Below are 86,046 nucleotides of genomic sequence, written 5' to 3'. Positions count from 1 at the left end.
GGTTTATATAAATTAAATTCCATAATACTGTAGAATGAGAGGTTATTCCCTTGAGACGTCCTGCCACTGATATAAATAGCAAACAACAAAGAATATTAGATTTTATTATTGAAAGTTTACAACAGCGCTATCGCTGCCCAAGTGTTCGTGAAATTGGCGATCATATGGGGTTAAGCTCCACTTCTACTGTTCAAAGTCATTTAAATACATTAGAAAAATTTGGCTATATTACTCGTGATGCGAATAAAAATCGCTCTATTACCGTTGTAAATATGCCTGATGTACCTGCTTTAGAAATGGATGAAGAAACTCACGAAGTTACGTCAAGCCCTGAATTTAATTTTTTAGAGGCTGGCCTTCGTCGTGTCCCTTTGATTGGAACTGTACAAGCAGGTCTTCCTGTAACAGCTATTGAAAACCGTGAAGATGAGTTCGTATTACCTACTGCTCTATTAGGTAGCTCTGAATGCTTCTTATTACGTGTTCGTGGCGAATCCATGCGCGATATCGGTATGTATGAAGGTGATTTGCTTATCGTTCGCAATCAATCCACTGCCAACAATGGGGATATCGTAGTTGCTCGAATTGATGATGAAGCCACTGTAAAACGCTTTTATAAAGAGTCTGACCATATTCGTTTAATGCCAGAAAACGAAGAGTTTGAGCCTATCATCACACGTAATTGTGTGATTGAAGGTCGAGTGATTGGGCTCATTCGTGACCATATTTAATCTAATATAATAAAGAAAAAGATAGTAGTCTTTAATAAGACTACTATCTTTTTCTTTTTAAATTTTTATTGTTTATATGATTCTATAGCTGCATCGATGATCTGCGCTTCTTCTACAGATGGATCACATAATGGTAATAGTAATGGCCCTGTTATAAATCCTAATTGCTTCATCGCATATTTTACAGGAATAGGATTTGTGGTAATAAACATAGCTTTTAAGATAGGTACCAAGGATAGCTCAATAACTCTTGCTTCTTTTACCTTTCCTTGTCTGAATAATCCTATCATCTCTTGCATTTCATTTCCTACAATATGTGCGGCCACAGAAATAACACCGGCTCCTCCATTTTGTATCACATCTAATGTTAATGCATCATCACCAGAATAAATCATGAAATCATCACTTGGTAGTAATGCACGAATTTGTTGAGTAATACTAATATCACCTGTAGCTTCTTTAATAGATGTAATATTAGGGCATTCTTTAGCTAATCTAGCTACTGTTTGTGGTTCTATACGACCACCTGTTCGACCCGGTACATTATATAGCATAACGGGTAAATCAGTACTGTCTGCAACTGCTTTAAAATGTAAATAACAACCTTCTTGATTGGGTTTGTTATAATATGGTACCACAGCCATCACGCCATGAACACCAGTATGGCTAGCAGCCTTCGTTAAAGCGATCGATTTTTTAGTAGAATTACTACCTGTATTCGCAATAATGCTAGCACGATGACCATACTCTTTAGCGATTAATGTAAATAGCTCAAGTTTATCACGATCATCAATATTTGGACCTTCACCAGTAGTGCCACATACAATTAACCCATCAGACCCATTATCTAATAAGTATCCGGCTAAACGTAGTGCTTCTTGAAAATTTACATGACCATCGTCAGTAAAAGGAGTGATCATTGCTGTTAAGATATTTCCAAATGTTGTCATCTTAGCACCCCCTGAAATATATGATTAGAAAGATTGATGTTCTACCAAGTATTCTGCAATTTGTAATGCATTTAATGCAGCACCCTTACGAATTTGATCTCCTACAATCCAAAAATTCATAGCATGCTCGTTAAATAAATCTTTACGAATGCGGCCGATTTCACAATCATTTTGATTCGATGTATATAAAGGCATTGGATATTCTTGTGCTGCTGGATTATCGTTCACACGTAAACCAGGGAATTTTTCACAAGCAGCTTTGAAATCTTCTACAGATACTGGAGACTCTGTCTTTACTAATACAGATTCAGAATGAGAGCGATATACTGGTACACGTACTGTAGTCGGTACTACAGCAATAGTATCATCATGGAAAATCTTTTGTGTTTCCAATACCATTTTCATTTCTTCTTTAGAGTATCCATTTTCCATGAATACATCAATTTGCGGAATTAAATTAAAAGCGATTGGATAATGTTTGTCCATAGAGCCTGTAGGTAATAAATTAGCTACCATATCTTCCCCTGCAACATGTTGAGCTACTTGGGAATCTAATTCTTCAATCCCCTCTTTGCCAGCGCCAGATACAGCTTGGTATGTGCTGACAACAACACGTTTAATAGGAGATAAGTCATGCAATGGCTTTAATCCTAAAGCCATGATAATAGTAGAACAATTAGGATTAGCAATAATACCTTTATGTGTATCAATATCCTCTGGGTTTACTTCAGGTACTACTAATGGAACGTCTGGATCCATACGGAAAGCGCTGGAGTTATCGATAACAATAGCACCACGTTTAGCAGCTTCTGGAGCCAATGTTTTAGAAATAGAACCTCCTGCAAATAAAGCAATATCTACACCTTCAAAAGATTCTGGTTTTGCCTCTTCCACCACATACTCTTTTCCATCTACTGTTAAAACTTTACCCGCAGAACGAGCAGATGCTAATAGTTTAATGCTTTCATAAGGAAATTTACGTTCTTCAATTAATGTAATAAACTCTTGTCCTACTGCACCAGTAGCACCTAATATGGCTAAATGAGGTTTTCTCATAGTGACTCCTTAATATTAATAACTTAATGTATAGTTATATGTATTATACTATTTAAGTTTTTCTTTAGCAAGAATTATATAGAATATAGAATTATAAATAATGTTCTAATCCATAAGTTAAGCCTGCAAAATCTTTGATTTTTTTACAAGCTAATACCACACCAGGCATAAAGGATAAGCGACTTAATGAATCATGACGAATCACCAATGTTTCATCATATCCACCAAAAATAACTTCTTGATGTGCCACATAACCTGGCAAACGGACACTGTGAATTGTCACATCATCCACCTTAGCACCTCGAGCACCTGGTAGACTCTCACGAGTTAAATCTTCAGCAGCTTTCACATTGGCTTTTTGTTTTGCATCATTGATCAATTTAGCCGTTAATACAGCTGTACCAGAAGGTGCATCATATTTATGATTATGATGTAATTCAATAATCTCCACATCTGGAAAATACGGAGCTAGTTCCGCTGCCGTTTTCATCATCATCACTGCACCTAACGAGAAATTAGGAGCTACCAAACAATTCGCATTATGTGCTCTACCAATGGAATCTAATTCTTGGCGCTGTGCTTCTGTAAGACCAGTTGTACCAATCACAACGTGAATTCCTTTTGTTAGCATAAGTTTTGCATTTTCAAAAATAATGGCTGGTGTTGTAAAGTCCACAATCACATCTGGATGTACGGCTTCAATAGCTTCCTCTAATTGACTGTAGATTTTACAGTCTAAAGGACTAGTGCCCATAAATTCACTAACATCTTTACCTCCATGGCTAGGATCTACCCCCCCCACTAAGGTTAACTCTGTATCATTATGAACAGCTTTTAGAACCTCACGGCCCATTTTGCCAGCTGCTCCATTTACTAAAACTTTCATTGTTCCTCCTAGAGTAATTCCTGTTGAAAGTATTGAATCATTTCTTTTGCTGTTTCTAAGGCTGTATCTGAGAAAGATTGGCCTGACATCATACGGGCAATTTGTGCAACACGTTCCTCTTCTGAAAGGATGGTAACTTTAGAAATAGTTCGACCTTCTTCTTCTACCTTGCGTAGATGATAATGTTGTTTTGCCACGCTTGCTGTTTGTGGTAAGTGCGTAATACAGAATACCTGATTACCAGAACTTAACTGTAGAATTTGTTTAGCCACTTGTAAGGCTATATCACCGCTAATACCTACATCAATTTCGTCAAATACTAATGTCTTACGAGTTGCTTTATTAAATACGGATTTAAAAGCTAAGGCGATACGCGCTAATTCACCGCCAGAGGCAACTTTATGTAGTGGTAATAAAGCTTCCCCTGCATTGGCAGAAAACAATAGCTCTATCCGGCTCGCTCCCAAAGGAGATAAAATCTCAGTACCTTCTATGACAAATTCTAACTTTGCCTTTGGCATACCTAACTGAGTTAAGTTTTGCTGTAAGGCATCAGTAATCTCTTTATGATGAGCATAACGTATTTTTGTAAGCCTTTCTAAAGCTTGTACCGCTTGTGTTTGTAAGGTTTCCACGCGTTCCACTAACTGCGATTCTTCACTTTCCTCTGATTCTAGTAATTCTAATCGCATTTGTGCCATTTCTTCAAAGGCTAATATTTTTTCAATAGTGTCTCCATATTTACGTTTTAAATTGTATATAAGCGTGTCTCTCTCTTGTAAGTAAAAATAGCGTTCTTCGTCATAGCTAATGGAATCACGGTATCTATCTAAAGCTTGTCCAGCTTCTTCTAATTGATAATACGCAGATCGCAATAACTCAGCTATTTCTTCCATATCCTTATCATATTTTACAAGATCAGTCACTTCATTGGTTATACTATTCAAGCCATCAATAAGAGGAGTTCTGCCCCCATAGATACCATCATAACAACTAGAAATTGTAGATTGAAGATGCTCATAGTTATCTAATCTCTCTAATTCTTCAGATACAGCTGTATCTTCATTAGTTTGTAATTGGGCTTCTTCAATTTCATCAATCTGAAACCTCAACATATCTAATTCACGAATTCTTTGTGCCGACTCTTCACGCAATGTTTCTAATTGTCGCTTTGCACTGGCATAGTCAGTATAGGCTACTACGTAATTTTCATAAGCCTTCGTAGCATCATCATTATACGTATCTAAATAGATATGATGTGTATCCGGTAATAAGAGCTGTTGGTTACTATATTGACCATGAATATCTGCTAAATAGGTGCCGATTTCACGTAATGCCTTCAATGGAATCACTTGGTCATTAGCTAAAATTTGTGATTTACCGTTTCGATTAAAAGTTCTAGATAAAATTAAAGTATCTTCTTCTACTAAAATATTTTTATTTACTAATAGCTCTTGTAATGCTGTATCTCCTGCAATATCAAAAGCGCCTTCAATCAGAAAAGAATCCTTCTCATGACGAATAAATTCACTACTAGCTCTTTCTCCTAATAGAATAGAAAACGCATCCATCAATATAGATTTACCAGAACCTGTTTCTCCAGTAAAAATTGTGATGCCCTTGGCAAACTCTAGCTGCATATGTTCGATGAGGGCAAAATTTTTAATCCCCATGCGTACTAGCATATTAATCCCTCATTAAGTCTTGAATACGGTCCAATACCATTTCTACACTTTCTACAGAATTACATATCAATAAAATTGTATCATCTCCAGCAATCGTACCTATAACTTCATGCCATTTTGCATGGTCAATAGCAAAGGCTACTGACTGCGCAGAACCAGGTAATGTATGTAATACGACTTGATTCAACACGTGGTCAATACGCAAAATAGAATCTTGGAACAAGCGATTGATGCGTGTTCTAGATAACATAATATTTTCTTCTGGAGATAAGGCATATCGATATCGTCCATCCCCTGTAGGAACTTTTATTAACATCAATTCCTTAATATCACGTGATACTGTTGCTTGTGTAACGGTAATCCCTTCTTCTACCAAGGCTTGCGCTAATTCTTCTTGTGTTTCAATAGCCTTAGTTTGAATAATTTCTTTTATCTTATTATAACGAAAACGTTTCATTATTTCCTCCGACGAATAATATATAAAATAGGCGGTTGATTCGCTTGATTTAATGGTCGCCATGTACTGCAGTGAAAATCTTTTTGACTAATAGAAGCTATATAGTTTTCTAAATCTTCTGCCTCTTTACGACCAGTTTCTGTTCCAGGATACGCTACAATGGTACATAATCCATGTACTGAAAGTTTTTCTAATCCCTTTGATAAAGCTTTAATTGTTGATACAGATTGTGTCATAATTTGATGGTCTGCATTCGGTAAGTACCCCAAATTAGCTACCATTAAATCGATAGTAGATACAGGAAGTGTTTCCAGTGCACTATCATGTGACCCCAATATGAAATCCACTTGTTTTATAGCCTGTGGAAGCTCTTTCAAAAGCTTTTCTTTCGTCCTTGTTAGCGCTACTTCTTGTATATCAATAGCATATACATGAGAATTTTCATGACAATGTGACAATAGATATACTGTGTCATGTCCATTGCCACAAGTAATATCTACAATAGTTCTAGCTGTAACTAGGGCGTCCAACCATAAGTGATGCTGAAATTCTACACTATGGTGTAGAGGAATCATAGAACCTCCTTAGATCGTGCGGTCAACTTTTTAAACAAGGTAGCAAAGAATTTTTGATCTTTAAATCGCACATATTTACAATATTGTGGATGTGCTTCAATATGTAAAGAGTCAGTATTACTAAATTCGTAATCAAAAGTGCCATCTACAGAGATATGTAGATTTTTCTGACGCTCTGGCATAGTAATATCAATCTTTGCACTTTCTTTTAGCACCAAAGATACGCCCTGCAATAAATGAGGGGCAATCGGTGTTACTATAAGAGAGCGATTATCTGGCGCCATAATAGGACCTCCAGCAGATAAGTTATACCCTGTAGACCCAGTGGAACATGCTACAATTAAACCGTCAGCAGGATACATTTGAGTATGTCCACCGTTAATCGACAAATTAATGCGAGCCATTTTACCCGGTTCTGAGCGGGATACAACAATATCATTAATAGCAGGACGCAGCACGCGTTCTCCTTCTGGAGTATGCAAAGTTCCCACTAAATGAATGCGATCTTCCACATAAAAATCGCCTTTACTAATTCTTTCAATGGCCATCTCTAAGTTTTCAAGCTCTATTTGATTTAGGAAACCTAATTCCCCTAAATTAATGCCACAAATTGGTACATTATATGGGTAAATTTGACGGGCTAATTGAATAATTGTACCATCACCACCAAAGCTAAATGCCATATCCAAATGTTCAAATATGTCTGGTCGTGATAATAAGTGAGATTTCTCTATCCCCAACGCATATACATCATGATGTTCTAATTCTTTAGGCATATAGACTTCTATACCATATGTATGGCAATAGGTAATTGCTTGTGATAATATATCTCGAATATTCTCTTTTTTCATATTAGGAAAGAAACCGATTCTCATAGATCCTCCTATAATCGATGAGCCTCCTCTACCGTGGCTGTAATAAGCCCTTCAGTAATGTCTAAGGAACCCTCTGCTTGTTTTGTAAAATATCCTAAAAATTCAATATTTCCTTCCATTCCTTTAATGGGAGAATAGGTTAGTCCATGTAAATATAACCCACAATCTTTAGCAATGTGCAAGATACGATCTAACACCAATCTATGTGTGGATTTCTCACGTACTATTCCACCTTTACCGACTAGTTCTTTACCAGCCTCAAACTGAGGCTTGATTAAAGCTACTAAAGAACCAGTATCTTTAAGTAAAGTAGTCGCTACAGGTAACACTTTATCCAAAGAGATAAATGCTACATCTATGGAAATAAAATCGCTAAGTTCCCCTAATTGTACTGGAGTAACGGTGCGAATATTTTGTTTTTCCATATTAATGACTCTAGGATCTTGTCGTAACTTCCAGGCTAGTTGATTATACCCTACATCAATGGCGAACACTTTGGCTGCTCCATGCTGTAAGGCACAGTCTGTAAACCCTCCTGTGGAAGCACCAATATCTACCATTACGGCATTCGTTAGATCGATAGGATATAACTCGATGGCTTTTTCCAACTTTAAGCCACCACGGCTTACATATGGTAAGGTATTACCTTTTACCTCCAAATGTGTATCTACTGAAACTTTAGTACCAGCTTTATCCAATCTCTGTGTACCAGAAAAGATAAGCCCCGCCATAATAGCAGCCTTGGCTTTTTCTCTACTTTCAAATACACCACGTTGCACCAGTAGTATATCAAGACGTTCTTTTTGACTCATACGTGTCTCCTACTGTGTGCGATCCATTAAATATTGGACTAGACCTTCAAGAACAGGTGATGTGCAGTTGGAATCATGTAACGCTGTTAATGCTAGATTAGCCACCTCTTGAGCTCGTTCTTTAGCAGTATCTAATCCTAAAATAGATACATAGGTTGCTTTATGCTGACGTTCATCACTGCCAGGAGTTTTACCTAATTCTTCTTGTGTACCTACTACATCTAAAATATCATCGGTAATTTGGAATAATAAACCTAAATGATCAGCATATCGTAGGTAGGCCTCTTTTACGGATGTTGTGGCCTCCATAATAATCAGACCAATTTCAACAGCTGCACTAAATAATGCTCCTGTTTTACCTTTGTGAAGAACTACTAATTCATCCAATGGTAGGAATTTTCCTTCTGATTGTAGGTCAAAAGCTTGGCCACCTACCATTCCGCTAGGTCCTGCACCTTTGGCTAAGACATGAATAATTTGCACTACTTGTTCTGCAGATAATGTTGTGTGTTTGCTAACTAATTCAAAGGCATAGGTTAATAATCCATCTCCTGCTAAAATAGCCATACCATCGCCATATACACGATGATTAGTTAGTTTTCCTCTACGATAATCATCATTATCCATAGCTGGTAAATCATCATGAATTAAAGAATAGGTATGAATCAATTCTATAGCACACACTACATCTTTATAAGCATCCCAAGATCCACCTAAAGATTCAATGACAGCTTTTGTAATAATAGGCCGAATTCTTTTACCACCCATCAATAAGCTATAATTCATGCTATCGTATAAACGAGTATATTCCGTATTAGGTGATTCTAATACAGAGGATAAATAACTTTCAATGTCTGCTTTGCTTTGTTGCAAGTACTCTTTTAACATAATATCCTCAATTCTTTGAAAGATAATAATATTTGTATAAATATTCTAATTCTATTATACCTAAAAAAACGTACTTTGTCTCCTAATTCGTATCTACTTGTACAGTTTCAATTATTTGTTCAATTTCTTCTTCTACAAGTTGCAATAAATCAGAACATTCTTTGACTAATGTTAATCCTTCTTTATAGGTTTTTAACAATTCATGCATAGATAAGCTTTCGTCATCTAATTTTTTTACTACTTCTTCTAAGGCTGTATATTTCTTTTCATAATTTTTTATAGATTTAGCCACGATGTGTTACCTCCTGTACAGTCGCTTTCACAGATCCATCTTGAATATGTATATCTAATGTATCGCCAATTTGTACACTTTGAATCGTTTGTAATGGAGTACCATTAAGATCAACTTTTGCAAATCCTTTAATGACCTTAGCTAAAGGATTTTTGTTATCTAATTGAGTCGCTAATATAGCTAATTTACGTGATTCATCTTGGGATTTCTTTTGTATTGCACTATGTAATAGGTGTTCAAAACGTTGTAATATATTTCTCTGTTGATGCACCAAGTTCATGGCAGGTACAGTAATCTTGCGGTTGGCAATAGAAAATAACTGTTGCTTTTCTTTTTGAATACGATACTGCACTGTATTATGAATAAATTCTAATTTTTGCTGTACTTCTTCTTGTAAGTCCAGCAGTGGATAGATAGATAATTCTGCAGCATGACTTGGGGTTGCCCCTCTTACATCTGCGACAAAATCACATAGTGTATAATCTACTTCGTGACCCACTGCAGACACAACCGGTGTTGTACATTGGAATATAGATTCTATTAAAGCTCTATCATTGAAGCACCATAAATCTTCCATAGAGCCACCACCACGACCAACAATAATTACATCTACATCTGGGTCAGCATCTGCCATAGCTACACCACGAGCAATAACAGGGCCCGCTGTAGGTCCTTGTACAGGTACATTAAATACTTTAAATGTTACTAATGGATTGCGATGGGATGCTACATGTAAAATATCGTGAATAACTGCTCCTGATGCAGAAGTAACAACACCAATACAACTCGGTACAGGTGGCAAAGGTTGTTTGTGCCGTTCGTCAAAATACCCTAACGCATATAGCTCTTGTTTTAATTTCTCATAAGCAATTTGATAGTCACTTTTGGCACCAATACGAATATCTTCGCAAATAAAACTTAAACGACCAGTTTTTTCGTAAAAACTAATGTTTCCTCGTACTTGTACTAACAAACCGTTTTCAAGGGCACCTTCCAAGCCACGTTGTTGCACTTTAGAACGCCACATAGCCATATCAATGGAGCCTGTATCATCGATGAGAGAAAAATAATAATGTCCTGTACTATGACGTTTTACATTAGAGATAACACCTTCAACAATACAGTTCTTTAAGAGAAATTCTCCCTCTACGGTTTGCTTAATAATTTTATTTAATTCTCCAACGGAGTAAGCATCCATTCTATTCTCCTTCAACAACCTTTGCTCCATAGGCATTACCTGAGGCATTATCTGCACTATATTTAGAGGATACACATAACACATCTAAATCATGATGGTGTCCCCAATGAACTAAACGATCTTGTAAGTAGGTATTAGCCATGACACCACCGGCAGTAATTAAGGTTGTAATATTATGTTTTGTTAAAATATGAGATAAGGCTTTCTCTAGGGAATTTCCAATACAATGGAACACAGAGGCTGCCAAGATTTGTGCATTTTTTTCTGTACTAAATGATTCCCTATCAGTCCAATCTATAGGCCCATGTTGTAATGATTCCCACCAGCGTTGTCCAGCGCTATATGGCCCACCAAAGCTAATGGTAGATTCTTTTACTGATACAGGGAGCACCGAGTCTACATTGTATTTAATACGCCTTCCTAATGTTTCCATGCTTGGGCCCGCTGGAAACTTTAAGCCCATTAAAACACCTAATCGGTCTACTAACTGGCCTCCTGCTATATCATCAGAGCCACCTACTATTTGCACTTTAAAACCACTTTTATAAATGCGTTCACAAAGAACAAATTCCGTGGTTCCTCCAGAAAGGTGTAAACTTAAAAAGGGACCTTCTGGAATTTCACCAATTTCACGTAAGGCTGCCCATATATGATTCTCTTGATGAGAAAATACATGTACAGGAACTTGTAAACAATGTCCCAGTGATTTTGCTGTATTAAGACCTACTAAGAATGCCGGCATATAGGAATCTTCTTCTCGTCTTGGAAAACCGCTGACACCGATAGCTGAAATGGGTTGATCCAAATGTAAAGACTGAATCAGTTCACCTAAAGCACGAGTATGTTGAAACACCATTTGTGACTGTTGTAATCCTCGTTTCCCCTGCGGTACTTCTAAAAGTTTTCTAACTTCCTGTACTAATCTACCTTCCTCATCAACAATTGCACAAGATGTAGTATAACAACTTGTATCTATTCCTAAATAATAGGTCATGTTATTGTCTCGATTTAGCTAAATTATGAAGGATAGCATTAATGTACTTATAGGAAGTCTCTCCACCAAACTCTTTCGCTAATAAAACAGCTTCATTAATAACAATCTTTGCTGGTGTATCCTCTTGTGGATGTAATAGCTCCCACGCTGCCATACGTAAAATAGTAAGTTCTACTTTAGGAAAACGTTCCATTTTACGTTTAGGAGAAAATTCTTGTAAAGCTGCATCTAATTGTTCTTTTTCACTACGCACACCTGCAATTAATTGTTTTGCAAATTGATTGGCTTTTCCTTGCATTTTAGTGGTATCTAAAACTGCCTCCTCAACTATTTCTTCTGAAAATGTATCTGCATAAATAGTTTCAAATGCAAACACTCTTGCTAACCTACGATGATTCATGATTAGGTTCCCTTCTTTCTAGACCGTCAATGTGTACATCTACACGAACACGATATAAGTCTAACATATTTCGTAAATCTTGCCGCACTTGTTGTTGTATTTGTCGTGCCACTTCTAATGGATGAGATCCACAATATAAACGAAGATATAAATTAATTTCTATAAAAGCCTCTCCAAAGCTATCTCGTTTATGTTTAACATTCATTCCAGGCCAACTTTTTTGCCCTAGTTTTTGTGAGATACCATCTACAACACCATCAAAAAATCGTTTGCTCATGGAGTGTATTTCATCGAAAGATGACAATACTCTTGCAGTGACATCTAAAATAACGGCATCTGTAATTTCAATTTCTAAATGATCTGACATACAAATCCTCTATAATATGGTACTTTCAAAAATTATATCTTGCACATAAATATCCACACTATTCACAGTAGCATCTGCCATAGAAACAAGAGCACTTTTTACTCGCTCTTGTAAACGCAAGGCTATATCTGGGACGCGATATCCATAATACACTGCAATATGTAGAGATACTTGCAATGATCCATCTTCTAAAACTTGTACTTTTACACCTTCCATGGCATTTTTTCTGCCAAATATGCTACTGACCGTATCTCCAAATGTTGTACTCATACCCGCAACACCTTTAGTTTCCAATGCTGTCATGGTAGCAATCATTTCATAAACAGAATGGTCGAACTGTATCAGTCCTTCAAAAAAGCGATTATCTTCCATATATTTACCAAAAAAGCATTTGTCGTCCTACCACAGGCCAACAAATGCTTTTAATTACAATACTATACTAGTTGTTAAAAGATCAAATCTGTGGTTTAAGCACGTTCAATATATTGTCCAGTACGTGTATCTACACGCAATACATCGTCTACTTCGATGAATAAAGGTACTTTTACAACATAACCTGTTTCTAATGTAGCAGGTTTATTACCACCAGTTGCAGTATCACCACGGATACCAGGATCAGTTTCAACTACACGTAACTCAACAGCTACTGGTAAATCGATACCGATTACGATACCTTGGAAGAACATAATGGATACTTCCATATTTTCTAACAAGAAGTTTTTAGCATCCCCTAATTGATCTACTGTTAATTCAGTTTGGTCATATGTTTCATTATCCATGAAAGTATATGCTCCATCAGATTCATATAGGTATTGCATGCGACGACGGTCAACATGAGCTTTTGGCACTTTTTCACCAGCATTGAAAGTACGCTCTACCACAGCACCTGTTTGTAGGTTTTTCAATTTAGCACGTACGAAAGCTGCTCCTTTACCTGGTTTAACATGTTGAAAGTCAACTACTTGCCATACATTACCATCTAATTCGACAGTTACGCCTGGACGAAAATCATTACTGGAAATCATTATAAATCCCTCCATTACACATCTAGTTCTATTAAATCTTTAGGAGTTTTTGTGAGAACTTCACAACCCTCCTTAGTAACTATAACTGTATCTTCAATACGTAATCCCATATGCCCTGATAGATATATACCTGGCTCTACTGTGACTACCATATTGGATCTTAATATATCTTTTGATTTTGGTGATACCACTGGTAATTCATGAATATCTAAACCTACCCCATGACCTGTGCCATGACGAAAGTTTGACCCATATCCTTGTTCTTTGATATAGTCTCTACAAATTGAATCTATCTCTAAAGCAGTTACACCTTCTTTTATAGATGCAACACCACGTTGTTGTGCTTCTAACACAATAGAGTACAACTCTTTTTGTTCATCACTAGCCTTACCTAATACGATAGTGCGTGTCATATCTGAATGATATCCTTTATACATAGCACCAAAGTCAAAGGTAATAAAATCGCCTAGCTCCATCACTTTATCACTAGCGACCCCATGAGGCATACTAGAACGATAACCAGAAGCAACAATAGTTGCAAACGATGGCTCTTTAGATCCACGTCGTAACATTTCTGTTTCTAGAATAATACGTGCCTCGTTTTCAGTCATCCCCACTTTTAGCTGTGGTAACATAGCTGCAAATGATTCATCTGCAATATTAAACGCTTGCCGTAAATATTTCAGTTCATCTTCTCGTTTCACTATACGAAGGCTAGCAAAATCGAAGGATAAAAATTCTGTTTCATTCAATGTATCACAAACTTGCTGAAATACATCGACACTCATATAGTTTCCTTCAAAGCAACATGTAGTTAAACCAATACTTGAACGTTTTAGTAAGTCCCTAATTGTTTCATATACATCACCTGTATATTCTACTACTTCGTATCCTTCACATTGTTCTTTTGCCTGTTCTGTATAACGACTATCCGTTATCATATACGCTTTGTTAGGCGTTACAAGGGCAACCCCTGTAGTTCCTGTAAAGCCAGCAAAATAATGCAGATTAATAGGACTAATAAGAATAGCGCCCCCGTATGATTCTTCTTGTAGGAATCCTTGTAAAGTTGCTAATCCATTCATCATCTCGCCTCCTTAAAAAGCATCAACTAATGATACCATATAATGCATAGATATGACAAATTGAATAGATTCGATTAAACAATTTCTTTTTCTTCTTCTGTTAAATCTATGAATGTGCCCACTTCTTCAATAGAATCAAGGGTAATTCTACCGATAGCAATGCGTTGTAAGTACGTTACCGTCCCACCACAGGCACCGATCATACGTTTCACTTGATGATATTTCCCTTCGTAAATAGTCAATTCACAGGAGTGAATGATTTCACCAAACTCATTCATCACTCCTTCATCATTGTGAAGCGATAGTTCTGCCGGCTTACACTCTGTACCATCCCCTAAAACTATACCAGCTTGTATACGTTGTATGCCTTCATCTGATAAAGCCCCACTATATTCTACATAGTAAGTTTTACCAATATTTTTTTTGCCATGAATAATTTTATGAGCCCAAGGACCATCATTGGTTAATAATAACAACCCTTCTGTATCTTTATCAAGTCGTCCCACAGGGAATACCTTCAAAGTTTGAAACTCTTCAGGAAGTAACTCCATGATAGTAGGATCTGTAGAATCTTCTACAGCTGTTACATATCCAGCTGGTTTGTGAAATTTAATATAATATTCTAATTGTGCTTGTACAACTTGATCTTGAACCGTAACCACATCTACATCAGGATTGATATGCATGTCTTTTTTCTTAACAATACTATCATTTACCTTTACAAGACCCTGTTTGATTAAATCATGCACTTCTTTTCTTGTACCAAAAGCCTTATGGGCTAAAAACTTATCAATCCTCACCGTAACCACCTTCTCTCACATGAGTATGAGATGTATCATTTAATATACAAATACGATTATAAGGAGATTGGTCACCCCAGAAATCCACCACACTAACGGCTGTATTCCCCTGTGCTAGCCGCCATAAACAATTCAGTGGAATACCCGTTAATGCACATAATAATGTACGTATGGTTCCTCCGTGACAAACTACCAATAACCTCTCACCATCCTCCATACGCGCTAACTCTTCTAATAAACGAGTATAGGCACGTTCTTGCACCATTTCTACTGTCTCCCCATTAGGAATTGGTTTCTCTGATGGATCTTCATAAATAGCTTCGATTTGGCCAGGCCAGCGTTCATTAATTTCAGAATATGTTAAGCTTTCCCAGTCGCCAAAGTTAATTTCCCGTAATCCTTCTGTAAAAGTGGTAGGAATATAACGGCCTTTTAGAATTTCTTCAGATGTAACCCTAGCTCGTACTAGGTCTGAAACGATAGCTCTATCAAAATGAACATCTCGTAAGGCATCACCCACATCCACAGCTTGGGCCATACCTTTTTCATTTAAAGGTATATCACTAAATCCTTGGTGCTTTCCTAGATGATTCCAATCCGTTTCACCATGGCGGACAAAGTAAATTTGTATCATAGTATCTCCTGTTATAATGTAAAATATGCTTGTAAAGCTTGTAATAATTGTTCATTTTGCTCTCTTGTTTTGACCGCGATACGAAACCAATTGGGGCCTAGCCCAGTATAGTGAGAGCAGTCTCTAATTAATATAGATTGATGATACAAGTGCTGAATCATATCTTCTAAAGAATACTGATCATCTAGATGACAGAGAATATAATTCACAGATGGTTCAATGCACTGTAATACATCCATCTGTACAATCTCCTTATATAGCCATTCTTTTTCTTGTTTTAGTACTGTCCGAGTCTCTTGTATATAGTCTGTATCTTGTAAAGCTTTTTCACTATATATTTGCGCTAAATGATTTACAGTCCAAGATGGGATATGAGATTTAATGAAGTTAATAATCATAGGATTTGCCATCATCGCCCCAATACGTAGGCCGGGAACTGCGTAAAACTTAGTTAAAGAATGTACAACTATCACATTGTCATACTCTTTCACATAGTTTCGCATAGAATAGTCATCCCCTAAAAAATCAACAAATGACTCATCAAACACTAGATAGTGACCATTTTTCTTGCAAACTTCAAATAATTCACGACTTTCATGTTTCCACAAGGTGCCACATGGATTATTGGGATTCCCAATAAATACTAAGCGATGCTTAGACTGATTTAAATCATGTAATATCGTTGTTAAAGGATAGGAAAAACAAAATAAATCCGCATCAAATTGTAATTCATATTCTATGACTGGTAGGCCACACGAATGAGCACCATGGCTATACTCTGAAAATCCAGGAGCTGGCACATACACAGCTTCTATTTCTGGCAATCGGCATATGGCATAGATTAATTCAGCTGCACCATTACCGAAAGCAATGCATTCTTTTGGCATATCCCACAATTCGGATGTGATAGCAAAAAGGTTCGTCATGTCTGGATCTGGATAATGTATCACATGTTGAAATGCCTCATTCATAGCATCCATCCCCTTGGCGCTCATACCCAAAGGGTTAATATTGGCACTAAAATCTAAAATCTGATCTAAGGAAGTATCTAATAGTCGACTCGCTTTATGCACATTACCACCATGCACATTCGTTGTTTTCACCATCATAACCTCCTTTATCGTTCCATGAAAGTAATTCCTTCATTCGTTGTTTCCACTATATCCATGAAGGTAAGATTTGGCAATTCCTGCTTTACTTGTTGCAAGCAGTGTACAATACTTGGTGAGTCTGGGGGAAATAGCAAACCCAGTACAGTTCCACTATGGGCAATAATCGTTCCTATCGCATTACACTCTACCCCAATTTGATGTAACGCATATAAGTTTGCCTTATGCAAAATACGTTGATTGCCGAAAGAACTAATGGTAGAGGCCTCACCAATAAGTTTCACATTATGCTTATGTATACCTTCTTTAAATTTTGCTAAAGCTTCTACCATCAACTCTTCTTTTTCATCAATTAAAACATCTAAATTTTGCTGATGATTAAATTGTACCGTATCAATCGTACCGCCTTCATCAAACATGACGATACGAATCGGTGGACATGTGCCTAATAATTCACAACATGTACCATTTAGATAATCGAACTGAACTATACCAGGGTAAAAGGGAGCATCTGTAGGTTCGATTGATAAGCAAATAGAGGCTAATTGCTCCATAGAAAGATCGTAGCCATGACTTTTTGCTGTAGCCATAGCTACTACACTAATATCTGCACTACTAGAAGCCAATCCTTTTCCTTGTAAAATATCGGAATGTAAATATACAGGCTTCGCCGTAGATCGATCGATTCCCAAAGTATCCAATACCGTGATGTAAGCTTGATAGGCCTTTGACTGTAAAGAAATCGATGAAAGAGGAAGTGGATATTGTACATCACCAATGGCATAGGAGTAGCGATTAATAGGACAGGTTACTAGAAATCGTTGTCCTTTTATGGAGCCTTGAATAAATTCTCCACAAGTGCCTGGCGTTCTTACATAAAATGCCAACTCTACTTCCTCCTTTCATTTATACAACACTTACAATAATTGCACCTAAAATAATAAAAATTTCTGATAATTCACATACAAATCCATACGTATCCCCTGTAGTTCCTCCTAAATGTTTTGTCACATAGGAATTAATGATAAGATTCACAGCTAAAGCAATGACAAATAGATACGCATAAAACCATTCATAGAAGAACAATGGTAATAATGCTAATAGGGTCGCTACTGGTAAAGCATACTTAGGAGCATTGTCTGCAAAAAATTTACCGATTCCTTCTGGTCTTGCATAAGGAAATTTTTGAATACTAATCACCATAGTATATCGACTTAACAGAGGCATACTGACCAAGACTAAAGGGACTACATAGATTGGTAAATTAACTAATAGTTGCCATTTTAAAAGGGTTAAAAATACAAAGCCTACTACTCCATTACTCCCTACTCGGCTATCTTTCATAATCTCTAATTTACGTTCCCGATCTCGTCCTGAAAATAAGCCATCACAGGTATCCATAAATCCATCTGCATGAAGTCCACCAGTAAATAGAAATTCAAAGATAACTAACATAAGCATCAGTAAGGATACCGGAATATACGAATTTGCTAAACTATAAAGAGCCCACATAAAGGCGCCAATGACAAGTCCTACTAAAGGAAAATATGTAACGGATGCGCCAAAGTCTTCTACTTTCCACTCTGTTTGGTTTACAATTTTTAAGCGTGTTAAAAACTGAAGTCCTACAAAAAATCCTTTCATATGCCACCTCTACCATTGATTAATTACATATGTACTGACCATCGTTAACGCAACACCTAATATAGAAACAGTATACATCAAATATATAGTTTGATAAATGTGTTTCCCTACCATAGATGTTATAGGGTCTCCCATATAGGCCCGAAAGGTGACTTTGTCATGATACACATTTTGTCCACCTAACCGAATATGTAAAGCCCCTGCTACGGGAGCCTCTGCATAGCCCCCATTAGGACTAGGATGTTTATACGCATCACGAATGGCTATACGGATGGCATGTTTCCAATCTTTGCCACAGAGAAAAGAAGCTGTCACAAATAAAACACAAGTAATACGTGCAGGAATATAATTAACTACATCATCTAAGCGGGCTGCAAAACGACCAAAGTATAAATAGCGCTCATTTTTATAGCCTAACATGGAGTCCATCGTATTAATAGCTCGGTATCCAATAGCTCCCCATGGACCTAATAGGACAAACCAAAATAGAGGGGAAATAATGCCATCTACTGTATTTTCCGCTACTGTTTCAATGGTAGCACGAGTAATTTCGCTTTCATCAAGTTCACTAGTCTTACGACCTACAATCCATCCCACTTTACGGCGTGCTTCAGATATATCTTGTTTTCTCAACAAATTAGCAATTTCTATGCCTGCCTCTGCTAAACAACGAGGGCTAATAGCAATGTATAGGCACAATAAGGATACTATGAAATAGCCGATTGGATGTATGGTCCCTCCTATAAATAGGAGCCCTGTAACAATGACCATCACAGTCATTAAGACTAGTAGTACAGTAGATATCCCTAATAGTATTTGATTCCTTGGAATTGTATTCTTTTTATACAATAGATGTTCATAGAAAAAAATACAATTACCAATTAAAACAACAGGATGGTATTTACTTCTAGGGTCACCCACTAAAGTATCTAACAAAAGTGCCCCTAAAGGAATAAAATAAAGAAGATGGTGTATAAACCATTCCATTAGTCTTGCTCCCATAATGATTGAATATATTCCATATCTAAATGTTCTTCTACAATCTTAGCTAATCGATTATAGGCAGCTTCTTTATGTTCAAAGTAGCGGAATACAATATCTAATGGCTCTAATCCGTTTTTTGTACGCAATGCATTCAGGATTGAGCGACGTAATCCATCATTATCTAAAATGCCGTGAATATATGTGCCCATCACTTGACCATTACTAGTGACAAAACCATCGATCACATCTACCTTAGCATCACTACGCTTTTGAATATGGAAACAACGTTCTCCTGCTCCTACTGGCTGTGTATCTCCCATATGGATTTCATAGCCTACAAGATTTTCACCACTATAGTTAGTACCTAAGAAAGATAAATCCTTTACATCAAAACAAACTTGATGTGTTAATTTTTCAGTTTTCATAGTAGTAGCTGTTGGAAGCAAACCTAAGCCTTTTAATTCAGGAATATCCCCTTCAATCCCTTCTGGATCATAAAGCATTTCTCCCAGCATTTGATTACCACCGCAAATACCCAATACAGGTACCCCAGTATTTGCTAAGTCGTGGATATCTTTATCATAGCCATGCTCCTGTAAGTACGATAAGTCAGCTAATGTGTTTTTAGAGCCTGGTAAAATTACCATATCTGGATGACCAATTGGCTCCCCTTGTTTCACAAAACGAACAGATACATCTGGTTCATAGGCAAGAGCATCAAAGTCTGTAAAGTTAGAAATTTTAGGAGTTTGCATGACCGCAATCGTAATCTCCTTAGATACTCCTCTATATTTACTTTCTAATGCTACAGAATCTTCTTCATCAATATCAAGGTTTTCTATCGCCGGTACTACACCTACTACTTTTTTACCTGTTTTTTCTTCAATAAAATCCAATGCAGGTTGTAATAATGTGACATCACCTCTGAATTTATTAATGATAATACCTTTTACTAGATCTCTTTCATCTGGTTCTAATAATTCTAAAGTACCCACCACAGATGCGATAGCACCACCACGATCAATATCTGCAATAAGCATGACAGGAGCCTTTGCTAACTTAGCAACACGCATGTTTACAATATCATTAGCTTTTAAATTGACTTCCGCAGGGCTACCGGCACCTTCAATGACAATCATATCAAAATTTTCATCAAGATATTGTAAACTTTCTTTTACTTTATCTAAGGCTGTTAAGGAGTATTTTGTATGGTATTCTCTAGCGCTATACACACCTACCGGTTTGCCCATTAACACAACTTGAGAGGACTGATTGCCTGTAGGTTTTAATAGGACGGGATTCATTTGTACAATAGGCTCTAAACCTGCTGCTTCCGCTTGTGCTACTTGGGCTCGCCCAATTTCATCCCCTGCTTTGGTAACATAGGAATTTAACGCCATATTTTGTGCTTTAAAAGGTACTGTTTTATATCCCTTATTATGTAAAATGCGACACATTGCTGTAGCTAAAATACTTTTACCTACATTAGAACTGGTACCTTGAAACATAATTTTTTTAGCCATGGTTGCTTACCTCCAATGCTTTTATATCTATTGTCATACCACTGATTGTCATATATGATTCATCAGCCTCTGCTGCTACCATTCGATTGACACGTCCCATAATATCTCTAAAAATACGAGCTAATTTATTCTCTGGAACAATACCTAAGCCAATTTCATTGGTCACAAAAATAACCGTCTTTTCATTGTTTCCCTTGTAGGATCGAATCACATCAAGTACAGCTTGTACTTCTGAAAGTATAGCTCTTTCACGGCAATTTATATCTTCCTGAGATGTAAATTCACCATCTTCTAATAATAGATTAGTAGTCCACATCGTTAAGCAATCTACTAATACCACAGAACATTCACCTAAAATTTGTTGAATCTCTTTACTAATGGCACAAGGGATTTCATAATTGTTCCAAATCATTTTCCGTCGTTCTTGATGTAAATGAATACGATGCTTCATCTCTTCGTCATAAGGTTGCCCTGTAGCAATATATCCTTTTTGTCCTTCTTTAGATAAAGCTAGTGTTTCTGCAAACTCACTTTTGCCACTACGGGCACCACCTGTACAAAATATTATACGATTTTTCATAGTATACCTATACAAAGTTGCCCTTTATCAGTTATCATATGTACTATACGTTCATTATAAAGGAGACAACTATGGAATTATTAAATTTAGACATCCAATTAATGGCTACTCTATGGGAAAATACCTATCGTGCAGCCATTAAAGATCAAAATGGAAATTATGTAGCCTCTGTACGCATTATCGTAAATGTTCCACTTTCACCAGACCGTTTACCACCCAATGCACCAAAAGCAGATCCACAATTATTTGTATTGGTAGAAGACGCTGTGATGGAATCCGAAGATATCATTCAGTTTGAAACTTTATTATCCGTACACATCCGAGAAAAATTTAAAAATGAAATCGATCAGATCTATTTCTTCTATCCAAGCCCTGAAGATGTGCTAAACAAAACTGTAGATGTACAAGAAGTACAACATTAATCACAGTAACTACATACAGTATTATAGCACATCCAAGAAGATTTGATAGAAATAATCTAAGAGATACTAAAAGGAGGTACCCAACATGGAGTACCTCCTTTTATATCGTATACTATTTCACTTCATCTTCTACGCGCGCTAAGATAAATAGCAAGTCGGATAAACGATTTAAATAGCGAAGATTTGACATATGAATCTCTTCTGTTTCTCCTAACTTCCATAGGTCTCGCTCTGCACGGCGAACGATGGTACGACCTAAGTGCAAGAAACTGGATGTTTTACTATCACCAGGTAAAATAAATTTAGATAATGGCTCTAATTGTTCATCAAATTTGTCGATGATCTGTTCTAAATTAGTCACATGCTCATCTGTAATAGTAGCTTCTTGTCCTAAACTAGAGATATCAGCCATAATCATCCACAGTTCTTTCTCAAGTTGCAATAATGTGTCTTGTACTACCTTTTTGTCAGAGTACGCACGAGCTACTCCAAGAAAGGCTTGTGCCTCGTCAATTGTTCCATACGTACAAACACGTTGAGATGCTTTACTTACACGTTCACCAGTGTATAAACCAGTAGAACCTGCATCGCCTGTTTTCGTGTACACTTTTGCCATAGTATACCTCCTTAACAACTAGAAACCTTACGATCTCTGTAACATAAGATATGCATTGCTCCCTTTATATGCGACTCGCTATGTCACGCAAACGTTGAATACGACTTTCTGTAGATGGATGCGTGCTAAATAATTGAGTCATAGTGGAAGAAATTCCACTCAAAGGATTAATGATAAACATGTGTGCTGTAGATGATACGCGGCTTTCGCTTTGACCAGGAAGCACACCAAATTTAGCATAATGCTCAATTTTGGCTAATGCGGATGCTAAGGATAATGGCTTGCGACTCATCATCGCCCCTTCTTCATCTGCTAAATATTCACGAGAACGTGAAATAGCCATCTGAATTAAGCTAGCTGCCAATGGAGCTAAAATGATAGTGCCAATTAATGCTAAAGGATTAGAATTCTCCTCATCATCACGGCCTCCAAAAATAGCTGCCCATTGTAACATATTCGCCACCATAGCAATAAATCCTGCCATGCTGGCTGCAATAGTACTAATTAATGTATCTCTATGTTTCACATGAGAGAGTTCATGAGCCAGTACACCTTCAATTTCATCATCTGTTAATAGTTTCATAATACCCGTTGTCACAGCTACTGCTGCATGCTCAGGGTCACGGCCTGTAGCAAATGCATTAGGTACTTCTGATTCAATAATATACACCTTTGGCATCGGTAACCCAGCATTATGAACTAATTTTTTTACAATTTGAAAAATAGTAGGGTTGTTTTGCTCTGTAATTTCTTTTGCATTATAAGCCCGCAATACCATAGATGCACTATTCCAATAGGTATAGAAATTTATTCCTAAAGAAATAATAAACATTAGTATCATCCCTGAATGCCCACCTACCATTTGACCTATAACCATCAATAATCCTGATAATAATGCCAACAAGGCTGCTGTTTTTATATGATTCATGTATTCCTCCTACTTAGTTTTTATAGAATGTATATACTTAGTATAGCATACAAAATGTAAAAGAATCATGAAGTTTTTTATTCATATTTAATTTTTACAACTTTAGCGCCCTCACGGTCTGCATGCAGTACGAAACGGCGGCAGTCAATATCGTTGTTCATAAAGACCGAACTCATAGCATCTGCCACTGTCACTGCATGTTCCGGAGAACAATAGGCAATTAAGGTTGAGCCTGAACCACTAATAGTAGAGCCATACGCACCATGAGCCTTAGCTGCAGTAAATACATCATCACAATAAGGAATCAAGGTTTTGCGATACGGTACATGTAGATAATCCTGTAATGCTACAGACAAATTATCCATCCTATTTTGTATCATGGATCCTACAAATAATGTAGCAAATCCTACATTGGCAACAGCTTCTTTATAGCTTAACTCCGTTGGCAATACGCTTCGCGCATACGATGTTTCTACAATCACTTCTGGTACCACTACAGCAAAGGTTAAATTACTTGGTACATCGATATGGGAATGGAATACTGTATCATTCCCACCAACAGCACAGACTAAATTCCCCATAATAGCTGGCGATACATTATCAGGATGCCCTTCCATATCATTGGCAATGAGCAATAATTGATCTTTATTTAAAGGTTCTTGTAAATAGGCATTGGCTAATAGCAACCCACCCACAATGGCAGTAGAACTACTGCCAAGACCTCTTGATGGTGGAATTTGTGTATTAGAATGAATACGACCATAAACAGGTGCAGCATTCACCTCTTTAAATACCCTTTCCATGGCAATACCCACTAGATTTTGGCTATGGTCTTCTTTCTCCAATAAGTCCGCCCCAAACCCTTCAAAGGTATATGTATTAGATGTGGCCTCTTTGTCAGGTTCAAAGGTAAATACATTATATAAATTTAATGCTACTCCAAGACAATCAAACCCAGGCCCGCAATTAGCACTCGTAGCCGGCACTTGCACCGTAATAGATTTCATGAACACTCCTTTATTCAACCATGATGCGGATGACACTCCCCACTTCTCTAACTACACGTAAATGGTTGAAAGAATCAATTAGATTTTGAATATACGCATGAGGACATTTAGAAGTAATTATCGCTAATGTAGCAGTATCATTATCTGCTTTACGTTGGATAACAGAATGAGCAGAGATGCGTTGTTCTGCTAATTTGGTAGCTACTTTTGCTAATACACCTGTTGAGTTATCCACAGTCATACGAATGTAGTAAGCAGATTCAATTTTACTAGAACTATACATTGTTTTTTGCGGATAATAGAACTGCTTCATTTCCCCTGTTTTTCCTTGTACTACATTACGAGCTACTTCCATCACGTCACTCACGATAGAACTACCTGTTGGTAAGCTACCAGCTCCACGACCGTAGAACATAGCCTCATCAAAACCGTTGCCACGTAAGAATACAGCATTAAAAGAACCCCGTACAGAGGCTAATGGATGTGTATTGGCAATAAAGGCAGGATGTACATTTAAAGACAAACCTTTTTTCGTTTCTCTTGCAATGCCTAATAACTTAATAGTATAGCCAAACTCTTTACCAAATTGGATATCACTAGCATCAATTTGCGTAATCCCTTCACAACTTACATCTTCAAAGAAGATACGTTTATTAAAGGCAATAGAACCTAAGATGGCTAATTTACGTGCTGCATCATAGCCTTCCACATCAGATGTAGGATCTGCTTCTGCATAGCCAAGGTCTTGTGCTTCTTTTAGGACTTCTTCATAGCCTAATCCATCTTCACTCATCTTAGATAAAATAAAGTTAGTAGTACCATTTAAAATACCCATAATTTCTGTAATTTGATTACTGCCAAAGGAATCATATAAGGCGCGGATGATTGGAATCGCTCCTGCCACACTCGCTTCGAAGCGTAAGTCCACATGATGCTTTGTAGCTAGCTCCATTAAATAGGGACCAGCTTCCGCCAATAAATCTTTATTAGCAGTCACCACATGCTTTCCAGCAATAATGGCTTCTTCAATACAAGTGCGGGCAAAGGTAGTACCACCCATTACTTCTACTACAATATCTATAGATGAATCCTGTAAAATTTCTTTATAGTCTGTTACAAACGCAGCTGTTGCAGGTAGTGCAACATGACTATATTTATCTGGATTTCTCACATAAATTTTATCTACTATTACTGGTACACTAATACGATTTTGTATGACATCTAAATTTTTAGTCAATAGTTCAACTGTACCCTGTCCAACAGTACCAAAACCCAAGAGGGCAATCTTTACGCCTTGCTTCATTCTAAATCTCCTTAGGCACTAGGCTTGACCAATTAGTTCCACCTTAATAACACCCTCTAATTGTCGTACTTCGTGCAAAACATCTTCTACTGGTAATGTCAATTCCTTCGTTTCAAAGGAAATATTCACATGTGCTACACCTTGTAGCGGTAAATTCTGATTAATTGTTAACACACTGCCATTATAATCTGCAATAATCCGTAAGATATTAGATAACATACCAGACTCATTAGATATCAGTGCGTTAATTGACACAATTTTACCTTGTGAAAGTTCATAAAATGGAAATACATAATCTTTGTATTTATAATAAGCAGAGCGACTTAAATCCATTTTTTCAACAGCTTCATTAATTGTCTTAGCCTCTCCTAGTTGTAAAATAGATTTTACTTTAATTGTTTTTTTAATCGCTTCTGGTAAGATTACTTCATTCACTAAATAAAATTTGTCTTTTTTGCCTTTCACAGCCATAACTACACCTCTTCACTACTAGTGGAAACGGAACTTGCGATGTGTTGTCCATATAGAGTAAATACGGAATACATACCGATAAAAAATGGAACATATTCTGCTACAATCCGCCACGCCACTGCAACTAGCCCCACCGTTCCAATTGGCACAAAAGAAGCAAATAAATACACAAATAATCCTTCTGCAACGCCTGTTCCACCTGGTGTAGGAGCAAAATATAAAATTAAATTTAATAAAATCATACGATTTAAGATTTCAACAATACTAATATCTGAAGTAAACGCATACATCAATGCTGGCGCAATAGCATATAAAAATAATAAGCTCAATGCAGACTCAATAAAGACGATAAAGGACTGCATAGGATTTGCATATAATAAACTAAGTCCTCCATTAAATTCATCCAACTTAATGAGCCAACCTTTTGGGTTTCCTTTTTTTGTTATCTTACATATCCAAGTTACTAAGCATTTCATAAGTCGCGTTTGTAATAGATACATTCCCATAAATGTTGAAATCACAACAAAGATTGATATACCTATCAATTGAGAATTAGTAATATATGGTACATCGATAGGCTCTGTTACCAGAATAAACGGTAACATGATTATTAAAAATAAAATAGAAAATACAGTTCGCACTAACACGATAGGTGCTGCTTTACCGATAGGTACATGATAAGACCGTAAAATCAAAGCCTGTGCTACCGCACCACCACTAGCACCAGGTGTTAGCATAGCCATAAAATAATTACCAAATATAACTCGTAGAATAGCAATTAGGGATAAACTATATCCACCCATACGTACCAACCGTTGTAGCCGCAAACCATCAAAGTACATACCTAAAGCAAGTGCTACCATTGCCAACAATAAAGATGTAAAGTTAAATGTACCTAATGTAGCTAATGAATCTAAATCAATTGTAAAATAAATTGTTATACCTGACACAATAAGGAGTAAAAATCCAATGAAGATTCCTCGCTTTGCCATGGTGCTCATGAACGTTCTCCTTCAGTCCATTGTCCATAATGGATGAGACTAATATCATGAGTAGCAATATATTCTTTTACTCTAGCAGATGTCATAGCCGCTCGTTCCTCATCCCAATGATAGCCCCAATCATACAAGGATCGGAGTGTATGATTATCTTTACCAGGATGTGTCATAATTTCATGGACCCCTTGTTTCTTAGCAACTTTTTTTAAAATTGCTAACAAAGCTTCTTCTCTCAATTGACCACCATTCATCATACCCCAAAAATATAGGGGCGATGAAAATCCAAAATCACGAGATATAGTGTAGGCTTGTTGTGTGATAACCGTTAGCCCTACTTTACCAATCCAACGACCTAGTGAAGACACACCATTCATTAAAAATGGAGTTTCATCGGGCATACGAATCTTAGTTAAACCATAGCGCTTCATTTGTTCTGCCACTATAGGCAACACTTGTGGTAGTACATGCATATGTTGATGTCCATCTACATGTGTTATAGGTAATCCTGTAGACATTACTTTTTGAAATTGTGCTTCAATTTCTTTTCGCAATTCAGAACCTTTTATACGTCCGGTATACAGCCGTTTTATAAATTCTGTGTGTGTCATAGGAAATTTACCATCTATCAACAGACTTGGAATTTCCTTAGGATCACAAACAGGAGAAAGCCCCCCGACCAAGCAAACATGCAATCCCACGCCTAGTGTGGGCGTTGTCTTAGATAATGATAAGGCATCCTCAAAATAGTCTCCAGATGCCAATAAAGACGTACTTGTTACTATTCCTTGTTGATGACTTTCTAGGATTCCTTCATTAATAAGAGGATGTAAACCAAAGTCATCTGCATTCACAATTAGACGTTTCATAGTTACCTTCCTGTACGCACTAAATGGATAATTGTATTCTTATTCTACCAAAATTATTGCTATTTGGATAGACAAAGTTTTCTTTCTTGTACTTTATACATGCACAAAGCTCCAGCTATGGCAACATTCAGAGATTCCATGGGACCATACATGGGGATAGAAATTCTCTGTGTAACCAACTGTAATATATCCTCTGAAATACCATTTGCTTCATTTCCTAGAGCAATCATAGTGGCCCCTGCATAACTTGGTTCTCCATAGTTAACACTATCTTCTAAAACAGTTCCATACAATTTGATTCCTTGCTCTTCTATAAGCTTTACTACACTATCTTTTGTGACATTTGTATAAATCGGTAATTTACACAATCCACTCATAGTACTACGCACTGTTTTTTCATTGTATATATCTACCGTATTAGATGTTAAAAACATAGCTCTTACACCAGCACCAACAGCAGTTCGTATTAAAGTTCCTAAATTGCCTGGATCTTGTACTCCATCAATGAGTACATATAGACCATTCTCTTTTACACGAAAATCTTCTAGTCGATGTACTTTTTGACATACTACAGCAATTATCCCTTGTCCATGAACTGTTGTTTCAATCCCTTTCCATAGGTTATCTGAAATGGAAAATACCTGGACGTCATAGATGTCACATAAGGATAGCAATGGCTCTAACTGTTCCTGTTTTATGGATTCTATGTTGACAATGACATACCGTACTGTACCAGTAGGCAGCATATCTATGACTGTACGATATCCTTCAGCTACAAATTCCTGATGCGTAGTACGATATTTTCGTTTATATAATTGTACAATGTGCTTAATTTTTTTATTATCTCGTGAAATAATATCTTCCATAATACCCTTTCTTTATGCATTCCATAATTGATAAAACAAACCTTTTTGGCCTAGCACTTCCTCTAAGGTACCTTGTTCTACAATTTCACCATCGGATATGACAATAATTTTTGTAGCATCACGTAACGTTGACAAACGATGTGCTATGGCAATCATCGTTTTATCACCTTTCATATCTGCAATCGATTGTTGCAATAATTCTTCTGTGTGACTATCTATATTGGAAGTAGCCTCATCAAATACTAATAATGATTTATTCTGTACCAAGGTTCTAGCCAAAGACAATAATTGGCGTTGTCCCTGTGAAAGTAAAGATCCTAAATATCCTACAGGTGTTTGATATCCCTCTTCCAAACGCTGTACAGAGCTATCTAAATGAGCCCGTTTAGCAGCTTCTTTTATCATTTCTTCTGTAATAGAACTATCAAACAAAGAAATATTCTCTTCAATAGAACCTTTAAACAAATGGGAGTCTTGGAATACATAGCCCATTGATTGGCGTATGATCCTTGCGTCTAATGAACTCAAATCATGTCCATTTATACGAATACATCCTTTGGTAGGCTGTTCAAAACCAAGTAATAATTGCATCATCGTGGACTTACCCCCACCGGATGGACCTGCTATTCCTAAGAATTCCCCCTCCTGTAAGGACCAATTAATATCTTTCAATACGTAATTTTCTGTTCCATCATAAGAAAAATAGACATGATCAAACTCGATAGAATGAATAGAAGAAAATTCTTTTGGTATCACAATATTCTTTTCTACCTGCTTAGTTTCACTTTCCAACATAGGTAAAATACGTTCTGCTCCTGCTAAGGCAGACTGTAAGTTACCATATTTTTCAGCAATTTCTTTGATAGGTTCAAAAATCCGATTAATATATTGTAAAAATGCAAAAACAGTGCCTGCCTCCGTAATAGAATCAAAATATCCAGTCACAGTAAAAATAGCAATAAGAGCTACAAAGAATAATCCATCTACAATTGGCCTAAAAATAGCAAATGTTTTTACCTCAAATAGGCCTGCCTCTAGAAACTCTCGACTTACCTTATCGTAGCTTTTTTCCATGATAATTTCACCTACATAGGTCTTAATCATCAAAATAGCATTTAACATTTCTTGTACGGATGCATTGGATGCAGCCACTTTACTACGAACGCCTCTGAAAGCTTTTCTAGCATACTTACGATAGATAAAAATAACCCCAGCAAATACAGGCACTAATAGTAATACTATGGTAGCCAATGTAGTGTCTATAAGGAACATAAACGCTAAAATGCCAATAATTTGAAAGATACTACTACTTATTTTTACGAGCACCTCTGTATATAAGGTGCGAATCGACTCTGTATCATTGGTAACTCTTGTCACTAAATTTCCTACAGGATACGCCGTAAACTCTCTAGGACTCATAGTTAATATATTTTCAAAAATTTTATTTCTAATATCATAGATGATACGTTGTCCAAAACTTTGCAAAGCATAGTTTTCAACACCTAATGCAATCATTCCAAATAAAATTAATCCAATATAAGCGACTGCATAATTCGTTATGAGACCCATATCTTTAGTCGCCACGCCTACATCGATAAATTCTTTCATAATAACTGGTCGTACTAATTGCACTCCTAGCACTAGAAGTAACATAGAAACACCAAGACACATATAGGCCATATACGGTTTTATAAATGTGCACAAATGTAATAGCACATGATAATCTGTTTTTTGTTTAGTTCTCATGGCTATCTCCTCGCTTTTGCAACATCACCAACTGATGATACATACCTTTTTGTTGTAATAATTCTGAATGCGTACCAGATTCAACGATATGACCTTCGTGGAACACATAAATACAATCTGCACCTTCTAAGGCCTCTAAGCGCTGTGAAATGCATATAATAGTTTGTTCTGTATTAGATCGCAATGTGTCTAAGATATGACATAAACTATGAGCATCTAAAGCAGAGAAAGCATCATCTAAAAGCAAGTAAGGAGCATCTTTAAAGAATGCACGAGCCAAAGAAATTCGTTGTCGTTGTCCTCCAGATACATCGGTACCACCTTCTTCTAAGTGATCATACTTACGATTCCCTTCAATACGTTCCTCTAAATCTCTAAACAAACCCGCCCGTTGAGCAGCTTCTTCAATAGTCATTGACAAATCTTTTCCCTTTGTATAACCAAATTGAATATTCTCTCTAATGGATACACTTAGTAAAGAAGGCGTGGATGATGCATAGGCGATACTATGACGTAATGTACTAAGCGGAATATCTTGAATATCGGTAGAACCAAAATAGATACTATGTTTAGGGGCATGCTGAATATCCAATAATAACTTAAATAAAGTAGACTTTCCCGATCCAGGCCCACCAACGATACCAATAAAAGCTCCTTTTGGAATATGCATAGATACATCTTTTAAAATTGGTTCCTTGCTAGTAGCATAGGCGAAGTTTAACCCCTCTATATGTATATCTTCTAGTGGTAAGTGCCCTACTTGTTCTTGAATTTCTTCCTGAGGAAGTTCAAAGAACTCTTCCATTCGTTCCAAGGAGGCCAAACCTTTTTGCAATACAGATGTTAAAGAGCCAATCGCCATGATAGGTCCTATAACAAGCATGACATACCCATTAAGTGCCACAAATTCGCCTACTGTTAGTTCTCCATTGATGATAGCTTGACCACACACATACATATTAAGTGCATAGCAAACAAAGGGTGCCATATACGTTAATGGAGTCAGTAAGGAATCAATACGCACCACATCTAGATTATTTTCATAGTTCTTTTCATTCACTTTTATAAACCGTTTCCAGCTTGTATACTCCTTGTTGAATGCACGAATGACTGCCATACCTAAAAATAACTCTTGAGCATATTCTGTCACATCACTGTAGGAACTTTGTGCTTTCTTTTGACGACTTCGTAAATGTTTTGAAAGCTTCAACATGCCATACACAATAAATGGCATCGGCAATATAGTCACCACTGCTAACCAGAGGGACATCTTTTGAACAAGGATACAAAATGCAATGACCCCAAAGAATAAGGCATCTACAAATAACATAACCCCTAATCCCAGAGACACACGTAGAGAGGTTACATCATTTGTCATCAAAGCCATAACTTTTCCTGGACCATGTTCATCATAATAAGATGTAGGGATGCGTAAGGCGTGACGAAATAACTCTCGACGCAAATAAAACTCAAAATTGCGGATAGAACCTAGAAGCATATGACGAGAGATAAATTTTAACACAGTAATAACAATGCCTAATACGATAAACCACCATACATACTGCCAGATTCCATCTTTGCCAACATATAATGTATTGATAGCTTCCCCCATCCAAGAAGGAACCAGTAAGAATAACCCATTTATGGTAAGTAGTAATATGATTCCAATAATATATTTATACGAATGATCTTTGAAAAAGTAACGGAATAAATGAAAACCTTTCATAAGTACCCCCATTCTATGATAATTTCGATTTTTTTCGATAAAGTTTATTTACTAATTTTATTGTACCATGTTATAATGTCATTATACAAAAGATAATATTCCGTATTTTAAGGAGGAACATACAATGGAAAAACGTACAGGTGTAGTAACATTTGCAGGTAACCCAATCGCTTTATTAGGTAAAGAAGTAAAAGTAGGTGATAAAGCTCCTGCATTCACACTATTAGACAATGGCTTAGGTGAAAAAACATTAGCGGATTATGCTGGTAAAGTTAAAGTTATTTCTGTAGTACCATCTTTGGATACTGGCGTATGTGATGCGCAAACTCGTTGGTTTAATCAAAACGTTTCTAAATTAGGTGAAAACGTTGTTGTATTGACTGTATCCGTAGACTTACCATTCGCTCAAAAACGTTGGTGTGGTGCTGCTGGTATCGACCAAGTTGAAACTTTATCTGACCACCGCGACCTTTCTTTCGGTGAAAATTATGGTTTCATTCTTGAAGGCTTACGCTTATTATCTCGTGGTATCGTTGTTATCGACAAAGACGATGTAGTTCGTTATGTAGAATACGTGCCAGAAGTAACATCTGCTGTTAACTTCGATGCAGCTGAAGCGGCAACTAAAGCGTTAGTTTAATTGTTACTAAGTAAATACATAAGGGTGCAGTGATTCGTCACTCCACCCTTTTTTATTGGAAAGGTCCAAATGAATTATTTTTTACAACAAATATCTACATTTTTTCAGTGGGTTCTAAACTTCACTCTATTCTCTATCGGCATTGTATTAACTGTAGCTGTTTTGAATACAGCATTTCATATTGTAACGCTCATACCAGGTTTATTTACAACCGAAGTGGCATATATTACATTTTTAGAAGAAATTATTAATTTCTTTCTATTTTTTGAATTCTTATCCTTAGTGGTAAAATATTTTAAAAACAACTTCCACTTCCCTCTTCGTTACTTTATCTACATCGGCATTACTGCCATCATTCGACTGATTATTGTATCTCATGAATCTGCTATAGATTTATTTCTTTGGTCTTCTGCTATCTTGGCCTTAGTCATCAGTTTAGTATTAGTCGTTCGATATGGTAAAGAGCCTAATACTGGAGAAAGATTATAGATTATCATAACAAAAGGACTGAACACAATGTTGTGGTCAGTCCTTTTTTATACTAAGTACCTATTATAGAATATTACGAGTATATTCTGCATATAACGCTTCTAATTCAAGCACTTTTTCATTCATTTCAACTTGCAATGTAGATGCTGTATCATAATCACCTTTTGCCAATGCATCAGTGATGCGCGTGAATAAAGATTTGCTATCTACACTATCTTTTGCCAAGTATAAACGTAATGTATTGACTTTATTCCAGTTTGCACTATCAAATGCATCTGCTGTATCATGAACAGCTTGTAAAGAGCGCACTAATTGAATATTAGCTGGCACAATGCGGTTTGCTAGTTCCAATGTCCAACGTTTTAAAATACCCGCCATAAAGGAATCCATTAAATCTTGTTCAAAAGCACCACCCAATGTTAAAGATGCTACTTTTTCTGGATTGTTTGTATAGCCTTGGATATTTTCCCATACAGTAGCAGGGGCTTTACCAAATTTACGATCACGCTCTTCTGCTGTAAAATCATCAAATACATCCACTTCTGAGCGATATTCACGGGATGTTTCTAGATAGTCAGCTGCTTCCCCTTCTTTTTTGGATAATTCAGCTAAAATCGTTTCTGGTGCCTTACCAGATGTGATGACATATTTCATGCCATCGAAAGCAGATAAATAAATCAATGCTAATGCAGTATATGTATTCGTATATGGGTTTGGTGAACGCAATTCAAAACGAGTTGCCATCGGTGTATCCACATCGCGAATCAAGCCACAAAGGATCGTACGATTACGACTTGGCAATGCAGGATCTGTACCCAAGGATGTTACGATACATACAGGTGCTTCAAAGCCTGGTTTTAAGCGATTCAAGGAGTCTGTTGTGGAGGAAATAAATGGGTTGATAGCTTCGTAGTGTTTTAATAGACCCATAATAGCACCATATGCCAATGGGCTAGCATGTTCTTTACGTAAATCCGCTGGGGAGAACAAATTGTGGACTTTGCCATTTTTCATTTTCACCATTACACCAAAATGTGTATGCTCCCCAGAACCTGCTACACCGATGATTGGTTTCGCATTAAAAGTAACATCTAAACCATTTTCACGGAACACTTCACGAACAATGATACGGGCTTGTAATTCATTATCTGCTGTTTGCAATGGATTATTTGTATATTTCCAGTCAATTTCTAATTGTTCTAATACCCAGTCCACATTACCTTCATCGTCAAGTTTGGCTTTTACCCCACCTACTTCTTTATGGCCCATTTCTGCATGTAAACCATATTTATCCAATAAGGATACTGCTTTTTCTAAAGCTGTACGCACGGAACCATGAGTACGTTGCCAGTATTGCTCTTGTAGTTTTTGAGATACGGATAACGCTTTTGCATCTACATTTCTGGACGGTGTTTTCACCCAAAATTCCAATTCTGTAGCAGATGTAAAGATAACGTCAGCGATTTCATTAGCATCGATAAATTCCATGCCTTTCACTTGGTTCGCTTGTAATAATTTCATCAATTCTTCTTTTACATATTCACAGCTACGTTTTAAGATAGAACGAGAATCTACATAACGATCACAGTGTTTTAAGAATGCTGGAATACGAAGTGTACCAGTTGGTTTACCTGTTTTTTCATCAATATGTTCATAGTTATAGTCTACAAACCAATTCACACTTGGATCGCCCCACATATCTACACGGGCATTGTTCAATGTTGCAATATTAGTTAATACAACAGAAGAACCATCTGTTTGTACCGCACGACCTTCAAAAAAAGATTCATAATCATCAAAGAATTGCTCCATTGGAATTTTTTCATCTGTATCATTACCTGCAAGATCAACCCCTACTAAAGATACAAAACGAATTTCTGGATGTTGTTCTAGTAAGGCAAGAACACCTTCTTTACCATATTGGCCCGCTGGAATGTAGTATAATAATTCTTTGCTCATGATAAACCTCCTCATAATAAACAAAAAGACTCTAAGAAACTATGTTTCTTAGAGTCCTCATTGACTTAGTATTATATTATGCGATTATAGTAACATAATCAAATAAGTCTGTCAACTCATTAGTTGACTTTTGCAAGTTCTTCTTTGACAATTGCATTGACTAACTTGCCATCTGCACAGCCCTTAGTCTTTGGCATTACCAATGGCATAAGGTCACCCATCTTAATCGGTGCAGTTAGGGTGGAAATCGCTTCTACCACAATGTGACGAACTTCTTCCTCACTTAATTGGGCAGGCAAATATTTTGCTAATACTTCCATCTCAGCTTTTACTTGAGCAATCAAGTCATCACGATGACCCTTCTCAAACTCAGCTAAAGAATCTTGACGAATTTTCATTTCCTTCGCTAATATAGCGATAATATCTGAATCCTCTAATTCAATTTTCTTATCGATTTCTGTATTTTTTATGGCGCTATTTACCATGCGAATGACTGAAAGAGCAACCTTACCCGCTTCGCGAGCTTTCATAGCTTCTTTCATATCTGTTTTAAGCTGATCTTTTAAGGACATGTTGTACCTCCAAGATTGACTTACGCTTTGAATTTGCGTTTTCTTGCTGCTTCAGATTTTTTCTTTCTTTTTACGCTTGGTTTTTCGTAATGTTCGCGTTTGCGTACTTCAGATAAAACACCTGCTTTTTGGCAGGAGCGTTTAAAACGACGAAGTGCACTTTCAAGCGATTCATTTTTACCGACTTTAATTTCTGACATCTATATCCCCCCCTCCAAAACGTATAATGGAAGTGCAGGTAATTTATATACGCACATACAGATATTATAAGCAGTTGACATATATTTGTCAAGCCTAGTCCCCTATACTCTCTAGGATTTTATCTTACCAGGTCATTTCCATACCCATGCGATACATACGACCATCAATATACAAATCATGAACTTCACGATTTAATAGATTATCAATTCCTATGTAGGCAGATAATCCATTATTCCATTTTTTGTTCACACTGAAGTTCAATGTGTTAAAGGAATATTCATTATAACTATTAGCACCGCGATTTCGCGCTTCTTCAAAACCATATTTATGTGTAAAGCTATTCCATAATACAGCACTATATCCATTGGATTTATGGTCATCATAAATCAGCTGTAACGTGCTAATAGAACGCGGACGATTACTTAAACGTTCATGAGTACTCATATCTTTAGCATCCACCAAATTATAAGTACCTTTTACTGTAAATTTATCGGTTATTTTATGACCTAAAGTGACTTCAAAACCTTGTATTTTTGCTTTACCAACATTGTAGTATTGATGGCGTTGTGATACTCCTACCACATCTGATTGGATACGATGACTATCAATTAGATTCCTTACTCTTGTATGATAATAGGAGGCTTTACCAAATGTTTTACCACGTTCAGCTTCTAAGGCAACATCCAAAGATGTAGAAGTTTCAGGTTTTAAATTTGGATTTCCTACAATATTCAACACTCCCATTGGTGTTGTGTGGAACATATTTAAGTATAATTCTGAAATACTTGGTGCTTTGTATCCTTTACCAAAGTTAAATTTTACCCGTGTATGTGTATCGATTCCATAGACTACACCCACTTTTGGTGTTACATTATGCCCAAATTGACTATTATGTTCATACCGAATAGCTGGTGTGAAAGATAGTTTTGGATTTACTTGCCATAAATCTTCTACATAGGTTGCCCAAGAATCATAATGAAACTTTTTAGTTTGTTTCATTTTATGTGCATCTAATCCACCTAGGCGTGTACCTTCATAGATGACACGTCGATACTCACCACCAAATGTTACATTATGATGATCCCCTACATACATAGTGTCCTTTCCTTCGAGGACAATATTTTTGTACTTAGCCGTATCGTAATCACTAGCTGGATATAAGGACTGATAATCAAACTTCAATGATGTTGGTGGTTTTGGTGGTTTACTTGGCATCATCACATTGATAATACCTTCAGGTAAAGTACGGTCATCTGTCATTAGATAATTTTTATCTAATTGACTATAATAAGCTCCTATTTCATAATTATTTCTATTGGTTTTACCACTGTAAGTAATACCCGTTTGTACACTCTTATTATCGAAATATTCTGTCTTATTCAAATTGACAGGTACCATTTTGGGGGCTGCTGCAAATACCATTCCACTTTTATGGAATACAGTCGTATATTTATCAGCATTATCAGTTTGTAGCTTTTCTTTAAAATAACTAAAATCTACTTTAATTTTATTTTGATTAGCATTTTTTAAATCATAAATAACACTACTATTATAGGATTGTTTATGACCATACATGATACGACGATATCCTTCAGTATAGCCTGTTAATTGTTTTGTTCTCTCATTGAAAGTCTGATCTGCCATATGTCGATTGATAGGTCTTTCTTTCGTCACATTCACATTGAAACTTGCATTCCAACGATCTTGAGCCCCACTATTAAACGTATAATGTGCTTGCTCATGTTTAGTACCGCTAGATACACCTAAAGATTGTGACATATCGGTAGGCTGCTTCGTAATAATATTAATGATACCGCCCATAGCATCTGAGCCATATAAAGCAGAGAATGATCCACGGACAATTTCAATGCGATCCACTTGGTCTAAATTAATGCGGCGCAAGGTGTACACATTCGTCGTATTAGATGCATCTTCACCGGCTAAGCGACGGCCGTTTACGAGTACAAGGGAATGGCGTGATTCCATACCACGAATCATTACCTGATTACCAGTCATGCCTGCTTCTGATAAATTAATATTATCAGCTAATTGTAAAGCACTTTCTACTGTATCTGCCCCTAATCGTTTCATATCTGATTGAGTAATAACTTGTACCGCAGCAGGACTATTTTTAATAGTTTCTTCTCGTTTTGATGCCGTAATAACTACTATATTATTATCACTTGTATCCATTGCATGTGTTACATATACAGGTGCTAATAAAGTACTGAAAATAGCTCCACATAAGGATGCTTTTAAAAGTTTATTCATGATAAAACCTCCTAATATATTTATTCATATAATGCTTTGTACATTAATTCCAGTGTTTGCGTAATCCGTGTGCCAGGATTTAAGGCGAATAAACCACCTGGAACATAGTGAATCTGACCATTTTCTACTGCTTGTACGTGTTGCCAAGCTGGATTTGATTGCATTTCTTTTATAAAAGACTCTTTAATCGAAGGATCAGGATACATAACTACAAAAATAATTCGCTCAGGATTTTGTTCCTGTATAAATTCTAAACTCAGTGGTACATAAGGCGCTTCGCTCTTCATATATTTACCAATGTTATCGGCACCTAATGTATCTAACAATTTACCGCTGAAAGAATGATCTGTGCTGACGTTTAGATTACCTGGTGTACCCAGTAACAACAATGTTTTAGGATGTGGCTTATCCTTTATTTTCGCTTGATAGTCTGAAAATACAGTATTAATTTTCTCTATTTGCACCTTGCTTATATCTGGATGGTTCGTTAGCTCGCCGAATAGTTGCAAGGATCGATTGACATCTTCAAAGGAATCTAAATCATTAATATACAACGGAATGTTCGCTGATGTTAAAGCCTCCCGAAGTTTTATGTGATTTGCTATATTCATTCCAATCACTAAATCAGGATTTAGGCTAATAATCTTTTCTACATCAGGATTGTATGTGTTCCCTACAGAGGGAATGTCTTTTACCTTTTCTTGTAACTCTCCTGTCAAAGAGGCAGCATCCATACGCCCCACAATAGTTCCTTCAACGGCCAAATACATATCAATATTGGCTGTATTTAAGATGACAACCCGTTTGGGATGACTTGGCATAGTCACAGAAGTTCCCGTCTTGTCAATTTCCGTTCTTGTTGATGTCTCTTGAGTCACTGCTGTTGGCGTATCAGCAGTCCAAGAGCACCCTGATAGCACCATCAAACCACATAGAACAGAGGCACAAGCTACTGCATTCCACAATCGCATTAGTTTCCTCCTAATAAAAAAATCCACTTTCCCTAAGGAAAATGGAACTTATCCGAATACTATATATTGAGCACTTGCTCACTTGTTACTTAAATTTACGAATTGTTAAATCAATTACTGTTATAATATAATAGTTGATATTTTTTGTCAATTAAAAGCGAGGTCATAAAGACCTCGCTTATATAGGTTATACCTATTAAACTTTCATAATGTTAGTACGCTACTATGACCCATGATCACAGCATAGGAATTATATATAACTACTATGTCGGAATACACTGATGGGTAGCATTACCCTTGAAAGATCGCCTGCGCTTGTTGTATTTCATAACGCAACTTTTCTTCATCAATAGTCAATAATTCTTTATCTTTCATCACTACTTTACCACCCACAAGAACGGTAGTAGCATCTGATGAATTGGCCGCATACACTAAGGATGCTACATCATTATACCGTGGTTGCCAATGCAATCCTGACGTATCATACAATACAATATCTGCCCGATATCCTACATCTAATATGCCCAAATCATTATAATCTAATGCTTTAGCTCCCATGACTGTACCAAGCTCCCAAGCCGTTTGAGCAGGTATTGCCAATGGATCGTATAAACGAGCTTTATGTAGCATAGCTGCTAAACGCACTTCTTCTAGCATATCTGCATTATTGTTACTAGCAGAACCATCTGTACCTAAGCCTACCACAATTCCTTTAGCAAGCATTTCTGGCACTGGTGCAATACCACTGGCTAATTTTAAATTCGATTGTGGATTATGAGCTACACGAACAGATTTTTCTTTCATAATATCCATATCTTCATCTGTTACATGCACACAATGGGCTGCTAAACAACCTAAATCAAACAAGCCTAAGTCATTCATATGTGCAATAGGAGTTTTACCAGTAGCTTTTATAACATTTTCCACTTCTCCTTTTGTTTCACTTAAATGCATATGAACTTGTGCCCCTAAATCATGACCTAGTTGAACCACTCGTTCTAAATAAGTATCGGGACAAGTATATGGTGCATGAGGACCTAGCATAACTTTAATTTGCTGCTGATTATATCCATGATAGTTAAGGAATAATTCTCTACTTTCTACTAAAGCTTGTTCTGCCGTAGGTGCCACACCAGCCATACCACGAGATAAAACGGCACGAATACCTGTTTCTTTCACAGCCTCAGCCGTCTGATCCATAAAGAAATACATATCACTAAAACAAGTAGTACCAGAACGGAACATTTCTGCAATACCTAACTGTGTACCCCAATAGACTAAGTGATTATTCAATTTAGCTTCTGCTGGCCAAATAGCAGTTTGCAACCAATCCATTAACTCCAAATCATCTGCGTAATTACGCAATAAGCCCATAGCAATATGAGTATGCGTATTTACCATTCCTGGGGCTGCTAGCATACCTCTACCATCAATCACTTCTTTAGCTTGAAGTACAGCATCATTAGAAACAAATTCTTTAATATATCCATTTTCAATGACAATGGCAATATCTCTTACAATTGAATTTTCTTGTAACACATCTACATGTGTGATAACAACATCAACCATGTTCAACTCCTATTTCCTTTTCTTTTCTTGTAAATTGCGAATACTTTCATTAAACGGAGGTCGCAACACACCTTCTTCTGTGATAATAGCGGTCACTAAATCATGAGGTGTTACATCAAAAGCTGGATTCAATACTTCAATGCCTTGCGGTGCTGAAGGAACGCCTTGGAATTGCAGTACCTCTTGAGGATTACGCATTTCAATAGGAATATCCTTACCACTTGCCATAGAGAAATCGAATGTACTATACGGAGCGGCTACATAAAATGGAATATTATGATGTTTGGCTAATACGGCAACACTATATGTGCCAATCTTATTGGCCACATCACCTTCTAAAGTAATACGGTCAGCCCCCACAATCACTGCATCAATAAGACCTTGTTGCATAGCATAACCAGCCATATTATCTGTTTGTAATGTCACAGGAATACCATCTTCATGAAGTTCAAAAGCAGTTAGTCGAGACCCCTGCAATAACGGTCTTGTTTCATCTGCATACACACGATCCAATTTACCTTGTGCATGGACTTCTCGAATCACTCCTAATGCGGTGCCTATCCCTGCTGTAGCCAAAGCTCCTGCATTACAATGTGTCAAAATACGATATGTTTCTTTATCTTGGAATAATGTAGCTCCATGTTTTGCCATGCTTTCATTTAAGGCAACATCTTCAGTATCAATAGCGATAGCTTCTTTTACAAGAACCGCATCTAACTCGCCAATATCGCCTGTGAAAGTATCTACAATACGCAATACTCGATCAATAGCCCACATTAAATTAACAGCTGTCGGTCTAGTTTGGCGTAAGGTTTCCGCAAAAGCTCTAAATTCAGACAAAATCTCTGCACTAGCCCCACCACGATGATAGCTCTCACGGAAGGCAAGAATTAATCCATAGGCGGCTGATACACCAATAGCAGGGGCCCCGCGCACACGAAGCATTTTAATGGCTTCAGCCACTTGACGCCAGTCAGTACAACGTACATATTCCAAAGATGCAGGTAATTTCGTTTGATCTAAGATAATAACTTCTGATCCATTCCATTCAATACTTTTCATACTGGTCCCTCCATAGAAACAAGTAGCATTAATGTGTTTCTTCGATTAATAAGGTTTGCATGTCTTCCTTAGAAAAGCGATATTTTTCATTACAGTAGTGACAAGTTAATTCTGTCACTTCATCTTGGGCTAATTCTTGTTTATCATGCATTGGCAAACTTGCTAATCGATCAAAAAATCGTTCTCGACTACAAGGACATGCAAAATGAATACGCTCACTATAGACCTCTTGCACAGTAAATCCATCCAAAATGCGTTCCATCAAGTGTTCCGCATTAGGATTTGCTTTCAAATAATTAGTCACAGGTCCAATGGTTTTCAAATTTGCTTCAATTTTATCAAATGCATCATTTGTTACATCCGGTAAAGCTTGTACTAAAAAACCACCTGCTACAATCGTATGGTAATCTGGATCCACTAGTACACCTAGGCTAAGAACAGAACCTACTTGCTCAGACATAGCTAGATAATAGGCTAAATCTTCCGCCACTTCACCTGTTTGAATCGGACTTTGGGAAGTATAGTTTTGACGAAGTTTAGTAAACCGAGTCACTTGAACCTCTCCATTACGCCCTACAGCAGCCCCTACATCAAGCTTTCCTTCTCGCAATAGTGGTACATCTACATGGGGATGGTCCACATATCCTCGTACAGTGTTATTACTGAATGCATCCACATGAACAATGCCCAAAGGTCCATCACCACGCAATCGGATACTTACATTTTCATCATTTTTAAAATCACTAGCCATTAACATAGCCCCAGTCATAGTACGACCTAAGGCAGCTGTTGCTACCGGCCACAAATCATGGCGAACTCTCGCCTCTTCTACTGTATCAGTAGTTACGGCAATGGATAGCCGCAATCCTTCTGCTGTTGTATAACGTTTAATAAAATCCACGGATATCCTTCTTTCTATATAGATTCCAATAGATTGATCATTTCAATAGCACCCATAGCGCAATCAAATCCTTTATTACCGGCTTTTGTACCAGCACGTTCGATAGCTTGTTCAATGTTTTCTGTTGTGACTACACCGAACATAACAGGGACACCGGATTCTAAGGATACATGAGCAATCCCTTTTGCCACTTCATTACATACATAATCGTAATGGGTAGTAGCACCACGAATGACTGCACCTAAACAAATGACAGCATCATATTTGCCACTTTTCGCCGCTTTTTGAGCAATTAAAGGAATTTCAAAAGCACCTGGTACCCAAATAGTAGTAATATCACTATCTTGCACGTCATGACGCAATAATGCATCTTTCGCACCGCTAATTAATTTAGATGTGATGAACTCATTAAAACGGGAACCTATAATAGCAAATTTCTTACCTGTACCTATTAATTTACCTTCTTGAATCATTGTAATTCTCCTTTATTCATATAAGACATATATGGACCTAAGCACACTGTTTATTAGGTGTTATTTTCATATATTATTACAGCATATGACGCATTTTTTCTTTTTTTGTATTTAAATATTTTGCATTAATACTATTTGCTTTAATCACAATAGGAACTCGCTTAGATACAGTGATTCCCCAACGCTCTAAATCCTCTTTCTTTTCTGGATTGTTCGTTAACAACTTAACACTTTTTACATCTAATTCACGTAACATTTGTGCTGCTAAAGAGTATTCACGCATATCTGGAGGAAATCCTAGTTTCACATTGGCTTCCACTGTATCGTACCCTTGATCTTGTAGTGTATAGGCTTTAATTTTATTCGTTAATCCAATGCCACGCCCTTCTTGACGCATGTAGATAACGATGCCTTCGCCTTGCTCTTCAATAGAGCGCAATGCATTTTCCAATTGTTCCCCACAGTCACAGCGATGAGAACCAAATACATCTCCTGTTAAGCACTCAGAATGAATACGCATCAACACATCAGATTTTCCACGTACATCACCTTTTACAATCATAAGATGTTCTTTATGATCTACTTCATTTTTAAACACAATGATGCGGAAATCACCGAACTTTGTAGGTAGTTTTGTTTCTGCTGCAATGCTTACTAATCTATCGTGTCGCTTTCTGTATTCCACTAAAGCTTCTACAGAAGCAATCTTTAAATTATGTTTTTTACTGAAAGCCAATAAATCATCCATACGTGACATATAGCCTTCATCATTGGTAATTTCACAAATTGCTGCCGCAGGATATAATCCAGCTAGTTTACAAAGGTCAATAGATGCTTCTGTATGGCCCTGGCGTACTAATACTCCACCTTCTTTGTAACGCAACGGAAATACGTGTCCAGGACGTCTAAAATCTTCTGGTTTTGCATTTGGATCAATGAGTTTTTGCATCGTTACAGCACGTTCTTCTGGAGAAATGCCTGTGGTCGTATCCACATGGTCTACTGATACAGTAAACGCTGTTTCATGATTATCCGTATTCTTTTCTACCATTTGAGGAATACCAAGTCGTAGCAAATCACCTTCCAACATCGGTGTACACAATAAACCTCGAGCCTCTTTGATGATAAAGTTAATGCTTTCACGAGTAGCAAATCCAGCAGCCAAAACTAAATCACCTTCGTTTTCACGACTTTCATCATCTACAATAATCACAGGCTTTCCTGCTTTTAAGTCTTCAATTACTTCTTCAATAGAGTTTAATGTATAGGACATAAATATCATCCTTTCTATAAAAAGCCGTTACGCACTAAAGTATCCATCGTCACTGTACTAGTATTAGTAGACTCCAGATGAGTTTCTTTCATAAAATGCTCAATATAACGGCCAAAAATATCTGTTTCTAAGTTCACTGTAGTACCAATAGTAGCATATTGCAAAATAGTGTTTCCAATCGTATGAGGTATAATAGAAATTTCAAACCAACCAGTTCCCACCTTGGAAACAGTCAAACTAGCTCCATCCACAGTGATAGACCCTTTGTATATAACATAGTGTAGAATAGCATCATCGGCAGCGATACGGAACACAATGGAATTACCCACATGATCTTTACCGATAATCTTGCCTTGACCGTCCACATGCCCTGCCACTACGTGGCCACCGAAACGACCGTTGGCAGCCATAGCTCGTTCTAAATTTACCTTACTTCCTGCTGAAAGATTTATTAATGATGTCATTTTAACTGACTCTGGCATCACATCTGCTGTAAATCTTTGGGCTCCTATGTTCGTGGCTGTTAAGCATACACCATTGACCGCTACGGAATCACCAATTCTTAAATCATCAAAAATTATAGTTCCTGCAATTTCAAGGGTAAGCGAGCTTTGGGAACGTTTTACACTCTGTATGGTCCCTATTTCTTCAATGATCCCCGTAAACATAAACGCCTTCTCTTCCTCTTCGATAACTAATTATTTTCATATTATCACCAACAGCCATCACTTCATCAATATCTAGCTGTACTGCTTCATCTAAACTAGAAAAGCCTAAACCACCCACAGCTGGTGTAGCTCCAATACCTCCAATAATACGATTCCCAATATAGGTTACCAATTTATCAAAAGATTTAGTTTCTACAAAACTAGCCACCACTTGGCTTCCACCTTCAATGAGTAAACTCATACATTGACGAGCACCTAGTTCTTCCAAAATAAAGGAAATGTCTAAACCTCTTTCATTGGATGGCGTCACAATAACTTCTGCTCCCTTATCACTGAAATCTCCCATTTGTTCTAGCCCACACTCTTCGCCAACAAATATTGTTATATTGCGATTAGGTACTGTCCAAATGGTTGCATCTAGTGGAGTTCTACCTTGAGAGTCTAGAATGTATAAATGCGGTTGATTTTCTACGGTTTCTTGTGGAAGACGACAACTTAGTAATGGGTCATCCGCTATAATCGTACCTACCCCTACTAACATAGCATCTACTTCTTTACGAATACGATGACCATCGAGCCTTGCTTCTTCGTTGGTAATCCATTTTGATTCACCACTGGCAGTAGCAATCTTTCCATCTATGGACATGGCAGATTTTAAAATCACGAAAGGCTTACCCGTTTTAATGTATGTAATAAAAGCTTCATTCATTTCCACACATTGCCGTTCTAAAACGCCAATCTCCACTTCTATGCCCGCTTCTTGTAGCATAGCTAGGCCTTTACCCGCTACTAATGGATTAGGGTCAATCATACCAATGACAACCCTAGAGATACCTGCAGCTATTACGCGCTTAGCACATGGCGGTGTTTTTCCATAATGTGAGCACGGTTCTAGTGTCACATATAAGGTAGCTCCTCTAGCATCCATACCAGCTTGATGTAATGCATACACCTCTGCATGAGGCTCGCCGGCTTTTTGATGATATCCTTCACCAATGATGCGCCCATCTTTTACAATGAGAGCTCCTACCATTGGATTTGGAGATGTACATCCTCTTGCTTTTTCTGCTAATTCAATCGCTTTTGCCATATATTTTTCATCAGTTGTCATATGTGTCATGGCTCACCTCTACACAAAAAAGGGACTATATACATAGTCCCTTTAGCATTCCAAATATTTGATAACATACACAATAGCTATCAATATACTGTCTTTTCCCATCCAGACTTTACTGTCGGTTCCGGAATATCACCGGATCTGCTCTCAAGAGCTTGCGGACTATTATACCGCCGGTCAGGAATTGAGGTTCCCCTCGCACCTTGCCTCAAAGACTTCTTTATTTGATTTTAGTTCTTATCTTTATAAGATGACTTTATTGTATCATAAATTGCTTACTATAGCAATGTAATAAGAAAAACAGCCCTAAAGGGGCTGCTTTTCTTTTCATGTTGTATGAATATATTACACAGTTATTTAGAACATGCATCTAATAGGTAAGCAATACCGATGAATGGAATACCTGCACGTTCGCCTAAGCCGATTTCACATGTGGAGCTAGAGCTTACTCCTAATGTAGCCCCGTACTCTTTCACTTCATCTCCTAAATCCCGTGTAGCGGAATGGTTCAATTCTGGTGTAAAGAAACCTTTTTGCCCTGCGAAACCACAACATGTAAAGGATTTAATATTGAATACTTCATCAGTACATGCACGTGCAAGCAGTTCAATGTATTTTTCTTTGCCAGCTTTTTTGATTTTACATTGTTTGTGAACAATAACACGCTCTTTACACTTCACAATATCTAATTTAGGAACAATATGTGTGTATAAGAACTCAGATACATCAAGGATTGTTACAGATTTAATATGTTTGAAAGCATGGGAGAAACATGCAGAATGGTCAATCACAACTGGATATACACCACCACAGCTTGCTTCTAATAAAGCATTTTCTAAATCGCGTAATGCACGTTTATCAATGTCTTCATAGTTTTCAAAGCTCAAACCACAACATAAGTTTTCAATATGACGTGGATAAATGACATTATAACCTGCTTTTTTACATAAGTTTTCCATCACTTGTTGCAAGCTACGAGTATCTTTTTGACCTTGATTTGGTTTGAAAGCACGATTTGCACAAGTACTGAAATACACAACATTATCATTGCCTACTGTGTTACGTTGATTTTTCAAGGTATGGCGGTTAGCTTTTGGCAATGTAGTTGGTGCATATGGTGTCACACCTGTTAGTTCGTGAGCCCCTTTTGTGATTTTAGAGATTAACTTATTGGTAATCACTTTACCTGCTGCACCACCTAAGGTAACCCCCATGCGAGCTGCTGCCAAGGTAGCTGGGAAATTGTCATAAATCGCTTCTGCAATACCATGACCTTTTGCTGTTACTTTACGAACAGATAATGCAATTTGCGCTGTATCAATGCCTAATGGACATAACATGGAACACATAGAACATGCTGCGCATGTATCAACACCATAGTATTGATAACCTTCAGATAATGCATCTGCTTCTGCATGTTTACCTTCTTGACGAAGACGTGTTTCTTCACGTACCAAGGAAATACGTTGACGTGGTGTTAATGTTAAGTTTTTAGATGGACAGTTCTTTTCACAGAAACCACATTCAATACACATATTGAACAATGGATCAATAGCCGCCATCGCTTTCAAGTTCTTTTTATATACATCTGGATCATCTGTAATGATAACATCTGGATTGATTAAGTAATTAGGATCAAATAATTCTTTGATACGGCAATTAACTTGGTAAGCTTTCACACCCCACTCTAACTCAACGAATGGCGCTACCATACGACCTGTACCATGCTCTGCTTTAATACTACCTTCTACAGCTGCTACTTGTTCTGCCATTTCTTTCACAAGTCCACTAAAATTATCACGTTCTCTTGGATCATTCAAGTCTGGAGTAATGATAAAATGAACATTGCCACTTAAAGCATGTCCAAAGATAATACCATTATCCATAAAATCATATTTACGGAATAACTCTGTAATGATACCGATGCCTTTAACAAAATCTTCAATTTTAAAACATACATCTTCTGTAATTACCGTAGAACCAGATTTACGTTGTCCTGCTGCAATTGGCAACAACCCTTTACGAATATACCACCAAGAATTATATTCTTCCGGATTCGTAGAGTATAAGCTAGGAATAATAGTTGGAATATCTTTTAATTGTTCTTTAATATATTCCACTTGTTCTTCTAATTCTTGCTCATTATTACTTTCAGATTGGAATAGAATACAGCTAGTACCCTCTGGCACTCCACGTACGAAGTCCGGTACTTGTTCTAATTTTTGTACACTCTTAAGACTGAGGTAGTCCATCATTTCCGCAGATACTACATATTGACGTCCCATATTCGCTAAGGTTACAACTGCGCGAGACGCATCGGATAGCTCTTTATAGAACACAAGACCACAAGCCTTGAATTTCTTATCTTCTACTGTATTATATACCACTTCTGATACGAACCCTAATGTACCTTCAGAACCAATAAAAATATGATTTAAAATATCTACAATATCTTCAAAATCTACTAACGTATTAATCGAATAACCTGTAGTATTTTTAATTTTAAATTTACGTTGGATTAATTCTACTAATTCAGGATCATCAAAAATCCATTGACGAAGGTCTAATAAGCCTTTCACAAGGTCAGCACGAGAGGTCATGAAAGCTTGTACACTAGCTGGATCGCTAGTATCTAAAATTGTACCATCCACTAATACGACCCGTACAGATTTCACCGTTTGATAAGAGTTTTCTACAGTACCGCAGCACATACCTGAAGAGTTATTATTGAAAATCCCCCCTACTAAAGCACTTGCAATAGTAGCTGGATCTGGGCCAATTTTGCGTCCATAAGGAGCTAACTTTTCATTCGCATCGGCCCCAATAACGCCACAATCGCAACGTAATGCTTTGCCTCCGTCTAATACTTCCATTCGTTTAAAGCCATCATTCGCCACCACTAATACATGTTCACTAGAGCATTGTCCAGATAAAGATGTACCTGCTGCTCTAAAAGTCACTGGTGTACCATATTGATTTGCTAAAGCTAAAATACGAATCACTTCTGATTCATTATTAACTTTCACCACTACTTGTGGTACATACGAATAACAAGAAGCATCTACACCATAAGCATAGCGGTGTAAAAAATCTGTAAATACTCGATCAGGGCATACGGCCTGTGCTTCCGTAGAAAAAGAAGCAAAATCGTAACGTAACGGTGCTTTCATAATAGGACCTCCTAGCATTACTATATGTAGTATGATTTACAAATTTGAACGACTCGTTCAAAGGGGCATAGCTCTCTATGTCTTACCTATAGCTTACCATAGGAGTAGAGTTTCGTAAATTCTATAATTAACTTTTATAATCATAACTATTACAAAAAAGTATAACAAATTTACAAAATCAAAAATATTTTATATAATAGACTATGAATGAAAGTAGGTGAAAACATGCACGTTTTAGGTGAACACGTTTTAATTGATTTATATTCATGTATTGATGAAAAAATAGAATCTCCTGCTGTCTTACAAGATGCTATTGTAAATGCCTTAGCAATTACAAATCAATGTGTTGAGGAAATCGATTGCCAAATTTTAGAAGATGAAATCTTCTTGGTAGCCGTATCCCATCACTGCCATGTAATTCTTCATGCATATCCACAATTAGGCTATGTAGCAGCAGATGTATATACATTTGAAAAATCTGTAGAACCAAAAGTAATTATGAAAGAATTACAACGATCTGTGGGTTCTGAAAAAGTAAAGGCTACTAGCATCCGTCGTGGTGACTTCGGTAATGAAAGAGACATGAAGCCTCGTAAACAGTCTTCTCTAACTGCTATGGGTAGAGTTACACGAACTCGTACACGGTTGACAAAAACTGGCAAAAATATTACTTCTAAAAGTGTAAAAGCCATCAAAAAAGTAATGGGTAACAACAAATAAATATCGAACATACAAACGGCTAGCCCTTAATGGAAACTAGCCGTTCTTTTGTTCGATATTATACTATTCCAACATAAAAGGCTGAACTTAGGAATATATCCTCAAGTTCAGCCTTATTATATACAGATGTAGCCTTTACAATTATAGTTGTAAAGATAATTGTCTACCACTTGGTTCATAAGCCGTAATAGTTACTCCGGCAGTTTGAAACAATCGTTTTGATGCTTGCACTTCTCGTGTATCTTTGTAATCATCGCGCCAATAGATAACTTCTTTAATACCACTTTGAATGATGGCTTTTGCACATTCATTACAAGGAAATAAAGTGACATATATTTTACTTCCTTCTAGTGAACCACCACGATAATTTAAAATCGCATTCAGTTCACTATGAACGATATAAAAATATTTATTATCTTCTTCTCGATTACGATTCCAAGAGAAATCATCATCATCACAACCTAAGGGCATACCATTATAACCGATAGATAAAATTTTATTATCATCGCTCACAATACAAGCCCCTACTTGTGTATTGGGATCTTTGGAGCGTTGCCCTGCTAACATAGCAACACCCATAAAATATTCATCCCAGCTAATATAGTCCTTACGTTTTTCCATAGGAACCTCGTTTTATTTGACTACAATATTAATTAATTTTTTAGGCACTACAATCACTTTCACAACAGTTTTACCCTCTGTAAACTCTTGTACACGTGGTAATGCTTTCGCAGCTGCTTCTAATTCTTCTTTAGATAATGAAACAGATACTGTCAATTTATCACGCACTTTACCATTCACTTGAACTGCCACTTCTACCTCATCTACCACTAGAGCAGATTCTTCATAAGTAGGCCAAGATGCAGCATGCACGGAGCCTTCAAATCCACATTCATGCCAGATTTCTTCAGTAATATGCGGTACAAATGGTGCTAGCAATAACGTTAACTTTTCAACTAGTTCTTTTGCTAAATCACTTTGCACAGATTCATGGCTATCTTTAAATTGGTACATAGCATTTACCAACTCCATAACAGTACTGATGGCAGTGTTAAAATTGAATTTACCATCTAAGTCTTCTGTTACTTTTTTGATAGCACGATGTAATTCACGGCGTAATGCTGTTTCATCTTTGGACAAGCTATCATGATGTCCTGATGTACCTAATTGTTGGTATGTATCGATAATGCGCCATACACGACCTAAGAAACGATAGGAACCTTCTACCCCTTGGTCGCTCCAGTCCAAATCACGATCTACTGGTGCTGCGAATAAGATGAATAAACGAGCTGTATCTGCACCGTATTTGGCAATGATTTCTTCTGGAGATACTACATTGCCTTTAGATTTAGACATTTTAGAACCTTCTTTTAATACCATGCCTTGTGTTAATAAGGCTTTGAAAGGCTCATCCACTTCTACTAAACCGATATCATGTAGTACTTTCACAAAGAAACGTGCATATAATAAGTGCAAGATCGCATGTTCAATACCGCCAATGTATTGGTCTACATTCATCCAGTATTTCGCAATTTCTTTATTAAACACTTCTTTGTCATTACGAGCATCTGTATAGCGCAAGAAATACCAAGAAGAATCGATAAATGTATCCATGGTATCAATTTCACGTCGAGCAGGACCACCGCAGCAAGGGCATGTTGTGTTTAGGAAGTTTTCAGATGTGGCTAATGGAGAGATAGCACCGCCGTCAAAGGATACATCTTCTGGAAGTTTTACCGGCAATTGATCTTCTGGAACTAATTGCTCTCCACATTTTTCACAGTATACAACTGGAATAGGGCAACCCCAATAGCGTTGACGAGAAATCAACCAGTCACGAAGACGGAAGTTTACAGTTTTACGACCTGTACCTTGTTCAGTGAAGTAATCACCTAATGCTTGACGCGCTTCTTCAGAAGTTTTGCCATTAAAGTCGCCGGAGTTCACCAATATACCATCTTCAGTGAATGCTGTATCTAAGGAAGCAAAATCCAAATCTTGTGCTGTATTTTGGATGACCCAATTCACAGGTAAATTATATTTTTTTGCAAACGCATAGTCTCTTTCATCATGAGCTGGAACACCCATAACAGCGCCTGTACCATAGTCTGCTAGTACATAGTTAGCAATCCAAATAGGCACTTCTTTACCTGTTATAGGATGTGTCGCATAAGAACCTGTGAACATACCTACTTTTTCTGCCTCTGTAGAAGTACGCTCAATATCACTTTGGTTACGCAATGTTTCAATGAACGCCTCTAGCTCTACTTTATTAGAAGCATCCTGAATCAATTCTTTTACATATGGATGTTCTGGAGCTAATACTACATAAGATACGCCAAATAAAGTATCTACACGAGTAGTATAGACTTCAAAGGATTTATCAATTTTAGGAACATAAAAAGCAAATTGTGTACCTTCACTGCGACCGATCCAGTTACGTTGCATCGCTTTTACACGGTCAGGCCATTGGTCCAATGTATCTAAATCGTCTAGCAAACGATCTGCATAGTCTGTAATTTTAAAGAACCATTGTTTTAAGTCTTTTTTCACTACATCATTATCACAGCGCCAGCATTTGCCATCAATAACTTGTTCGTTAGCTAATACTGTATGGTCATGTTCACACCAGTTTACTTTTGCTTCTTTTTTATAGGCCAAGCCTTTTTTATAAAATTGTTGGAATATCCATTGTGTCCAACGATAGTAATCTTCTTTACAAGTCGCAACTTCACGGCCCCAATCATAGGATAAACCCAACTCTTTTTGCTGACGTGTCATGTTGGCAATATTATCTAATGTCCAATCTTTAGGAGATACACCATTTTTAATAGCTGCATTTTCCGCAGGCATACCAAATGCATCCCACCCCATTGGATGTAATACATTAAATCCACGCATTTTTTTGAAACGTGCCACTACATCACCAATCGAATAGTTACGCACATGTCCCATATGTAAGTTACCAGATGGGTATGGGAACATTTCTAACACATAATATTTTTCTTTACTTGGGTCATACTCTGTTTTAAATACCCCAGACTCTTCCCAATATGTTTGCCATTTTTTTTCAATGTCTTGTGCCACGTATTTTTCGTACATGCTATGCCTCCTCAATTGTATGTATTAATACTCCTAAGTATACTCCAAATCTTAGTCTTTAGGCAAAGACTTTTTTTCTTTTGTAACCTTTACAACACCTGTTTCATCAGAGTGTTTATGAGGTTTCTTAAACTTTAACACAATTTCTTTACCGTCTTTAGAAATCTTTGTCACTTCTGAAGTATCTGTATGTTTAGATTTTTTCTTCTTATCTTTCTTTTTCTCTTGTTTTTTTACTTCTTTTTTATGATCTTTTTTATCTGAATCCGCTTTCCCTTTTTCAGTGCTATTTGTAGTAGCACTATCTAGAGCAAAACTCAACACTGGCCATACATCGGAAGCTTCAAAACCTTTACGCCAAGCCGCTACTCCTGCAAGTTGGAATTCTTTTACAAGGCCCACTTTATAGCTTAAAGACTGCGGATCTTCAAACCAAATTTTAGTCAGTGTTCCCTCATATGGTTTCTTTTCATCATAGATACCATAGACGCCATTTTTATTCGTTAATGTTAAATAATTACCTTTTAAACGATCATCCCAACGCAACGCATCTCTGTATTCACGTTCTAAATCTAGAGCCTTGGTCATAGCAAGGGTTTTACTTTTTGCTTTTCCTTCCCAAGAACCTTTCACTGGTACAGACCATTCACGCATATAAAATGGAATACCCAGTACGAGTTTTGATGCTGGCACTTCTGAAAGCATTTGCTCTGTATGCTTTCTCACCCATGGATAAGAGGCGACTGGTCCCGCTGTAACACTGGATGCCCACGTTTCATCGTATGCCATAAGCACCACATAATCCACTGCATCAGCATAGGCCTTACGGTCATACACTAAGGACCAGTTTTCACTATTGGAATATCCCGTTACATCAATAGAGCTATGGATATTATACGTTCGTAATCCTTTCGCTAAAAAATCTACAAACTTAGTTAGCTGTGCTTTATCTTTATAGTGGACATTTTCAAAATCAAAATTATATCCATCATAACCATACTCTGTAGCATAATTAATAAGCCCTTGTTTATATCGTTCCCACATCGATTCATTCGCAAGGATTTTACTAGTCATGTCTGGATCGAATTGGTTTGTGATTAAAGGCCATACACGATATCCTTTTTCTTTATAACTATTCACGTAGTCATGAGATAGCTTAGGACTAACTTTTAGACCGGACGTTGTCAATTCAAACCAACTTGGAGACATGATTGACGTGCCATTCTGTACATACTTTGTATCATAGGCCGTTTCTGATACTATGGGATCAAATACCATGGTAATAGGCAATGTAACTTCTTGTTTCTCTGGGACATGTAACATAGGACCTACGTATTGTGTAGGTGCTACTGCTGTTGTTGTATTGGAAAGTGCTGGAAAAGGAATATGGATTGTTGCCTCTGCCACTTGATAGGAAGCAAATAAACTCAAGGTTGATATTCCTAGCACCATATGTTTCATAAATTGTAAGTGTTTCATAAGCGCTCCTTTAATCTTTATATTATACCACATTCAGTCTATATATTGGGAACACTATACTATTTCTCTAAAATTTATGGTACACTACAAAGGTAGGAATATTAAAAATATATTTAGTAAAATATCAGGAGGTACTATGTATCAATATTTATTTTTCATCGGAGGCTTTCCTGTCAGAGCCTACGGATTACTACTTGCTTTAGGTATTATTAGTGCTGCTATTGTGGGCTACTTTATTATGAAAAAAGATGGCCGTGGTTGGGAAAATCATATGGTGGATTTCACCATTACTGTCGCTATCGCTGGCATCATTGGTGCTCGACTATGGGATGTATTCTTCTTCGACTGGGGATACTACCACAATCATGTATTGGAAATCCCTTATGTGTGGCAAGGTGGTATGGCTATCCAAGGTGGCGTATTATTAGGTGCTATTGCAGGGATTTATTATTTAAAGAAACAACAAGTAGATCCTTGGGCATTTGCTGATTTATTTGCACCAGCCCTTATGGTAGGTCAATCTGTAGGACGTATGGCGAATGTAATGAATGGTGATGCCTTTGGTCACCCTACCGGGGGAAACTTTGGTATTCTCTACCCAGAAACTACATTGGCATACCGTACCTATGGTAATCAACCATTATGGCCTGCTGAAATTTGGGAAGGTCAAGTAGATGTTATTTTATTTGTTATCTTACTATTGGCTAATGTATTCCCTCATAAAAAAGGACAAATATTCTGCTTATATGCCTTCTTGTATTCTGGCTTACGATTTTTCTTAGAATTTTTACGTGGAGATTATGTCAATCTAACATTAGGATTTAAATCTGCACAGGTTACTAGCTTAATTGTAATGGCTGTATCTTTTGGTATCTGGCTATACCTTCATTATAAAGGAACAACAGATACACATGTATTCCCTACTGAAAAAAGCAAAAAAGTAAAATAATAGATTCTATTATCTTCCAACACGTCGTGATAGACGCAACATCAATATAATAACATATCTATTATAAATACAAAGAGGAAAGAATGTCATGACGACTTCTTTCCTCTTTTTCATATTTATAAGACTTCAATTATTACAAGGTTCTATTTCCTTTGTACATCTATAGTACTATACCTATTGGGTACCAATTCATGAATTAAGATAGTAACTCTTCTTCTACAATTAATGCATCTAATTCATCTAAAGCACGTTGCGCAATTAATGCATTTTTTTCTTTTTTCTTACGTACTTTAGCTCCCCAAGGTTCCATGATACCGAAATTTATATTCATTGGTTGGAAGTTAGAACCTTCATAGGCACTGATATAATGACTTAACCCACCAAGAGCCGTTGTTTTCGGGAATGTAACAAATTCTTTATCCTGTAACATACGTGCCACTTGGATGGCTGCCATCATACCCGCAGCTGCTGATTCTAAATAACCTTCCACACCTGTCATTTGACCAGCAAAGAATAATCGTGGATTAGACTTTAGTTGGAATGCTTGGTTTAACAGTTCTGGAGAGTTAATATACGTGTTACGATGCATCACGCCATAGCGAATAAATTCTGCATTCTCTAAACCTGGAATCATTTGGAATACTCGCTTTTGTTCGCCCCATTTTAAATGTGTTTGAAAGCCCACCAAATTGTACATAGTAGCTTCTTTATTTTCCTTGCGCAACTGCACTACTGCATGCCACTCAATATTGTTCCGTGGATCTACAAGACCAACCGGTTTCAAAGGCCCATAGCGCAATGTATCTACCCCTCGAGATGCCATAATTTCTACAGGCATACATCCTTCAAAATAGATTTCTTTTTCAAAATCTTTTGGTTGTACTACATCAGCTGTAGTTAAAGCTTCATAGAATGCATCATATTCTTCTTTCGTCATAGGACAGTTTAAATAATCTGCATCCCCTTTATCATACCGTGAGGCTGCAAATACTTTATCGTAATTCAAAGACTCTGCTGTTACAATCGGTGCTGCCGCATCATAGAAATAAAAATCTTTAGAACCAGTTAACTCTTTAATCTTAATCCCTAACGCTTCTGATGTGAGTGGACCACTTGCAAAAATAACAATACCTTCATCTGGAATCTCTGTCACTTCTTCATGAATCACTGTGATTAAAGGGTGTTCTTTAATACGTTCTGTGACCCTTTTGCTAAAAGCATGACGATCTACAGCCAAGGCACCACCTGCCGGAACTTGAGTAGCATCGGCAGATTCCATGATTAAAGAGTCTAAACGACGCATTTCTTCTTTCAAAAGCCCCACTGCATTTTCTATCGTATTCGCACGCAAAGAGTTAGAGCATACTAACTCTGCAAATTGATCTGTATGATGAGCCGGTGAAGACACTTTGGGACGCATTTCATATAAGTGCACAGGGATACCACGCTTAACCAGTTGATAGGCTGCCTCAGAGCCAGCAAGACCAGCTCCAATAATAGTTACAAAATCTTTCATTCTTTATCTTCTTTCTTTGTTCTAGGTTTACGTTTTGGCCTTGTTTCACAGTCAGGATTGGAACAAAACTCTTTTTTATTTCCATTTTTATATACTTTTTCAGCCATTAAGCTACCACAAACGGGACAAGTTTTATCAATAGGTTTATCCCACATTGTAAAATCACAAGATGGATACCCTTCACAACCATAAAAAACACGACCTCTCTTGGATTTACGTTCTAAAATCTCATGAGATTTACATTTAGGACATGTCACTCCCGTGCTAACTGTAATGGACTTAATATTTCGACAATCTGGAAAGTTAGAACATGCTAAATATTTACCATAAGGTCCTAGTTTATAGACCATATCATGTCCACATTTTTCACAAAGGATACCACTCTTTTCTGCCTCCAGTTCTATCTTCTCAGCCGATTCAGCTGTGTATAATTCCTTCTCAAAACTATCATAAAATGAATGGATAACAGCTTCGTAGAAGTTAGTCCCTTGTGCAATATGGTCTAAATCTTCCTCCATAGAGGCAGTAAATTTTGTATTAATGAACTTTTCAAAATGAGTTTTTAAAAATTCCACCACGGCAAATCCTAAATCAGTAGGAATAAATTGTTTATCCTTACGCTCCACATAATTCCGTTTTAAGATCGTATCAATGGTAGCTGCATACGTACTTGGTCGACCAATTCCCTGTTCTTCTAATACTTTGATAAGACCTGCCTCAGAATAACGGCTTGGAGGTTGCGTAAAATGCTGTATACCATCCATAGAGATAGGTATAATAGCTTGCCCTTCCTCTAGGGCTGGCAATATATGGTCATCTTCTTTTTTAGCGTCTTCATAGACTTCTGTAAAGCCTTTAAATAATACACGATTCCCAGAAGCCTTCAATGTATACTCATCTACATGAAATTGCATAGTGATAGTTTCACTTTTCTGTGGAGCCATTTGACTCGCTAAAAATCGATTCCAAATCAAGGTATATAATTTTAACTCATCACTAGATAGATAGGACGCTACCGCTTTAGGTGGTAATTCCAACATGGTAGGACGAATCGCTTCATGCGCATCTTGAGCATTCGCCTTCGCTCCAAATACATTTGGTTTACTCGGATAAAACTCCTTCCCAAAGGTCTTGAGAATATAGGCTTTAGCCGCTTCTTGCATTTCCTTTGATACCCGAGTGGAATCTGTACGCATATAGGTAATCAAACCTACATGACCATAGCCCCCAATTTCTTTACCTTCATATAAATGTTGTGCTGCAGACATAATGCGTTTTGCATTCATATTCAGCTTGCGTACACCTTCTTGTTGCATCGTCGACGTCGTAAATGGAGCTGGTGCTTTGCGACTACGTTGTTTTGATTGTACAGAACTAACTACACTTTCACGGTCACGAATAACACGTAACACTTCATTACTTTCTATCTCATTAGAAATCGTTAGCTTTTCATCACCTTTGTGTGTCACTACCACATCAAATTGTTCATTCTTAGCTGTTTGATACACACCTTCGATAGTCCAGTATTCTTCTGGAATAAATGCTTGAATTTCTCGTTCCCGATCGCAGATAATACGTACCGCTACAGATTGAACACGTCCGGCACTAAGTCCTTTGCAAATCTTTTTCCACAATAAAGGACTCAATTTATAGCCTACAATACGGTCCAATACGCGGCGAGCCTGTTGAGCATCCACCATATGCATATCAATCGGTCTAGGTGTTGCCATCGCCTCTTGAATAGCATGCTTGGTAATCTCATTAAAAGTCACTCGACATGGTGTAGTACCATCTATATTTAAAATATGTGCTAAATGCCAAGAGATGGCTTCTCCTTCACGGTCAGGGTCAGTTGCCAGATACACAGCCTTCGCCTTATCTGCTTCTTTGCGCAAATCTTCAATAACAGCCTTTCTACCTGGTACATTCAAATATCTAGGTAAAAAACCATTAGTTATAGATACACCCATTTGCATTTTAGGTAAATCCCTTAAATGGCCCATGCTAGCTTTTACCACATAATCATCACCTAAAAATTTTTCAATGGTCTTTGACTTTGCTGGTGATTCCACTATGATTAAAGTTTTTCCATCTTTTTTGAAAGTCCGTTTATGCTCTATTTCAATCGGTTCCGGACGCATGACCAAAGGTCTAGACTCTGGTACTTTGGCGCTTGTTTTGACAACTTCTTTTGTATCTTTGTCTTTTTTCTTCTCCCCTGTAACGAAGGATCTAGTAATGGCCAAAAATCTTCCTCCTCTAAGTATGTAGCACGTACCCCTGAGGGGTATGTGTAATCATTTGTTTTAGCTCTAGTTGTAACAGCAATGTATGAAGATTTGATAAAGGCAATTGTGTGCTATGTACAAGTTCTTCAATCGTTGTATTTCCACCAGGATTCATAGCCTTCAATACACTTTGTTCTTCTTCATTCACTATGTTTACTTTATTACTATCCATGTTACTATACTTTGCGACTTTTTGCCAACCATATTCACGCAATACTTGTTCAGGATCTGTTAATACTGTAGCTCCTTGTTGAATAAGCCAATGATTTCCATCACAAGTATGCGTCAATACATTACCAGGTATGGTAAATACATCTCTCCCTTCATTAATAGCCATATCAGCAGTAATCAAAGATCCGCTACTAGCTTTTGCTTCCACTACAATAGTGCCTCTCGTCATACCGCTGATAATTCGATTTCGTGAAGGAAAGTGATGGCTCTTTGCTTGCATATGCGGTCCATATTCTGATAATAGCAATCCATCTTTTTCTAAAATTTCTAAAAATAAATTCCGGTTTGTTCTTGGATAGGTTACATTTAAACCGCAGCCCATAACAGCAATCGTTGGAGTTTGTCCTTGCAAGGCCCCTTCATGGCTAGCACGATCGATCCCCATGGCGCCTCCACTAACAACAATAATGCCTAAATTAGATAAAGCCCGTCCAAAGTGTCTAGCTACTTGTACACCATAGGTAGAGCACTTTCTAGCGCCTACCATCGCCAAAGAACGATCCATATGTTGCAACACTTCTATATTTCCACGTCCATACAACACTCGGGGACTATTATAAATTTCTAATAAAGATTTTGGATAGCATGGAGATTCCCAAGTAATCACTTCTATATGATAACGCTCTAAATCTTCTTCTAATTGTAATAGAAAGCTTTCATTGATAGGACGGCGAATTTCATCAAATAATTCATATTTACAACCCAATGATGGTTCCACATTGTGATGTAACACATGATGCCAAGCTTCTTTGGCACTTTCATAATAGGTAAACAAATTACCTAAGCTTGCATTCCCTAATCCCACTACATGTTGGAGAGCACTCGCATAAATTTCGTCTTTCATTTACAATCCCTCCTGTACTTGCCGATAACTCAAAGCTTCTGCCACATGGTCTGTTAAAATCTCCTCAGATTCTGCTAAATCAGCGATTGTTCTTGCCACTTTAATAATGCGGTCATAGCTACGTAAACTCAAATGTAATGTAGTAAAAGCTGAATCTAGCAATTCTTTAGCTTGCTCAGAAAGTTTCACATACATTTCTATATCACTATGACTTAAATGTGAGTTCACCCCAATATTCGTTCCTTTATATCTTTCAGTTTGCATAGATCTAGCACGGATAACACGGCTACGTACTTGCTCTGTACTAACTTCATCCTTAGAGGCATATATCTCTGTTAAAGTAGGTCTTTCTACGGGTACTACTAGATCCATTCTATCCAAAATAGGTCCTGATAACACTCGTTGGTATCTTTGAATTTGCGTAGCTGTACAAGTACATCGATGATCTTCTTCCGTTCCAAACCATCCACATGGACATGGGTTCATAGCCATGACAACAATGCAATCACTAGGATAGGTCGTTGCCATTCCAATCCGTGCAATATGTACTTGTCGTTCTTCTAAGGGCTGTCTCAGAACCTCTATGACAGGCCTACGAAATTCTGGTGCTTCATCCAAAAATAAAACGCCTTTATGTGCCAAGGTAATTTCTCCTGGTTTTGGCGGTTGTCCTCCTCCCGCCATAGCCACTAATGTACTCGTATGATGAGGACTGCGAAATGGTCGTTGTTCCATTAATCGGCCACTTTTTAATAAACCCATTACACTATAAATGCGGCTTACCTCTAGTTGCTCCTCCCGTGAAAGAGGAGGCAATAAAAATGGCAGCCGTTTAGCTAACATGGTTTTTCCCGAACCCGGAGGTCCTGTCATCAGTAAATGATGACCACCAGCAGCAGATATTTCTAAGGCCCGTTTTGCCATTATTTGCCCTTTTACATCTTGTAAATCTAGTATTTCCGCACTATATTTTGATGGCACTATAGCTATCTGCGCACATAGATTGTCTTTCTTTTCAGGATCTTCTAATACTTCCACAACTTCAGCTAATGTAGATAGTCCATATACAGGTATAGAGGACCCACTAATAGCCTCTTCATGATTTCCTATAGGCACAATAATATCTTCTACCATAGAAAGATAATTATTGTCATTCCCTAACTCCTGATTTGTCACTCCCATCACCATAGATAACATCCCCATCACTGGTTGTAAAGAACCATCTAGCGATAATTCTCCTATAAATATATGGTGATTCCAATGTATAACCTCCTTTTTCTTGTGTTTTCCCGATTCTTGAGCGGCTAAAATTCCCATGGCAATGGCTAAATCTAAAGAAGACCCATCTTTACGAATATGGGCAGGTGCTAGATTGACCACAATTCTCTTCATAGGAAACTCAAAGCCCCCATTCTTGATAGCCGATCGCACTCTCTCTTTTGCCTCTTTCACAGAGGTCGCTGGTAATCCAACAATGTCAAAGCTTGGTAGACCTGGGCTAATATCTACTTCTACGGTCACCACATATCCATCAATACCACTCACACATACTCCATAGGTTTTTGCATACATGATACTCCTCCTATCTTATAAATGACATGCTTTCATATGCCGTAATTTAGAATCTCCCACTTGAGGCACATATACTTCTATGACATCAAATCGTATAGATTCATACTCTATATCACGGGTTGCCAAAAACATAGATATGACATGACGTATGTGTTGTTTCTTTTTCCAATGCACCGCCTCGCAGGGCATTCCATAGGTTTGGGTCCGTCTTGTTTTCACCTCTACTACAATGAGCATATTTTCTTTTTTAGCGATAATATCTACTTCACCAAATCGATAGCGTATATTTCGTTCCAATACATCATAGCCTTGGCTTTTCAAATAGTTGGTAGCTAGGTCTTCACCGTATCTGCCTAATTCAATGTGATTCATAGGCACCTCCTTAGTTCTACATTACTTTCATTATGAAAGAATGTAAACCGTACACCCCACACTGTTAGGAGTGTACTCCTCTAAGAGTGTTATAATCCATATACAATTATCGATATGCAAAAAGCATTCTCATAGAATACTCTATAAGAATGCTTTTATAAGTAATATAATATTATAATCATTTTCAAACAATGGAATCGCTATGGGCAGAGATATCTTTATAGGTATCCTAAGCATGTATAACCTAAACGATATACTAATACTTAGATTTCTTCTACAGGCTTACCTGCCACAATCGATTTGATAGGTTCAAAACTATGACGATGTAATGGCGTAATGCCAAGGTCTTTTATCGCCTGCTTATGTACATCTGTATAATATCCTTTATGGATCGCAAACCCAAATCCTGGATACTCTTCATCCATAGCTTCCATGAAGCGGTCCCGTGTTACTTTTGCTACAATGGAAGCAGCCGCAATAGATGCACTTTTAGAGTCTCCTTTAATCAAAGATTCTACAGGTACCTCTAAATCTGGTAATTTCATCGCATCCGATAATACAGCCTCTGCCTGTACTGGCAAATTACGAATCGCCTCATACATAGCTTGTCGTGTAGCCTCATAAATATTGAGTGTATCAATGACTTCTGCCTTATAGGACACACAGTGTACCGCTACTGCTACCTCCATGATTTGATCAAATAAGGTATCTCGTTTTTCTGGCGTTAGTTTTTTGGAATCGTTCAACCCTACTAGCTTGCAATGAGGTGGTAAGATAACAGCTGCTACTGTCACAGGACCTGCAATAGGACCTCTACCTACTTCATCTACACCAGCGATTAGGTATTTTCCTTCCTCGTAAAAGCTTTCTTCATAAGCGTACATAGCTTCTAAACGCTGTTGCTCCTCTAAGACTTTTTTCTGCTTTCGCAAATACACACCAGCTGCGTGTTTCACGGATTCACGAGAATCTTCTAATGCCCATTGTACATAATCAAAAGGGCATTCACCTTGCAGTAGATTTTTAATATCTTTAACTTTAAGTTCCTCAAACTCACTCTTCGTCAACATAGTACGGCTCCTCATCGACGCCATCAAAGGTAATGTATCCCAATTTATTATTTCTGTAATCCGTCAAAATCACACGGCGCACCTTGTCATAATCTACGACGCCACCGCTTACCAAACAACCACGACGACGACCAATAGCCTCTAACATGGTATCTACGGATGTACGCTCTTCTTCCGTCAATTTATAACGCTCATGCAATAATGTCGGTTCATGCTCTTCTAAATATGCCAACAACTGCTTGATAACAGAATCTAAATCATACACATCGTCGGAAATAGCTCCTGTCATCGCTAACCGAGCTGCTGCTCGTTGGTCTTCAAACTTAGGCCATAATACACCTGGTGTATCTAATAGTTCAAGATTTTTACCTACTTTTACCCATTGTTGCCCCCGAGTATGACCCGGTTTATTAGCAGTTCTTGTTGCTGCTGATCCAGCTAGTTTATTAATTAGTGTAGATTTACCTACATTGGGTATCCCTAGAATCATAGTACGTACTGTACGACCTTTAATTCCTTTTTTTAGCCATCTATCGATGATGGGCTGTGCTAAGGATTCTACGGTTTTCACGAGTTGCTTATTTCCTTTGCCATTTTTAGAATCAATAGCAATAGCATGAATACCTTCGTTTTTGAAAAATTCAATCCATTCTTTTGTAGCTTTTGGATTTGCTAAATCGCATTTATTTAAAATCACTACATGTGGCTTATCACCTATCAACTCGCGAATAACTGGATTCGCACTACTGCGAGGAATACGTGCATCTAGTAATTCGATAACCACATCAACTTTCTTTTTATGTTCCGTAATCATGCGTGTGGCTTTTGCCATATGGCCAGGGAACCACTGCACGATCGGAAAAATTTCTTGACTCATATTTCACCTATTCGTCTATTATCTATATCATATGCTCATTTTACTGTTATTTTTTTCTGCTAATCTAATATCTTTTATGACATACTACTATCAAACTATATACATTTTATGAAAGTATATAAAATCGACTATCAAGTAGCAAACTCCTATCTATAACTTCATAACTAATATGCCCTACTATTTAGCAGTTTCTAAAGGAAATAAAAAAAGGCTAGCCATAGACTTACGTCTCATGGCTAACCCTTTTAAATTAGCGTTTTTCGCGAATACGAGCAGCTTTACCAGTAAGGCTACGTAAGTAGTACAATTTAGCACGACGAACGATACCGCGACGAGTTACTTCGATTTTTGCTAGACGTGGGCTGTGAAGTGGGAATACACGTTCAACACCAACGCCAGAAGCGATACGACGAACTGTGAAAGTTTCACGAACGGAACCACCTTGACGGTTGATTACTAAACCTTCGAAAACCTGAATACGTTCACGGCTACCTTCCACAACTTTTACGTGTACTTTTACAGTATCACCAGCGCGGAACTCAGGAATGTCAGAGCGAAGCTGTTCTTTTTCTAATACATCAATAATATTCACGATTTTTTCCTCCTATTTTGCAGACGTTCATTACTTACACCTTATAAGCAGAGGACCATCTCAAATTAACAGTATTATTCTATCATAAATAAAAGTTTTTATGCAAGAGGGAAATGTAAAATTTATTTTATCTCCCTCTCAACATATTGTCGCAATCGTTCGATACGTTTTTCTGTAGCTGGATGTGTGCTATAGAGTTTGCTAATGAGCCCACTTTCACCAGTTTCAACTGTATAGTTGCGTAAGGTAATCAATGCATTATGTAATTCAGCGCCTAAGCCGATTTCATAAGCATATTTATCTGCCCGATATTCGGCTCGTCTACCTGTGAATAAGTCAATAATGATCAAAGGCGCTTTAATAACCCACTGCATGAAAAGTATCTGCAATACCACGCAAAGGTAGAAGATTTGCACAATGAATGTAATTATCGGTAGTCGCAAATATTGAATCCATAATATGACACGCGCAAATAGTTCGTACACACGAATGCACATTTGTCCCAAATAGTTCATATAGAAACAAGAAAATCCGTAGGCCCCATCTTTATGATGAATATGTCCCATTTCGTGAGCCACTATGCCCAATAATTCATCATATGGCAACTGTATGATAGCCCCCGTATTAATACAAATTCGATTATGCCCCATTGCAAAAGCATTGATAGAATCATCATTTTTGATAAACCAGTCGAATTGCGACATATCGATACCAGTATGGTTTTGTATATCCTTCTGAATCATCTGTAGAATCTCTACTTCTTGCCCTATAGGACGACGTCCCCCATAGAGCCACATCGTAATGCGATGAAACCAAGGAATTTGCGCTAGTGCCGCCACAAGTAACACAGATGTACCTGCTACGGCATAGCTAATATTTTCCAGGTTAATACGCACATGAAAGAGGTCCATCGCTTTCATCAGAAAAGGATGATCAATAGGACCAAAGATAACTTGGTACATGTACAGAATACTGCCAATGATAAATACATTCGCAAAAAATGTGAGTACTGTAATAATCATAAGATTTTATTTCAATTTACCTAAGTTACTTACTTCGTAAGTCATACGTAATAATTGAAGACGATTTTGCTTCACTGCTTCGTCTTTATCCATAACCATAACATGTTCAAAGAATGTTTCAATATATGGCACCAAGGATTCTGCCAAACTTACAGCTTTCACATAGTCACCTGCCTCTAAGGCATTACGATTTGTTGTATATACCGGCAATGCCGCTTTGTACAAGGCTTGTTCAGAATCTTCTTTTAACAAGGATTCGTCTACACCTGTGAAAGTCACATCTTTTACCATATTAAAAATACGTGTATAAGCCTGCATTAATGGTTCGTTTTCATCAATACGGTTTGCTGTTAAGGCTTGTCCTAAACCTTCTGCTAAGGCAACTGTGACAGTCTCTTGGCTCAATACGATATCTACCACTTGATATGGCATGCCTTGTTCTAACAAGATATTTTTCAAGCGAAGGATAAAGAAGTTTTCTAATTGACCTAGTAATTCTTCTTGTTTTTCACTAGCCACGCCTAATAATTCCATTGCTTTTACCCAGATTGGACGCATGGATAAAGACCATTTACTATCCATCAAAATGTTGATGATACCAATCGTTTGACGGCGTAATGCATATGGATCTTGGGAACCTGTTGGAATTAAACCACGGCTGAACGTAGCTACAATGGTATCTACTTTATCAACGATACTCAAAATACGACCTGCATCGGTACTTGGTAAGATATCCCCTGCAAAACGAGGCAAGTATTGTTCAAAAATTGCTTCCCCTACAGCTGGAGTTTCACCATCTAGTAGAGCATATTCTTTACCCATAATACCTTGTAATTCAGTAAATTCGCTCACCATACCTGTCGTTAAGTCAGTTTTAGCAAGATGTGTAGCGCGTTCTAAAGTAACTGTATCTGTAAAGCCTACTTCTTGTGCTAAGGCAGCACCTAATGTTAAGAGACGTTCTGTTTTATCTTTTAAATTGCCCAAACCTTCTTGGAAGACAATTTTTGTCAATGCTTCATAACGACCAGCTAATGGCGTTTTACGGTCTTCATTAAAGAAGAATTTCGCATCGTCTAAACGAGCACGAAGTACACGTTCATTACCAGCTGCTACCACTTCTAGAGATTTGCTATCCCCATTGCGAACAGTTAAGAACATAGGAAGTAATGTTCCTTTGCCATCCACCATTGGGAAATAGCGTTGATGGTCTTTCATTGGTGTAATAATACAGTCTGATGGTAACGCTAAATAGCTTTCATCAAAAGTACCACAAAGTGCTGTAGGATATTCTACTAAGAATGTAACTTCGTCTAATAAATCTTCATCCCACACCACAGTAGCCCCTTTAGTGGCTGCTAATTCTGTTAATTGTTTACGGATCGTCTCACGGCGAACGTCTTGGTCGATCATAATAAAGTTCTTAGTTAATGTATCCACATAGTCTTTTGGTTCTGTAATAGTCAATTCAGACTCACCAAGGAAACGATGTCCACGGCTCACATTAGAGCTAGTTACATTAGCAAATGTCACTGGTACTACGTCTTGTCCAAATAATGCCACCAACCAACGTACTGGACGAACGAACCGTTCTTCTAAATCGCCCCAATGCATGGATTTAGGGAAACTTAAACCTGTAATCAAGGATGGTAATACGTCAGATAAGACTTCTTTTGTATCTAAACCAGCTGTTGTTGTGTCCGCAAAGATGTAACCATCTACTACTTTTAATTCAGATACATCTAATCCTTTACCACGAGCAAAACCGATGGCTGCTTTTGTAGCATTGCCGTCAGCATCATAAGCAATAGACACAGATGGACCTTTATGTGTTTCATGAACATCTTCACCACGTTCTGCTACGTCATTGATGAGTAATGCAACACGGCGAGGTGTGGCATAGACTTTTACAGCGCCATGTGGAATGTGACGCTCTGCCAATGCAGCTGTTGCTAATTCACCTAATTGTTTAATAATATTTGGCAAAAATCCTGCAGGAATTTCTTCTGCCCCAATTTCAAAGAGTAAATCCTTAGCCATCTTATTTATCTCCTTTCAACAATGGGAAACCAAGTTCTTCTCGTTTCGCCAAATAGTTTTGTGCACAAATACGAGCCATGTTACGAACACGGCCGATGAAAGCTGTTCTTTCAGAAATAGAAATGGCACCGCGTGCATCTAGCAAGTTAAATGTATGGGAACATTTCAATACATAATCGTAGGCCGGCAATACGAAACCTAATTGACATACACGTGTAGCCTCTGCTTCGTACATGTCAAATAATTTGAACAACATATCTGTATCTGCTAATTCAAAGCTGTATGTAGACTGTTCTACTTCATTTGCATGCCATACATCGCCGTATGTATATTGTTCGTTCCATTGTAAGTCATACACATTTTCTACGCCTTGAATGTACATAGCCAAACGTTCTAAGCCGTATGTAATTTCTACGGACACTGGTTTTACATCGATAGATCCTACTTGTTGGAAATAGGTAAACTGCGTTACTTCCATACCGTCTAACCATACTTCCCAACCAAGACCCCAAGCGCCTAATGTTGGAGATTCCCAGTTATCTTCTACGAAACGGATATCATGATCTTCTGCATGAATGCCAAGAGCAGCCAAACTTTGCAAATATAATTCTTGAATATTGTCTGGAGATGGTTTAATAATCACTTGGAATTGATGATGTTGGAATAAACGGTTTGGATTGTCACCATAACGTCCGTCTGCTGGACGGCGGGATGGTTCTACATAACATACAGACCAAGGTTCAGGACCTAAAGCATGTAAGAATGTAGCAGGGTTCATCGTACCCGCCCCTTTTTCAATGTCATATGGTTGTTGTAAAATACAACCTTGTTCACCCCAGAAGTTTTGGAGTGTAAAAATCATCTCTTGAAATGTCATTTCCATTCCTCCTTATGTTTTACAGGGAATAAAAAAAAGTCCCTGCAACGAAAATCGCTACAGGGACGAGATATACCCGCGGTTCCACCCTAATTGGCTAATGCCCTCTTTTAAAAAATAGCCTTTACTAATTGTCCATACCTAGTATGGTACAACGTTCCTGCCCATGCTCCACAGCGCCTTCTACTCATTTGTGAGCTTTCACCGTCCTCACTCGCTAACGGGAGTATACTCCTCTGCTTCATCACTTATGTATATATACTATTGTATGGATAAAAGGGGTTAGTGTCAAGGTGTATCCGCTGAATTACTGATGTAAGTTCTTAATTGCTTTTACTATCCCCCTATACCACAAAGGTCTAGTAATATGTTCTGTATATTATTTTTCCAAGAACATCTTACACCATTCCATGTTCTCTATCCACATGGCAGTTTCATATTCGACGTCTTCCATTTCTGTGATGGCTGAGATCACCGCAATACCATCTACCGGTTCCGCTAATACATCGTCAAAATTATCTCGATTAATGCCACCAATAGCTACCATAGGAATAGTTGGATTATGAGCACGTAAAGCTAAAATTAATTCGGGCCCTCGCACAGTTTTGGCATCTTTTTTTGTGCTTGTCGCATACATAGGACCTACACCGATGTAATTCACATAGTCCAACTTTGTGTTCTCCAACTCTTCTACAGAATTAATGGATGTCCCCACAAGGGCTTGAGGCAATCGTTTGCGTACTTCTTCAAGATCCATATCGTCTTGTCCCACATGAACACCATCAGCACCAATTCGTTCCGCTAATTCTACATCATCATTAATGATGAAAGGAACTCCATATTCTTTGCAAATTTTCTGTAACTCCCGTGCCAACTGCCCTTTTTCGTCACCTACTAAAGCACCTTCTCCTTTTTCACGAAGTTGAAAGCAAGTAATACCGCCTTTACAAGCTTCTGTAAGGGTCTTGTGAATATCCTTCGTATTCGGTGTTCCACAAATGAAGTACAAGCCCATCATGGAGCGCACTGTATCTATATCATGATGTTTCAAAATAATCCTCGTTTCTTATATAACAACCAAAACAGATTACTTATAGTATACCACGACACTAAGTATGGTTGATATGATATGGATCATACCTATATTAATCAGAATATTCATCCCCATAGGCCATATGATTCACTGGCCCATTGCCTGTGCCCAGACCAGGGTTATGCAAAATAGCTAATCGGATATATTCTTTACCAATCGTAATAGCGTCTTCCAAGGATTTCCCTTTGGCAAGTTCTGCTGTTATAACAGCAGAGAATGTACAACCTGTGCCATGGGTGTGTACTGTGTCATATTTAGGACTTGTCCAAGAGCGATGCATGGACATAGTATCTTTTGTAAACAAGTAATCTGTGGCCTCATCTCCTATGTGACCACCTTTGATGATGACTGCTTGAGGGCCTAATTCTTGTAAAATACGAATCCCTGCTGTATGTAAAGCTTCTACCGTATCAATTTTCATATCTGCTAGTACTTCGGCTTCACTACGGTTCGGTGTAATCAAGGTCGCTTTCGGAATCAATTTGCTTTGTAAGGCTTTCACCGCCTCATCGGAAATCAATCGATCCCCACTGGTGGCAATCATCACAGGGTCTAACACATAGGGTACCTTAGGATCTATATATGTCCCGATGAGTTCCATCATCTCTGCTGTGGCTAACATGCCAGTTTTCACTGCTTCCGGTACAATGTCTGTATACACCGATTGTAACTGTGCTTCAATCATGGATACATCCATATGGGCAATTTGCGTTACACCTCTTGTGTTTTGTGCCACTACGGATGTAATAACAGCCATCCCATAGACATGACGACTTTGAAAGCTTTTTAAGTCCGCCATCACCCCTGCACCGCCTGTTGGATCTGTTCCTGCAATTGTTAACGCTTTATGTAATTTCATAGGTATCTCCTTTACTAGTAACAAAAAAGAACCAATCCTAGGGACGGTTCTTATACAATATCTAGTATTCGATGCCATCCACTTTCCTCCGCCAGCATTATCTGGTTCAGGTCTAGGGTTTTGATACTCATCAATCTCAGCATAAGCACCCCTAGTGGTTCTTATATTAATTTAGTTATAACATGAAATAGTAACCAATGCAATACAATAAATTACAGCTAAACTACTTTCACTAGAAGAGATTTTCTCTCAATATAGATATTTAAATATCTTATGTATTTCATATAATACATTACATTTACCTATATATTGCTATTGACGTAGTATCATTCAATTCGTATAATACATCTGTAAGGGGTGCTCACTAAAGTGGGCTGAGAAGTGGCTATGTGCTACTAACCCATAACCTGATTTGGATAATGCCAACGTAGGGATATATTAGTATATTTTTGTAGTACCTATACAAACACATAAGGACACATTACCATATGGTTCCTGTTTACAATACTAGGTATATTAAGAATATCTATCATCTACAGGCTAATCGTTTCAGATTAGTCTTTTTTGTTCCCACTGGCATAGTTAGGAGTATTCATGACTGATTCAAAACTTTCATCATCGCGGTTGTCCCTCATTTGGTTCGGCGCCGCTCTTTCCATTGCGGAAATTATGACGGGCACCTATTTTGCGCCCCTAGGATTTTCCGACGGCCTATTAGCCATCATCATAGGTCACGTCATCGGCTGTTTGTTATTATTTGGTGCAGGACTCATCGGCGCTCGTGAACACATGAGTTCTATGCAAACTGTATCCACTGTCTTTGGCAATGGGGGCATGAAATTATTTTCCATTTTAAACGTTCTACAACTGATTGGTTGGACCGGTATTATGATTTATGACGGTGCTCTTGGTGCCGTAGAATTATGGAATCTACCATTCACTGCATGGACTATCATTATCGGTGCTCTCATCATTGTATGGCTCTTCATTGGTATCCGTAACATGGGCTATATCAACAGTATCATGGGCTACGGCTTAGGTATCCTCTGCATCTATTTGTTAATTAGCTTGTTACAAGAAAGTTCCATTCACAGCCAAGGAATCATCACTGACGAAATGACTTTCACAGCGGCTTTGGAATTATCCATCGCTATGCCATTGTCTTGGCTACCATTGATTAGTGATTATACTCGATTATCCAAGAACCCTGTAGCAGGTACTGCTGCTAGTGCCATCGTATACGGCGTAACTAGTTCTGTCATGTATGTATTAGGCCTCGCTGCGGCCCTCTATACAAATGAAAGCAACATTGCAAAGGTTCTACTTCATGCTGGTTTAGGATTTGGTGGGTTAATTATCATCGTATTCTCTACTGTCACAACTACTTTTATGGATGCCCTATCTGCTGGTATTTCCTCTGAAAGTTTGCAATCTAAATACTCTGGTCGTACCATCGGTATTATCGTTACCGTCATCGGCACCATCGGTGCATCCATCTATCCAATGGATAATATCATTCCTTTCTTATATATGATTGGATCCGTATTTGCCCCAATGATTGCTATTTTATTAACTCACTATTTCTTATTACGTCATTGTCCACATCTTGACCATGGACCTAGTTTGTATATCATTTGTTGGGCATCTGGTACTTATATGTACCATCAATTCCTTGACAGCAACCCATTCTTAGGAGCTAGCCTATCTACTATCGTAGGAACAGCATTAGCAACCATTGCAACAGCCTATATCATTAGCCTAATTTCTAAAAAGAAAAAAGAAATATAACCGCTTACTATACTATTTAGTGCGTATATAAGCACTCATTATTTCATTATACATTTTACAATAACTTCACAAATCAAAACAGGAGCATTCCTTCTATGAAAGGTAGCTCCTGTTTTCATTTTAATATATTAATTATATCATCGTCTCTAAAAACTCAATGCTATGCAATGTATATCCTAGTTGATATGTCAAAAGTTTTCGCAATAGAATTTCTAATTGATCCCATTGATTCGCAGTAAGACGTAAAGGCTTTGTAGGAATCCAATCATAGTTCAAAAGCATTGTTATCCCTTGTTGTAGCTCTTGTTTCACTACATACTGACAGGCTTCATAGATTTCATCGCAAAGACTTGCCATTACCTCAGGGTCTTCACAATGTTGCCCTTGTGGCACAAATCCCGCCAGACTTAACATATGCCACCCCAGCACAATAGAACCTAAGCGAATGGGTTTATCCTGTATAGATTGTAAAAATCGGCTCATATTCGTATATACACTGCGGTCTAATTTACCTTTTTCAAATAAAGCACTTACCAGTTCACCGCTAAAAGTAGCATAGGAAATATCTTCTAAACTTTCATAATCGCGTGTAGAAATCCCATCTATCTGGATAATATCGTACATGTCTCCATTAGGTGCTACTGTCAAATATAAACAGCTTAAAGGTTGTAAATACGCTCCTTCTTTATAGTTAGCTTTACGTTTATGAGGAACAGAACAAAGTATAATACCTTCTAACTTCGTGAGAAATGCATAGATACTATAGTATTTTCGTTTTTTACGCCACAGTACGATGGCTTCACTAGTAAACGTATTTGCTTTCATTTACAATTCCTCATACTTAACAGTATATTACTACTAATTCAGCAATACATGTATCATCCTTGTATATACTCTTGATTTTCTTCAACATATACATACCCTACAAACCTAAAATTCCTATGAGTATTACATACAGTATCTATTAATTTGATTCGTCATCTATGTTTTCTTCAACAGGCACTGGCACGGCATATACACGTTCTATTCGATAGCCTTGCATTTCTGTCACTGTGAAAGTATATCCACCTACGGTGATGACGTCACCAATGGCAGGTGTTCGCTCTAACATACCGAAAATAACACCACCAATAGTATCTTCGTCCACATCACCAAAGGAAATATCTAACACATCTTCCACTTCGTCTACCAGAACTTTCCCAGCAAAATTATAAGTTCCATTTGGATTTTCTACAATGGCTGGTAAATCTCGTTCGTGTTCGTCTTGAATATCACCCACCAGTTCTTCTAGGATATCTTCTAAGCCAACTAAGCCCACCATACCACCGTATTCATCCACCACAACAGCTTGATAAATACGACGTGTCCGCATGTGCTGTAACAGAACAGATAATTTCATCACTTCTGGAATGACAAGAATATTACGACGTATGGAGCGTAAATCCTTACTCGCCTCTTCACGGCGTTCCATAAGGTCCTTAATATGGACAAGACCAATAATATGATCTTTATCTTCTAAACACAAAGGATATCTCGTGTGGCTTGTAGACGATACGATATGCATGGTCTCTTCAAAACTATCTTGGGTATATACGCACACCACATCTTGTCGAGGAATCATAACTTCCTTCGCAATGCGATCCACAAAATCGAATACATTATCGATAAGCTCACCTTCCACATGGTCAATTTCACCTTGTTGATGACTACGGCTTACCAAGGCACGGATTTCTTCTTCTGTATGCACTAGATCGATTTCTGTACGATAGGGAGCTTTGAAAGCTTTCAGTACTGTATTACCAATTTGTTCCGCAAGATATACAAAAGGAATTACAATTTTTCCAGCTAACCGAACAATCGTCACTGTAGTCCCCACATAGCGTTCAGGGAAGGATAATGCCAGCCCTTTAGGAATAATTTCACCAAATATGAGCACTACTACAGCAAATAATGCTAATACAATCCATTCTACTATAATGGCATATGTGGCATCATACACTCCTAAATAATGTAATACCACATCAGTCCCATCTTCTAAATAGCGTCCTACATAGACTGCTAAAACGACTATAAAGAAGAGAATAAAGAAAGTGGACGTATTCATAAACCGTTCTGGCCGTTGGTATAATTCACGTAATTCTTCTTTTTTCCCATCACTCAAGGAGTCCATATCTTCTAGATGTTCTTCTCGTAAACGAGCAAAGGAGAATTTACTGATAACAAACAAACTAATGATTAAAATACAAAAGATGGCAAATAGAATCATGCCACCCGTGACGGGGGTATCGATATAAATCAGTCCTTTCTATATACACTATTTTAACAATACCATACTCTATCTCAAGGTATGTGATTTTTCATACGTAATGTTGTCTACACTATGACCTAAAAGATTAACAGCATACCATAAAATAACCGGCCTTAAGTATTAATTCCGATATCCCAATTCAGATAACATACCAGATTTATTGCGCCAGTCTTTTTTCACTTTTACCCATAAATCTAGGAATACTTTTGTAGCCAATAAACGCTCTACATCACCACGAGCTTGGCGGCCAATAGTTTTTAACATGGCTCCTTGTTTACCAATGATGATACCTTTTTGAGAATCTCGCTCTACATAGATAGTAGCTCGTACATAGGTAGTGCCATCCTCTCTTGTCTTCATTTCATCTACATCAACAGCAATGGCATGAGGAATTTCATCATGAGTCTGTAACAGGATTTTTTCACGCACAATATCAGAGATAATCAAACGTTCCGGTTGATCTGTAATCATATCATCTGGGAAGTATTTTGGACCTTCCGGTAAATGTTTTTCTAATAAATTCACCACTTCCTCAATATTGTCTTTTTCTTTCGCAGAAATCGGTACCACCGCTTCAAAAGGATAGCTATTTTCATAGGATACGATAGCCTCTAACAAGTCTTGCTTTTCCATCGTATCAATTTTATTCACAATGAGGAACACTGGTACATTCACCTTACGAAGTTGTTCAATGACAAAGTTGTCACCAGGACCACGCTTCTCATTAGCTGCCACTACAAATAAGACAGCCTCTACTTCACGCAAAGAATCTACCGCTTGGTCTACCATGAATTCACCTAATTTATGTTTTGGCTTATGAATCCCTGGTGTATCCATGAACACGATTTGTTTCTTTTCATCTGTATAGACACAAACAATACGGTTTCGTGTCGTTTGCGCTTTATCAGATACGATAACAATTTTATCATCAATCAATGCATTAATTAATGTAGACTTTCCTACATTTGGTCGACCTACAACGGCTACAAAGCCTGATTTAAATCCTTTTCCACTATTCATTATATGGCATATCCTCTCGTACATAACCTAAATTACCAAGCACAAATTCTTCCTCTGTGCGCATTTCTTTTTTATCTTCATCTATCATATGGTCATAGCCTAAAATGTGTAAACAGCTATGAACAGTTAAATAGGCAAGTTCACGAATAAAATCATGATTATACTCTTTCGCTTGCTCTGCCGCTCGCTCTAGGGAAATGACAATATCCCCTAATAACTGTCCTTCTTCCTCGATAGAAGCTTCATCTCCTTCATTGAGGGCAAACGATAACACATCTGTAGGCATATCTTTACCACGGTATTCACGATTTAATTCCTGAATTTTTCCGTTGTTACAGAGGAGCACACTATATTCATCTTCCTCGTGCAATCCATACACACGAGCCACTTCATTACAGCACCGTTGAATGACTTCCTCGTAAGTGCTATTCTGTTCGATTCCCTCATCATAGGAAATACTTACAATCATTCTTGTTTCCCTTTCTCTAAAAGTTGATATTCTTCATAGGCTTTCACAATACGACCTACCAAATCATGACGCACCACATCTTGGTCAGAAAAATAAATACACCGAATCCCTTTGATGCGTTGTAACACTTGCTCTGCTTCAATCAAACCAGATGTTATCTTCGGTGGCAAGTCAATTTGCGTTGGGTCTCCATTAACCACCATTTTCGATTGATACCCTAAGCGAGTTAAAAACATTTTCATCTGTTCTGGCGTCGTATTCTGCCCTTCATCAAGGATGACAAAGGAACGTTCCAAGGTGCGACCACGCATGTAAGCCAATGGTGCTACCTCGATAGTCCCTTGTAAGAGCATCTTCTGCACTCGTTCTACACCGAACATATCATGTAAAGCATCATAGAGAGGACGTAAATAAGGGTCTACTTTTTCTTGTAAATCGCCTGGCAAATACCCTAGCTTTTCCCCTGCCTCTACGGCAGGTCTCGTCAAAATAATACGATCCACTTCACGATTTTTCAAGTAAAATGCTGCCAGTGCAACAGCTAAATAGGTTTTTCCTGTTCCCGCAGGACCAATACCAAAGGTGATCGTATTGCGACGAATACTATCTACATATTGTTTTTGGCCCACTGTTTTAGGAATGATAAGATTCCCCTTCACAGTCACATTGATAGTATCTTCATATAACTGAAAAAGTGATTCTTTTTCACCTTTCAAGATCATCGTGGTAGCTGTTCGCACATGATGATCGGTGATTTTAATATGATTTTTAAACAAGTATAACAGTACATCTAACACTTCCATTGCTACTTGTACAGATTCCTCTGAACCTGTTATATCCACAATGGTATCTCGATGTAATATATCTACTGTTACTAGTTCTTCTAATACTTTCATGTGAGATCCTTGAGGTCCCACGATAGGTCCTACCATGTCATAAGTAGGTATGGTAAATCTCTGATTAGCCATATGCTCCCTTTCACAGAAATTTTTGAACCGCAGCGCCATGTAAATAATCATAGCCACTGCCTTGAGAAATATCTTCGTCTTCCATAATTTGATCAATCAAATCTTGTACGCGCCACCAGCCCATAGACCAATTCGTGAAGATTGTATTTTCCTCTGGCGCACGTCCCACCAATCGTTGTAATACAATCTTAGGGTCTAGGTAACGTAAAAATTCTACCACTCGTCGAGCGTATTCTTCTGCACTGATTAAGGTAAATTCACCAGCCTCATAATCACGTGCCATTTTCGTATTCTTTACTAAGTATAATGCATGAAGCTTCACTTGGTCTACTTGTAATGCTGATAAAGTTTTCGCTCCTTCAATAACATCGTTCATGGTGTCCCATGGAAGGTTCAGTATCATATGAGCACACACTTCAAATCCATAACGCTTGATGCGCAATACTGCATCGATAAACTCCGCCATCGTATGTCCTCGGTTTACCTTTTGTAATGTATGATAGTTCACCGATTGTAAGCCTAATTCTACATAGACATCAATACCATATTTGTTTTGTATATCTTTTAAAATATCTAAATAGGCATCATGTACACAGTCTGGACGTGTGGCAATGGCAATGCCTACCACATGTTCTAAGCAAGCTTCTTCCACATACTGGCGAAACTTCTCTGGTGGTAAATAGGTGTTACTAAAATTCTGAAAATACGGTATATATTTATAGGCTTTATATTTTTTCGCAATATGCACCACTGTTTCATGAATTTGCTGTTTCACCGTCATAGAGGCTGGTCGATTTTCATAGCCTGCTCCAATTTCACCACAGAAGGTACATCCACCTACACCTGCTGATCCATCGCGATTAGGGCATGTCAACGGTAATGCCACTGGAATTTTATAAGCCTTTTCCCCATATCGCTCTTTGTAAAAAGCAGATATCATACGATACCGCTTTGGCTTTGTGGTATCACTCATATCACACCTCCTCCCTGATAGTTGAACTAGCAATATGTTCTGGATAATTCAAATTCGTATCTACACATTGTTGAGGACGTATAAAAGGTTTCGTCTCACCTTTTACATCGATGATGACCTCTACAGCACTATAAGAACCCCTTGAAATCCCTAAGTATGGCAATGTAGCACCACACACCTCTATCGTGTGGTAATCTTGTCTCACTTTACGCCACTCCACAAAGGAATAGTTAGAAATGTATTGTCGAACTAATGCTTCCTCACGCCAGAATATCTCGGCATCTTGCATTTCTTGCTTTCTATCCTTAGATAAACCAAATCGTTCATCACGGATTTTCCCATTGAAAGATGTCAATACATCGTAGCGCAATAAATCACAGGCCACTTGGTCCTCTTTCAAGGTAAAGAACTCATAAAGGAATGCTATTTGATCAGCATCATTTAATTTACGGTCTTGATTCCCTTTTTCTAACCATAGCTTGGTCATTTCTTCAAAATAGGCAAAGGCCGATCCTTCTTGGATTAAGCTTTCACTAATGTACCCAAAAACTGTGCGATACCGTTCACTATTATAGAACCGTTCAAACACATCTTCAAAATGTTTTAACATGCGTACATCATCATAAGGCAAGACATGGGTTTGTAATACTTCATAAGGTGCTTTCGGATTGGCAATATACTCGTACTCTGCCATGGAACGCACGCCAGAGCCTTTTAATAACTTTAAAAACCCAATCTGCAACGCATGAGGTTGCAAACTGAATAAATCATTAAAGGACTTCTCGAAAATAGATTTACTTTCATATGGCAAACCTACAATTAAGTCCATATGCACATGGGTGCGCCCAGCCTTGATGATTGGTGGTATCACAGATTGAATACGACCCCAATCATTGCGCCGATGGATCGCCTCTAAGGTCTTATCATGCGTACTCTGAACGCCTACCTCAATCTGTATTTGACCATGACGAGTAGAACTTAGAATATCTACTTCTTTTTCAGTCATTAAAATGGATTCCATTTCCAGGTGAAAGTTCGTCTGTCCCCCATGGTCACGCATCCACTCCATCAATGGAATATGATGATGAGGCGCACAGTTAAACGTACGATCCACAAACTTCACCTGTTTTACATTGTGCTCTACGAACCAAGCTAACTCTTCGATTACCCGTTCTTGGGGAAAGAATCGTACAGTGTTGCGATTTCCAGATAAACAATACTGGCAACTAAAGGGACAACCACGAGAAGATTCATAATAGACAATTTTATTCCCTAAGGTAAGCATATCTTCCTCTGTGTACGGGAATGGTATTGTACTTAGGTCCTTCACCTCTACAGCCTCTTCAGACCCTTGAATGTTCCCTTGTTCTCTACCTAGGATACCAGGTATGACAGGATCAACAGGAGAGTGACCTGTACGAATTGCTTTCACAAACGAAGTGAAAGCCTCCTCAGCTTCCCCTTGTACAATATAGTCAATACACGGGTGGTCTTCTAATAGTTCCCGCGCTGTATAACTCACCTCAGGCCCCCCTAAGATAATCTTAGTACTAGGGCGGACCGCTTTGATCATAGAACATAGATGCAATGTCATATCGATATTCCAGATATAACAAGCAAAGCCTATTACATCTGCGTCTAACGTAGTGACATTATTTAAAATATCTAAAATAGGCATATTAATAGTGTATTCCACTATCTCATATGCCTCGTCTTTCGTTCTTCCATAAGCCTGCAAATAGCGCAACGCCAAAGAAGAATGTATATATTTTGAATTCAACGTTGAAATAATAACTTTCATTTGTACCTCACTCATCGAATGAACTTAGTTCATCGGCTATTATTTCATTATACCACAAAACACAAACCTCTCCCATAATTTAACTCTTAGAGGGACGCAGTTAGACGTAGGAACAAGTAGTATTTTTTTGCAAAGTATGGTATACTTGACATGTAAAAAAGAAGAGCCATCAACGTGTAGCTGGCGTTAGGCTCATCTCAAAAAGTCAAAATTTGATTTCGCCTAACGTGTGAGGGCCGTAAAACCTCATTTCGTTAGGCGTTTTCATTAGCTATAAAAGCAACGAATAACTTCTACAATTAACATAGAAAATTGAATCAATAAAGATAATTTTTCATATGCAGTCATAGTATCACCTCCTCCCATAATAGGAAGAGATGAGCCTAACAACACGTTAATGACTCTTCTAATCTTCATTATACTACAAAATTACCCAAACTATTAACATGTATCAATATAGTTTCCTACCCCGGAGGAATGCAGTTAGGTGTAGCAGCCTTCGTGGCGGTCTTTACTGACAAAATTACACAAACACAGGAAGAGCACGGCGTGCTCCGAACAAACATTATGAAATACCGTTTGTAAGGAGTATGCCGTGCTCTAACTATACTCTGAGGAACGCAGTTAGGCGTAGCAGCCTTTGTGGCGCCCTTACTGACAAAATGATACAAACACAGGAAGAGCACGGCGTGCTCCGAACAAACATTATGAAATACCGTTTGTGAGGAGTATGCCGTGCTCTTCCCTTTTTTATCATATTCAATTAAGACCGCCACAAGGCTGCATAGCCTAATTAGTGACAACCTACAAGCTGCATACTCTAAAAAGTAGTATTTTATCATAAAGTATGGTATACTTAATTTATAAATAAGAAGAGCCATCAACGTGCGCAGGCGTTAGGCTCATCTCAAAGCTTAAAAGAAATGGGCCTAACGTGTGAGGTGGTCAGACCTCTTTACGTTAGGTCATTTTATTATCTATTTCAAGATATCAATAAAATGAATTAGTAATTCCAAAGCTAAAATGATCAAATAAACCTAACCACTGTATCAGTTCGGGTCGGAATATGTCGTGCTCACACATTATAAAATCCTGAGGAACACAGTTAGGTGTAGCAGCCTTTGTGGCGCCCTTACTGACAAAATGATACAAACACAGGAAGAGCACGGCGTGCTCCGAACAAACATTATGAAATACCGTTTGTGAGGAGTATGCCGTGCTCTTCCCTTTTTATCATATTCAATTAAGACCGCCACAAGGCTGCATAGCCTTACAAGCAACGACCAACGAGGCTGCATAGCCTAATTAGTGACGTTTAAAGCCTAGTTTTTCTATAATGATGAACAGCATAGGGATGATTGCCACTCCAAAGAATGTGGCTGTAATCATACCAAATACTACGGTCACACCCAAGGATGCACGGGCACCAGCACCAGCGCCACTTGCCAACATCAATGGCGAGCATCCAATGATGAATGCAAAGGACGTCATCAAGATAGGACGTAAACGAATCTTCGCTGCTTCAATAGCTGCGTCTACATAGTTCATACCTCTTTCATCAACACGAATCTTAGCATATTCAATGATTAAGATCGCATTCTTCGCTGCCAAGCCCACTAATGTAAGTAAGCCGATTTGGAAGTAAATATCCAAGGCAAAGAAATGTGTAGATTTCATCATGGCACCAATCATATTGAATAACCATGGACCAAGAACAGCACCAAAGATACCTGTTGGAACAGATAATAATACTGCAAATGGCACTTTCCAAGATTCATACAAGGCAGCCAACACAAGGAATACAAAGACAATACCGAATCCAAAGATAATCAACACTTGGGATCCCGCTTTGATTTCCTCACGAGTTTGTCCACCCCAATCATAGGTATATCCTTGTGGCAATGTATTTTTCGCCACTTCTTCTAAGGCTTTGATAGCATCACCAGAGCTAACACCTTGCTTAGTATTACCACCAATGCTCACTGCTGGGAAGTTGTTATATCGTGTTACCACAAAGGCAGATGTCGTTTTTTGCGGTGTAATATACGTATCAACTGGCACCATTTGACCTGCTGCATTACGAACAGTCAATAGATGATTCATACTAGGATCGGTACGGAACTGATTGTCCGCTTGTAACATAACTTTGTAGTTTTTACCAAACTTAGTAAAGTCATTTAACTGCATACCACCATAATATCCTTGTAAGGCTGTATAAATATCTGTCACAGCTACACCATCACGAGCCGCTCTATCACGATTCACATCAAAATTATAGGATGGTGTGGCCGTATTGAAAGTCGTATAAATACTAAGGAACTCAGGACGTTTTTGAGCTTCTCCTAAGAACTGTTGCACTACCGCATTCATTTGTTCTGTACTATGACCCGCTTTATTGATGAGGTACATGGAGAAACCACCCGTCTTACCAAGACCTGGGAGGGATGGTGGATTCAACGGAATAATCGTTCCTCGTGGATCTTTAGAACCATGCATGAAAGTATTTCGAATCTTTAAGCCAAGCTGTTGATCTGGTTGCGTTCTTTCACCCCAATCTGTTAAGGATGTAAAGATTACACCACCACTCGTTTGTGCTGCCCCAGCTAAGATATCAAAGCCAGGTACTGTGATGGTCCCATCAGAATCTTTATCTTCGTTCAAGAAATGACCTAAATCAGTTAATACATCTTTTGTACGACTAGAAGTCGCCCCTGGCGGCAAGGATACCGCAACCAGAAAATAGCCACTATCTTCAGCAGGTACGAATCCACTTGGCACCATACGCATCATACCAAAAGCTGCACCTAAGAAGATAGCCAATGCCAACCATGTGGCCCATAGACGATTGGACCAACGAGCTAAAAGAATACCATACTGATCGATTCTTCGATCCAAGAATCCATTAAACCACTCCAAGAAACGACCCACTATATTAGTAGTCTCTTTTGGCTTATGTGGTTTTAACATAATACCACACAATGCAGGCGTCAATGTCAATGCTACAAAGGCAGAAATAATAACAGAAATAGCTACTGTTAAAGCGAATTGTTTATACAATACCCCCGTTAAACCACCCATGAAGGCCACTGGAACGAATACGGAAATCAATACGAAAGCAATACCAACAACAGGGCCTTGTACTTTTTCCATGGCTGCTACGGTAGCCGCCTTTGGTTTCAACCCATTGTAGCGCATTTCATATTCTACAGCTTCGATTACGACGATCGCATCATCCACGACGAGACCGATCGCTAACACCATGGCTAGCAAAGTCAATGTATTAACAGTAAAGCCCATTACTTGGAACGCCGCAAAAGTACCAATCAAAGATACTGGCACTGCAATCATTGGAATCACTGTAGACTGCCATGTTTGCAAGAACAAGTACACAATAATCGCTACGAGAATCAAGGCTTCTTCAAAGGTTTTTACTACTTCTTTCATAGAAGCTTTTACAAATTTTGTATTATCTACAATAATCTTCGCTTGCATATCCGGTGGGAATGCTTCTTCTTGTTGGTGAATAACCTCTTTTACAGCATTGATTGTTTCTAATGTATTCGCATCATTCGTTAATGAAACAGCAAATACAGCTACTGGTTTATCATTGCCCGTTTCTTTTGAGAAGCTTGTAGGCTCTACAGAATAACTTTGTGCCCCTAATTCAACACGAGCTACATCTTTTAAATGCAATAAATTATTCTTTTTATCTTTTTTAATTACGATATTTTCAAATTCTGAAATTTCAGCCAAACGACCTTGTACTTTCACAGATGTGTTGAAAGCTTGATCTTTGTCAATTGGATCGGAACCTAACGCACCTGCTGCAGCCTGTTTGTTTTGACTGCGAATCGCATTGCTTACATCTGTTATGGTAACGCCATACTTAGACATTTTTGTAGGGTCTAGCCAAATGCGCATAGCATAGTCAGCACCGAACTCCTGCACTGTACCCACACCATTCACAGATTGGATGGCATCCATCATGTAGTTAGTGGCATAGTTTTTCAAGAAAGTTCTATCATAACTACCATTTGGCGATACCAAGGAGAATACCATGGCCATATCACCAGAAGATTTCGTAGTGGTCACGCCCACCGTTTGTACTTCGGATGGCAAGGATGCCAAGGCACGGGCTACACGGTTTTGTACGTTTACCGTATCCATATCGGCATCAGTTCCTTGCTCAAATTGAACTGTCAAGTTATAGGAACCATCCCCTGTACTCGTGGATTGCATATAATCCATATTTTGGACGCCAACGATTTGTTTTTCGATGACTGCCGCTACCGATTCGCTTACAACCTCAGCATTGGCCCCCATGTAGGCAGTACGTACCTGTACTTGCGGTGGAGAAATCTGTGGATATCTGTCGATCGGCAGTTTTGATAAGGAAATCAACCCTAGCAATGTAATGATAATAGAGATTACGATGGCAAAGATAGGGCGATTAATAAAGAATTTTGACACAATATCACCCTAATTACCTTTCTCAATATCTTCTTTGCTTAATAAAGTTGCTTTTACTTCTGCGCCATTTTTCGCTTTTGTTAAGCCATCTACAACGATTTCATCGCCTACTGTTAAACCTTTACCATCTTTGGAAGGACGAATGATGGTGTATTTACCACTGGTACCACTTGTTGTGACAGGCACTTGTTCTACTTTACCATCTCGGATGACCATCACAAATGTTTTATCCAATACTTGTAATAAAGCACGAGATGGCACTAAGATAGCGCCTTGAATAGTTTCACCGCTAGTAATAACGGATGCATACATATTTGGTAACAACATATGATTTGGATTTGGGAATGCTGCTTTTAAAATCAGCTGACCTGTACCGCTATCTAAGTTTTTGGCAGCTTCCACAATGCGACCTTTAATTGTGCTTACAATTTTGTGATTATCATCATAGGTACCATAGATTTCACCATTGGACAATTTCAATTCTACTTCGCCATCTACAGAACGATGTGCTTTTTTATATTCTAAGTACTCTGCTTCACTCATACTAAATTGTACATATACTGGATCGGTAGAGTTCAATGTGACAAGTGCTGTTTGTCCAGCTGTAACGAATGTACCTAAATCTACATCATCCATTTCCAATGTACCATCAAATGGCGCATATACAACCGTATCTTGTAAATTATTTTCCGCTAAGCGGATTTGTGCTTCCATAGCTTCTAAGGCTGCGCGATTTTGTGCAGCCACACTAGCTTGTGTATCCAGTGTTTGGCGGGCAATGGCATCTTCATTTGCTAATGTTTGATAGCGCTGTAAATCGACTTGAGAGTTTTGGTACGCTGCGCTAGATCGTGCTGCATTGGCTTGTGCACTAGCTAGGTTCGCTTCGTATTGACGTCCATCGAGACGAT

The 86,046-nt window shown here is 37.8% G+C and carries 80 protein-coding genes and 3 riboswitches (1 of these 83 cut by a window edge); of the genes, 7 read left to right on the top strand and 73 right to left on the bottom strand.

The annotated features are described in order from the left end of the window. Nucleotides 1-50 precede the first annotated feature (50 nt). A complete protein-coding gene (gene lexA, locus EO119_RS00655) occupies nt 51-731 on the top strand; it encodes a transcriptional repressor LexA (RefSeq protein ID WP_126940308.1) in 681 nt (226 codons plus the stop codon). 65 nt (nt 732-796) lie between these two features. Here lexA and dapA read toward each other — a convergent pair whose 3' ends face one another. The 25 genes from dapA to cobU form a co-directional block, all read right to left on the bottom strand. Continuing rightward, nucleotides 797-1,681, bottom strand: coding sequence for a 4-hydroxy-tetrahydrodipicolinate synthase (gene dapA, locus EO119_RS00650; protein WP_126940307.1), 885 nt, complete (start codon nt 1,679-1,681; stop codon nt 797-799). A gap of 24 nt (nt 1,682-1,705) precedes the next feature. Beyond that, nucleotides 1,706-2,737, bottom strand: a complete 1,032-nt coding sequence (locus tag EO119_RS00645) for an aspartate-semialdehyde dehydrogenase (protein ID WP_126940306.1) — start codon at nt 2,735-2,737, stop codon at nt 1,706-1,708. Nucleotides 2,738-2,828: 91 nt separating this feature from the next. Further along, the gene (dapB, locus tag EO119_RS00640; RefSeq protein ID WP_126940305.1) at nt 2,829-3,623 is read right to left on the bottom strand and encodes a 4-hydroxy-tetrahydrodipicolinate reductase; all 795 of its coding nucleotides are present in this window, start codon (nt 3,621-3,623) and stop codon (nt 2,829-2,831) included. An 8-nt stretch (nt 3,624-3,631) separates the two neighbouring features. Next, on the bottom strand, nt 3,632-5,308 hold the full coding sequence (recN, locus tag EO119_RS00635; RefSeq protein ID WP_126940304.1) for a DNA repair protein RecN: 1,677 nt from the start codon (nt 5,306-5,308) through the stop codon (nt 3,632-3,634). A gap of 1 nt (nt 5,309) precedes the next feature. Beyond that, entirely contained in the window at nt 5,310-5,765 is a 456-nt protein-coding gene (argR, locus tag EO119_RS00630; RefSeq protein ID WP_009353250.1) for an arginine repressor, read from the bottom strand. After that, complete coding sequence (locus tag EO119_RS00625) at nt 5,765-6,340, bottom strand: class I SAM-dependent methyltransferase (RefSeq protein ID WP_126940303.1); 576 nt, start codon at nt 6,338-6,340, stop codon at nt 5,765-5,767. The genes argR and EO119_RS00625 overlap by 1 nt, the downstream gene beginning before the upstream one ends. Continuing rightward, nucleotides 6,337-7,215, bottom strand: coding sequence for an NAD(+)/NADH kinase (locus tag EO119_RS00620; RefSeq protein ID WP_126940302.1), 879 nt, complete (start codon nt 7,213-7,215; stop codon nt 6,337-6,339). Before EO119_RS00620 ends, EO119_RS00625 begins: the two co-directional genes overlap by 4 nt. Before the next feature lie 8 nt (nt 7,216-7,223). Beyond that, nucleotides 7,224-8,027: a TlyA family RNA methyltransferase gene (locus EO119_RS00615; RefSeq protein WP_126940301.1), complete on the bottom strand. Its 804-nt coding sequence runs from the start codon at nt 8,025-8,027 to the stop codon at nt 7,224-7,226. Nucleotides 8,028-8,036: 9 nt separating this feature from the next. Further along, entirely contained in the window at nt 8,037-8,915 is an 879-nt protein-coding gene (locus tag EO119_RS00610) for a polyprenyl synthetase family protein (protein WP_126940300.1), read from the bottom strand. Nucleotides 8,916-8,997: 82 nt separating this feature from the next. Next, the gene (xseB, locus tag EO119_RS00605; protein WP_126940299.1) at nt 8,998-9,207 is read right to left on the bottom strand and encodes an exodeoxyribonuclease VII small subunit; all 210 of its coding nucleotides are present in this window, start codon (nt 9,205-9,207) and stop codon (nt 8,998-9,000) included. Next, nucleotides 9,200-10,405 carry an exodeoxyribonuclease VII large subunit gene (gene xseA, locus EO119_RS00600; protein WP_126940298.1) on the bottom strand — a complete coding sequence of 402 codons (1,206 nt, stop codon included), beginning with the start codon at nt 10,403-10,405 and terminating at the stop codon, nt 9,200-9,202. Before xseA ends, xseB begins: the two co-directional genes overlap by 8 nt. 1 nt (nt 10,406) lies before the next feature. Further along, nucleotides 10,407-11,399, bottom strand: a complete 993-nt coding sequence (locus EO119_RS00595; protein WP_126940297.1) for a metallohydrolase — start codon at nt 11,397-11,399, stop codon at nt 10,407-10,409. A gap of 1 nt (nt 11,400) precedes the next feature. Continuing rightward, on the bottom strand, nt 11,401-11,799 hold the full coding sequence (gene nusB / locus EO119_RS00590) for a transcription antitermination factor NusB (RefSeq protein ID WP_126940296.1): 399 nt from the start codon (nt 11,797-11,799) through the stop codon (nt 11,401-11,403). Further along, nucleotides 11,786-12,166, bottom strand: a complete 381-nt coding sequence (locus EO119_RS00585; RefSeq protein WP_126940295.1) for an Asp23/Gls24 family envelope stress response protein — start codon at nt 12,164-12,166, stop codon at nt 11,786-11,788. Before EO119_RS00585 ends, nusB begins: the two co-directional genes overlap by 14 nt. A gap of 9 nt (nt 12,167-12,175) precedes the next feature. Further along, nucleotides 12,176-12,538: an Asp23/Gls24 family envelope stress response protein gene (locus tag EO119_RS00580; protein WP_126940294.1), complete on the bottom strand. Its 363-nt coding sequence runs from the start codon at nt 12,536-12,538 to the stop codon at nt 12,176-12,178. A gap of 95 nt (nt 12,539-12,633) precedes the next feature. After that, nucleotides 12,634-13,191: an elongation factor P gene (efp, locus tag EO119_RS00575; protein ID WP_126940293.1), complete on the bottom strand. Its 558-nt coding sequence runs from the start codon at nt 13,189-13,191 to the stop codon at nt 12,634-12,636. Between the two features lie 14 nt (nt 13,192-13,205). After that, nucleotides 13,206-14,276: a Xaa-Pro peptidase family protein gene (locus tag EO119_RS00570; RefSeq protein WP_126940312.1), complete on the bottom strand. Its 1,071-nt coding sequence runs from the start codon at nt 14,274-14,276 to the stop codon at nt 13,206-13,208. 74 nt (nt 14,277-14,350) lie between these two features. Next, nucleotides 14,351-15,076 (bottom strand): pseudouridine synthase, encoded by a 726-nt coding sequence (locus EO119_RS00565; protein ID WP_126940292.1) that lies wholly within the window; start codon nt 15,074-15,076, stop codon nt 14,351-14,353. Next, nucleotides 15,066-15,710, bottom strand: a complete 645-nt coding sequence (locus EO119_RS00560; protein WP_126940291.1) for a histidine phosphatase family protein — start codon at nt 15,708-15,710, stop codon at nt 15,066-15,068. Before EO119_RS00560 ends, EO119_RS00565 begins: the two co-directional genes overlap by 11 nt. Nucleotides 15,711-15,721: 11 nt before the next feature. Then, the gene (cobD, locus tag EO119_RS00555) at nt 15,722-16,819 is read right to left on the bottom strand and encodes a threonine-phosphate decarboxylase CobD (protein ID WP_126940290.1); all 1,098 of its coding nucleotides are present in this window, start codon (nt 16,817-16,819) and stop codon (nt 15,722-15,724) included. An 8-nt stretch (nt 16,820-16,827) separates the two neighbouring features. Then, complete coding sequence (locus EO119_RS00550) at nt 16,828-17,706, bottom strand: GHMP kinase (protein WP_009353012.1); 879 nt, start codon at nt 17,704-17,706, stop codon at nt 16,828-16,830. A gap of 19 nt (nt 17,707-17,725) precedes the next feature. Then, nucleotides 17,726-18,463, bottom strand: a complete 738-nt coding sequence (cobS, locus tag EO119_RS00545; protein ID WP_126940289.1) for an adenosylcobinamide-GDP ribazoletransferase — start codon at nt 18,461-18,463, stop codon at nt 17,726-17,728. Between the two features lie 9 nt (nt 18,464-18,472). Next, a complete protein-coding gene (gene cbiB, locus EO119_RS00540) occupies nt 18,473-19,450 on the bottom strand; it encodes an adenosylcobinamide-phosphate synthase CbiB (RefSeq protein WP_126940288.1) in 978 nt (325 codons plus the stop codon). Further along, complete coding sequence (locus tag EO119_RS00535; protein ID WP_126940287.1) at nt 19,450-20,970, bottom strand: cobyric acid synthase; 1,521 nt, start codon at nt 20,968-20,970, stop codon at nt 19,450-19,452. The genes cbiB and EO119_RS00535 overlap by 1 nt, the downstream gene beginning before the upstream one ends. Beyond that, a complete protein-coding gene (cobU, locus tag EO119_RS00530) occupies nt 20,963-21,550 on the bottom strand; it encodes a bifunctional adenosylcobinamide kinase/adenosylcobinamide-phosphate guanylyltransferase (protein ID WP_126940286.1) in 588 nt (195 codons plus the stop codon). Before cobU ends, EO119_RS00535 begins: the two co-directional genes overlap by 8 nt. A 71-nt stretch (nt 21,551-21,621) precedes the next feature. Between cobU and EO119_RS00525 the strand changes: the two genes are divergently transcribed. Next, nucleotides 21,622-21,972 (top strand): hypothetical protein, encoded by a 351-nt coding sequence (locus EO119_RS00525; protein WP_009353780.1) that lies wholly within the window; start codon nt 21,622-21,624, stop codon nt 21,970-21,972. A gap of 112 nt (nt 21,973-22,084) precedes the next feature. Here the strand turns inward: EO119_RS00525 and EO119_RS00520 are convergent, their stop codons facing one another. The 10 genes from EO119_RS00520 to EO119_RS00475 form a co-directional block, all read right to left on the bottom strand. Further along, nucleotides 22,085-22,588: a cob(I)yrinic acid a,c-diamide adenosyltransferase gene (locus EO119_RS00520; RefSeq protein WP_009353784.1), complete on the bottom strand. Its 504-nt coding sequence runs from the start codon at nt 22,586-22,588 to the stop codon at nt 22,085-22,087. A gap of 64 nt (nt 22,589-22,652) precedes the next feature. Further along, the gene (htpX, locus tag EO119_RS00515; RefSeq protein WP_126940285.1) at nt 22,653-23,516 is read right to left on the bottom strand and encodes a zinc metalloprotease HtpX; all 864 of its coding nucleotides are present in this window, start codon (nt 23,514-23,516) and stop codon (nt 22,653-22,655) included. Nucleotides 23,517-23,593: 77 nt separating this feature from the next. Then, on the bottom strand, nt 23,594-24,523 hold the full coding sequence (gene thrB, locus EO119_RS00510) for a homoserine kinase (RefSeq protein ID WP_126940284.1): 930 nt from the start codon (nt 24,521-24,523) through the stop codon (nt 23,594-23,596). Between the two features lie 10 nt (nt 24,524-24,533). Then, nucleotides 24,534-25,826, bottom strand: coding sequence for a homoserine dehydrogenase (locus tag EO119_RS00505; RefSeq protein WP_126940283.1), 1,293 nt, complete (start codon nt 25,824-25,826; stop codon nt 24,534-24,536). 18 nt (nt 25,827-25,844) lie between these two features. Beyond that, the gene (locus EO119_RS00500; protein ID WP_062402832.1) at nt 25,845-26,297 is read right to left on the bottom strand and encodes an ACT domain-containing protein; all 453 of its coding nucleotides are present in this window, start codon (nt 26,295-26,297) and stop codon (nt 25,845-25,847) included. A 2-nt stretch (nt 26,298-26,299) separates the two neighbouring features. Further along, the gene (locus tag EO119_RS00495) at nt 26,300-27,298 is read right to left on the bottom strand and encodes a lysylphosphatidylglycerol synthase transmembrane domain-containing protein (protein WP_009353790.1); all 999 of its coding nucleotides are present in this window, start codon (nt 27,296-27,298) and stop codon (nt 26,300-26,302) included. After that, complete coding sequence (locus EO119_RS00490) at nt 27,295-28,161, bottom strand: ChbG/HpnK family deacetylase (protein ID WP_126940282.1); 867 nt, start codon at nt 28,159-28,161, stop codon at nt 27,295-27,297. Before EO119_RS00490 ends, EO119_RS00495 begins: the two co-directional genes overlap by 4 nt. A 59-nt stretch (nt 28,162-28,220) precedes the next feature. After that, on the bottom strand, nt 28,221-29,027 hold the full coding sequence (locus EO119_RS00485) for an RNA methyltransferase (protein WP_126940281.1): 807 nt from the start codon (nt 29,025-29,027) through the stop codon (nt 28,221-28,223). 12 nt (nt 29,028-29,039) lie between these two features. Then, nucleotides 29,040-30,773, bottom strand: coding sequence for an ABC transporter ATP-binding protein (locus tag EO119_RS00480; protein WP_126940280.1), 1,734 nt, complete (start codon nt 30,771-30,773; stop codon nt 29,040-29,042). Further along, on the bottom strand, nt 30,763-32,499 hold the full coding sequence (locus EO119_RS00475; RefSeq protein ID WP_126940279.1) for an ABC transporter ATP-binding protein: 1,737 nt from the start codon (nt 32,497-32,499) through the stop codon (nt 30,763-30,765). Before EO119_RS00475 ends, EO119_RS00480 begins: the two co-directional genes overlap by 11 nt. 124 nt (nt 32,500-32,623) lie before the next feature. On the opposite strand from EO119_RS00475, the gene tpx reads away from it, so the two are divergent. Beyond that, nucleotides 32,624-33,139 (top strand): thiol peroxidase, encoded by a 516-nt coding sequence (gene tpx / locus EO119_RS00470; protein ID WP_126940278.1) that lies wholly within the window; start codon nt 32,624-32,626, stop codon nt 33,137-33,139. 69 nt (nt 33,140-33,208) lie between these two features. Further along, a complete protein-coding gene (locus EO119_RS00465) occupies nt 33,209-33,628 on the top strand; it encodes a phosphate-starvation-inducible protein PsiE (protein ID WP_038144480.1) in 420 nt (139 codons plus the stop codon). Between the two features lie 63 nt (nt 33,629-33,691). Here the strand turns inward: EO119_RS00465 and EO119_RS00460 are convergent, their stop codons facing one another. The 13 genes from EO119_RS00460 to EO119_RS00400 all read right to left on the bottom strand — a co-directional run bounded on the left by EO119_RS00460 (nt 33,692) and on the right by EO119_RS00400 (nt 49,835). Beyond that, nucleotides 33,692-35,587, bottom strand: coding sequence for a glutamine synthetase (locus EO119_RS00460; protein ID WP_126940277.1), 1,896 nt, complete (start codon nt 35,585-35,587; stop codon nt 33,692-33,694). Nucleotides 35,588-35,706: 119 nt separating this feature from the next. Beyond that, entirely contained in the window at nt 35,707-36,159 is a 453-nt protein-coding gene (locus EO119_RS00455; RefSeq protein WP_126940276.1) for a GatB/YqeY domain-containing protein, read from the bottom strand. Between the two features lie 20 nt (nt 36,160-36,179). Continuing rightward, nucleotides 36,180-36,359: a 30S ribosomal protein S21 gene (gene rpsU / locus EO119_RS00450; protein ID WP_009353131.1), complete on the bottom strand. Its 180-nt coding sequence runs from the start codon at nt 36,357-36,359 to the stop codon at nt 36,180-36,182. A 124-nt stretch (nt 36,360-36,483) separates the two neighbouring features. Then, on the bottom strand, nt 36,484-38,631 hold the full coding sequence (locus EO119_RS00445) for a TonB-dependent siderophore receptor (protein WP_126940275.1): 2,148 nt from the start codon (nt 38,629-38,631) through the stop codon (nt 36,484-36,486). Between the two features lie 20 nt (nt 38,632-38,651). After that, entirely contained in the window at nt 38,652-39,602 is a 951-nt protein-coding gene (locus tag EO119_RS00440; protein WP_126940274.1) for an ABC transporter substrate-binding protein, read from the bottom strand. A 291-nt stretch (nt 39,603-39,893) separates the two neighbouring features. Further along, complete coding sequence (locus EO119_RS00435; RefSeq protein ID WP_126940273.1) at nt 39,894-41,171, bottom strand: amidohydrolase; 1,278 nt, start codon at nt 41,169-41,171, stop codon at nt 39,894-39,896. 9 nt (nt 41,172-41,180) lie between these two features. Further along, nucleotides 41,181-42,233: an S-methyl-5-thioribose-1-phosphate isomerase gene (gene mtnA / locus EO119_RS00430; RefSeq protein WP_126940272.1), complete on the bottom strand. Its 1,053-nt coding sequence runs from the start codon at nt 42,231-42,233 to the stop codon at nt 41,181-41,183. Between the two features lie 28 nt (nt 42,234-42,261). Further along, complete coding sequence (gene hslO, locus EO119_RS00425; protein ID WP_009353508.1) at nt 42,262-43,134, bottom strand: Hsp33 family molecular chaperone HslO; 873 nt, start codon at nt 43,132-43,134, stop codon at nt 42,262-42,264. Nucleotides 43,135-43,148: 14 nt separating this feature from the next. Continuing rightward, nucleotides 43,149-43,607 (bottom strand): 6,7-dimethyl-8-ribityllumazine synthase, encoded by a 459-nt coding sequence (gene ribE / locus EO119_RS00420; protein ID WP_126940271.1) that lies wholly within the window; start codon nt 43,605-43,607, stop codon nt 43,149-43,151. 76 nt (nt 43,608-43,683) lie between these two features. Next, nucleotides 43,684-44,880, bottom strand: a complete 1,197-nt coding sequence (locus tag EO119_RS00415; protein WP_126940270.1) for a bifunctional 3,4-dihydroxy-2-butanone-4-phosphate synthase/GTP cyclohydrolase II — start codon at nt 44,878-44,880, stop codon at nt 43,684-43,686. A 14-nt stretch (nt 44,881-44,894) separates the two neighbouring features. Further along, the gene (locus EO119_RS00410; protein WP_009353516.1) at nt 44,895-45,548 is read right to left on the bottom strand and encodes a riboflavin synthase; all 654 of its coding nucleotides are present in this window, start codon (nt 45,546-45,548) and stop codon (nt 44,895-44,897) included. Next, nucleotides 45,529-46,659 (bottom strand): bifunctional diaminohydroxyphosphoribosylaminopyrimidine deaminase/5-amino-6-(5-phosphoribosylamino)uracil reductase RibD, encoded by a 1,131-nt coding sequence (gene ribD, locus EO119_RS00405; protein WP_038144635.1) that lies wholly within the window; start codon nt 46,657-46,659, stop codon nt 45,529-45,531. The genes EO119_RS00410 and ribD overlap by 20 nt, the downstream gene beginning before the upstream one ends. Before the next feature lie 95 nt (nt 46,660-46,754). After that, nucleotides 46,755-46,885: riboswitch (FMN riboswitch) on the bottom strand. Between the two features lie 133 nt (nt 46,886-47,018). Further along, a complete protein-coding gene (locus tag EO119_RS00400; protein ID WP_126940269.1) occupies nt 47,019-49,835 on the bottom strand; it encodes an FAD-binding and (Fe-S)-binding domain-containing protein in 2,817 nt (938 codons plus the stop codon). Between the two features lie 225 nt (nt 49,836-50,060). Between EO119_RS00400 and EO119_RS00395 the strand changes: the two genes are divergently transcribed. Next, entirely contained in the window at nt 50,061-50,555 is a 495-nt protein-coding gene (locus EO119_RS00395) for an S-adenosylmethionine decarboxylase family protein (protein ID WP_062402869.1), read from the top strand. Between the two features lie 141 nt (nt 50,556-50,696). On the opposite strand, the gene EO119_RS00390 is transcribed toward EO119_RS00395, so the two are convergent. Genes EO119_RS00390 through EO119_RS00380 form a run of 3 tightly spaced genes read right to left on the bottom strand, consistent with a single transcriptional unit; the run spans nt 50,697 to nt 55,136 of the window. After that, complete coding sequence (locus tag EO119_RS00390; RefSeq protein WP_009354146.1) at nt 50,697-51,176, bottom strand: dCMP deaminase family protein; 480 nt, start codon at nt 51,174-51,176, stop codon at nt 50,697-50,699. Between the two features lie 12 nt (nt 51,177-51,188). Then, a complete protein-coding gene (gene leuS / locus EO119_RS00385; RefSeq protein WP_126940267.1) occupies nt 51,189-53,657 on the bottom strand; it encodes a leucine--tRNA ligase in 2,469 nt (822 codons plus the stop codon). A gap of 51 nt (nt 53,658-53,708) precedes the next feature. Next, nucleotides 53,709-55,136, bottom strand: coding sequence for a glycosyl hydrolase family 18 protein (locus EO119_RS00380; protein WP_240632787.1), 1,428 nt, complete (start codon nt 55,134-55,136; stop codon nt 53,709-53,711). Between the two features lie 136 nt (nt 55,137-55,272). Between EO119_RS00380 and lgt the strand changes: the two genes are divergently transcribed. After that, a complete protein-coding gene (lgt, locus tag EO119_RS00375; protein WP_126940265.1) occupies nt 55,273-56,085 on the top strand; it encodes a prolipoprotein diacylglyceryl transferase in 813 nt (270 codons plus the stop codon). Nucleotides 56,086-56,281: 196 nt separating this feature from the next. On the opposite strand, the gene trmFO is transcribed toward lgt, so the two are convergent. The 13 genes from trmFO to thiD all read right to left on the bottom strand — a co-directional run bounded on the left by trmFO (nt 56,282) and on the right by thiD (nt 71,338). Further along, nucleotides 56,282-57,601 (bottom strand): methylenetetrahydrofolate--tRNA-(uracil(54)-C(5))-methyltransferase (FADH(2)-oxidizing) TrmFO, encoded by a 1,320-nt coding sequence (trmFO, locus tag EO119_RS00370; protein ID WP_126940264.1) that lies wholly within the window; start codon nt 57,599-57,601, stop codon nt 56,282-56,284. Beyond that, complete coding sequence (topA, locus tag EO119_RS00365; RefSeq protein WP_371666251.1) at nt 57,598-59,847, bottom strand: type I DNA topoisomerase; 2,250 nt, start codon at nt 59,845-59,847, stop codon at nt 57,598-57,600. Before topA ends, trmFO begins: the two co-directional genes overlap by 4 nt. Before the next feature lie 13 nt (nt 59,848-59,860). Continuing rightward, nucleotides 59,861-60,964 carry a DNA-processing protein DprA gene (gene dprA, locus EO119_RS00360; protein WP_126940263.1) on the bottom strand — a complete coding sequence of 368 codons (1,104 nt, stop codon included), beginning with the start codon at nt 60,962-60,964 and terminating at the stop codon, nt 59,861-59,863. Next, entirely contained in the window at nt 60,965-62,536 is a 1,572-nt protein-coding gene (locus tag EO119_RS00355; RefSeq protein ID WP_126940262.1) for a YifB family Mg chelatase-like AAA ATPase, read from the bottom strand. A gap of 15 nt (nt 62,537-62,551) precedes the next feature. Next, entirely contained in the window at nt 62,552-62,908 is a 357-nt protein-coding gene (locus tag EO119_RS00350; RefSeq protein WP_126940261.1) for a YraN family protein, read from the bottom strand. A gap of 263 nt (nt 62,909-63,171) precedes the next feature. After that, nucleotides 63,172-63,975 (bottom strand): ribonuclease HII, encoded by an 804-nt coding sequence (locus EO119_RS00345; protein WP_082717818.1) that lies wholly within the window; start codon nt 63,973-63,975, stop codon nt 63,172-63,174. Next, entirely contained in the window at nt 63,962-64,855 is an 894-nt protein-coding gene (ylqF, locus tag EO119_RS00340) for a ribosome biogenesis GTPase YlqF (RefSeq protein ID WP_009354018.1), read from the bottom strand. Before ylqF ends, EO119_RS00345 begins: the two co-directional genes overlap by 14 nt. 250 nt (nt 64,856-65,105) lie before the next feature. Continuing rightward, nucleotides 65,106-65,447 carry a 50S ribosomal protein L19 gene (rplS, locus tag EO119_RS00335; protein WP_062402893.1) on the bottom strand — a complete coding sequence of 114 codons (342 nt, stop codon included), beginning with the start codon at nt 65,445-65,447 and terminating at the stop codon, nt 65,106-65,108. A 122-nt stretch (nt 65,448-65,569) separates the two neighbouring features. Further along, nucleotides 65,570-66,469: a zinc metalloprotease HtpX gene (locus tag EO119_RS00330; RefSeq protein ID WP_126940260.1), complete on the bottom strand. Its 900-nt coding sequence runs from the start codon at nt 66,467-66,469 to the stop codon at nt 65,570-65,572. A 6-nt stretch (nt 66,470-66,475) separates the two neighbouring features. Continuing rightward, nucleotides 66,476-68,509 carry a glycine--tRNA ligase subunit beta gene (glyS, locus tag EO119_RS00325; protein ID WP_126940259.1) on the bottom strand — a complete coding sequence of 678 codons (2,034 nt, stop codon included), beginning with the start codon at nt 68,507-68,509 and terminating at the stop codon, nt 66,476-66,478. 1 nt (nt 68,510) lies between these two features. Beyond that, complete coding sequence (glyQ, locus tag EO119_RS00320; RefSeq protein ID WP_009354040.1) at nt 68,511-69,386, bottom strand: glycine--tRNA ligase subunit alpha; 876 nt, start codon at nt 69,384-69,386, stop codon at nt 68,511-68,513. A gap of 379 nt (nt 69,387-69,765) precedes the next feature. Then, complete coding sequence (gene thiE / locus EO119_RS00315; protein WP_126940258.1) at nt 69,766-70,437, bottom strand: thiamine phosphate synthase; 672 nt, start codon at nt 70,435-70,437, stop codon at nt 69,766-69,768. A gap of 94 nt (nt 70,438-70,531) precedes the next feature. After that, entirely contained in the window at nt 70,532-71,338 is an 807-nt protein-coding gene (thiD, locus tag EO119_RS00310; RefSeq protein WP_126940257.1) for a bifunctional hydroxymethylpyrimidine kinase/phosphomethylpyrimidine kinase, read from the bottom strand. 66 nt (nt 71,339-71,404) lie between these two features. Further along, nucleotides 71,405-71,501: riboswitch (TPP riboswitch) on the bottom strand. A 180-nt stretch (nt 71,502-71,681) separates the two neighbouring features. After that, nucleotides 71,682-71,789, top strand: a riboswitch (TPP riboswitch). A 143-nt stretch (nt 71,790-71,932) separates the two neighbouring features. Here thiD and cytX point away from each other — a divergent pair. Continuing rightward, complete coding sequence (gene cytX, locus EO119_RS00305) at nt 71,933-73,126, top strand: putative hydroxymethylpyrimidine transporter CytX (protein ID WP_126940256.1); 1,194 nt, start codon at nt 71,933-71,935, stop codon at nt 73,124-73,126. A gap of 132 nt (nt 73,127-73,258) precedes the next feature. Here the strand turns inward: cytX and EO119_RS00300 are convergent, their stop codons facing one another. From EO119_RS00300 to EO119_RS00260, 9 genes are all read right to left on the bottom strand, one after another. Further along, nucleotides 73,259-73,951, bottom strand: coding sequence for a DNA repair protein RecO (locus tag EO119_RS00300; protein ID WP_009354037.1), 693 nt, complete (start codon nt 73,949-73,951; stop codon nt 73,259-73,261). Between the two features lie 139 nt (nt 73,952-74,090). Continuing rightward, nucleotides 74,091-75,392: a hemolysin family protein gene (locus tag EO119_RS00295; protein ID WP_126940255.1), complete on the bottom strand. Its 1,302-nt coding sequence runs from the start codon at nt 75,390-75,392 to the stop codon at nt 74,091-74,093. Nucleotides 75,393-75,554: 162 nt separating this feature from the next. Continuing rightward, nucleotides 75,555-76,454: a GTPase Era gene (gene era / locus EO119_RS00290; protein ID WP_062402913.1), complete on the bottom strand. Its 900-nt coding sequence runs from the start codon at nt 76,452-76,454 to the stop codon at nt 75,555-75,557. After that, complete coding sequence (gene ybeY, locus EO119_RS00285; RefSeq protein WP_126940254.1) at nt 76,447-76,923, bottom strand: rRNA maturation RNase YbeY; 477 nt, start codon at nt 76,921-76,923, stop codon at nt 76,447-76,449. Before ybeY ends, era begins: the two co-directional genes overlap by 8 nt. Further along, the gene (locus tag EO119_RS00280) at nt 76,920-77,891 is read right to left on the bottom strand and encodes a PhoH family protein (protein WP_126940310.1); all 972 of its coding nucleotides are present in this window, start codon (nt 77,889-77,891) and stop codon (nt 76,920-76,922) included. The genes ybeY and EO119_RS00280 overlap by 4 nt, the downstream gene beginning before the upstream one ends. A gap of 10 nt (nt 77,892-77,901) precedes the next feature. Continuing rightward, on the bottom strand, nt 77,902-78,864 hold the full coding sequence (locus EO119_RS00275) for a TIGR01212 family radical SAM protein (RefSeq protein WP_126940253.1): 963 nt from the start codon (nt 78,862-78,864) through the stop codon (nt 77,902-77,904). Nucleotide 78,865: 1 nt separating this feature from the next. Continuing rightward, nucleotides 78,866-80,665: a B12-binding domain-containing radical SAM protein gene (locus EO119_RS00270; RefSeq protein WP_126940252.1), complete on the bottom strand. Its 1,800-nt coding sequence runs from the start codon at nt 80,663-80,665 to the stop codon at nt 78,866-78,868. A gap of 1,305 nt (nt 80,666-81,970) precedes the next feature. Further along, on the bottom strand, nt 81,971-85,135 hold the full coding sequence (locus EO119_RS00265; protein ID WP_126940251.1) for an efflux RND transporter permease subunit: 3,165 nt from the start codon (nt 85,133-85,135) through the stop codon (nt 81,971-81,973). A 9-nt stretch (nt 85,136-85,144) separates the two neighbouring features. Continuing rightward, on the bottom strand, nt 85,145-86,046 hold the 3' portion of the coding sequence (locus tag EO119_RS00260; protein ID WP_009354038.1) for an efflux RND transporter periplasmic adaptor subunit. The gene runs 265 nt beyond the window's last position; 902 of the gene's 1,167 nt are visible here — the last part of the coding sequence; its start codon lies beyond the right edge, outside the window — the gene reads right to left on this strand; it ends in the stop codon at nt 85,145-85,147.

This window comes from Veillonella sp. CNR 79/14, assembly GCF_003992185.1.
GTDB lineage: Bacteria > Bacillota > Negativicutes > Veillonellales > Veillonellaceae > F0422.
This window is presented reverse-complemented; position numbering and strand designations above follow the sequence as displayed.

Coding starts and splice junctions, on each gene's coding strand:
- dapA (WP_126940307.1), bottom strand. CDS start 1,681: ATGACAACATTTGGAAATATCTTAACAGCAATGATCACTCCTTTTACT.
- EO119_RS00645 (WP_126940306.1), bottom strand. CDS start 2,737: ATGAGAAAACCTCATTTAGCCATATTAGGTGCTACTGGTGCAGTAGGA.
- dapB (WP_126940305.1), bottom strand. CDS start 3,623: ATGAAAGTTTTAGTAAATGGAGCAGCTGGCAAAATGGGCCGTGAGGTT.
- recN (WP_126940304.1), bottom strand. CDS start 5,308: ATGCTAGTACGCATGGGGATTAAAAATTTTGCCCTCATCGAACATATG.
- argR (WP_009353250.1), bottom strand. CDS start 5,765: ATGAAACGTTTTCGTTATAATAAGATAAAAGAAATTATTCAAACTAAG.
- EO119_RS00625 (WP_126940303.1), bottom strand. CDS start 6,340: ATGATTCCTCTACACCATAGTGTAGAATTTCAGCATCACTTATGGTTG.
- EO119_RS00620 (WP_126940302.1), bottom strand. CDS start 7,215: ATGAGAATCGGTTTCTTTCCTAATATGAAAAAAGAGAATATTCGAGAT.
- EO119_RS00615 (WP_126940301.1), bottom strand. CDS start 8,027: ATGAGTCAAAAAGAACGTCTTGATATACTACTGGTGCAACGTGGTGTA.
- EO119_RS00610 (WP_126940300.1), bottom strand. CDS start 8,915: ATGTTAAAAGAGTACTTGCAACAAAGCAAAGCAGACATTGAAAGTTAT.
- xseA (WP_126940298.1), bottom strand. CDS start 10,405: ATGGATGCTTACTCCGTTGGAGAATTAAATAAAATTATTAAGCAAACC.
- EO119_RS00595 (WP_126940297.1), bottom strand. CDS start 11,399: ATGACCTATTATTTAGGAATAGATACAAGTTGTTATACTACATCTTGT.
- nusB (WP_126940296.1), bottom strand. CDS start 11,799: ATGAATCATCGTAGGTTAGCAAGAGTGTTTGCATTTGAAACTATTTAT.
- EO119_RS00585 (WP_126940295.1), bottom strand. CDS start 12,166: ATGTCAGATCATTTAGAAATTGAAATTACAGATGCCGTTATTTTAGAT.
- EO119_RS00580 (WP_126940294.1), bottom strand. CDS start 12,538: ATGGAAGATAATCGCTTTTTTGAAGGACTGATACAGTTCGACCATTCT.
- efp (WP_126940293.1), bottom strand. CDS start 13,191: ATGATTTCCAGTAATGATTTTCGTCCAGGCGTAACTGTCGAATTAGAT.
- EO119_RS00570 (WP_126940312.1), bottom strand. CDS start 14,276: ATGAATGGATTAGCAACTTTACAAGGATTCCTACAAGAAGAATCATAC.
- EO119_RS00560 (WP_126940291.1), bottom strand. CDS start 15,710: ATGATACAAATTTACTTTGTCCGCCATGGTGAAACGGATTGGAATCAT.
- cobD (WP_126940290.1), bottom strand. CDS start 16,819: ATGATGGTGAAAACAACGAATGTGCATGGTGGTAATGTGCATAAAGCG.
- cobS (WP_126940289.1), bottom strand. CDS start 18,463: ATGAAAGGATTTTTTGTAGGACTTCAGTTTTTAACACGCTTAAAAATT.
- cbiB (WP_126940288.1), bottom strand. CDS start 19,450: ATGGAATGGTTTATACACCATCTTCTTTATTTTATTCCTTTAGGGGCA.
- EO119_RS00535 (WP_126940287.1), bottom strand. CDS start 20,970: ATGGCTAAAAAAATTATGTTTCAAGGTACCAGTTCTAATGTAGGTAAA.
- cobU (WP_126940286.1), bottom strand. CDS start 21,550: ATGAAAAATCGTATAATATTTTGTACAGGTGGTGCCCGTAGTGGCAAA.
- EO119_RS00525 (WP_009353780.1), top strand. CDS start 21,622: ATGGAATTATTAAATTTAGACATCCAATTAATGGCTACTCTATGGGAA.
- EO119_RS00520 (WP_009353784.1), bottom strand. CDS start 22,588: ATGGCAAAAGTGTACACGAAAACAGGCGATGCAGGTTCTACTGGTTTA.
- htpX (WP_126940285.1), bottom strand. CDS start 23,516: ATGAATCATATAAAAACAGCAGCCTTGTTGGCATTATTATCAGGATTA.
- thrB (WP_126940284.1), bottom strand. CDS start 24,523: ATGAAATCTATTACGGTGCAAGTGCCGGCTACGAGTGCTAATTGCGGG.
- EO119_RS00505 (WP_126940283.1), bottom strand. CDS start 25,826: ATGAAGCAAGGCGTAAAGATTGCCCTCTTGGGTTTTGGTACTGTTGGA.
- EO119_RS00500 (WP_062402832.1), bottom strand. CDS start 26,297: ATGGCTGTGAAAGGCAAAAAAGACAAATTTTATTTAGTGAATGAAGTA.
- EO119_RS00495 (WP_009353790.1), bottom strand. CDS start 27,298: ATGAGCACCATGGCAAAGCGAGGAATCTTCATTGGATTTTTACTCCTT.
- EO119_RS00490 (WP_126940282.1), bottom strand. CDS start 28,161: ATGAAACGTCTAATTGTGAATGCAGATGACTTTGGTTTACATCCTCTT.
- EO119_RS00485 (WP_126940281.1), bottom strand. CDS start 29,027: ATGGAAGATATTATTTCACGAGATAATAAAAAAATTAAGCACATTGTA.
- EO119_RS00480 (WP_126940280.1), bottom strand. CDS start 30,773: ATGAGAACTAAACAAAAAACAGATTATCATGTGCTATTACATTTGTGC.
- EO119_RS00475 (WP_126940279.1), bottom strand. CDS start 32,499: ATGAAAGGTTTTCATTTATTCCGTTACTTTTTCAAAGATCATTCGTAT.
- tpx (WP_126940278.1), top strand. CDS start 32,624: ATGGAAAAACGTACAGGTGTAGTAACATTTGCAGGTAACCCAATCGCT.
- EO119_RS00465 (WP_038144480.1), top strand. CDS start 33,209: ATGAATTATTTTTTACAACAAATATCTACATTTTTTCAGTGGGTTCTA.
- EO119_RS00460 (WP_126940277.1), bottom strand. CDS start 35,587: ATGAGCAAAGAATTATTATACTACATTCCAGCGGGCCAATATGGTAAA.
- EO119_RS00455 (WP_126940276.1), bottom strand. CDS start 36,159: ATGTCCTTAAAAGATCAGCTTAAAACAGATATGAAAGAAGCTATGAAA.
- rpsU (WP_009353131.1), bottom strand. CDS start 36,359: ATGTCAGAAATTAAAGTCGGTAAAAATGAATCGCTTGAAAGTGCACTT.
- EO119_RS00445 (WP_126940275.1), bottom strand. CDS start 38,631: ATGAATAAACTTTTAAAAGCATCCTTATGTGGAGCTATTTTCAGTACT.
- EO119_RS00440 (WP_126940274.1), bottom strand. CDS start 39,602: ATGCGATTGTGGAATGCAGTAGCTTGTGCCTCTGTTCTATGTGGTTTG.
- EO119_RS00435 (WP_126940273.1), bottom strand. CDS start 41,171: ATGGTTGATGTTGTTATCACACATGTAGATGTGTTACAAGAAAATTCA.
- mtnA (WP_126940272.1), bottom strand. CDS start 42,233: ATGAAAAGTATTGAATGGAATGGATCAGAAGTTATTATCTTAGATCAA.
- ribE (WP_126940271.1), bottom strand. CDS start 43,607: ATGATTCAAGAAGGTAAATTAATAGGTACAGGTAAGAAATTTGCTATT.
- EO119_RS00415 (WP_126940270.1), bottom strand. CDS start 44,880: ATGTCCTATACATTAAACTCTATTGAAGAAGTAATTGAAGACTTAAAA.
- EO119_RS00410 (WP_009353516.1), bottom strand. CDS start 45,548: ATGTTTACGGGGATCATTGAAGAAATAGGGACCATACAGAGTGTAAAA.
- ribD (WP_038144635.1), bottom strand. CDS start 46,659: ATGACAACTGATGAAAAATATATGGCAAAAGCGATTGAATTAGCAGAA.
- EO119_RS00400 (WP_126940269.1), bottom strand. CDS start 49,835: ATGAAAGCACCGTTACGTTACGATTTTGCTTCTTTTTCTACGGAAGCA.
- EO119_RS00395 (WP_062402869.1), top strand. CDS start 50,061: ATGCACGTTTTAGGTGAACACGTTTTAATTGATTTATATTCATGTATT.
- EO119_RS00390 (WP_009354146.1), bottom strand. CDS start 51,176: ATGGAAAAACGTAAGGACTATATTAGCTGGGATGAATATTTTATGGGT.
- leuS (WP_126940267.1), bottom strand. CDS start 53,657: ATGTACGAAAAATACGTGGCACAAGACATTGAAAAAAAATGGCAAACA.
- EO119_RS00380 (WP_240632787.1), bottom strand. CDS start 55,136: ATGAAACACTTACAATTTATGAAACATATGGTGCTAGGAATATCAACC.
- lgt (WP_126940265.1), top strand. CDS start 55,273: ATGTATCAATATTTATTTTTCATCGGAGGCTTTCCTGTCAGAGCCTAC.
- trmFO (WP_126940264.1), bottom strand. CDS start 57,601: ATGAAAGATTTTGTAACTATTATTGGAGCTGGTCTTGCTGGCTCTGAG.
- dprA (WP_126940263.1), bottom strand. CDS start 60,964: ATGAAAGACGAAATTTATGCGAGTGCTCTCCAACATGTAGTGGGATTA.
- EO119_RS00355 (WP_126940262.1), bottom strand. CDS start 62,536: ATGTATGCAAAAACCTATGGAGTATGTGTGAGTGGTATTGATGGATAT.
- EO119_RS00350 (WP_126940261.1), bottom strand. CDS start 62,908: ATGAATCACATTGAATTAGGCAGATACGGTGAAGACCTAGCTACCAAC.
- ylqF (WP_009354018.1), bottom strand. CDS start 64,855: ATGAGTCAAGAAATTTTTCCGATCGTGCAGTGGTTCCCTGGCCATATG.
- EO119_RS00330 (WP_126940260.1), bottom strand. CDS start 66,469: ATGATTATTACAGTACTCACATTTTTTGCGAATGTATTTATCATTGGC.
- glyS (WP_126940259.1), bottom strand. CDS start 68,509: ATGGCTAAGGATTTACTCTTTGAAATTGGGGCAGAAGAAATTCCTGCA.
- glyQ (WP_009354040.1), bottom strand. CDS start 69,386: ATGACATTTCAAGAGATGATTTTTACACTCCAAAACTTCTGGGGTGAA.
- thiD (WP_126940257.1), bottom strand. CDS start 71,338: ATGAAATTACATAAAGCGTTAACAATTGCAGGAACAGATCCAACAGGC.
- cytX (WP_126940256.1), top strand. CDS start 71,933: ATGACTGATTCAAAACTTTCATCATCGCGGTTGTCCCTCATTTGGTTC.
- EO119_RS00300 (WP_009354037.1), bottom strand. CDS start 73,951: ATGAAAGCAAATACGTTTACTAGTGAAGCCATCGTACTGTGGCGTAAA.
- EO119_RS00295 (WP_126940255.1), bottom strand. CDS start 75,392: ATGATTCTATTTGCCATCTTTTGTATTTTAATCATTAGTTTGTTTGTT.
- era (WP_062402913.1), bottom strand. CDS start 76,454: ATGAATAGTGGAAAAGGATTTAAATCAGGCTTTGTAGCCGTTGTAGGT.
- ybeY (WP_126940254.1), bottom strand. CDS start 76,923: ATGATTGTAAGTATTTCCTATGATGAGGGAATCGAACAGAATAGCACT.
- EO119_RS00280 (WP_126940310.1), bottom strand. CDS start 77,891: ATGGCTAATCAGAGATTTACCATACCTACTTATGACATGGTAGGACCT.
- EO119_RS00275 (WP_126940253.1), bottom strand. CDS start 78,864: ATGAGTGATACCACAAAGCCAAAGCGGTATCGTATGATATCTGCTTTT.
- EO119_RS00270 (WP_126940252.1), bottom strand. CDS start 80,665: ATGAAAGTTATTATTTCAACGTTGAATTCAAAATATATACATTCTTCT.